Origin of the sequence: Clostridium guangxiense (assembly GCF_021043395.1) — a bacterium.
In the GTDB taxonomy this organism is placed as follows: Bacteria; Bacillota; Clostridia; order Clostridiales; family Clostridiaceae; genus Clostridium_S; species Clostridium_S guangxiense.
The window spans coordinates 115,343-213,188 of the sequence record NZ_JAJNKE010000004.1 but is presented as its reverse complement, the minus strand read 5'-3'; the positions used below and the strand labels follow the sequence as shown (position 1 = coordinate 213,188).

73 protein-coding genes and 1 other annotated feature (1 of these 74 only partly in view) are annotated in these 97,846 nt (G+C 30.9%); of the genes, 70 read left to right on the top strand and 3 right to left on the bottom strand.

Going from position 1 to position 97,846, the window contains the following annotated elements; translation table 11 throughout:
* The first annotated feature begins 315 nt into the window (after nucleotides 1-315).
* The 49 genes from LQK79_RS05230 (at nucleotide 316) to spoIVA (ending at nucleotide 74,288) form a co-directional block, all read left to right on the top strand.
* The gene (locus tag LQK79_RS05230) at nucleotides 316-810 is read left to right on the top strand and encodes a prolyl-tRNA synthetase associated domain-containing protein (RefSeq protein WP_269144055.1); all 495 of its coding nucleotides are present in this window, start codon (nucleotides 316-318) and stop codon (nucleotides 808-810) included.
* A gap of 275 nt (nucleotides 811-1,085) precedes the next feature.
* Nucleotides 1,086-2,363, top strand: coding sequence for a replication-associated recombination protein A (locus LQK79_RS05225; RefSeq protein WP_231015777.1), 1,278 nt, complete (start codon nucleotides 1,086-1,088; stop codon nucleotides 2,361-2,363).
* Nucleotides 2,356-4,725: an ATP-dependent DNA helicase gene (locus LQK79_RS05220; protein ID WP_231015776.1), complete on the top strand. Its 2,370-nt coding sequence runs from the start codon at nucleotides 2,356-2,358 to the stop codon at nucleotides 4,723-4,725. Before LQK79_RS05225 ends, LQK79_RS05220 begins: the two co-directional genes overlap by 8 nt.
* A gap of 156 nt (nucleotides 4,726-4,881) precedes the next feature.
* Complete coding sequence (gene gltB, locus LQK79_RS05215; protein WP_231015775.1) at nucleotides 4,882-9,405, top strand: glutamate synthase large subunit; 4,524 nt, start codon at nucleotides 4,882-4,884, stop codon at nucleotides 9,403-9,405.
* 14 nt (nucleotides 9,406-9,419) lie between these two features.
* On the top strand, nucleotides 9,420-10,856 hold the full coding sequence (locus LQK79_RS05210) for a glutamate synthase subunit beta (protein WP_231015774.1): 1,437 nt from the start codon (nucleotides 9,420-9,422) through the stop codon (nucleotides 10,854-10,856).
* 327 nt (nucleotides 10,857-11,183) lie between these two features.
* Complete coding sequence (locus LQK79_RS05205) at nucleotides 11,184-11,615, top strand: RrF2 family transcriptional regulator (RefSeq protein WP_053241222.1); 432 nt, start codon at nucleotides 11,184-11,186, stop codon at nucleotides 11,613-11,615.
* A gap of 334 nt (nucleotides 11,616-11,949) precedes the next feature.
* Entirely contained in the window at nucleotides 11,950-12,462 is a 513-nt protein-coding gene (locus LQK79_RS05200) for a PRC-barrel domain-containing protein (RefSeq protein ID WP_231015773.1), read from the top strand.
* A complete protein-coding gene (locus LQK79_RS05195; RefSeq protein WP_231015772.1) occupies nucleotides 12,446-13,459 on the top strand; it encodes an AI-2E family transporter in 1,014 nt (337 codons plus the stop codon). Before LQK79_RS05200 ends, LQK79_RS05195 begins: the two co-directional genes overlap by 17 nt.
* Before the next feature lie 67 nt (nucleotides 13,460-13,526).
* Nucleotides 13,527-13,696, top strand: a binding site (T-box leader).
* 63 nt (nucleotides 13,697-13,759) lie between these two features.
* The gene (alaS, locus tag LQK79_RS05190) at nucleotides 13,760-16,399 is read left to right on the top strand and encodes an alanine--tRNA ligase (protein WP_231015771.1); all 2,640 of its coding nucleotides are present in this window, start codon (nucleotides 13,760-13,762) and stop codon (nucleotides 16,397-16,399) included.
* 79 nt (nucleotides 16,400-16,478) lie between these two features.
* A complete protein-coding gene (locus LQK79_RS05185; protein WP_053241221.1) occupies nucleotides 16,479-16,736 on the top strand; it encodes an IreB family regulatory phosphoprotein in 258 nt (85 codons plus the stop codon).
* A 111-nt stretch (nucleotides 16,737-16,847) separates the two neighbouring features.
* Nucleotides 16,848-17,270, top strand: a complete 423-nt coding sequence (ruvX, locus tag LQK79_RS05180) for a Holliday junction resolvase RuvX (RefSeq protein ID WP_053241220.1) — start codon at nucleotides 16,848-16,850, stop codon at nucleotides 17,268-17,270.
* Nucleotides 17,271-17,323: 53 nt separating this feature from the next.
* The gene (locus LQK79_RS05175) at nucleotides 17,324-17,587 is read left to right on the top strand and encodes a DUF1292 domain-containing protein (protein WP_053241219.1); all 264 of its coding nucleotides are present in this window, start codon (nucleotides 17,324-17,326) and stop codon (nucleotides 17,585-17,587) included.
* Between the two features lie 37 nt (nucleotides 17,588-17,624).
* Complete coding sequence (locus LQK79_RS05170; RefSeq protein ID WP_053241218.1) at nucleotides 17,625-18,080, top strand: Fur family transcriptional regulator; 456 nt, start codon at nucleotides 17,625-17,627, stop codon at nucleotides 18,078-18,080.
* Between the two features lie 30 nt (nucleotides 18,081-18,110).
* Entirely contained in the window at nucleotides 18,111-19,802 is a 1,692-nt protein-coding gene (locus tag LQK79_RS05165; protein WP_053241217.1) for a ribonuclease J, read from the top strand.
* Between the two features lie 135 nt (nucleotides 19,803-19,937).
* Nucleotides 19,938-21,758, top strand: a complete 1,821-nt coding sequence (gene typA, locus LQK79_RS05160) for a translational GTPase TypA (RefSeq protein WP_053241216.1) — start codon at nucleotides 19,938-19,940, stop codon at nucleotides 21,756-21,758.
* A gap of 27 nt (nucleotides 21,759-21,785) precedes the next feature.
* Nucleotides 21,786-22,805, top strand: a complete 1,020-nt coding sequence (mltG, locus tag LQK79_RS05155; RefSeq protein ID WP_053241215.1) for an endolytic transglycosylase MltG — start codon at nucleotides 21,786-21,788, stop codon at nucleotides 22,803-22,805.
* Between the two features lie 16 nt (nucleotides 22,806-22,821).
* Nucleotides 22,822-23,472 carry an O-methyltransferase gene (locus tag LQK79_RS05150; protein WP_231015770.1) on the top strand — a complete coding sequence of 217 codons (651 nt, stop codon included), beginning with the start codon at nucleotides 22,822-22,824 and terminating at the stop codon, nucleotides 23,470-23,472.
* A complete protein-coding gene (locus LQK79_RS05145; RefSeq protein ID WP_053241214.1) occupies nucleotides 23,465-24,682 on the top strand; it encodes a peptidase U32 family protein in 1,218 nt (405 codons plus the stop codon). The genes LQK79_RS05150 and LQK79_RS05145 overlap by 8 nt, the downstream gene beginning before the upstream one ends.
* Before the next feature lie 64 nt (nucleotides 24,683-24,746).
* Nucleotides 24,747-26,360: a penicillin-binding transpeptidase domain-containing protein gene (locus tag LQK79_RS05140; RefSeq protein WP_231015769.1), complete on the top strand. Its 1,614-nt coding sequence runs from the start codon at nucleotides 24,747-24,749 to the stop codon at nucleotides 26,358-26,360.
* Nucleotides 26,361-26,448: 88 nt separating this feature from the next.
* Nucleotides 26,449-27,162 carry an RNA polymerase sporulation sigma factor SigK gene (sigK, locus tag LQK79_RS05135; RefSeq protein ID WP_157055657.1) on the top strand — a complete coding sequence of 238 codons (714 nt, stop codon included), beginning with the start codon at nucleotides 26,449-26,451 and terminating at the stop codon, nucleotides 27,160-27,162.
* Between the two features lie 163 nt (nucleotides 27,163-27,325).
* Nucleotides 27,326-28,384: a type IV pilus twitching motility protein PilT gene (locus LQK79_RS05130; RefSeq protein WP_053241212.1), complete on the top strand. Its 1,059-nt coding sequence runs from the start codon at nucleotides 27,326-27,328 to the stop codon at nucleotides 28,382-28,384.
* A 183-nt stretch (nucleotides 28,385-28,567) separates the two neighbouring features.
* Entirely contained in the window at nucleotides 28,568-29,845 is a 1,278-nt protein-coding gene (locus LQK79_RS05125) for a glycosyltransferase family 2 protein (RefSeq protein ID WP_231015768.1), read from the top strand.
* Between the two features lie 287 nt (nucleotides 29,846-30,132).
* Complete coding sequence (ftsA, locus tag LQK79_RS05120; protein WP_053241211.1) at nucleotides 30,133-31,392, top strand: cell division protein FtsA; 1,260 nt, start codon at nucleotides 30,133-30,135, stop codon at nucleotides 31,390-31,392.
* Nucleotides 31,393-31,408: 16 nt separating this feature from the next.
* Nucleotides 31,409-32,527 carry a cell division protein FtsZ gene (gene ftsZ, locus LQK79_RS05115; RefSeq protein WP_231015767.1) on the top strand — a complete coding sequence of 373 codons (1,119 nt, stop codon included), beginning with the start codon at nucleotides 31,409-31,411 and terminating at the stop codon, nucleotides 32,525-32,527.
* Nucleotides 32,528-32,789: 262 nt separating this feature from the next.
* Nucleotides 32,790-33,590 (top strand): sigma-E processing peptidase SpoIIGA, encoded by an 801-nt coding sequence (spoIIGA, locus tag LQK79_RS05110; RefSeq protein WP_231015766.1) that lies wholly within the window; start codon nucleotides 32,790-32,792, stop codon nucleotides 33,588-33,590.
* Nucleotides 33,591-33,603: 13 nt separating this feature from the next.
* Nucleotides 33,604-34,311: an RNA polymerase sporulation sigma factor SigE gene (sigE, locus tag LQK79_RS05105; RefSeq protein ID WP_231015765.1), complete on the top strand. Its 708-nt coding sequence runs from the start codon at nucleotides 33,604-33,606 to the stop codon at nucleotides 34,309-34,311.
* Between the two features lie 71 nt (nucleotides 34,312-34,382).
* Nucleotides 34,383-35,156 carry an RNA polymerase sporulation sigma factor SigG gene (sigG, locus tag LQK79_RS05100; protein ID WP_231015764.1) on the top strand — a complete coding sequence of 258 codons (774 nt, stop codon included), beginning with the start codon at nucleotides 34,383-34,385 and terminating at the stop codon, nucleotides 35,154-35,156.
* A 140-nt stretch (nucleotides 35,157-35,296) separates the two neighbouring features.
* Entirely contained in the window at nucleotides 35,297-35,548 is a 252-nt protein-coding gene (locus LQK79_RS05095) for a YlmC/YmxH family sporulation protein (RefSeq protein ID WP_231015763.1), read from the top strand.
* A gap of 61 nt (nucleotides 35,549-35,609) precedes the next feature.
* Nucleotides 35,610-36,074 (top strand): transcriptional regulator NrdR, encoded by a 465-nt coding sequence (nrdR, locus tag LQK79_RS05090; RefSeq protein ID WP_053241210.1) that lies wholly within the window; start codon nucleotides 35,610-35,612, stop codon nucleotides 36,072-36,074.
* Nucleotides 36,075-36,227: 153 nt separating this feature from the next.
* On the top strand, nucleotides 36,228-36,932 hold the full coding sequence (pgeF, locus tag LQK79_RS05085; RefSeq protein WP_231015762.1) for a peptidoglycan editing factor PgeF: 705 nt from the start codon (nucleotides 36,228-36,230) through the stop codon (nucleotides 36,930-36,932).
* A gap of 17 nt (nucleotides 36,933-36,949) precedes the next feature.
* A complete protein-coding gene (locus tag LQK79_RS05080) occupies nucleotides 36,950-37,648 on the top strand; it encodes a response regulator transcription factor (protein WP_053241209.1) in 699 nt (232 codons plus the stop codon).
* Between the two features lies 1 nt (nucleotide 37,649).
* On the top strand, nucleotides 37,650-39,350 hold the full coding sequence (gene pnpS, locus LQK79_RS05075; protein ID WP_231015761.1) for a two-component system histidine kinase PnpS: 1,701 nt from the start codon (nucleotides 37,650-37,652) through the stop codon (nucleotides 39,348-39,350).
* A gap of 175 nt (nucleotides 39,351-39,525) precedes the next feature.
* Nucleotides 39,526-41,601, top strand: a complete 2,076-nt coding sequence (locus LQK79_RS05070; protein ID WP_231015760.1) for a methyl-accepting chemotaxis protein — start codon at nucleotides 39,526-39,528, stop codon at nucleotides 41,599-41,601.
* Nucleotides 41,602-41,715: 114 nt separating this feature from the next.
* The gene (locus LQK79_RS05065) at nucleotides 41,716-42,630 is read left to right on the top strand and encodes a phosphate ABC transporter substrate-binding protein (protein WP_053240788.1); all 915 of its coding nucleotides are present in this window, start codon (nucleotides 41,716-41,718) and stop codon (nucleotides 42,628-42,630) included.
* 115 nt (nucleotides 42,631-42,745) lie between these two features.
* The gene (gene pstC / locus LQK79_RS05060; RefSeq protein ID WP_053240789.1) at nucleotides 42,746-43,639 is read left to right on the top strand and encodes a phosphate ABC transporter permease subunit PstC; all 894 of its coding nucleotides are present in this window, start codon (nucleotides 42,746-42,748) and stop codon (nucleotides 43,637-43,639) included.
* A complete protein-coding gene (gene pstA / locus LQK79_RS05055) occupies nucleotides 43,636-44,520 on the top strand; it encodes a phosphate ABC transporter permease PstA (RefSeq protein ID WP_053240790.1) in 885 nt (294 codons plus the stop codon). The genes pstC and pstA overlap by 4 nt, the downstream gene beginning before the upstream one ends.
* A gap of 11 nt (nucleotides 44,521-44,531) precedes the next feature.
* A complete protein-coding gene (gene pstB / locus LQK79_RS05050) occupies nucleotides 44,532-45,281 on the top strand; it encodes a phosphate ABC transporter ATP-binding protein PstB (protein WP_053240791.1) in 750 nt (249 codons plus the stop codon).
* 30 nt (nucleotides 45,282-45,311) lie between these two features.
* Nucleotides 45,312-45,968: a phosphate signaling complex protein PhoU gene (phoU, locus tag LQK79_RS05045; RefSeq protein WP_053240792.1), complete on the top strand. Its 657-nt coding sequence runs from the start codon at nucleotides 45,312-45,314 to the stop codon at nucleotides 45,966-45,968.
* Nucleotides 45,969-46,244: 276 nt separating this feature from the next.
* A complete protein-coding gene (locus LQK79_RS05040) occupies nucleotides 46,245-47,558 on the top strand; it encodes a DUF512 domain-containing protein (RefSeq protein ID WP_231015759.1) in 1,314 nt (437 codons plus the stop codon).
* 3 nt (nucleotides 47,559-47,561) lie between these two features.
* Complete coding sequence (gene der / locus LQK79_RS05035; protein WP_231015758.1) at nucleotides 47,562-48,878, top strand: ribosome biogenesis GTPase Der; 1,317 nt, start codon at nucleotides 47,562-47,564, stop codon at nucleotides 48,876-48,878.
* A gap of 1 nt (nucleotide 48,879) precedes the next feature.
* On the top strand, nucleotides 48,880-49,872 hold the full coding sequence (locus LQK79_RS05030) for an NAD(P)H-dependent glycerol-3-phosphate dehydrogenase (RefSeq protein WP_231015757.1): 993 nt from the start codon (nucleotides 48,880-48,882) through the stop codon (nucleotides 49,870-49,872).
* 500 nt (nucleotides 49,873-50,372) lie between these two features.
* Nucleotides 50,373-66,431 carry a non-ribosomal peptide synthetase gene (locus tag LQK79_RS05025; protein ID WP_231015756.1) on the top strand — a complete coding sequence of 5,353 codons (16,059 nt, stop codon included), beginning with the start codon at nucleotides 50,373-50,375 and terminating at the stop codon, nucleotides 66,429-66,431.
* Nucleotides 66,421-66,822, top strand: coding sequence for an aspartate 1-decarboxylase (panD, locus tag LQK79_RS05020; RefSeq protein ID WP_231015755.1), 402 nt, complete (start codon nucleotides 66,421-66,423; stop codon nucleotides 66,820-66,822). The genes LQK79_RS05025 and panD overlap by 11 nt, the downstream gene beginning before the upstream one ends.
* Nucleotides 66,819-67,802 (top strand): bis(5'-nucleosyl)-tetraphosphatase (symmetrical) YqeK, encoded by a 984-nt coding sequence (gene yqeK, locus LQK79_RS05015; protein ID WP_231015754.1) that lies wholly within the window; start codon nucleotides 66,819-66,821, stop codon nucleotides 67,800-67,802. The genes panD and yqeK overlap by 4 nt, the downstream gene beginning before the upstream one ends.
* Nucleotides 67,803-67,919: 117 nt before the next feature.
* Nucleotides 67,920-70,343 (top strand): non-ribosomal peptide synthetase, encoded by a 2,424-nt coding sequence (locus LQK79_RS05010; protein WP_231015753.1) that lies wholly within the window; start codon nucleotides 67,920-67,922, stop codon nucleotides 70,341-70,343.
* Nucleotides 70,340-70,993, top strand: coding sequence for a 4'-phosphopantetheinyl transferase family protein (locus LQK79_RS05005; RefSeq protein WP_231015752.1), 654 nt, complete (start codon nucleotides 70,340-70,342; stop codon nucleotides 70,991-70,993). Before LQK79_RS05010 ends, LQK79_RS05005 begins: the two co-directional genes overlap by 4 nt.
* Nucleotides 70,994-71,076: 83 nt before the next feature.
* Entirely contained in the window at nucleotides 71,077-72,372 is a 1,296-nt protein-coding gene (locus LQK79_RS05000) for a helix-turn-helix transcriptional regulator (RefSeq protein ID WP_231015751.1), read from the top strand.
* 16 nt (nucleotides 72,373-72,388) lie between these two features.
* On the top strand, nucleotides 72,389-72,556 hold the full coding sequence (locus tag LQK79_RS04995; RefSeq protein ID WP_231015750.1) for a hypothetical protein: 168 nt from the start codon (nucleotides 72,389-72,391) through the stop codon (nucleotides 72,554-72,556).
* Between the two features lie 253 nt (nucleotides 72,557-72,809).
* Entirely contained in the window at nucleotides 72,810-74,288 is a 1,479-nt protein-coding gene (spoIVA, locus tag LQK79_RS04990; RefSeq protein ID WP_053240802.1) for a stage IV sporulation protein A, read from the top strand.
* Nucleotides 74,289-74,585: 297 nt separating this feature from the next.
* Here spoIVA and LQK79_RS04985 read toward each other — a convergent pair whose 3' ends face one another.
* Together LQK79_RS04985 and pfkB are read right to left on the bottom strand one after the other, a co-directional pair.
* Nucleotides 74,586-76,475: a PTS fructose transporter subunit IIABC gene (locus tag LQK79_RS04985; protein WP_231015749.1), complete on the bottom strand. Its 1,890-nt coding sequence runs from the start codon at nucleotides 76,473-76,475 to the stop codon at nucleotides 74,586-74,588.
* Complete coding sequence (pfkB, locus tag LQK79_RS04980) at nucleotides 76,472-77,398, bottom strand: 1-phosphofructokinase (protein WP_053240804.1); 927 nt, start codon at nucleotides 77,396-77,398, stop codon at nucleotides 76,472-76,474. Before pfkB ends, LQK79_RS04985 begins: the two co-directional genes overlap by 4 nt.
* 351 nt (nucleotides 77,399-77,749) lie before the next feature.
* On the opposite strand from pfkB, the gene LQK79_RS04975 reads away from it, so the two are divergent.
* From LQK79_RS04975 to LQK79_RS04890, 18 genes are all read left to right on the top strand, one after another.
* Nucleotides 77,750-78,898 (top strand): aminotransferase class I/II-fold pyridoxal phosphate-dependent enzyme, encoded by a 1,149-nt coding sequence (locus LQK79_RS04975; RefSeq protein ID WP_231015748.1) that lies wholly within the window; start codon nucleotides 77,750-77,752, stop codon nucleotides 78,896-78,898.
* Between the two features lie 134 nt (nucleotides 78,899-79,032).
* Entirely contained in the window at nucleotides 79,033-79,914 is an 882-nt protein-coding gene (locus LQK79_RS04970; RefSeq protein WP_231015747.1) for a YicC/YloC family endoribonuclease, read from the top strand.
* 16 nt (nucleotides 79,915-79,930) lie between these two features.
* Nucleotides 79,931-80,206 carry an extracellular matrix/biofilm regulator RemA gene (gene remA / locus LQK79_RS04965; RefSeq protein ID WP_053240805.1) on the top strand — a complete coding sequence of 92 codons (276 nt, stop codon included), beginning with the start codon at nucleotides 79,931-79,933 and terminating at the stop codon, nucleotides 80,204-80,206.
* The gene (gene gmk, locus LQK79_RS04960; RefSeq protein WP_053240806.1) at nucleotides 80,207-80,833 is read left to right on the top strand and encodes a guanylate kinase; all 627 of its coding nucleotides are present in this window, start codon (nucleotides 80,207-80,209) and stop codon (nucleotides 80,831-80,833) included.
* Nucleotides 80,814-81,032, top strand: a complete 219-nt coding sequence (gene rpoZ / locus LQK79_RS04955; protein ID WP_053240807.1) for a DNA-directed RNA polymerase subunit omega — start codon at nucleotides 80,814-80,816, stop codon at nucleotides 81,030-81,032. Before gmk ends, rpoZ begins: the two co-directional genes overlap by 20 nt.
* A 1-nt stretch (nucleotide 81,033) precedes the next feature.
* Nucleotides 81,034-82,227 (top strand): bifunctional phosphopantothenoylcysteine decarboxylase/phosphopantothenate--cysteine ligase CoaBC, encoded by a 1,194-nt coding sequence (gene coaBC, locus LQK79_RS04950; protein WP_053240808.1) that lies wholly within the window; start codon nucleotides 81,034-81,036, stop codon nucleotides 82,225-82,227.
* Between the two features lie 104 nt (nucleotides 82,228-82,331).
* The gene (priA, locus tag LQK79_RS04945) at nucleotides 82,332-84,533 is read left to right on the top strand and encodes a primosomal protein N' (RefSeq protein WP_231015788.1); all 2,202 of its coding nucleotides are present in this window, start codon (nucleotides 82,332-82,334) and stop codon (nucleotides 84,531-84,533) included.
* A gap of 19 nt (nucleotides 84,534-84,552) precedes the next feature.
* Nucleotides 84,553-85,005 (top strand): peptide deformylase, encoded by a 453-nt coding sequence (gene def / locus LQK79_RS04940; protein WP_053240809.1) that lies wholly within the window; start codon nucleotides 84,553-84,555, stop codon nucleotides 85,003-85,005.
* Complete coding sequence (fmt, locus tag LQK79_RS04935) at nucleotides 85,006-85,935, top strand: methionyl-tRNA formyltransferase (protein WP_269144053.1); 930 nt, start codon at nucleotides 85,006-85,008, stop codon at nucleotides 85,933-85,935.
* A 36-nt stretch (nucleotides 85,936-85,971) separates the two neighbouring features.
* Nucleotides 85,972-86,649 (top strand): zinc metallopeptidase, encoded by a 678-nt coding sequence (locus LQK79_RS04930; protein ID WP_231015746.1) that lies wholly within the window; start codon nucleotides 85,972-85,974, stop codon nucleotides 86,647-86,649.
* 17 nt (nucleotides 86,650-86,666) lie between these two features.
* Nucleotides 86,667-87,995 (top strand): 16S rRNA (cytosine(967)-C(5))-methyltransferase RsmB, encoded by a 1,329-nt coding sequence (gene rsmB, locus LQK79_RS04925; RefSeq protein ID WP_053240810.1) that lies wholly within the window; start codon nucleotides 86,667-86,669, stop codon nucleotides 87,993-87,995.
* Between the two features lie 11 nt (nucleotides 87,996-88,006).
* On the top strand, nucleotides 88,007-89,074 hold the full coding sequence (rlmN, locus tag LQK79_RS04920; RefSeq protein ID WP_231015745.1) for a 23S rRNA (adenine(2503)-C(2))-methyltransferase RlmN: 1,068 nt from the start codon (nucleotides 88,007-88,009) through the stop codon (nucleotides 89,072-89,074).
* The gene (locus LQK79_RS04915; protein ID WP_231015744.1) at nucleotides 89,055-89,801 is read left to right on the top strand and encodes a Stp1/IreP family PP2C-type Ser/Thr phosphatase; all 747 of its coding nucleotides are present in this window, start codon (nucleotides 89,055-89,057) and stop codon (nucleotides 89,799-89,801) included. The genes rlmN and LQK79_RS04915 overlap by 20 nt, the downstream gene beginning before the upstream one ends.
* Entirely contained in the window at nucleotides 89,779-91,728 is a 1,950-nt protein-coding gene (pknB, locus tag LQK79_RS04910) for a Stk1 family PASTA domain-containing Ser/Thr kinase (RefSeq protein ID WP_231015743.1), read from the top strand. Before LQK79_RS04915 ends, pknB begins: the two co-directional genes overlap by 23 nt.
* A gap of 20 nt (nucleotides 91,729-91,748) precedes the next feature.
* Nucleotides 91,749-92,615 carry a ribosome small subunit-dependent GTPase A gene (gene rsgA, locus LQK79_RS04905; RefSeq protein WP_231015742.1) on the top strand — a complete coding sequence of 289 codons (867 nt, stop codon included), beginning with the start codon at nucleotides 91,749-91,751 and terminating at the stop codon, nucleotides 92,613-92,615.
* The gene (rpe, locus tag LQK79_RS04900; protein ID WP_053240811.1) at nucleotides 92,612-93,265 is read left to right on the top strand and encodes a ribulose-phosphate 3-epimerase; all 654 of its coding nucleotides are present in this window, start codon (nucleotides 92,612-92,614) and stop codon (nucleotides 93,263-93,265) included. Before rsgA ends, rpe begins: the two co-directional genes overlap by 4 nt.
* Nucleotides 93,265-93,900 carry a thiamine diphosphokinase gene (locus LQK79_RS04895; RefSeq protein ID WP_053240812.1) on the top strand — a complete coding sequence of 212 codons (636 nt, stop codon included), beginning with the start codon at nucleotides 93,265-93,267 and terminating at the stop codon, nucleotides 93,898-93,900. Before rpe ends, LQK79_RS04895 begins: the two co-directional genes overlap by 1 nt.
* 63 nt (nucleotides 93,901-93,963) lie before the next feature.
* Nucleotides 93,964-94,137 (top strand): hypothetical protein, encoded by a 174-nt coding sequence (locus LQK79_RS04890; RefSeq protein ID WP_198149892.1) that lies wholly within the window; start codon nucleotides 93,964-93,966, stop codon nucleotides 94,135-94,137.
* A gap of 207 nt (nucleotides 94,138-94,344) precedes the next feature.
* Here LQK79_RS04890 and rpmB read toward each other — a convergent pair whose 3' ends face one another.
* On the bottom strand, nucleotides 94,345-94,536 hold the full coding sequence (rpmB, locus tag LQK79_RS04885; protein ID WP_053240813.1) for a 50S ribosomal protein L28: 192 nt from the start codon (nucleotides 94,534-94,536) through the stop codon (nucleotides 94,345-94,347).
* A 201-nt stretch (nucleotides 94,537-94,737) separates the two neighbouring features.
* On the opposite strand from rpmB, the gene LQK79_RS04880 reads away from it, so the two are divergent.
* From LQK79_RS04880 to recG, 3 genes are all read left to right on the top strand, one after another.
* Nucleotides 94,738-95,085: an Asp23/Gls24 family envelope stress response protein gene (locus tag LQK79_RS04880; protein WP_157055634.1), complete on the top strand. Its 348-nt coding sequence runs from the start codon at nucleotides 94,738-94,740 to the stop codon at nucleotides 95,083-95,085.
* Nucleotides 95,086-95,098: 13 nt separating this feature from the next.
* Entirely contained in the window at nucleotides 95,099-96,742 is a 1,644-nt protein-coding gene (locus LQK79_RS04875) for a DAK2 domain-containing protein (protein WP_231015741.1), read from the top strand.
* 111 nt (nucleotides 96,743-96,853) lie between these two features.
* Nucleotides 96,854-97,846 carry the 5' end (the start) of an ATP-dependent DNA helicase RecG gene (gene recG, locus LQK79_RS04870; protein WP_053240814.1) on the top strand. Its footprint extends 1,044 nt past the window's final position, so only the first 993 of its 2,037 coding nucleotides appear in the window; its start codon is at nucleotides 96,854-96,856; its stop codon lies beyond the right edge, outside the window.

Genomic DNA, 97,846 nt, shown 5'->3' with positions numbered 1-97,846 from the left:
AACCAAAATACATGAATGTGTTAAGCAAAATAAAAATACAATTACTTTTAATAATCTAGAGTTTGCGCGGGAGCGCATATGACTTCAAAAAACCAAAATACATGAATGTGTTAAGCAAAATAAAAATACAATTACTTTTAATAATCTAGAGTTTGCGCGGGAGCGCATATGACTTCAAAAAACCAAAATACATGAATGTGTTAAGCAAAATAAAAATACAATTACTTTTAATAATCTAGAGTTTGCGCGGGAGCGCATATGACTTCAAAAAACCAAAATACATGAATGTGTTAAGCAAAATTAGGAAGTGAAAAAATGATTAGTACAGAGGAACAAAAGGTATATGATATTTTAAATGAACTAAAAATTAAATACATAAGGTATGAACATAAAGCAGTATATACTGTTGAAGAAGCTGATAAATTGGAAATAGATATTAAAGGAAAATGTTGTAAAAACTTATTCTTGAGAAATAGAAAAGGTAATATTCACTATCTTGTGATTTTAGAAGAAACAAAACGTGCAGATTTAAAATTTTTATCAAAACAAATAAACAGTACACAGTTATCATTTGCGTCAGAAGAAAGATTATTTAAACACTTAGGCGTCAAACCTGGATCTGTAACTCCTTTTGGTATAATAAATGATAAAGAAAGTTCTGTTATAATTTTGATAGATAAAGATTTAGTAGGTAAGCATTTTATAAACTTTCATCCCAATGTTAATACAGCAACAATAGGGGTTTTGTATGAGGATTTTGAGAGGTTTATTAAATGGCACAAAAACAAATTTGTTTATGTAGAAAGTTAAACCAGAGTACAAAGTACAATGAAGGTTGATTTTTCTCCGTGAGCGTAGAAAAATCTTAAATTTAATGATTACATAATCGCGCAAAGCATTGCGCTCAGCGAAGCTGATAATATTTAAATTTTAAGATTTGCCTGACGTGAGGAAGGCAAATCCTCCTTCATTGTACTTTGTACTTTGTCAATTGTACTTTGCTTTAAATTTCAATTTATCAGGATGAACTTGGTATTAGCAATTTAAATTTTTCAACTTGTTTATCCAAAGAAGGGGGTTCCATTTTGAAGCCATTACCAGATAGGATTAGACCAGAGAAGTTTGAAGACGTATTTGGTCAAGAACATATACTTGGAGAAGGAAAGATACTCCATAGAATTTTAAAAAGTAAAATGATACCCAACATGATTTTTTATGGTCCACCGGGGACTGGAAAAACTACTGTTGCAAATATAATTGCAAGTAAGACAAATAAAAAATTATATAAGCTTAATGCCACTACAGCATCTTTAAGTGATGTAAAAGAAGTAATAGAAAGTTTAAATACTTTAATGGCAAGAGAAGGGGTACTATTATACCTTGATGAAATCCAAAACTTCAATAAAAAGCAGCAGCAGTTGCTTCTTCAATTTATGGAAAATGGCAGTATTACTTTAATTGCAAGTACAACTGAAAATCCGTATTTTTATGTGTACAATGCCATTTTAAGCCGATCCATAATATTTGAATTTAAACCACTTAAAAATGAGGATATTGTTAAGGCAATGAAAAGAGCTTTAAAAATAGTTCAAAGTGAATTTGAAAGTACGGCTATAAATATAGAGGAAGAAGCTTTAGAATACTGTGCAAATGTAAGCGGAGGAGATATAAGAAAAGCTTTAAATTCTCTTGAAATAGCCATTTTCTCAACTCCAAAGGATGAAGATGGGAATATAAATGTAAATTTAAATATAATGAAAGAGTGTACTCAAAAAAATATATTTAAATATGATAAAAATGGTGACAATCACTATGATATTTTAAGTGCTTTTCAAAAATCAATACGAGGAAGTGATCCTGATGCAGCTTCTTTATATCTTGCTATGCTTATTAAAGGCGGTGACTTAAAGTCAATATGCAGGAGGCTTTTAGTTATTGCAGCGGAGGATATAGGTCTTGCGTATCCACAGGCTATTTCAATAGTAAAGGCATGTACAGATGCAGCACTTGAAATTGGTTTTCCAGAAGCAAGAATTCCACTTTCAGAGGCAACAATACTCCTTGCAACAGCTCCAAAATCAAATTCTGCAATAAAGGCAATAGATTTAGCACTTTCAGAACTTGATAACACCAATATTGGAGAACTTCCAGTGTATCTGCGGGATGGTCATTACGAAGGGGCAAAGGCACTAGGTAGAATGCAAAATTACAAATATCCATATGATTATAAAAATAACTATGTAAAACAGCAGTATTTACCTGATAAGGTTAAGGATAAAAAGTATTATATTTATGGTGAAAACAAGATAGAGCAGGCCTCTAAAAATTATTGGGATAGGATAAAAGGAACAAATAATGAGTGAAGATAATAAGATAAAAATATCAATAAGAAATCTTGTTGAATTTGTAATGAGAAGTGGAAGCATTGATAATAGATTTCAAGGAATGGGAAGAGCTCTAGAAGGAACTAAAATTCATGGAAAATTTCAAAGAGAAAACAAAAAGCTCTATGAGGGCATAGAAAACTGTAAATATTCAAAGGAAGTTTATTTGAAATATGAAACTGAGTATAAAGGAGTAGAGTTCTTAATTGATGGACGTGCAGATGAAATAATAGAGGAAGAAAATAGAGTTGTCATAAATGAAATTAAAAGTACGGGAAGATCACTTGAAGCTATTGAGGAGAATTATAATGAGCTTCATTGGGCTCAGGCAAAGTGCTATGGATATATGTATTCTGAAGAAAATAAAGTGGATAATGTAAATATAAGACTTACATATATAAATGCAGACAGCTACGAAAATAAACAATTTGAAGAAATTATGTCCCATTCTAAACTCCAGGAATATTTTTTTAATATTTTAGATAAATACATAGTATGGGCTCATTTTATACAAGACTGGACATCAAAAAGAAATGCATCTATGAAGGAATTTAAATTTCCCTTTGATGAGTATAGAAATGGTCAAAGAGAACTGGCAGTGCGGGTATATAAAGCTATACAAAAGGATAAAAAAGCATTTATAAAAGCTCCTACGGGTATTGGAAAAACTATGTCAGTTATATTTCCAGCAGTTAAAGCTATGGGAGAAGAAATAAATGAAAGAATTTTTTATTTGACGGCTAAAGGCACAAATGGAAAAGCACCTGAGGATGCACTAGAATTTATGAGGAGTAAGGGACTTAAGGTTAAATCTATTACAGTAACTTCAAAAGAAAAAATATGCTTTAATGATAAGGTTTCCTGTAATCCAGAAGGCTGTGAATTTGCCAGAGGACATTATGACAGGGTAAATGAAGCTATTTTAGACATTATAAATAATGAAGATAATTTTACAAGAGTTGTAATAGAAGAGTATGCAAAAAAGTATAAATTGTGTCCTTTTGAATTTTCTTTGGATTTAACACTTTGGTCGGACATTATAATATGTGATTATAACTATGTATTTGATCCTGCTGTTTATTTAAAGAGATTTTTTTCAGAAAATGGAAGAAATTACACATTTTTAATTGATGAGGCACATAACCTTGTAGATAGGGCAAGAGATATGTATTCAAAGGAGCTTTTAAAAAGTACGGTTATGAGCTTAAAAAAGAATCTCAAGAGTAAAAAAAGCAAAATTTATAAAGTGCTTGATAACATAAATAAAATGTTTATAAGTATAAGGAAATTAGCCGAAGAAAAAAATACTGTAGTTAATAAGGAAATTCCTGATGATCTATTAAGGTACGTATTTAAATTTACAGTAATATGTGAAGAGTGGCTTATTCAAAATTCTAGTGATGAAATATATGAGGATATGCTTCAATTTTATTTTGACTGCATTTCATTTATTAGAATAGCAGAATTTTATGATGATAAATTTGTTTTTTATGGTGAAAAGTCTAAAAATGAATTTAAAATAAAACTTTTTTGCTTAGATCCTTCAAAACTTATTTCAGAGGCTTTAAAGAGAGGGAAAAGTGCTGTATTTTTTTCAGCAACTCTAGAACCCTTGCCATATTATAAAGAAATGTTTGGAGCAGAGGAGGAAGATTATATTATATCCTTAAGGTCTCCCTTTCCGAGTGAAAATAAATGTGTCTTAATTGGAAATAGAATTTCAACTAAATATGTAAATAGGGAAAAAAGTTGTAAAACTATTGCACAATATATAGATGCAATGGTAAGCAGTAAAATTGGAAACTATATGGTTTTTTTTCCTTCCTATAAATATATGAATGAAGTGTATTCCATATTTGCAGAAGAATATAGCCATAATGCTATAGTTCAAGATAGTACTATGGATGAAGAAGCAAGAATAGACTTTATTAATAAATTTAACAACAAGCAAGATGAAGAAGTTATAGGTTTTTGCGTTATGGGAGGAGTTTTTTCTGAAGGCATTGATCTTGCCCATGATAAACTTATTGGGGCTGTAATAGTTGGAGTCGGTCTTCCACAAATATGTATGGAGAGAGATTTAATTAAAGAATATTTCAATAAAAAGAATAATTTCGGATACAAATATGCATATATGTATCCAGGGATAAATAAAGTGCTTCAATCAGCAGGAAGGGTAATACGAACTGAAAATGATAATGGGATTATTATGTTTTTAGATGAAAGGTTTGGTACCAACGAGTATATCAGTTTGCTGAAAAAAGACTACTTTTTTTATCATTATGTTAAAAATAAAGTGGAAATAGAAAAAAATACGAAAAAATTCTGGGAAGACATTTAAAAATGCAAGATTAGTATTGAAAAATTTCATTTTAAGATTATAATAAAAACTATAGCATTTTTCTTAATAAATATACAGGTTATGTTATAAAATATTATAATTTTTTCCGTAATAGAATATAAAATTATATAGATATGTAAGTTAGGGGGCTTGAAAATGATAAAAAGTACGGGGTTACCTGAAAAACAAGGACTCTATGATCCAGCCTTTGAAAGAGATAATTGTGGTATTGGATTCATAGCAAGTATTAAAGGTGAAAAAACTCACAGTATTGTAAAAAAAGGAATTGAGATTTTAGTAAATCTTACACATAGAGGTGCTGTAGGGGCTGATACAAAAACAGGTGATGGTGCTGGAATAATGCTTCAAATTCCAGATGAATTTTTTAGAATTACCTGTGATAATTTAGGTATAGAACTTCCGGAAGAAGGAAAATATGCAGTTGGAATGGTATTTTTACCTAAAGAAATAGCACTCTCAAATCAATGTGAAGGAATTTTAGAAAGAGCAGCTGAAGAAGAAGGACAAAAAGTTTTAGGCTGGAGAGAGGTTCCAAGAGACAATAGATCAATAGGACAAACAGCTAAGGGAAGTGAACCTATTATAAAACAGGTTTTTATAGGCAGCAACTGTGAAAGCCAAGTAGAATTTGAAAGAAAACTCTATATAATAAGAAAAAAATCTGAAAGCGAAGTAAAGAGACTTGTTGAAAGAAGTACTGAATACTTCTATATTTGCAGTCTTTCAAGCCGTACAATAGTGTACAAGGGACTTTTACTTGCAGACCAAATAAAAAGTTTTTATATGGACTTAAATGATATAAACTTTAAAAGTGCTATAGCTTTAGTTCATCAAAGATATAGTACAAATACTTTCCCAACCTGGGATCTTGCACAGCCATTTAGATTTTTAGCTCATAATGGTGAAATTAACACTATAAGAGGAAATAGAAACTGGATGAATGCAAGAGAAGGAGTTTTGAAATCAACTACCTTAGGTAAAGATATTTCAAAACTGTTTCCAATAATAAATCCAAAGGGCAGTGATTCTACTTCTCTTGATAATGTATTTGAACTTCTTGTGGCCGATGGAAGAACACCAGCCGAAGCACTTATGATGCTTATTCCTGAAGCATGGGAAAACAATAAGAAAATGGAAGATTGGAAAAAAGCCTTTTATGAATATCAAGGTACCTTAATAGAGCCATGGGATGGACCAGCAGCAGTTTCCTTTACTGATGGAGTTCAAGTTGGAGCAGTTCTTGACAGAAATGGACTTAGACCTGCTAGATACGTTATAACTAAAGGTGGGGTAGTTGTACTTGCTTCAGAAACAGGAGTTCTTAAGTATGCACCTGAGGAAATAGCTTGCAAGGGAAAACTTCAACCAGGAAAGATGTTTCTCATTGATACTAAAGAGGGAAGAATAATAGATGATTCTGAAATAAAGAAAAAAATCTGCTGCAGCAAAGAATATAAAGAAGTAATAGAAAAAAATAAATTTACACTTAAAGATTTTGCTGCTGCTGAAGTAAATAAAACTAATAATGAAGATGTTTTAAAAGAAAAGCAACAGGCATTTGGATATACTATGGAGGATTTAAAAATTCTTATAGGACCTATGGCGAGGACTGGAAAAGAGCCAGTAGGTTCAATGGGTAATGATGCTCCTCTTGCAGTTTTATCAAATAGACCACAAGTTCTTTTTGCATACTTTAAACAGCTTTTTGCTCAGGTTACAAATCCACCTATTGATCCTATAAGAGAAGAGCTTGTAACTTCACTTAAAAATTATATTGGATCACAAGGAAATATACTCAATAAGGAAGCTTCTGAAAATCCATTTATAGAGATAGAAGAACCAATACTTTCCGATGCGGAAATAAGCAAAATAAAAAATCTTAGAAACAAGGATTTTAGAACTACAACTATACCTATTACTTTTAAATATGATACAGGTGTTGAAGGTTTTAAAGAAGCACTTAAGGGAATATGTGAAAGAGCTTCTCTTAGAATTAAAGAAGGCTTCAATATAATTGTTTTAAGTGATAAAAATATGGATTCCTATGAAGCAGCAATACCTAGTCTTCTTGCAGTTTCAGCAGTACAGCATCATCTTATAAGAGAAAAAACACGTACAAAGGTATCTATTATAGTTGAAACAGGAGAAGCAAGAGAAACAATGCACTTTGCACTTTTAATAGGCTATGGTGCTACAGCAGTTAATCCTTACATTGCTTTTGAAACTATAAGTGAGCTAGTTAAGGAAGATGAAATAGAAGGCGTTGATGAGAAAAAAGCAGTAGCTAACTACTTAAATGCAATAAATCATGGACTTCTTAAGATTTTGTCAAAAATGGGAATATCAACACTTAGAAGTTATCATGGAGCAGAAATTTTTGAAGCAATTGGATTAAACAGCGAATTTACAAATAAATATTTTGAAGGAACTCCTTCTAGAATTGAAGGTATAGGCATAGAAGAAGTTGCTAAAGAAGTGCTTATAAGACACGAAAATGCCTTTAATAAAATAAGAAAGCCTGTTTCTGTACTTGATGTTGGAGGACAGTATAAATGGAGAAAAAGTGGTGAATTCCATCTTTTCAATCCTGAAACAATATATAAACTTCAGGTTTCAGCTAGAAATAAAGACTACAAATTGTTTAAAGAATATACAGGTGCCGTAAATAATCAAGACAAGGAATTATGTACTATAAGAGGATTATTTAAATTTAAGAACTTAAATCCTATTCCAATTGATGAAGTTGAACCTGTAAATGAAATATTAAAGAGATTTTGTTCTGGAGCTATGTCTTTTGGTTCTATAAGCAAAGAGGCACATGAAACAATAGCTATTGCAATGAATAGAATTGGCGGAAAAAGCAACTGTGGAGAAGGCGGAGAAGACAACGAAAGATATAAGAAAGATCCTAATGGAGACTGGAGAAGAAGTGCTATTAAGCAGATAGCTTCTGGTAGATTTGGAGTTACTACAGAGTATCTTGTAAATGCAGATGAACTTCAAATAAAAATGGCTCAGGGTGCAAAACCAGGAGAAGGCGGTCAGCTTCCAGGGAAAAAAGTAGATAAAAATATTGGTAGAGTTAGACACTCAACACCTGGCATAGATCTTATTTCACCACCACCTCACCATGATATATATTCAATTGAAGATTTGGCACAGCTTATATTTGATCTTAAATGTGTAAATCCTTCTTCAAGAGTAAGCGTAAAGCTTGTTTCAGAGGTAGGAGTTGGAACAGTTGCAGCTGGAGTTGCAAAGGCACATGCAGATTCAATACTTATAAGCGGTCATGATGGAGGAACAGGTGCAGCACCATTATCTTCAGTAAAACATGCTGGTATTCCTTGGGAACTTGGATTATCTGAAACTCAACAGGTACTTCTTTTAAACAGCCTTAGAAGTAGAGTTGTACTTCAAACAGATGGACAATTAAAAACAGGAAGAGATGTTGTAGTAGCAGCACTTCTTGGAGCTGAAGAATATGTATTTGCAACAACACTTCTTGTAGTAATGGGATGTACAATGCTTAGAAAATGTCATTCAAATACTTGTGACATGGGAATAGCAACTCAAGATCCTGAGCTTAGAAAGAGATTTAAAGGAAAACCAGAATATATTATTAACTTCCTTACATTTATAGCAGAGGAAGTAAGAGAGTATATGGCTCGACTTGGTTTTAGAAGCATAAATGAGATGATAGGCAGAGTAGATAAATTAGATACTAAGGATGCTGTAACTCATTGGAAAGCAAAGAAATTAGACTTCTCAAATATACTATATAAACCTGATATGCCTAAGAGAATTAAACCTTACTGCACTGTAGCTCAAGATCATGGTCTTGATAAATGCATGGATTACAAGCTTATAGAAGTTGCAAAAGAAGCTCTTAATAACAAGAAGAGTGTAGTTGGAAATTTTGAAATAAAAAATGTAGATAGATCAGTTGGAGCAATGCTCAGTGGCAAGATAGCAAAATTGTATGGTGAAGAAGGACTAGAAGAGGATACTATTAAATATCACTTCACAGGTTCAGCAGGTCAAAGCTTTGGTGCATTTGGCATGAAGGGACTTACACTTGAACTTGAGGGAGATGCAAATGATTATGTAGGAAAAGGTCTTTCTGGTGGAAAGATAATAATAAAAACTCCTAAAGCTGCTACTTATAAGCAGGATGAAAATGTAATAGCTGGAAACACTATTATGTATGGTGCAACAAGCGGAAAAGTATTTATAAATGGACTCGTAGGAGAGCGTTTTGCAGTTAGAAACAGTGGAGCATACGCTGTTGTTGAAGGTGTAGGAGATCACGGCTGCGAATACATGACTGGCGGCGCAGTTGTTGTTATAGGTAAAACTGGCAGAAACTTTGCAGCTGGTATGAGCGGTGGACTTGCTTTTATACTTGATGAAGATGGTGACTTTGCTTCAAAATGTACTAATGAAATTATTGAAATTACACCTGTAGATGACGCTGAAGATGAGAAAATGTTATATGACTTTATAAAAGAACATTACGATTATACTGAAAGTGTTAAAGCTAAAGATATTCTTGATAATTGGGATGAATATAAGTCAAAGTTCAAGAGAGTCATACCTACAGCTTATAAGCTTATTTTAGAAGCGGACAGACAAAAATCTGTGGCAGCAGACATGTAGTGGGAGGTGCAGAGATGGGAAAATTAACTGGATTTAAAGAATATAAAAGAGAAGTTTCTATTAAACGTCCTGTAAATGTAAGAATAAAGGATTATAAAGAAGTATATGAAAGACTAAATGAGGATGGCATTAAAACTCAAGCAGCAAGATGTATGGATTGCGGTATACCTTTTTGCTCATGGGGATGTCCACTTGGAAATTTAGTACCTGATTTTAATGATATGATATATAAAAATGAATGGAAAAAGGCTTATGAGAGAATTTCTCTCACAAGCAACTTCCCAGAATTTACAGGAAGAGTTTGCCCTGCACTATGTGAAGGTTCTTGTACTCTTGGCTCAAATTCTGACTCTGTTTCCGTTGAAGAAATAGAGTATGCAATAATTGAAAGAGCATATAAAGAAGGTTGGGTTAAGGTGCAGCAGCCAAAGGTTAGAACTGGAAAGAAGGTAGCTGTTATAGGTTCAGGCCCAGCAGGACTTGCAGCAGCAGCAGAACTTAATTCTGTTGGTCATTCTGTAACTGTATTTGAAAGAGCTGACCAAATTGGAGGACTTTTAAGATATGGTATTCCAGATTTTAAGCTTGAAAAGCATGTTATAGATAGAAGAATAGATATAATGGAGAAGTCTGGTATAGAGTTTAAAACATCTGTGAATGTTGGACTTGATGTGGACATAAAAGATATATTTGATAAATTTGATAGTGTGCTTTTAACTGGAGGTTCTACTATACCAAGAAATTTAAAAGTTGAAGGAAGAGAACTTGATGGAATTCACTTTGCTGTAGATTACTTAAAGCAGCAGAATATGCGAAACGCAGGAATTAAAATAGATGGTGAAGAAATTAATGCAAAGGACAAGGTTGTTGTAGTTGTAGGTGGTGGAGATACAGGTTCTGACTGTATAGGAACAGCTATAAGGCAGGGAGCTAAAAAGGTATTACAGTATGAAATAATGCCTAAGGCACCAATTAAAAGAGACAAAACTATGCCATGGCCGCTTTTCCCTAGAACCTTTAAAACAACATCTTCTCATGAAGAAGGCTGTGTAAGGGAATTTTGTGTTTCAACTAAAAAGGTTGAGGGCAAGGATGGACATATCGATACTCTGCATGGCATTAGGGTAGAATGGAAGAAAGATGATACTGGAAGAATGACTATGACAGAAGTACCTGGCAGTGAATTTTCAGAGCATGTTGATTTAATACTCATAGCAATGGGCTTTGTACATCCTCAACATGAAGGAATTATAAATGACCTTAGCTTAAAGCTTGATGGAAGAGGAAATGTTCTTACAGATGAAAATCATATGACTAGTGTAAAAAAAGTATTTTCTGCTGGTGATATGAGAACTGGACAATCACTTGTAGTTCGTGCAATGCACGATGGTAGACAGGCAGCAAAAGCTATAGATGAATATTTAATGGGTGAGACTTCACTTATGGGATAGGAAATTTAGGAGAGCGGTAAGTTAGGCTCTCCTAAGTTTTTTAATGTGGAGGAAAAGATTATTTTAGAGTACAGAGTACAGATGACAGAGTACAGTGAAGGATGATTTTTCTCCGCTATGCTACGAAAAACCTGAAACTTAATGCTGCGCATGGCATAAATATAATGTCAGCGAAGCGGACATTATTAAGTTCTAAGATTTACCTAAGAGAAACGAAAGGTAAATCCACCTTCATTGTACTCTGTTTTTATAGTTGACAAAAACACTCGGATTTGATATTATAAATTATATTATAGAAAATTTTCCCGTTTTAAAGGAAGTGAGTTAATGAAACTGTCTACTAAAGGACGATATGGTGTTAAAGCGATGGTAGATTTGGCACTTCACTGTAACAGCGAACCAGTTTCAATAAAAAGTATTTCAGAAAGACAAGCTATATCAGAGGCTTACTTAGAGCAACTTTTTGCCCCTTTAAGAAAGGCAAAGTTGATTAAAAGTATAAGAGGTGCTCAAGGAGGCTATGTGCTTGGAAAAGATCCTAAAGATATATTTATTTCTGATATTTTAGATGTCTTAGAGGGACCTATAGAAGTATCAGAATGCGTTGAGGAAGAAGGAATATGTGGTAACAGCAATTCATGTCCTACAAGGTTGTTATGGGTCAAAATTAAAGAAAGCATAGATCATGTTACTAATACTATTAGTTTACAAGATATGATAGATGATTATAATGGTATAAAAACGAATGAGGAAAAATAAAAAGCAGAGACTTAGAAGGGTCTCTGCTTTTTTGAATGCAATTAAAACAGAGAACAGAGTACAAAGTACAGAGTACAGTGAAGGATGACTTTTCTCCGCTATGCTGCAAAAAATCTAAAATTTAATGCTTGCGCATGGGGTAAAATATAGTGTTCAGCGCAGATGAAACTATTAAGTTCTAAGATTTACCTGAGAGAAACGAAAGGTAAATCCACATTCATTGTACTCTGTGCTCTGTACTTTGTACTCTATTTGTAATATTTTTAAGCGGAAAAATTAAATTACAAGTATATCCTTAAAAAAAAGGGGTTAACCTACAATTAGGGTGATTTTTATGATGAGAAGTAGAGATTTTATGTTTGCAAATGCATACTCTGTAGACGGTAAAAGGATAGGGAGAATAGAAGACTTATTGCTAAATTTTAATGACGGTACTATTGAGGGATTTAGAATAAATAAGGGTAGTATATTTAACAAAAGTATTTGTATTAGTAAAGATAATGTTATATGCATTAGCTCAAAACTTATAGTTAGGGAAGAAGAATTTAGAGGAGAATTTGTTGAGTTTAAAAATATAAAGGGTATGGAGACTATAAATGTTGATGGGCTTATACTTGGGGTTGTAGAGGAAATAATATTTGATGAAATGAATCTTAAAATCAAAGGTCTTATTATATCAAAAGGCATTTTTGACAATATAATATCTGGTAAGAAAATTATTTTGCAAGGAAACTATATAATAGGGAAAAATAATTTACTTTGTCTTGCTAAACAAGAAAAATTTAATTTTGTAAGGATATTTCATAATATTGCAATGGAAGTTGATAAAAATGAAAAAAATATATAAATACATAATAGCGATAGTATTAATTATAATTATTTTAATTGTACTTAGTAAAATTAAAATATTTAAAACAGTATTTTATTTAGTTCTTCTAAGTTTTATTATGGCATATTTATTAAAACCAATACACTTAATTTTAATAAATAGAGGGGTAAATAAAAAAGTTTCTGCACTGTTTCTTGTAAGTGTTATGATAATTACCATTTTAGGCTTTATAGTTTTTCTTATTCCATCAATATTGAAAGAGACGCTAACTGTTGATGTTACGAGATCAGAGATAAAAAATTACATTGAAAAAATACAGAATTTTGTGAAGCCATTGTCTAAAAGTTCACCTGGAGACAATTTAGTCATAAGTATATATGACAAATTTAATTATGAACTTAAAATTATAATAAATAAAATAGTAAATTTAGTTCTTATAATTTGTCAAAATGCATTGGATGCTACAATATTCCCAATAATATCATATTACTTTTTAGCTGATTGGGATGAAATAAGAAAAGGAGTAATAAAAATTGTCCCTTATAAATATAGAAATGTAGTAAAAAAAATAGCCTATGATGTTGATATTATTTTAAGCAAATATACTATATGTCAACTTGCATTGTGCACATTTATAGGTATACTTACATTTATTATACTGAGTATTCTGAAGGTAAATTATCCTATTTTACTATCTATAATAAATGGACTATTCAATATAATACCGTATTTTGGACCTATATTTGGTGCAATACCCTCCATAATAGTAGCGCTTTTGATTTCACCTAGAAAGGCAATTTATACAGCAATAGCACTTTATTTAATTCAAATTATAGAGGGAAATATTATTTCTCCTAAAATGACAGGAGACTCAGTTGATATGCATCCACTTGTTGTAATAATACTACTAATAATTGGAGAAAAACTTGGAGGTTTTGTTGGAATGGTTTTAGTTATTCCAGCAGCAGTTATAGTAAGGGTGATTTATGAGGACTTAAATTATTATTTATTTTAGCTGTTAAAACTATTTTGCTTGACAATGCATTAAATATTAACTATAATTTATTTGTCTTTTTAAATATAGTGAAGCGATGATAAGAATTAGTAAATATGTCTTAATATTTAGAGAAAAAGTGGTTGGTGAAAACTTTTTATTTGGCATTTTGAAGCTGTCTTTGAGCTATTTGTTAATATAAGTGGCACATATGTGTAATTAGGGTGGTACCGCGGAAATTTGGCTTTCGTCCCTTCGTTTGAAGGATGAGGGCTTTTTGTTTTACATAGAATTTTAAAAAATATTTGGAGGAGATACATAATGAAATATATGGGGTTAAATGATATTAGAGAAGCATATTTAAGTTTTTTTGAAAGTAAAGGACATCTAAGGCTTCCAAGTTTTTCACTTGTTCCTAATAACGATAAAAGTTTATTACTAATTAATGCAGGAATGACACCTTTAAAGCCATATTTTACAGGACTTCAAGTTCCACCTAGAAAAAGAGTAACCACTTGCCAAAAGTGCGTAAGAACAGGGGATATAGAAAATGTAGGAAAGACTGCAAGACATGCTACTTTCTTTGAGATGTTAGGTAATTTTTCTTTTGGAGACTATTTTAAAAATGAAGTTATTCCATGGGCTTGGGAGTTTATAACTGAAGTCTTGGAATTGCCAAAGGATAGATTATATATAACTATTTATCTTGATGATGATGAAGCTTTTAAAATATGGACTGAAAAAGCAGGAGTAGATCCTAAGAGAATATTTAGACTTGGAAAAGAAGATAACTTTTGGGAACATGGTTCCGGCCCATGCGGACCTTGCTCTGAAATACATTTTGATAGAAAAGGCGGAAAAACTGTAGAAACTATTGAAGAATTTGTAAAGGCACAAGACGAAGATAGAATAATAGAATTTTGGAATCTTGTTTTTACACAATTTGATAAGGATGAAGAAGGAAACTATAATAAACTTTTAAACCCTAATATAGATACAGGTATGGGACTTGAAAGAATGGCAACTATAATGCAGGGAACAAACACTATATTTGAAGTTGATACTATGAAAAATATATTAAATGAAGTTGCAAAAGTATCAAATGCAAAATATGGTGAAGATGACAAGAAAGATCTTTCAATCAGGATTATAACTGATCATGTTAGAAGTGTTACATTCATGATAAGCGATGGAATATTGCCATCAAATGAAGGAAGAGGATATGTTCTTAGAAGACTTTTAAGAAGAGCTTCAAGACATGGTAAAGCACTTGGAATTAATAAAGCATTTTTATGTGATATTTGTAAAGTTGTAATAGAGGATTCAAAAGGTGCTTATCCTGAACTTGCAGAAAAGAAGGATTATATAAAGAAAGTAATACAACTTGAAGAAGAAAGATTCTCTCAAACTATAGACAGTGGTATTCAAATACTTAAGGAATATGTAGATGAGATTGGAAAAGAAGATAAAGTTTTAGATGGAGCTAAGGCATTTAAGCTTTATGATACTTACGGTTTCCCAGTTGAACTTACAGAAGAAATACTTGAAGAAAAAGGAATCAAAGTCGATAGAGATGGTTTTGATAGAGAAATGCAGCTTCAAAGAAAAAGAGCAAGAGAAGCAAGAGAAGAATCAAACTATATGGGTAAGGACATAAAAACTATAGATAAGATAGATTCTACTGTAGAGACTGTTTTTACAGGATATGATTCTTTGGAGAGCACTTCAAAGGCTGATATCTTAATAAAAGATGAAGAAATGGTTGAAATATTGAATGCAGGAGAAACAGGAGCAGTAGTTGTTTCCAAAACGCCTTTTTATGCTGAAATGGGTGGTCAAATAGGTGACACAGGAGCAATTATAGGAAAGCATGGTGAAGCAAAAGTTGTTGACTGTAGGAAAAATATATCTGGTAAAACAATTCAATTTGTTGAAATTTTAAGTGGATATATCGAAAAAGGTGAAGAGGTTCAATTAAAAGTTAATAAAAATAGAAGAGAAAATATAGCAAAGAACCATACAGCAACTCATATGCTTCAGGAAGCTTTAAAGTCAGTGCTTGGAGATCATGTACATCAATCAGGTTCTTATGTTGATGATGAAAAATTAAGATTTGATTTTACTCATTTTACAGGGGTTACCGATAAAGAACTTGTAGAAGTAGAGAGAATAGTAAATAAAGAAATAATGAAAATTTACGATGTTAATACTGATGTAATGACTCTTGAAGAAGCTAAGAAAACTGGTGCAACTGCTTTATTTGATGATAAATATGGTGAAAGTGTAAGGGTTGTTTCAGTTGGCGATTTCAGCAAGGAATTTTGTGGTGGTACTCATGTAAAAAATAGTGGGGAAATAGGATTATTTAAAATAGTATCTGAAAGTGGAGTTGCAGCAGGCATAAGAAGAATAGAGGCTGTGACTGGAATTACTGCTGTTGAATACGTAGAAGAAAAAGAAAATTTAATAAGAAGCATAGAAAATGAATTTAAATGTTCAGATAAGGATATAATAAATAAAATAGAGCAGCAAGTATCAGAAATTAAGGCAAAAGAAAAAGAAATAGCTGCACTTAAATCAAAACTTGCTGGTGGAGCTGAAGATGAAATACTTAAAGCCTTAGATAATGTCAAAGATGTTAAATATGCTGCTTATTATGTAAAAGATATTGATTCAAATTCATTAAGAGAACTATGTGATAAGGTTAGAAGCAAGATCGGAGAAGGTGTAGTTCTTCTCGGAACTTCAAGCGAGAATAAGGTTCAATTAGTAGCTATGGCTAGTAAAGGAGCAGTATCGAGAGGAGTTCACTGTGGTAAACTCATAAAAGAAGTTGCAAATATTTGTGGTGGAAATGGAGGAGGAAGACCTGATATGGCTCAAGCAGGTGGAAAATCTCCTGAAAAATTAGAATTTGCACTTAGTGAAGCAAAAAAAGTACTGGAAAAATTAGTAAAGTAGTATACAATTACTATAATATGATTTATAATAATATTAAAGCACAAGTTTATTACTAATTAAAAAGGGGTGAATATGTAAAATGGGGAATATAAATAACGACGATACTATAGAATTTGATGTACTAAAAAATAAAAAGGATCTCACAAAAGCAATTTTAAGTGAAGTATATAAAGCATTAAAAGAAAAAGGATACAATCCGGTAGACCAATTGGTTGGATATTTGATATCCGGTGACCCTACTTACATAACTAACTACAATGGTGCACGTGCTTTAGTTAGAAAATTAGAGAGAGATGAAATACTAGAAGAAGTTTTGAAATCTTATCTTGATGTTTAAATAAAAGTGCCCTTTTAGGGCATTTTTGTTTTATGATTAAGTTGATTTGTCTAAAAATGCATCAAAGTAGAGTTAGTTTTGTTACGTTATTATAATTTAAGGAGTTATTAAATGAGGATACTTGGAATAGATGTTGGAGATAGAACAATAGGTATGGCAATAAGTGATCCACTTGGTTTTACCGCTCAAGGTATAGGAACAATAAGAAGGAAAAATGAACAATACGATATTGATGAACTAAAAAAAGTTTGTGATAATTATAATGTTGATACCATAGTATGTGGACTCCCTAAAAACATGAATGGTACTGTAGGACCACAAAGCGAAAAGGTATTAGCATTTTGTGAAATAATAAAGGAAGTTATTAAGCTTCCAATAAAAATGTGGGATGAAAGACTTACAACTGTTGCAGCCAATAGAGCTATGCTTGAAGCAGATTTATCAAGGGCTAAAAGAAAAAAAATAGTTGATAAGGTCGCAGCTACATATATTTTACAAGGATATTTAGATAGCATATATAAAAGTCAAATTTGACAAAATCTTATTTGAAATCTAAAATATAATATTATACTGGAGGATTTAATCATATGGAAAATGATGTAGATAAAATAACTCTTTTGGATGAAGATGGAAAAGAAAACACCTTTGAAGTTGTAACTAAAATGGATATTGAAGATAATGAATATGTAATTGTTATCCCTGAAAATGCTCCTGAAGATTCAGAAGCTATAATACTAAAAATAGATAAAGATGAAAATGGCGATGATATTTTATTTACAGTTGAAGATGATGATGAATTTAAAATAGTATCAGAAGCATATGAAGCTTTATTTTCTGGAGATTCAGAATAGTGTATGTTTATTTAACTTTTTGAAATGGGTGATAAAAATGAATGTAATGTCTCCAACAGAGATTGAAAAGCTTAAGAACAATCTTAAAGATAAAGGCTATAAACTAACTCCTCAAAGGAGAGCGGTTTTAGATATAATAATAAAGAATGAAGGTAAACACCTTACAGTTGAGGAATTATATGATCTAGTTAAAGTTGAGTGTCCTGAAATTGGTCTTGCAACTGTTTATAGAACCATACAACTTCTGGAAGATATAGGAGTTGTTTCTAAACTTGAGCTAAATGACGGATGCAGTAGATATGAACTGGTTCATGGAAGTGAAATTCATCAACACCACCATTTAATTTGTACTAATTGTGGCAAGGTAATGGAAGTGCAAGGAGATTTATTAGAAAGCTTAGAAGAAAAAATAGAAAAGCAATATGATTTCCTTGTTAAAAACCACAGTGTTAAATTTTATGGTTTATGTAGTGATTGCAGAAAGAAGCTGTAAATTTCAAACAATTTATAGTTGATATAAAATATAAAAAAGAAGGAGGGGAGAACCACGCGAAGAGAAAAAGATAAAATAAAAATAATTCCCCTTGGTGGTGTAAATGAAATAGGTAAGAACTTAACGGTTATTGAATATAGAAATGAAATAGTCGTTATAGACTGCGGCCTTAAGTTTCCAGATGAAGAGATGTTTGGTATAGATATTGTAATACCAGATATCAGTTATTTGATTAAAAATGCAGAAAAAGTAAAGGGGATATTTTTAACACATGGGCATGAAGATCATATTGGTGCGCTTCCATATGTGTTAAGAGATTTAAATGTTCCGGTATATGGTACAAAGCTTACTATAGGAATAGTTGAAACAAAACTTAAGGAACATAACTTGCTCGGCAGTGTAGATTTAAAGGTTATTAAGGCTAGAGATATAGTTAAGCTTGATAATATGTCCGTTGAATTTATAAGGCAAAGCCATAGTATTGCTGATTCTGTAGCCATAGCTATTCACACACCAATGGGGGTCGTTCTTCACACTGGGGATTTTAAAATCGATTATACTCCTATAGATGGATGTGTTGCTGATTTTGCACGTTTTGCAGAACTTGGCAAAAAAGGAGTATTAGCAATGATGTGCGACAGTACAAATGTTGAAAGGCCAGGATATACGAGAACTGAACGTACGGTGGGGGAGACATTCAATAATATATTTGCAAAAACTAAGGGCAGAATTATTATTGCTACGTTTGCTTCAAATATTCATAGAATACAGCAAATAGTTGAAGCTGCTGAAAAGTTTGACAGAAAAGTTGCTGTTTCAGGAAGAAGTATGGAAAATATTGTAGCAGTTGCTATAGAACTTGGATACCTCAAAGTTAATGAAGGTGTTGTTATAGGAGTTGAGGCAATAAATAGATATCCAGATGATAAAATTGTGATTATAACAACAGGAAGTCAAGGAGAGCCAATGTCAGCACTTTCAAGAATGGCAGCTTCAGAACATAAGAAGGTAACTATTCAAGACGGGGATACTGTAATAATATCTGCTAACCCTATTCCTGGAAATGAAAAGTTAGTTTCAAGGGTTATAAATCAGCTGTTTAAAAAAGGTGCAGATGTTATTTATGAAGGACTTGCAGATGTACATGTTTCTGGTCATGCATGTCAAGAAGAATTGAAAATGATGCATACGCTTATAAAACCAAGATTTTTTATTCCTGTTCATGGTGAGTATAGACACCTTAAGCAGCATGCAGAACTTGCAGTAAGTTTAGGTATGCCAAGACAAAATATTGTACTTTCAGATAATGGTGATGTTATAGAGGTAACAAGAGACAGTATAAAGAAAAGTGGTACAGTAGTTTCAGGTCAAGTTTTTGTAGATGGGCTCGGCGTTGGAGATGTTGGTAATATTGTTTTGAGAGATAGAAAGCATTTATCTCAGGATGGCATATTGACTGTTGTGGTTACCATAGAAAAGGAAAGTGGAAGTGTTATTGCTGGACCAGATATCATTTCAAGAGGATTTGTTTATGTAAGAGAATCTGAAGATTTAATGGATCAGGCAAGAGAACTTGTAAAAAATGCTCTTAAAGAGTGTGAAGATAACCACATTAAAGAATGGGCTACAATTAAGTCAAATGTTAAAGAAGTTTTAAGAGGTTTCTTGTATGAAAAAACTAAGAGGAAACCAATGATATTACCTATTATAATGGAAATATAACCCTTTGAGTTAAATAATATTATGAATTTGACATTTTAGCATAGTAATATTAAAATAAATTGGGTACTATTAAGTAGCCAATTTATTTTTATGATATTTAAAGTTAATATTTTATCAATATATGGAGGAAAAGAAATGGAAAAGTTTACCAGAGAAGATATAAGAAATGTTGCAATAATCGCGCACGTTGACCACGGTAAAACAACTCTTGTAGATGCATTATTGAGACAAAGTCATATATTTAGAAGTAATGAAAAAGTTCAGGAAAGAGTTATGGATTCTAATGATCTTGAAAAGGAAAGAGGAATAACAATACTTTCTAAGAATACATCTGTAATGCATAAAGGAGTTAAAATAAATATAGTTGATACTCCAGGTCATGCTGATTTTGGTGGAGAAGTTGAACGTGTTCTTAAGATGGTGGACAGCGTACTTTTATTAGTAGATGCTTTTGAAGGTCCTATGCCACAGACAAAATTTGTATTAAAGAAAGCATTAGAACTTGGATTAAAGCCAATTGTTGTAGTTAATAAAATTGATAAGCCAAATGCAAGACCAGCTCAAGTTTTAGATGAGATATTTGATTTATTTGTAGAACTTGGAGCAAATGATGAACAGCTTGAATTCCCTATTGTTTATGCATCAGCAAAGGCTGGAATTGCAAAGTATGAGCTTGAGGATGATAATAATACAATGGAGCCAATATTTGAAACAATAATAAAACATGTAGCTCCACCTGAAGGATATTTGGATGAACCTATGCAGATGCTTGTTTCAACAATCGATTCAAATGAATATGTTGGAAGAATAGCTATAGGAAAAGTTGAAAGAGGTACTATTAAAAAGAATCAACAGGCTGTCTTAATAAGAAGAGATGGGGCACAAGAAAATGTAAAAATTTCTAGCTTATTTGTTTATGAAGGTTTAAAAAGAGTGGAAGCATCAGAAGTAAAACTTGGAGATATAGCTGTTGTTTCGGGAATACCAGATGTTAATATAGGAGAAACAATTGCGGATACTTCAAGACCTGAAGCACTACCTTTTATAGATATTGATGAACCTACACTTAGTATGTATTTTATGGTAAATGATTCTCCTTTTGCAGGCAAGGAAGGTGAATTTATAACTTCTAGACATATAAGAGATAGACTAACAAAAGAGCTTGAAACAAATGTAAGCTTAAGAGTTGAAGAAACTGATTCGCCTGATAAATTTAAAGTCAGTGGAAGAGGAGAACTTCATCTTTCAATATTAATAGAAACTATGAGAAGAGAAGGATTTGAGTTTCAAGTTTCAAAACCAATGGTAATATACAAAGAAGAAAATGGAAAGAAGCTTGAGCCAATAGAATATCTTACAATAGATGTGCCAGAAGAATTTATGGGTGTTGTAATGGAAAAGCTTGGACCTAGAAAAGCAGAACTTGTTAATATGACATCTGCAATAAATGGTTATACAAGACTTGAATTTAAAATACCATCAAGAGGTTTAATTGGTTTTAAAAATGAGTTTATGACAGACACTAAAGGAAATGGTATAATGAACTCGGTTTTAGATGATTATGAGCCATATAAAGGAGATATTCCTGGAAGATCAAGAGGATCAATTGTTTCCTTCGATACAGGAACATCAGTAGCTTATGGATTGTTTAGTGCTCAGGACAGAGGAAAGCTATTTATAGGAGCAGGCGTTGAAACGTATGAAGGAATGATAGTTGGAGAATGTTCAAGGGCAGAAGATTTGGAAGTTAATGTATGTAAGAAGAAACATCTTTCAAACTGTAGATCATCAGGTGCAGATGAATCCTTAAAGCTTGTACCACCACCAGATATGACTTTGGAGAAATGCCTTGAATTCATTGCAGCAGATGAATTTGTAGAAGTTACACCTAAAAGTATTAGAATGAGAAAGAAGATATTGGATACTAATCTTAGAAGAAAAAACAGAGGAAAATAGAGAACCATAATTAAGGGGAATGGGTTTATGGAAAATAAGAAATTATTTATTAAAAGAAAAATTTCTATTTTAATTTGTTGTCTGATTGTTATTTTAGTTTTATTATCATATTTAAATTCTGTAATACGAAATCCGTTTAAGATAAATAATAAGTATAGATTTGAAGTTAAAAAAGATGATAACTTATATAAAATAATAGATTCGTTGGATAAGAATAATTTAATTAAAAACAAGTTCTTTCTTAAGGCATATGTTAAATACAAAAAATTTCCCGGTGAAATTAAACCGGGATTTTATTCAATAAAAGCTGGAGAAAATATAGATTCGCTTGTAAATGACATGAAAAATGGAATTTTTGATGACACATATATAAGGGTGACAATGCCGGAAGGATTTCAAATAACGCAGATGGCAAGTTTGCTAGAGAAAAAGGGAGTAATATCAAGTGATAAGTTTTTAAAAGCATGTCAAGAATATACTATTCCTAGTTACATAAAAAATGATAATAAAAGAAAGTATAAACTTGAAGGCTATCTTTTCCCGGATACTTATGAATTCAAAAAAAACATGACAGGAAAAGAAATAATAGACATTATGCTTGAAAGATTTAAATCAGTGATTACTGGTATTAAAAAGGAGTCTGGAACTAAAATAAATGATATTGATAGGATAATAACAATGGCTTCAATTGTAGAACGTGAAGCAGAGGTTCAGAAAGAAAGAGCAGTAATTTCATCGGTTTTCTATAATAGAATGAGGCTCAATATGAAGCTTCAATCCTGTGCTACTGTAGAATATGCTCTTGGCTATCATAAAGATAAACTTACATATAATGATCTTAAAATAAATTCTACTTATAATACATATCTTGTAGATGGTATGCCAGAAGGGCCTATATGTTCTCCAGGTAAGGCTTCAATAATTGCAGCAATTAATCCTAAAAATACAGATTATATTTATTTTGTATCCCAAAATGATGGAACACATTTTTTCACAAAAGATTACAAAGAATTTTTAAAGATTAAAGAAAAAACTCAGGGATTTTAATTTTGGAGGAATTCTAATGAGCAAAATAATGTACGATTACATTGAAAATTATATAAGAGAATTAATTCCTGAAAGACAGGGTTTACTTAAAGAGTTAGAAGAATACGCTGAAAGTAATAACGTGCCAATAGTTCAAAAGGAGACTGCTAAATTTCTTGAATTAATGGTAAAAATAAAAAGGCCGCTTAAAATACTTGAACTTGGAACCGCCATAGGGTATTCTGCAATTTTAATGGCTATTAATTCAGAGGCTCATATAACATCTGTAGATAGAAGTGAAGATATGGTAAATATAGCACTCGAAAATATACATAAATATGGATTGGACAAAAGAATAGATGTTATATTGGGTGATTGTATGGAGTGTTTAAAAAAGCTTAATGATGAATATGACATTATATTTATAGATGCTGGAAAAGGGCATTATGAGGATTTTTTTAATGAATGTCTTAGAATGTTAAAAAAGGATGGAATTGTAATAGCCGACAATGTACTATTTAGAGGTATGGTAGCGAATAGAGAATTATTACAAAGAAGAAAAATCACCATAGTTAAAAGAATGAAAAATTATCTTGATATGGTTTCTAATAATAAAAGTTTAATTACTTCTGTAATTCCAATGGGAGATGGAATTGCAGTTACAACAAGGAGGCAGGATTGTGAATAAACCGGAGATATTAGCACCAGCTGGAAACTTAGAAAAATTAAAGACTGCCATTGAGTATGGAGCAGATGCAGTTTATCTTGGGGGAAGTAAGCTTAATTTAAGAGCATTTGCAGATAACTTTGGTTCGGATGAATTAAAACAAGGAATTGATTTTGCACATTCATTAGGAAAAAAAGTATATGTAACTTTAAATGTTTTTCCTCATAATGAAGATTTAATTGGACTAGAAGATTATTTGAAAGAACTGTATAATTTAAAAGTTGATGCAATTTTAGTTTCAGATCCTGGAATAATAATGACTGCAAAAGAAGTTGTTCCAGAACTTGAATTACATTTAAGCACTCAGGCAAATAATGTAAATTGGAAATCAGCATTATTTTGGCACAAACAAGGAGTTAAAAGAATAGTTCTTGCAAGAGAAATGTCTCTTGAGGAAATAAAAGAAATTAGAAGAAATCTTCCAGAAACTTGTGAAATTGAAGCTTTTGTTCATGGCTCTATGTGTATTTCTTATTCAGGAAGATGTCTTTTATCTAATTATATGACGGGAAGAGATTCAAATAGAGGACAATGCGCTCAACCATGCAGATATAAATACGCTCTTGTTGAGGAAAAAAGGCCTGGACAGTATTTTCCTATAATGGAAGATGATAAAGGGACATATATAATGAATTCAAAGGATCTTTGCATGATTGAACATATTCCCGATTTAGTTGAGTCAGGTATAAATTCTTTAAAAATTGAAGGAAGAATGAAAAGTGCATATTATGTTGCCTCTGTTGTGAAAGCATACAGGGAAGCTTTAGACAAGTATTTTGAAAATCCTTCTGAGTATAAATTTGATCCTAAATGGATGGATTATTTAATGAAACCAAGTCACAGAGGATATTGTACAGGATTTTATTATGGAGAAGACAATAGACAGTATTATGGATCTTCATCATATATAAGAGATTTTGATATAGCTGGAATAGTAAAAGACTATGATAAAGAAACAAATACTGCAACTATAGAGCAGAAGAATAAGGTGTATTCTGGAGATATTGTAGAAGTTTTAAGACCTAAAGGCGAAAATTTCGAAATTATGCTAACAGATATTAGAAATGAAAAAGGTGAAGAAATAGAAAGTACACCTGTTGCACAAATGATTTATACAATAAAATGTGATATGGTTTTAGAAAAGGGTAATATGCTAATTAAGCAGAAATAATAATTTAAGATTGAATAAAATGCCTCATTTTAGTCAAAGATTTAGACTATGGTGAGGTGTTTTTATGTATAAATCAAAAATCAGATGCATGTCTATACTTGTTATACTAGTTATTGCTTTTTCTTTTTTAATATATAGATTGTACATTATTATGAATTACAATGAGGAGTTAGAGGTTAATTATGCAGCGCAAATGTCATCTTTTGAAAAAACTTCTGATTTAAATTATGAAGTTATAGATTGTAATGGAAAAGATCTTTTGCCATTTAATAAGGATTACTATGTTGTAATAAATCCATATATTTTTAGTAGAAATAATAGTGACACCAATATAAGAAAATTAACTGCATTGAATTATATTTTGAAAAATTATAATAAGAATTATGATTTAAGTCAGGTATCCATAGAAAGTTCAACTAATAAGCTATATTGGAAGATAGATGAAACTATTTATAATAATCTTCAAAAGTTCAAGGATGTAAATGGTATATACACTTACTATGTTAATAAAGTAGACAGAAGTGAAGCAGCAGATATATTCAATATTATAACTAATCCTAAGGATAAAAATAATAAAAAATTCAAAGCAAATAATTCGCTTGAAAAAACAATATATGACAGGTTTAAAAATGATGAATATCCTGAAAAAGTATTTAAGAATGACAGCAATGGTAATATTATTTCTTCAAATGAAATAAATAATAAAAATCTTTCAAAAGTTAAGCTTACTATAGATAAAACAATAAATGATAAGGTTCAAAACATATTAGATGACAGTGATCTTAAGCAGGCTTCTGCAATTGTCATGGAAAGTGAAAACGGAGCTATAAGAGCAGCTGCTCAAAAGGATTTATACGATGCTAATATAAATTTTGGACTAAAGGGAATTTATTATCCAGGTTCTATATTTAAAACTATAGTTGAAGAAGCAGCTATTGAAAGTAAAAGCGTAGATCTAAATACACCTATAAAAGATACAGGAAAGTTTAGTCAGGAAAAAGTTTATGATTATTGTACACCAAAGCAGGCATTTGTTGTTTCGTCTAATGATGTTTTCATAAATATAGGTCAAAAGACAGGTTTTTATAATATATATAACACAGCTAAAAACCAGGGATTGTTTGATAAAGTGCTAAATATTGACGGGGAAAGCAATGGTTCTATGGATAGTATGGATTCTAATGATACAGGAAATCTAAGTTTACTATCATATGGGCAAAGTCTTAGAATAACTCCAGTGGAAGCCTTAGCTATTCCTAATACTGTAGTTAATAAAGGTATCTATGTTAAGCCTCATATTGTTGATTCATATATTAATGGAATTACTGGTAATGTAGAAAAAGAGAAAATATATAGCAATAGAGTTATAAGTGAGAATACAGCCAATACGATGCTTGAGCTTTTTAAAGAAGTTCTTACTGATAAACATGGAACTGGACTTCTTGCCTATACTCCTAATCCATGCATTGGAGGCAAAACAGGAACTGCGCAAAGAGGAGAAAATAAAGATAAGACGATTGAAAATGTAGATGCATGGTTTGCTGGATTTTTTAACGCTAATGGTATTAATTATTCTGCAGTTATATTTGCACCAAATATAGATAAGAATATGAGTGCCGCTATCACAACAGCACCTATATTTAAAAAAATAGTTGAGTCTTTAAATAATAAAAATTAAAAACTATTTAAAAAAATATTTGTTTTTTAGGAACATTATACAAGCTATTTAAATAATATATTAATAAGCACTATTAGGAGGAAAACCTTTGTTATCAATATATTATTTATTAAATATAATGGGTGGAATGTCTTTTTTTACGGCGTACATTGGCAATGGAACATCGTTTCCTAAACCTTTAACTGAAAGTGAAGAAAAAGAGTATATTAAAAAATTAGAAGAAGGTAATCCTCAAGCAAAAAGTGTACTTATTGAAAGGAATTTAAGATTAGTTGCTCATATTGTAAAAAAATATTCCTATTACGGAAAAGAAGTTGATGATTTAATATCAATAGGTACTATAGGACTTATAAAGGCAATAGATTCCTATAATAGCTTAAAAGGCACAAGGCTTGCTACTTATGCTGCAAGATGTATCGAAAATGAGATATTGATGCTTATAAGAAATAACAAGAAGATAAAAAATGAAGTGTATCTGCAGGACCCAATAGGAGTTGACAAGGAGGGCAATGAAATATCTCTTATGGATATATTAAGCAGTGATGAGGATTCGGTTATTGAAATTGTTGAAAATAGGATACAAATAAGTAAACTGTATATAGAAATTGAAAATTCACTTAAAGGAAGAGAAAAGATTATAATAAAGATGCGATATGGACTTGGTGATGGAAAGCCTAAAAATCAAAGAGAAATTGCTAAAATTTTGGGTATATCAAGATCGTATGTATCAAGAATAGAGAAAAGAGCACTAAAAAAGTTGTGTAAACAACTTGACAATAATGTTGCAAAATATAACAAATAACTAACATATAAGGTGGATTTTAAAATACAAAGGAATAAATCTTTCTATTTTAATTAAAATTAAAATGTAGTATAATTACAGTTAAAACTAGCATAAAAAAGTACCTCATGTAAAAATGACCATATTATATATTATATAAATGATATACGAGGGAGGAATAGCATTGAAGACACTTAATGAATTATTGAAATTAACCGTAGAAAAAAAAGCTTCCGATTTACATATTACAGTTGGGTTGCCACCAATTTTAAGAATAAATGGTAAATTAAACATTTTAAATAAAGAAGAAATAATTTTGCCTGAGGACAGTAGTAAATATGCTAAAAAGATACTGGATGATGATTACGAAAAATATTTAAAAATAGGGGAATATGATAAATCTTATTCAATTTCTGGAGTTGGACGTTTTAGAGTAAATGTGTATAGACAAAGGGGTAGCGATGCAATAGCAATAAGGGTTGTTGAATTAAAAATTCCATCACTTAAAGAACTTAATCTTCCTATGGTTATAAAAGATTTATTAGAAAATAAAAGGGGACTTATACTTGTAACAGGACCAACAGGTTCTGGTAAAAGTACAACTCTTGCGTCTATGATTAATGAGATAAATGAAACTAGATCTGAACATATTATTACTTTAGAGGATCCAATAGAGTATGTACATAAACACAATAAAAGTATAATAAATCAAAGGGAAATAGGAAAAGATTGTTCTTCTTATAAGGATGCTTTAAAATCTATTTTAAGAGAGGACCCAGATGTTATATTAATTGGAGAAATGAGAGATCTTGAAACTATATCTACAGCTATTACAGCAGCCGAAACAGGGCATTTGGTGCTTTCAACGCTTCATACTATAGGAGCTGCAAAAACAATAGATAGAATTGTAGATGTTTTTCCAGATCATCAACAGCAGCAAATAAAGATTCAACTTTCAGGAGTACTGCAGGGAATTATATCTCAACAACTTCTTTCAAAAAAAGATGGAAAGGGTAGAGTTGCTGCACTTGAAATAATGACTGCTACTCCAGGAATACAGAACCTTATAAGGGAAGGAAAAACTCATCAAATTCAGTCATTAGTACAAACAGGATCTAAATATGGAATGAAAACAATGGACATGTCTATTGAGGATTTATATAAGCAAGGAATTATTTCATATGATGTTGCTATAGCTTCATGCGTTGATAGAGAATTTATGACAAAAATGTTGGTTTTATAGTTTTTTAAAATTATGTATATATTTTATTAAAATGGAAAATCATAATATTGAATTAAAAACAAAAGCTCTGAATTTTCAGAGCTTTTAAAACTCGTATTTCCAATAAAATGTTATAAAATCATCAAAAGTATAGTATTTAACGCATATTTGTGCTAAAATATTTTTGACTAGGGGGGATACATAGTGAACATAGTAAATACCATAATACATGGAATTTCACGTGTATTTATGGATACAGTTTTAATTATCGCTATATATTATTTGTTTATATCCTTTTTTGGACTCTATAGAAAAAAAGATAACAAAAAGTTTAAACCAGAAAAGAGATTTGCAATCATAGTTGCTGCACACAATGAAGAAGCTGTAATTGGTGAAATGGTTGATAGTCTTAATAAATTAGATTATCCTAAGGAATTATATGATATATATGTTATTTCTGACAACTCTAATGACAATACAACAATGAGAGCTAGTGAAAAGGGAGCTATTGTGTACGAAAGAAAAGATAAGGAAAAACGTGGTAAGGGTTATGCATTAGAGTGGATGTTTGGTAAAATATTTAAAATGGATAAGAAGTATGATGCAGTTATAATATTCGATGCGGACAATTTGGCCTCTAGAAATTTTTTGAATGAGATGAATAAAAAGTTATGTGAAGGGTATAAGGTTGTTCAAGGATATCTTGATAGTAAAAATCCAGTTGATTCATGGATTACTGGAAGTTATTCAATAGCTTTTTGGTCAACTGACAGAATGGTTCAATTAGCAAAAACTAATCTAGGACTTTCAGCTCAATTAGGAGGAACAGGTCTTTGTATTGATGTTGAGATTTTAAGGAACCTTGGATGGGGAGCAACTTGTCTAACAGAGGATTTAGAGTTTACGTGTAAACTTATATTGAATGGCTATAAGGTTGGTTGGGCACATGACGCCATTGTATATGATGAGAAACCATTAAAATTAAAGCAGTCTTGGAATCAAAGAAAGAGATGGATGCAGGGATTTGCAGATGTTTATAGTAGATACTTCTTTAAACTTATGAAAAGAGCTATTTTAAAGAGGAGTTTTACAGCTTTTGATTGCGCAATATATACAATTCAACCTATTATTACGGTACTTTTAGGAGTGGCTACAATATTGAATTTTTCACAGTTATTATCACAAGTTTCTGACTTTGTGTATATGATTAGCTCTGTAGGATTATATATAGATTTTAATCTGTTTAAAATTTGTGCCATTATCATTGCTGTAGCTCAGTATTTGTATACACCTTTAATAATACTTATAGATAAAAAATTAAATTTTAAAATACTAATATACTATGTAATATTTTATCCTATTTATTTATTGACATGGGCACCAATTGCTTTAATTGGAATTGTTAATAAAAATGACAAAAAATGGAATCATACAGTACATACAAGAAGTGTAGATATATCTGAACTGGAAAAGGTTAATTAAGAATATTTTATATAATCATGATAAAAATTAGAAGAGATATCTTGTATATCTCTTATTTTTTGTATATACTATAATTATATATGCTGTTTAAGCAGACTTATATTTTTATTAAAATTATTAAAGGAAAATTTGTATTTATGTTGAATATAATTTAATATAGGGAATTTAAATTATTAATTAAATATTAAGTTGAAATAAATTAATATTTAAGGGGATTTTCATACAAAATATGTTAAATCTTAAGCATATTCTCCTACATGTGAGTTCTCATAGAGGGAGGGAAGTAAATGGATAGTTACATTGTAGGTTTAGACATAGGATCATCAAAAATTTGTGCAGCAGCAGGAAAAATTACAAAAAGAGGGACAATTGAAATACTTGGAATAACTTCTTCCGATTGTAAGGGATTGAAGAAATCAATTATTGTTAATATAGATAAAACTGCTGAATCAATAAGAGAGTGTATTGAAAAATTACAAATGATAATTGATATTACGATAGACAATATCTATATATCGCTTCCAGGAAGTATATGTGGATTGGTACATAACAAGGCTGTAATTGCCGTTTCGTCAGATGACAGAGAAATAAAAAATAAGGATGTTGAAAGGCTTTTGGAATCTGCTAAGCTTATATCTGTGCCAGCAAACAATGAAATTATAGGAGTTGAACCTCAGCAGTTTATTGTTGATGGATATGATAACATTAAGGATCCTATTGGAATGAGTGGAATGAGATTAGAGGCTGATGTTCATGTTATTACGGCGCAATCTGCAATTGTAAATAATTTTATAAAGAGTGTAGCTAAAGCTGGATATAATGTGAAAGGGATTTGTTTTGCACCTAAAGTTGTTTCAAATGTTGTATTATCATCAGAAGATAGAGAACTTGGATGTGCCTTAATAGACGTTGGAGCAGAAACAATAGACATAACTATTATAAAAAATGATAATATTTGTTATGAAGATTTTATTCCTTTAGGCGGTAACAATATAACTAATGACATTTCAATTGGACTAAAAATACCGTTTAACGAGGCGGAAAAATTAAAGTTCAAGTTTGCAGATATAAGGAATGGTAATTCCGGATATGCTGAAAAGGTCAGTGTAAAATTATCCAATAATGAAGTTACTAGTGTTGATTGTAAATTTTTAAAACTAATAATAAAGTCAAGAGTAGAAGAATTATATGAGTTTATAAAAAAGAAAATAGTTGATAGTGGATACTACAATGAAATATCAAATGTGGTAATAGTTGGTGGTGGTATAGCGTTAATAAGAGGAGCAGATGAGCTTGGTAATAATATTTTAGGCAAAAGTGTAGAAATAGGTTCACCTAATTATGTAGGAGCGTCTAATCCAATGTATGCAGGTGCGGTAGGCATTACATATGATATATGCAATAGTGTGAATATTGAAAATGATGATTTTTCAAGTTTTAGCAATGAAGATGAAATAAAAAGTATATGGAATAAAAGCAGTAAAAAAAGCCAGGAAAATATAAATGTTTTTTCAAGGGTTAAGGATTTTTTTACAGATCTTTTCTAATGAGGGAGGTATTATTGTGCTTGATTTTGATGTTGATGTTCAGCAATTTGCTCAGATAAAGGTAATAGGTTGCGGCGGTGGTGGAAATAATGCCGTAAACAGAATGATTGTAGAAGGACTTAAAAATGTAGAATTTATTGCAATAAATACGGACAAGCAGGCTTTAGCTCTTTCTAAAGCTTCACAAAAAATACAAATAGGTGATAAACTTACTAAAGGTTTAGGTGCAGGGGCGAATCCGGAAATTGGTAAAAAGGCAGCAGAAGAAAGTAAAGATGAAATTGCCCAAGCTATAAAGGGCGCGGATATGGTATTTATAACAGCTGGTATGGGAGGCGGTACAGGAACAGGTGCAGCTCCAGTTGTTGCGGAAGTTGCAAAATCTATGGGGATTTTAACTGTAGGTGTAGTTACAAAGCCTTTCCCATTTGAAGGCAGAAAAAGAATGCTTCATGCTGAAGCAGGAATCAAAAACTTAAAAGAGGGAGTGGATACACTTGTAACTATTCCTAATGAAAGATTGCTTGCTATTGTAGATAAAAAAACTACACTTGTTGAAGCATTTAAACTTGCAGATGATGTTTTAAGACAAGGTGTTCAAGGTATTTCTGATTTGATCACTATTCCAGGACTTGTAAATTTAGATTTTGCAGATGTAAGAACTGTTATGATTGATAAAGGTCTTGCGCATATGGGTGTTGGAAGAGGGGCAGGAGATACAAGAGCAGCTGATGCAGCGAAACAAGCAATATCAAGTCCTCTTTTGGAAACTTCAATTGTTGGGGCTACTGGTGTTCTTCTAAATGTTACTGGTGGGGCAGATCTTGGTCTTCTTGAAATAAACGAAGCAGCCCAGGTAGTGCAAGAAGCAGCAGATCCAGATGCTAATATAATATTTGGTGCTGTAATAGATGAAAATTTAAAAGACGAAATAAGAATAACAGTAATAGCAACAGGATTTGAAAATGATAAAGAGGAACAAAAAGATGAAGATGAAAATATAGTTTCATCAGCTAACAAGCCAGAAGATGAAGCTGCTAGTGCTTTAGACAATACGGGTTCATTTACTGTAAAAAAGGATGATCTTGATATACCTGCTTTTTTAAGAAGACAACATAATAAAAATAGATTTTAAAAAGTGCTTTTATAGGCACTTTTTTTTATAATTATTTAACTAAAATGCCATTCTTATTTTCTACTCTCACTAATCATATAATACCCAATATTTTTAGTTCATTTTTATATTCAGGGCAGATTATCCATAAAAAAGATATTATATAGCATTATAAAAAACTTATTATCAAAAATTAAGAATTAAAAAAATTATTCAATTAATATAAAATGACAAAATTTTGAAGATGTTAGTAATATAATTATCATAAAAGAGGTGAGTAGCATTGGTAATATACCTTGATGTACTGATAATTGAAAATGCCATTGTAAATACATTTTTGCTTTACATAACATCTCAAACACTAATGAAAAAAGTTAAATTTAGATATTTATTTATAGCAGGAACAATAGGCGGCCTATATATTTGTACATTGATTTTTCCTAAAATTAGATTTTTATCTGGTTTTGCATTTAAAATAATTGCTGCTGAGATTATGATTTATATTACGTTTAGAAGTAAAAACATATTGTTTAATATAAAAGCTTTAGCTATACTTATAATTTACTCAATGACTTTAGCAGGTATATGTATGTTTCTAGATTTTTCACAGTCACAATTTACATTTTTTGATTTTAATTTTAAAAATATATCTTATAGATATCTGATAATTGGGATAATGATTTTGTATATGCTCATATTTAGAATAATTACTTTTGTAAAGGATAGGAAGGATATATACAATTTAATATATTCTGTTGAGATTGGCGTAGATAATACCAAAAAATTTGTAAAAGCATTTTTAGATACTGGAAATGAATTAAGAGAACCAGTAACTAATCTTCCAGTAATGATTATTGAAAGAAATTCATTAGATAATATTGTAGTAGATGATAGGTACAAATATTACATAAAATATAAAGTTGTAAATGGTAAGATTGGAAACTTGGAGGCTTTTAAGCCATCCTATGTAAAAATATATGTGGGAAACAAAATAAAAAATAAGGATATGATAATAGCTTTAAGTGATAATAAATTAAGTGAATATAATGACTATACAGCACTTTTGCCTAGAGGATGTATATGAATGGAGGGGTTTTATGAGGCGATTATTAGTATTGATAAATAGGTTATTAAGCAAAATTAAATTATTTTCGGGAAAACTTTATTATATAGGTGGAAATGATGCTCTTCCTCCTCCATTGTCAAAAGATGAAGAAGATGATTTAGTAAATAGACTAATTGAAGGTGATGAAAGTGTAAGGTCAATTTTAATAGAGAGAAATTTAAGGCTTGTTGTGTATATTGCTAGGAAGTTTGAAAACACCGGTGTTGGAGTTGAAGATTTAATATCAGTAGGAACTATAGGATTAATTAAAGCCGTAAACACTTTTGATCCAAGGAAAAAAATCAAATTAGCTACATATGCATCAAGATGTATAGAAAATGAAATACTTATGTATCTTAGAAGAAACAGCAAGGTGAAATCTGAAATATCTTTTTATGAACCATTAAATGTAGATTGGGATGGAAATGAATTATTGTTATCGGATATATTAGGTACAGATAACGATTGTGTGTATAATTTCATTGAAGATGAAGTGGATAAGCAACTTCTTGTAGTAGCTCTTCAAAAATTAAATAGCAGAGAGAAGGAGATAGTTGAATTAAGATATGGTCTTACGGGTTATGGTGAAAAAACTCAGAAGGAGGTTGCAGACATGTTAGGCATTTCTCAGTCATATATTTCAAGGCTTGAGAAAAGAATAATTAAACGTTTAAAGCGAGAGATAAATAAAATGCTATAGGCTGTCTATCGTATAAAATCAGTTTTTAAGGGGAATAATTTTAATGCTATTATTCCGAAGGGGCTGATAAAGTGATTATAAATAAGGTGGAAATATGTGGAGTTAATACATCAAAACTTCCTGTTTTAAAGGAGAAGGAAATGCGGGAACTTTTGATAAGTATGAGAAATGGCAATGAGAGTTCAAGAGAAAAGTTCATCAAGGGAAATTTGAGATTAGTGTTAAGTGTAATACAAAGATTTAATAATAGGGGTGAAAATGCTGATGATTTATTTCAAGTTGGCTGTATAGGGCTTATAAAGTCAATAGACAATTTTGATTTGAGTCAAAATGTAAAGTTTTCGACATATGCAGTTCCTATGATCATAGGTGAAATAAGAAGGTATTTAAGAGATAATAATTCAATAAGGGTAAGCAGATCACTTAGGGATATTGCATATAGAGCTCTTCAAGTAAGAGATAAATTTGTAGCAAAAAATAATAAAGAACCAACTGTATCTCAAATTGCAAAGGAGCTCAAGGTGCCAAGGGAAGAAGTAATATTTGCACTAGATGCTATACAAGAACCAATGTCACTATATGAACCAATATATCACGATGATGGAGATGCAATATATGTTATGGATCAGATAAGTGACAATAAAAGTCATGATCAAACTTGGGTTCAGGACATATCTATTAAGGAAGCTATGAAAAAATTGAGCAGTAGAGAAAAAATGATACTCAATATGCGTTTTTTCGATGGAAGAACTCAAATGGAGGTTGCGGATGAAATAGGGATTTCTCAGGCTCAGGTCTCCAGACTTGAAAAAACTGCGCTAAAGCATATGAGGAAATATGTTTAATTTAATCATAATAAAAAGTAATAGTTGATAATTCAAAACTATTACTTTTTATTATTTCCGTTAGAAGGTGCATGCTCATAAGTCTAATTTACGTTTGAGATTCATATAATGTATAAATTAATTTTTTTGGAGGGAGCTATATGCATTCTTTGAATGGTTTAAAATCAATGGAGCTTATAGATATAAATACTGGAACAAAGCTTGGCTTTATAAAGGATTTAAAAGTTGATACTGAAAATTATAAAGTTCTATCTTTAACAATTCCAAATTCTAAAAGTTCACATTGGTTTTCCAAAAGTGATGATATAGAAATAGGATGGGATAAAATAAAAGTTATAGGGGTAGATGTAATACTCTTAGATGGAGATAACTTATTTGAAAATAGGGATTGAATAATGTGTTACATAAAGTGTATAATTATGTTAAAGTTTTATAACAAAGGACGTGAAAGTATTGAAATGTCCATTTTGCGGATATGATGAAAGTAAAGTAGTAGACTCAAGATCAACAGAAGATAATATGGCAATAAGAAGAAGAAGAGAATGTCTTGGATGTTCTAAAAGATATACTACATATGAAAAAGTTGAAGATATACCAATATTAGTTGTAAAAAAGGATTCCAGTAGAGAATTTTTTGATAAATCTAAAATAGTTAATGGACTCATAAAATCTTGTGAGAAAAGACCAGTTTCGAGAAAGCAAATTGAAGATATAGCGTCTGAGATCGAAAAGACTATAAGTAATCAAATGCTGACGGAAATAAAATCAAATACCATTGGAGAAATGGCTATGGATAAACTTAAGGATATTGACGAAATATCTTATGTTAGATTTGCTTCCGTGTATAGACAATTTAAGGACATAAACACTTTTATGAAGGAATTGTCAAATTTAATAAACAAGAAGTGTGAGGAATAATTTTATTTGATTTGTCTCTTAAAAATTTAAAATTGATAGGGTTAAACCTATCAATTTTTTTATATTAAGATATTGTTAATTATGTTAAAATATTGTTTGTATTAACACAAAAAAATAAAGTATGCTAATATATTATTGGGAGGATAATTATCTATGAAAATAAAAAGCATAGGAGATTATGATTTTATAGAAATAAAAGATGGTAACGCTCATTTATATTTCTCAACTGCTAAAAATAATTTAGACTTTAATTTAAAATCTGATATTGGATTAAATAACATTAATAATATTAAAAAATGGTTCGGTGTAGATGAAGTTGGATATCTAAATCAGATTCATAGTGATGATATTTATATATATGATGAAAAAACTTACAATGGCGATGCCTTAATTTCAGATAAAAAAAATATAGCAATAGGAGTTTTTACTGCTGATTGTGTTCCTATCCTAATTTATGATAAAAAAAATCAAGTCTTTGCGGCTGTTCACAGTGGCTGGAAGGGTACATTAGCTTGCATAGTAGAAAAAACAGTTATCAAGATGAAAGAGGAATTTGGATGTAAAGTTGAAGATATAAATGCAGTTATAGGTCCACATAATATGGAGTGCTGTTATGAATTTGGATATGATACTGCAGAAAAATTTAAAGAGGTATCAATATATAAGAGGGAAAAAATATACTTAAATGGAAGGCTAAATTTGCAAAAATGCATAGAGAAGCAGCTTGAGAATAGTGGAGTAAAAAGTTTTAAAAGCTTAAATCAGTGTACTAATTGCAGCACCAAATATGAATTTTATTCTTATAGAAGAGATGGAAATAAGGCCGGAAGAATGTTTTCCTTTATTTTTCTAAAATAGAACTGGAGGTATAAAATATGGCTGGAGAAAAAATTTTAGTAGTAGATGACGAACCTCATATTGTGCAACTTATTACTTTCAATCTCGAAAAGAACGGGTATAAAGTAATAAGTGCAAATAATGGAGTTGATGGATTAAAAATGGCAAAACAAGAATTACCACAATTAGTACTTCTTGATCTCATGCTTCCTGAATTAGACGGGTATGATGTGTGCAGAGAAATAAGACGTGATAATAATATATCAAATATGCCTGTTATTATGCTTACGGCAAAAAGTGAGGAACTTGATAAGATTTTAGGGCTTGAACTTGGTGCTGATGATTACATTACAAAGCCTTTTTCAGTAAGAGAACTTATAGCAAGAGTTAAAGCTGTTTTAAGAAGAACTAAAGTTGAGTATAACGATAAAATCTATAAATTTAGTGATATATCAATTGATTTTCAAAAGCATGAAGTTATTAAAAATAATGAAAAGATAGAGCTCACATTAAAAGAATTTGAATTGCTTGAAGTTTTAGTAAAAAATAAAGGAAGAGTTATGACAAGAGATTTTCTTCTTGATAAAATTTGGGGTTACGAGTATGTTGGAGAAACACGTACAGTTGATGTACATATAAGACATTTAAGACAAAAAATTGAACAGGATGATAAAAATCCAAAGTATATAGAAACTATAAGAGGAATAGGTTATAGATTTAATTTTGAAGGTGAGTAAGATGAGGAAAAAGTTATTTTTATATAATATAATTATCCTTGTTTTTACTCTTTTTATTGTAACATTTTTATTTATGAAGATTGTAAACAAGGAGTATGAAGAAAATTTAAAACAGAATTTGAAGAGAAACAGCATTCTAGTTTCAAATTTGCTGAATTTTAATCATGAAGATAAGACAATTGATATATTAAAAGAAGAGTTCAAAAACTGTGATTTTAGAATTACATATATAAATAAAAATGGAGTAGTGTTATATGATAATGATGTAGATCCTAAAAAACTTGATAATCATAATAAAAGAACTGAGGTAATTGAAGCGAGGAAAAATGGAGAGGGCTATAGTATAAGGTACAGTGATTCCTTAAAAAAGAATATAATATATTATGCATATAGAAGAAACGACGGTACTATAATTAGAAGTGCTATGCAAATTTCATATGTTAATAGTTTTAAACGTATTTACTTGAAATATTACATGGGAGTTGTCGCAGTAAGCGGTCTTGTAGCTATGCTTTTATCATTTAAACTTTCGAATCGAATTACAAGTCCTATAAAAGATTTGGAATTTATAACTTCTGCAATAGCAAAAGGGGAGCTTGAAGGAAGGGTTAAAGTGTCATCTAATGATGAAATAAGTGATCTGGGCAGGACTTTCAATAATATGGCAGATAAACTTCAGAGTACAATCATGGATTCTATGGAAAAACAGAATAAGCTTGAGGCTATACTTGAAAGTATGGATAGTGGAGTTATAGCTGTGGATAGAAAAAATAATGTAATAATGATAAATCCTTATGCTGAAAAGATATTTGGAATTGAAAAAAATATAATAGGTTTAAAGCTTATTGATAACATAAGAAATTATGATCTTGAAAATATATTTAGAGAGAAGTCAAAAAAATACAAAGAACTTAAAATTGTGTGGCCAACGGAAAGAATTCTTAGAGTTAAGACTGCTGATATAATAAATGGATATGAATGTATAGGAATCGTTGCTGTATTTCAGGATATTACGGATATGAAAAAACTTGAAAATATGAGAACTCAATTTGTTGCAAATGTTTCTCATGAACTTAAAACTCCACTTACTTCAATAAAAGGATTTGCTGAAACCATAAGGTATGTTGATGATGATAAAGAGAGAAATGAATTTTTAGATATAATAGATAATGAAGTAGATAGATTAACAAGGCTTATAGGAGATATACTTGTACTTTCAGATATAGAAATCAATACAGATATACAAAAGGAAAAAATAGACGTAAAAGTTTGCATTACAGAAGTATACAATTTGCTTAAGGATACTGCTGGTAAAAAAAATATTGAGATTAAAATTGAGTGTGCAGAAGGCCCAATGATAACAGGCGATATTGATAAATTTAAACAAATTATTATTAATCTTACCGATAATGCTATAAAATATAGTGAAAGTGGCGATAAGGTTTTTATTGGAAGTAAGTATGAAAATAATAAATGCATTATATGGGTGGAAGATACCGGTGTCGGTATACCAGAAAAGGATATACCTAGGCTTTTTGAAACTTTCTATAGAGTGGATAAGGCACGTTCTAGAGCTAAGGGGGGAACAGGGCTTGGTCTTGCTATAGTAAAGCATATAGTTATGAATTTTAAGGGGACAATAGAAATTGAAAGTGCACTTAATCGTGGAAGTAAATTTACAGTTACTTTACCGATATCATAGAAATACAAATTTAATCATTGGAACTATTTTGAAAATGAAGAAGGTTTAACACCTTCTTCATTTTTTAACTTAAAAATAACAATTTCTTATACAGATTTAACATTAATTTAATAACATTATAATTAGACAATTAAAAATATAAATTTTTAATTCTATGAAGAAAAGGAGACTGTATATGAAAGCTTCAACTCTAAAAGATGTTTTTAAGCAATCAAAAATTAAAAGAAATTCAATTGCATTTAGAATAATGTTTGCTGTTTCAATTTTGATTATAGTTTTAATGCTTGCAACAAATATTATAATTTACTATTTAACTTATTACAAAATTTATGATATGAGCACTAGTAATATGGGAGCTGTAACTTCTGAAATGAGAAATAATTTTGAAAGCATGATGAAGGTTCAAATAAGTGATGTCGAAAAAATGTCAAAAGATCTAGAACTTCAGAAAATTGCAGTAGAAGAAAGTAAAAGTTCAAGACAAGAAGTTTTAAGCAAGGAAAGTGATGAAATAGATTTAATCAAAAATAAATTTAACTTAAATGTTATGAATAAAGAAAATACGGAAAATGTATTTTTTACAGGCAATGACGGCATAACAACTATATGTACTAATAGTGATTATGAGGGGTATGATAATTCACATTATGAATATGTAAAAGAAGCCCTTAAGGGAAATTCAGCAGTAAGTTCAGTATATATTTCAGTTATAACCAGTAAACCAGTTATAACCTTTGTAAGCCCAGTAAAAAATGGAGATGGAAATACAATAGGAATTATTGGCAAAACAATGTTCATAGATTATTTCTCTAAAAGATTTGATAATTTTAAATACATGAAACAAGGATATGTTTATATTATTGATTCAAAAAATAACATAGTATATCACCCAGAAAAGTATTACATAAATAAAAAAAATGAAATAAGTGAGATAAAAAAAATAATTTTATCTAAGCAATTTTTTTTAAAACAAAATTCTTATTTTGCTCAATATAACTTTAACAATGAAACCTATATAGCAAATATAAAAAGTATACCGGAACTTAAATTGGGAATAATACTTACTGATAATAAGGATGAAATAAAGAATATTCCCCAAAAACTTGAAATTATAATTTTAATTATTACTTTTATAGGAATTTTACTTGTAATACCAATAATTAATTTTATTATAGCTAGACTCTTTAGACCTATGAATGCACTTATACAAAATACTAATAAAATTGCTGATGGAAATTTTAATGTAACAAATGACATAGTAAAATTTGATGAAATTGGAAGGCTTACAGGTTCCTTTAATAAAATGACCTCTAATATAAAGCAGCTTGTTGGAAATATAAAATATGTTTCTGATCAAATAGTAGATATTAATAGTGATGTAAAGAGCTCACAGCAATTAGTAGTAAGTGAGATGCAAACAATAGATAAGGATATTAAGAATGTTTCAGAAAACACAAACAGTATATCAGAAAATTTGGATAAAGGGTTTGAAGCATTTAATAATATAAAACTTAAAATTGAAGGTATAAAACTTTTATCAGATGGAATGATTAATACTACTCAAAATATATATGAAGTTAATAGTGATGGAATTAAAAAGGTTAAAGAACTTACAGAGATGAGCGCCATTTCAAAAAAGAGTATGGGAGACGTCCAAAGTTCTTTTGAAGAATTAATAAAAAGCATAGATGATATAAAATACATTATTAATGTTGTAAATCAAATTTCAGAAAAAACTCATATTCTTGGTATAAATGCGTCTATTGAATCAGCTAGATTAGGGAACTCTGGAAATAGCTTTAATATAATTGCTAGCGAAATAAGAGAATTATCAAGTGGAATAGACGTTCAAATGGAAAGTGTAGAAATAATAATAAACAAAATTAAAAATAAGGTTAAAAAAGTAGGAGAACAAATAAAATCTGTTAATGATTTATGTGACAAAGAAATAAATATAACTCAAAATACTGCTGATAACTATAAAAGTATATTTAGTCTTAATGGCAAAGTTACAAACAGCATAAAGTCTGTAAATGCAAATCTTGAGATGGTAAACAATGAAAATCAAATTATTGGAGATAAATTTGATAAAATAAATCATTCATATGGGCAATTTATGCTTCTCGTAGATGAAATTAAAAGTGTAATAAATAATCAATATTCTTTAATTAGCAAAGTTGACAGCTCACTTAGTAGTATGAATGATGTTATAGTTAAGCTAAATGTGGGAATGAATAAATTTAAATTTTAAGCAATGTTAAATTTAATTAACATTGGTATAATACTCGATTAACATTGACAAGGTATCATATTACTTGTAGTTAGGAGATAAAAATTTATCTAAGATTTGAAGGGAGATTTAAATATGAAAAATAAGAAGATAAAAGTAGTAGTTGCTGCTCTTGCAATTACAGTTATGGCAGGTATATTTGCAGGATGTGGAAGCACAACATCTGAAAAGAAAAATGTTACTTCAAATAATAAAACTAAAACAGAAGAAAAAGTTTCTGGTTCAATAACCGCATCTGGTTCAACAGCACTTCAGCCACTTGCTGAACAGTCTACAGAAGGATTTAAAGAGAAATACTCTGATGCCAATGTAAGTGTTCAAGGTGGAGGAAGTGGAACTGGTTTAAATCAAGTTTTGCAAGGTTCAGTTGAAATAGGAAATTCAGATATATTTGCAGAAGATAAATTAAGTGCAGATGATGCTAAAAAATTAACTGATCACAAAGTATGTGTTATAGGTTTTTCTGTTGTTACAAGCAAAGATGTAGCTGTAAAAAATTTAACAAAAGCTCAAATACAAGATATATTTCAAGGAAACATAACAAACTGGAGTAAACTTGGAGGACCTAATCTTCCAATAAATATAATTAATAGACCAAAATCTTCTGGAACAAGAGCAACTTTCTTTAAAACGGTAATGGAAGGCAAAAATGAAAAGGAAGGCTTAGGAACTACACAGGATGCAAGCGGATCAGTTAGAACTGCTATGCAGAGTACTAAGGGAGCAATAAGTTATCTTGCATTATCATATTTAACAGAAGATGTGAAAAAAGATATTAATATGGTTCAAATTGATGGAGTAGATGCTACTAATGATAACATAGTTTCAGGAAAATATAAATTTGCATCATATGAGCATATGTATACAAAAGGCGAAGCGAAAGGCGTAGCTAAAGCATTTATAGATTATGTAATGGGTAGTGATAATAAAGAATTAGTTAAAAAACTTGGATATATACCTACATCTGAAATGAAAGTTGAACTCAAATAGTTTAAAAGCAGGCTGGCTTAGAGTTTACAAGCCAGCCTGCTAAAATCTATGTAGGTTGCATTGCATAGATTTTATTTTGTTTACATAAATAAATTAATTGATTGAGGTAAAAAATATGGAAAGAAAAAGTTTTTTGAAAAAACTTAAAAATGAGTATATTGGAAGAGGATTTGTTACTTTCTGTGGTTTTTTGATAGTAATACTAACCCTCTCAATTATATTTTTTGTAGCGTCTAAAGGTATACAAACTTTTACTAAAGATCATTACTCATTATTTAAATTTTTATTTTCTAGTGTATGGCAGCCAGACAGTGCACCAGGAAAGTTTGGTGCATTGATTTTTATGAAAGGCTCTGCATTTGTGTCAATTGGAGCAGTAATTTTAAGTACTCCTATGGCTGTAGCATTAGCTGTGTTTATGAATATGATATCTCCAAGGCTTGGGCAAAAATTACTTCAACCATCGCTTGAGTTATTTGTTGGAATTCCATCGGTTGTATATGGTTTTATTGGAGTAATTGTCCTTGTGCCATTTATAAGAAATAAATTTGGGGGAGTAGGGTTTAGCCTTTTGGCAGGAATACTTGTATTAAGTATAATGATACTTCCCACTATTGCAAGCTTATCTTCTGATGCTATTAAAAATGTTTCAAAGGACTATATAGAAGCTTCTTATGGACTTGGTGCGACAAGATGGCAAACAATATATAAAGTGATAATTCCAGCAAGTAAAAATGGTATACTTACAGGAATAGTTCTTGGACTTGCAAGAGCTTTTGGTGAAGCACTAGCAGTTCAAATGGTTATTGGAAATACAATTAAAGCTCCAAAGGGATTAACAGATTCAACTACAACTCTTACAAGCATTATAACTATGGATATGGCAAATACAGCTAATGGAACTGCATGGAATGACGCGTTGTGGTCACTTGCATTTTTACTTTTAATAATTTCATTTGCATTTATAATTTTAATAAGATTTATTGGAAGGAAAGGTGAAGCACGATGAAATCTAAAGTTGTCGATAAAATAGCTACAGCTGTGCTGTATATTATGTCATTATCTATTGTAGTGATTTTAGTGCTATTTATAGGGTACATTTTGTATAGAGGAAGAGAATCACTTAATTTGAATTTTTTATTTGGAAATCCTAAAGTTGCTTCAGCCGGTGGGGGAATAGGACCACAGCTTTTTAATTCATTTTATATGCTTGTGATTTCACTTCTTATAACAATACCACTTGGAGTTGGCGCTGGAATATACTTATCTGAATATGCAAAAGAAGGTGTTTTTCTTAATTTTATAAGGCTTTGTATCGAGACAATGGCTTCACTTCCTTCTATAGTAGTAGGATTATTTGGTCTTTTGGTATTTGTTACAATGACAAAATGGGGATTTACTATTTTATCAGGAGCACTTTCAATTACAATACTTAATTTACCTTCTATGACAAGAGTCAGTGAAAATGCTATTAGAGCTTCTTCAATAAAAGTCAAGGAGGCTAGTCTTGGACTCGGGGCAACTAAATGGCAAGCTATAAAAACTGTGATTTTGCCTTCATCAATACCTCAGATACTTACAGGAGTGATCTTGGCAGCTGGAAGAATATTTGGAGAGGCTGCAGCACTTTTATATACATCAGGTATGAGTGCCCCAATACTTAAATACAGTAATGTTAGTTTAGTCGGCAAAGAATCACCATTTAGCTTGTTTAGACCTGCAGAAACTCTTGCAGTTCACATATGGAAACTTAATTCAGAAGGAATGGTTCCGGACGCAGCTAAAATAGCCAGTGGAGCGTCAGCAGTTCTTGTAATAATGGTTTTATTATTTAATTTTTTGGCTCGTATAATCGGAAGGAAGATATATGAATCATACAGTGGAAAATAGGAGGAGATTTAATGGGCGTAATAGAAACTAAAAATTTAAATTTATATTATGGAAGTGTTCAGGCTTTAAAGCAAATAAGCTTAGGTTTTGAAAAAAATACAGTTACCGCACTCATAGGACCTTCCGGATGTGGAAAATCAACATTTTTAAGAACTATTAATAGAATGAACGATCTTATAGACAGCGTAAAAATTGATGGAGAGGTATTATTTGAGGGTAAAAATATATATAAGGATTATGATGAAATAGAACTTAGAAAGAGAGTTGGAATGGTATTCCAAAGGCCTAACCCGTTTCCAATGTCTATATATGACAATATAGCTTATGGACCTAGAATACATGGTGTTAAGAATAAAAGTAAACTTGATGAAGTTGTAGAAAAGAGTCTTATTGGAGCAGCGCTTTGGGATGAGGTTAAAGATAGACTTAAGAAAAACGCCCTTGGACTTTCGGGAGGTCAGCAGCAGAGACTTTGTGTGGCAAGAACTCTTGCTGTTGAACCAGAAGTGCTGTTAATGGATGAACCTACATCAGCGCTTGATCCTATTTCAACACTTAAAATTGAAGAACTTATGGATGAGCTTAAGAAAAAGTACACGGTTATAATTGTAACACATAATATGCAGCAGGCTGGAAGAATATCAGATAATACAGCATTTTTCTTAAGTGGAGAGGTAGTTGAAAGTGGTAAAACAGAAAACATTTTTTATAAGCCTCAAGATAAGAGAACAGAAGATTATATAACTGGTAGATTTGGTTAAAATAATATATAAAAGTGTAGGTGAATGTATATGACAAGAAAGGTATTTGATTTACATCTTGAGGAACTGCATACAGATCTTTTAAGAATGGGAAGTTTTGTTGAAAAACAAATATATGAATGTATTGAAGCTCTTGTTAACCAAGATATAAAAACTGCAGAAGAGATTATAAAAAATGATGATATAGTTGACGGCATGCAAAAAAGCATAGAAGATAAGGCTATAAGGCTTACAGCAATGCAGCAGCCTATTGCAGCAGATCTTAGAAATATATTTACTACTGTTAAAATAATTACGGACCTTGAAAGAATTGCTGACCATGCTGTTGATATAGCAAAGGCAATAAAAAGGCTTAAAGATGAAAAGTATGTAAAACCTCTAATAGATATACCTAAGATGGGCAATATAGTAAAAAATATGATAAAGGGTGCTCTTGATGCATATGTTGATGAAAATCTTGATAAGGCATATGAGGTATGCAAAATGGATGATGAGCTGGATGCCATATATAAGCATGTTTTTAGTGATCTTTTACTTATGATGGGAAGTGACTCTAAAACAATAAATCAAGCCACTCAATTTTTATTTATATGTAAGTATTTTGAGAGAGTTGGTGATAGAACAACTAATATTTGTGAATCTACCATATATCTCATAACTGGTGAACAAGTCGATTTAAATGATTAGAAATTTTTGGGAAAGGATCTATAATATCCTTTCCTCTTTCATTATATAGTGATTAAATGGTATACTAATTATATCAGCTTGAATTTTTACCTAATGTAATTACTTTCTTGACTTAACATCCCAAGTAATGTATATTACTAGAGTGAAACTACTGTAAAACTTAAACTATTTTTATTCCCCAATCACGGATTTTAATGGGTTATGGTACATATATAGTTTTTGGTTCTGCTTGTTTCACTATAAAAGATAGATTAAAGATATTTTAGGAGTGTAACCATGGAAAATGTAATCTCTAAAGTTTATAAAGGAAGCATAGCTGAAGAGCTTGGTATTGAACCTAAAGATAAACTTATAAGCATAAATGGGAAAAAGGTTAAAGATATTATAGACTATAGATTTATGATGTGCGATGAGTATGTAGTAGTTGAAATAGAAAAACCATATGGAGAAGTATGGGAGCTTGAAATAGAAAAGGAATATGATGATAAGCTTGGAATAGAATTTGAAAATGGGATTCTTGATAATGCAAAATCATGCACAAACAACTGTATATTCTGTTTTATAGACCAACTTCCAAAAGGAATGAGGCAAACTCTTTATTTTAAGGATGATGATTCAAGGCTTTCATTTTTACAAGGCAATTTTGTAACTCTTACTAATATGAGTGATGATGATATTAATAGGATAATAGATTATAAAATAAGCCCTATTAATATATCTGTGCAAACAACAAATCCTGAACTTAGAATTAAAATGCTTCACAATAGGTTTGCCGGAAATCTATTACCAAGAATGAAAAAGTTGGCGGATGCAGGCATAGAAATGAATTGTCAGATTGTTTTATGTCCTGGTATAAATAATGGAGATGAACTTATTAAAACTGTCAATGATCTATATGCATTTTATCCTGCAGTTAAAAATGTAGCAGGTGTTCCAGTTGGTGTTACTAACTACAGAGAAGGATTATTTAATGTTGATACTTTTGACTCTGAAAAAGCAAAGTTGGAGATAGAAAATGTAAAAAAACTTCAAGAAAAGTTTATGAATGAGATAGGCTCTCCATTTATAAGGCTTTCAGATGAATTTTATGTTTTGAGTGGTGAAAGGATACCTAGCGCGGATTTTTATGGAGATTTTGATCAATTTGAAGATGGTATAGGTATGATAAGAACCTTTAGGGATAATATAAAAGAAAACATTGAATTTCTTTCAAAAGATATTAAATGTTCTTACACGATGATTACCGGTGTTTTGGCTTATGATGAAATAAAAGCTGCTGCTGATGTGATCATGAAAAAAAATAAAAACATAAAAATAAATGTGATTAAGGTTATAAATGAGTTTTTTGGAGAAAAAATAACTGTAGCAGGTCTTTTAACGGGTACTGATATTATTAAGTATGCAAAAAGAAGTGAACTTGGAAAGTACGTAATATTACCAGAGAACATGCTTAAAAGTGATGAAAAAGTATTTTTAGATGATGTGAGTGTAAGTGATTTAGAAAAAGAGCTTAACAAGAAAGCTATAATATGCAGAAGTAGTGGAGACGATTTAATACAACTTATTAATGAAAATAGCAAGGAGGAATAAAAAATGGCAAGACCTATAGTAGCTATAGTTGGAAGGCCAAATGTTGGTAAATCAACTTTATTTAATAAATTAGCGGGTAAAAGAATTTCAATAGTGGAGGATACTCCAGGGGTTACAAGAGATAGAGTTTATGCTGAATCAGAATGGGTAGCAAAAAAATTTACAATAATTGATACTGGTGGTATAGAACCAGAAAACGATGATATTATACTATCTCAAATGAGACGTCAAGCACAAATTGCAATAGAGATGTCACATGTAATAATATTTATAGTTGATGGAAAGCAAGGACTTACAGATGCAGACAATGAAGTAGCTCAAATGCTTAGAAAAAGTAAGAAACCTGTTATACTTGTTGTAAATAAGATAGATAAAAATAAAGATGAAAATAATATTTATGAATTTTATAATCTTGGCTTAGGTGATCCGATTTCTATATCGGCTGCTCAGGGACTTGGTCTTGGAGATATGCTTGATGAAGTTGTTAAGTATTTTGATTCTATTGAAGCTAATGAACCGGAAGAAGAATATATTAAAGTTGCTGTGGTTGGAAAACCAAATGTAGGAAAATCATCCTTGATAAATAGAATTCTTGGAGAAGAGAGAGTTATAGTTAGTAATATTCCTGGAACAACAAGAGATGCTATTGATAGCTATCTTGAAACTGACCTTGGAAAATTTATTCTCATTGATACAGCAGGTCTTAGGAAGAAAAGCAAGATAAAAGAGGAAGTTGAAAAGTATAGCGCTGTAAGAACTATGGCAGCTATAGAAAGATGTGATGTATGTGTGCTTGTTCTTGATGCAAATGAAAGTGTAAGTGAGCAGGATGAGAGAATAATAGGTTATGCACATGAAAGTAATAAGGCTATTTTTGTTATAATTAATAAGTGGGATTTGGTTGAAAAAGATGATAAAACCATGAAAGCATTTAAGGACAATATGGCAGTTAATTTTTCATTTATGGCATATGCTCCGTATCTTTTTATATCTGCTAAGACAGGTCAAAGAGTACATAAGGTGCTTGAGGTTATTAAAAAATGCTATGATAATTATAATAGAAGAATTGCAACAGGTGTTTTAAATGATGTTATAAGTAATGCTGTGCTTATGAAAGAACCACCTGTAGTTGGGGTTACACGTCTTAAAATATACTATGTAACTCAGATAGGCACTAAGCCTCCTACATTTGTGTTTTTTGTAAATAATCCTAATGCACTTCATTTTTCCTATCAAAGATACCTAGAAAATAAAATAAGGCAAAGTTTTGATTTTGAGGGAACAGGTATTAAAACAATATTTAGGGAAAGGAAGGAGTAAAATGAACGGTATAACTTTTTTGGGAGGGGGTAGTTTTGGAACTGCCCTTGGAATTATGCTTGCGGGCAAAGGTTATGACGTTTTAATATGGGATAGAAAAGAAGAAATTATAAACGATATAAACGTAAATAAAAGAAATTCAAGATATCTTCCCAAAGCTGTAATACCATTTAATGTTAAGGCAACACCTGATATAGAATATGCGGTTACGCAAAATAAATATATAGTTCTTGCAGTTCCATCGCATGTTGTAAGAGAAATGTGTGAAAAAATTAAGCCTTTTATAAAGGAAAGCCAGATAATAATAAATATTGCAAAGGGTATAGAAGAGCAAAGCCAAAAAAGGTTGTCTCAGGTTATAGAAGAAGAGCTGCCTAAAAATGCAGTTGTTATATTGTCTGGACCAAGTCATGCAGAAGAAGTAGCAATGGAGATTCCAACTACTGCAGTTGTTTCTTCAAGCAAAATGGAGTATGCTAGGGAAATCCAAGACGTATTTATGGCAAACAAATTTAGAGTGTACACTAACAATGATATTATTGGAGTAGAGATAGGTGGCGCTGTAAAGAATATAATTGCATTGGCTGCGGGAATATGTGATGGAATGGGATATGGTGATAACACAAAAGCTGCCCTTATGACAAGAGGTATGAGCGAAATAGTTAAAATAGGAATAAAACTTGGTGGAAGAATTGAAACTTTTTACGGTCTTACAGGAATGGGCGATCTTATAGTTACTTGTACTAGTATGTACAGCAGAAATAGAAGAGCTGGTATACTCATTGGAAATGGCATGCCTTGTGAAGAAGCCTGCAAACAAATTGGAATGGTTGTTGAGGGAGTAAAAGCTTGTGAAGCATTTTATGAGCTTAGCAAGTTACTTGAGGTGGATATGCCTATAACCAATGCTCTTTACAATGTGCTATTTAAAAATAAAGATCCAGAAAATCAAGTTCACGAACTTATGGTAAGAGAAAAGAAAAGTGAAATATGATAAAAGGGCTTCGAGCATAAGTTAAGTCCAATGTCATCAACCTAATATTCAATAATTTAGATAAATAGCTATACTATTGTAGATAAAGCAATGGTATAGCTATTTATTAAAATAAGGTTTTTTTACTTAGATTGAGGCGCTCAATATGTCTCATATGATTATGAAAATTTCAATAGGAGTAAGTGTTTATCTTTACTTACAAATTATTGTAGAAGTTAAATATTTAAACAAATAGGGATTTTAAGAAAATCGTAGATTTTACATATCTAATTTTCTCAGAACACTCCAGTACATAGAATTTATAATTGAGACTTTAAATAAAAGGTGTTATAATACACATATATTAATAATTTCCATTTGAGGTAATTTTATATGAAAATGACTTTCTTAAAGAGGTAACTTAACATATTTGATAAAGAGTGTAAAAAAATAATACACTTTGCTTGCGTACTTCAATCCCGGAAATTAAAATTGAATAAGTTCGACTGTAATCGATATCATTGATAATTACTAAGAAGAGAAGACACGAAATTGATGCACTAATAGATGATATAACTATTCAAGGTGCTGAAGTTGGTATGATGGAACTTTTAAATTGTATCGGAGTCCAGTTTTCTAGCAATCTAATGAAAGAGGGGGTTACATATATGGTGAAAACTATAATTTCTGCTTTTGAACAGCAGGCAGAAAAAACTCCAAACAAAGTAGCTGTAATATTTGGTAATAATGAAATTACTTATGATGATCTTAATAAGAGAGCTAACTCTTTAGCAAATTATATGGTAAATGAATATGGCATTTCTTCAGGTGATATCATTCCACTGGTTTTGGAAAGAAACGAAAAAATTATTGTTGCAATATTAGCAATCTTAAAAGCTGGGGCTTGCTATACAGCTTTATCTAAAAAATATCCAAAGTCTCGAATAGATTATATTAAGCAGCAAACCAAAGCTAAACTAGTTATTGATGATAAGTTCCTTTCTCAAAATTTCAAGCCGCATGATAGTAATTTGAATGTATCGATGGATATCAACGATTTAGCCTATATTGTTTATACATCAGGAACAACAGGAAATCCAAAAGGGGTTTTACATACTCATAAAAGTGTTGTAAGTCATATTCAGTCCTATTGTAAATATCTTCAACTTGATACAAGTGATAGTTATAATATGCTGCTTTTGGTTAATTATATTTTTTCAGTTGCAACAACTCAAATATTTGGAGCACTATTAAATGGACATACATTAGTGATTTCAGCACCAGATTGTCTTGAAAATATTGAAAAATTCTCAGACTATATTAATGAAAAGGAGATTAATTATTTTCAGTGCACGCCGTCCCTTGCTGATAGTTTAGATTATAAAAAGTTAAAGCATGTTCGTACTGTAGCAGTAGCTGGAGAAAAAATTCCTAAAAGTCTTTTTTATAATACACATGAAAATGAGATTAAATTAGTCAATGTGTATGGACAATCAGAATTTCACGCTGGAACTGCGAAGGTTATAGAAAAGGTAGAAGATATTAAAAAAATCGGAGCGGCACTAGATAATATGACCGCTTACGTTTTGGATGAGAATTTAAATGAAGTGGCAATTGGTCAAGTTGGTGAAATATGCGTTACTGGTAATCAACTTTCAAAAGGGTATTTTAAATTAGAAAATGAAACAAAACTCCACTTTATTCCTAATCCATTTGGCGAAGGAATGCTTTGTAGAACAGGTGATTTAGTAAAAAGACTTGATAACCATGAATTTGAGTTTGTTGGTCGTAATGATTTTCAATTAAATATTAACGGTATACGTACTGAACCTGGTGAAATAGAGGCTCAAATTGAGAAGGTTCCTGAAATTGAAAAATCTGTAGTTGTTGGATATGATGATAAATTTATTGCAGCTTATTATGTAAGCCATAAAAAGCTGGAAGAAGAATACATTAGATCAATTGCAAATAACTACTTAGCAGAGTATATGCAGCCTCAAATATATGTTTGGTTAGAACAACTGCCCCTTAATGTAAATGGAAAACTTGATAGAACTAATCTACCCAAAATAGAAATTGATATGGCACAATATAAGGCTCCTACTACAAAAACGGAGAAGTTTATTGTTGCAGCAGTAGAACAAATTTTAAAATTAAATCATGTAGGGTTGCTGGATAACTTTTTTCATTTGGGCGGCAATTCGCTCATTGCCATGCAATTGTCCAATTATGTATACGAAAAGGCTCATAAAAAATTAAGCGCGCGAGATATTTTTGATAATCAGCAAGTCAAAGAATTAGCTAAATTATTAGATTCGTTAGAAATTGAAGATGAAACTACAATTAAACCTGTAGATGAAAAAGAATTTTATCCAATGAGTCCTGCACAAAAAAGAATGTTCATTTTTCATGAGATGAATAAAAATGAAACAACTTATAATGAACAAACAGTAATAGATTTTTCTTTTAAAGTGGACGAATCAAAGCTAAAGCATGCTCTAAAAGAAATGATCATGAGACATGAATCTTTGCGTACAAAATTTTTAAATATAAATGGTGAGTATGTTCAAAAAGTAATGGCTGAAAATAAACTAGATTTTGAAGTAGTACCTTACACTGAGGACTACTCACAATTTGTGAAACCATTAAATCTTCGTACAGGACAAACAATGAGAATTCGATTATTACAAGGTTTAGAATATAGTTCGCTTTTTATTGACAAACACCACATAATTACTGATGGTACAAGTGAAGAAATATTTTATCAAGAACTAGGAAAACTATATGAGGGTAATAAATTAGATGCACATATTTTACATTATAAAGACTATAGCGTTTGGTTCAATGGGCTTGATTGTGAGGCTGAAAGGAAATGGTGGAAGGATTACCTTTCTGATTACCAGCAGCTTGAATTAGCAACCGATTATAAACAAGATAAAAATCATAGCCCTGAAGGCAAAACATATAAAATTTCCATAGATAAATCTCTGATAGAAAAGATTCACTCATTTGCTCTACAGAATGGAATTAGTGAATATATGCTTTTTTTTAGTTCAATTAGTATTCTTTTATCAAAGATGTATCATAGTGAAGACTTCATTTTAGGAACAGTTACTAATGGTAGAATTCACGAAGCTACTGAAAATATGCTAGGTATGTTTGTTAATACATTGCCTATACGTGTAAAACCTTATTCAAAATTAACAGTGAGAGAATTTATAAACAACGTAAAGGATAATATATTAACTGCAATTTCAAATCAAAATTATCAATTTGAAGAAATAGTAAAAGATCTTCATGCGACAAGTGGAATTGGGAATCCGCTCTTTGATTGTATGTTTGTTTATCAAAATATTAAAGCAAGTACATACTATTTTGATGGTAAAGCAAAGAAAAATTCATACAAAACAACTGAAGCAAAATTTCCTCTAACCTTTGAAGTTGAGGATACAAATTCCAATATGCAGTTGTTACTTAATTATGATTCTTCATTATTTATGGCTAATACAATTGAAAGCCTTGCTGCTCATTTAATTGATACTTTGAAAATTTTTATTAGCAGCCTAGGGAAGAAGCTTTCAGATATATCTTTTGTTAATGAACAAGAACGTTCAAAGCTCCTAGATTTTAAGAAAGTAGGAGATCACAAAAATGTTATTGAGTTATTTGAAAATCAAGTAAAATTAAGGCCTAACGATATTGCTTTAAGAGACAACGATAAGTCTTTTAGTTATAAAGAATTAAATACAGAAGTCAATAAGTTAGCTAATTATTTAATAGAAGAACTAGAAGTTCAAACTGAACAAAAGATACCATTAATGCTCAAACGTACTCACAAAATGGTTGTTGCGATCCTTGCCGTATTAAAAGCTGGCGCAGCATATGTACCAATTAGTTTGAAATATCCTAAGGAACGTATCCAATATATCGTAGATACTTGTGAAGCTGATTTTGTTATAGATGATAAATTTATGGATCAGGAATTTCCTAATCATATAAATAATCCTGAAAAAGAAATAAAATTTAATAGGCTAGCCTATATGATTTTTACTTCAGGTACTAGTGGAAAACCAAAAGGTGTTATGGTCCAACATAAAAACTTGAGTAATTATGTTACTGAAGTTGCGAAAATGGACAAGTCTGCGATGCATGCAGGAGTTGTAAATGGGGCTTTTTTTGAATATTTATTTGATTCATCTATTCATGATTTGATTAGACCATTTACTATGGGTGAAAGTGTAGTCATTTTAGATACAGATTTAATTTATGATATTGACTTGTTTATTCATACTTTGAATAAATTTCAAGTAAATGCAATTGGTATGACACCATCATTGGCAGCTAGAATCGATCTGAAGAAAGTACCAACTATGCAAGTTATTCACTGTGGCGGAGAGGCAATTACACAGGAAGCAATTAATAAGTATAAAGACTCCTCAATTCAATTGAATAATTGTTATGGTCCAACAGAAACAACTGTGTTAAGTTTTGTGAATAATGATGTTACTGATTTGTCCATTGGCAGACCAATAGGTGGGGTTGAACCTTATGTGTTAGACGATAATAAACAGCTTCTACCTATGGGAGCAGTTGGCAATTTATATATTGGTGGAAATCAAGTAACCCGCGGCTATATAAATCAGCCTAAAGAAACGGCAGAAAGATATATTAAAAATCCATTTGGACAAGGTATAATCTATGACACAGGTGATTTGGTTCGAGTTTTGAATGATGGCTCATATCAATATTTTGGGAGAAAGGATTTCCAAGTAAAGATTCGTGGCTATCGTGTTGAGTTAGGTGAAATCGAAAATAAACTTAACGATATAGAAGGAATTGATCAAGTTGCTGTTATTGCCAAGAATGATAACTTGCTTGCTTATTATGTTTCTAATCGGGACTTTAAAAGTGGTGAACTATATGATGAGTTAGCAAAATATTTACCTGATTACATGATTCCAATGGCATATATACGTATGATAGAGTTGCCACTTACTATTAATGGAAAGTTAGATGTTAGAGCTCTACCTGAACCAGTATATAAAGATGAATATATTGCTCCAAAAACAGCACGTGAGAAAGAAATTGAGAAAGCTTTCTGTAAGGTTTTGGGCTTAGACAAGGCTTCAATAAACGCAGATTTCTTTCATTTAGGAGGAAACTCGATTGCTGCAATTTCTCTTGCTAGTTTAATAAATGTTCCAGTAAAATCAATATTTGAGCAAAAAAATATTTTAAATCTTGCTAAAGTAAGTGAAAGAACTCAAAGTGTTGAAAAACAAGTGTTTAATAGTGAGAAAGATCAAAATCTATCCTATGCACAGGAACGTCTTTTCTTTATTGATAAGCTGGAGCAGGGAACTAATGCATATAATATTCCTATTCTTTTAGCACTTAATAAAGAAGTAAATCATGAAAAACTTGAACAAGCGATTAAAGAAGTAGTTAACCGTCATGAAATTTTAAGAACAATAATTGTGGACTCTTACCAAAAGGTGTTAGATAAAACCATTGAAATCACACATGAACCAATAGATATAGATGATTTTTTTGCGTATTCCTTTGATCTTGAAAAAGAAATACCCATTAAAGTAAATATTTATAAAGATACAATGGCCGTAAATATTCACCATATTGCTTTTGATGGTTGGTCTACTAATATCTTCTTGAAAGAAATAGTTCATTTGTATGATGGTGAGAATCTTGATCCTATGGAAGTGCAATATAAAGATTATGCAAGATGGCAGGTTACATCACAAAGTAAAGACTTGTTAAAAGAAGAGAAAGAGTATTGGCTAGAGAAACTTTCTGGTTATGAAACACTTGATTTTCCAACTGATTTTCCTAGACCAAAACACTTTGATTATGCTGGAAAAGAGTTTGACTATGAATTAGATGAATTGCTAATTCAAAAGTTGAATGAAATTGCTAAAGAGCATAACACTAGTCTTTTTTGTGTAACGCTTAGTGCATTTATGTTACTTTTATCAGCATATACAAATCAAAAAGATATTGTTTTGGGAACACCGATTGCAAATCGTCATATTCAGGGTACCGAGAATATGATTGGATTCTTTGTGAACGCACTAGTTATTCGTTCTGTTATTAACTCAGACGATACTTTTAGTGAATTAATAAATCAAAATAATGAGCAGATGTTAGAAGCTCAAAAGCAGCAGGATTTACCTTTTGAACAAATAGTTGATGCACTTGAAGATGAAAAAGATTTATCACGAAATCCAATTTTTCAAATTGCGTTTGGATTTCAGGATATTGCTGAAGATGTTGAACGTAATGACTTGTTTACTTCAGTTAATGAACACCTGCATCTTCACAGCACAAAGTTTGATATTTCGGTTATGCATAGAAAAAATATAGTCAATTTTACTTTTGCAACGAAGCTTTTTAAAGAAAAAACTATTGAAGAACTGGCAAAAACTTATGAATTAGTTTTAAAACAAGTAGTTAAAAATCCTCAAATTGTGATTTCAGATATTATTTACAATTGTGAATTAGATCAGAAGGAGAAAGAAGAATATCCTGATCTTCCTGTTCATACACTATTTGAAAAACAAGCAAAACTTTATTCAGACAACAAAGCCCTCGTGTTTGGCGAAAATAGTCTTACATATAAAGAATTAAACCAAATTTCAAATCAATTTGCCCACACGCTGATTGATAATTATGGTGTAGTTCCTGGTATGCATATTCCTATTTTGATGAAACGAAGTGAAAAATTTGTAATAGCAATATTAGGTATATTAAAAGCTGGTGCAAGTTATGTACCAATGAGCCCTGAGTATCCTCAATCAAGGATACACTATATTACAGAAAAAGTTAATGCACCGTTTGTTGTTACTGATGATTTTCAAATTACTTCAATGGATGTAACAAACCCTGATGTTCCAGTATTTGGAGACTCATTAGCTTATATTATTTTCACATCAGGAACAACAGGAGCTCCTAAAGGAGTTATGATTGAACATCATGGAGTTGTAAATATGATATGTAATCTGATTAAGTTGCTTGACATCACTCCAGAGACAAAAGCATTACATTTTGCTGATTTTGTATTTGATACCTCTGTTTGTGAATTGTTCTATACATTACTAGCAGGTGCAGCTACTTATTTATTAGATGATCAAACTCGTATGGATTATCAATTGCTAAAGGAAATAGTTAAAAAAAATAATATTTCATTAGCAGTATTACCTCCAGCAATTCTAAATTCTGAAGACTTGTTATCATTAAATACTTTGATTGTTGAAGGTGAATCAACACCGAATAATATTTACCAGGCCTATGAAAATAGTGGTACAACCATAATTAATGGATACGGCCCAACTGAAACAACAGTATGTGCGACTGTTAAATTCTATGAACACGGAATGAATTCGAATAACATAGGTAAACCTTTAAAAAATGTTTCTGTGCATGTATTAAATGATTCACTGCACGAAGTTCCAACAAATGGTATAGGTGAATTATTTATTGGTGGTGCAGGTATTGCAAGAGGTTATATAAGGGACGAGGAAAAAACAAATAGTTCTTTTATTTATCATCCTAAGTTTGGGAGAATATATAAAACTGGTGATTTGGTTAAGCTGTTACCATCTGGAGATTTAGTCTATATTGGTAGAAATGATTTTCAGGTTAAGGTTAGGGGATTCAGAATAGAGTTAGGTGAAATTGAAGCCAAATTAATGGAACAAGATTCTATTGTTCAATGTTTGGCCTTGGTCAAAGGTAACAATATAGTTGCTTACTATAAGGGTGAGTTACAAAATACCTTGGAGGGGTTATTACCAACATATATGCTTCCAAATAGTTACGTGCAGCTGGATGAATTCCCATTGACACTGAATGGAAAAATTGATCTTCGAAAACTACCAGAACCTGTGATTGAACACAAAGAATTTATTGAACCTCAAAATGAAAGGGAAAAAGAAATCGCAAAGGCATTTAGAGAAGTATTAGAAATTGATAAAGTTTCGGTACTGGATGATTTTTATAAACTCGGAGGGAACTCTATTCTTGCTTTAAAACTATCAAATAAAATAAATTTACAGGTAAAACAGATATTTGAAGCAAAAAATATTCGTAATTTGGCTAAATTAAAACCAAGATTAATAAAGGTAGCAAAAGAGAATTTCGCATCTGAAGACAAGCAAGTTCTTTCATTTGCTCAAGAACGTTTATGGTTTATTGAACAGTTTGAGGGAGGCACGAGTGCTTATAATGTTCCAATAATACTGCGCCTATCAAAGGATGTTTTAATAGAAAATCTTGAAAAAGTTCTCTATAAGATTGTAAATAGACATGAAATACTAAGAACAATAATTAAGGATAATTATCAGGTTGTGACTAATAATACCTTTAAGATAAGCCATGATTCAATTAATATTCAGAGCTATGTTGATGAAGTTTTTGATCTAGAAAATGAAATTCCAATTCGAGCAAATATTTATGATAATAAGCTGGCATTAGTTATTCATCACATTGCCTTTGATGGTTGGTCAATTGAACTTTTACTGCAAGAACTAATCAAACTTTATCATGGTGAAAGGCTAGAGCCATTGAGCGTTCAATATAAGGATTATGCTAGTTGGCAAAGGAAATATCTTACGGATGGAATAATTGGAGAACAGATCGATTTTTGGAAATCAACTCTTGAGTCTTATGAAAACTTAAATCTTCCAATTGATTACGAAAGACCGAAAAATTTCACATATAAGGGATCAAATATTCAATTAGCATTTCATAAAAAGTTACAGGAAGATTTAAATGCACTGGCAAGAAAGCACCAAACTAGTCTTTATACAATAATGTTAAGTGCATTAGATGTAATGTTAGCACAGTTTAGTTATCAGCAGGATATTGTTGTTGGAACACCATTTGCAAATCGTCACATTAGTGGTACAGAAAACTTAATAGGATTTTTCATTAATACATTGCCAGTAAGAACTTTGATTACTGAAGATATGACTTTTGAAAAACTTATTAAAGAAAATCATCATGAGGTTATTCAAATTCAAAATCATCAGGATATTCCTTTTGAACAAATTGTAAAAGCACTTGATGTGGTACAAGATTCATCAAGAAATGCTATTTTCCAAATGTTATTTAGCGTTCAAGATTTCTCAAAAAATACATTAGTTCAAAATGATTTATTTGAGGATATAAATAGTGGAATAGATTATAAGACTGCGAAATACGATTTATCCGTTATAGTTGAAAATGGATACATTAGCTTTAATTACTGCAGCGATCTTTTCAAAGAATCAACTATTCAATCCATGTTAGAAACTTATGTTTCAGTATTGAATAGAATAATTGAAAATGACAAAGCAGCAATATGGGAATTCACAGTATCCAACGATTATGCAAAAGGTGATAGTATTGATTATCCAAATAAAACGGTTGTGGATTTGTTTAAAGAACAAGCAGCACGTACACCAGACAATATTGCAGTTGAATATCAGAATATAAAATTGACATATAAAGAATTTGATAAGATAACTAATCGTTTAGCAAATTATTTGCTGGTAAATGGTATTAAGCTTGGAGATCGAATTCCTTTGCTACTTGAACGCAGCGAAAAAATGTCAATTGCTATTTGGGGAGTTTTAAAGGCAGGCTGTGCTTATGTTCCTATTTCTCCAGAATTCCCAGAAGAAAGAAAACAATATATTCTTGAACAGATTGGTGCAAAACTAATTATTGATGAATCGTTTGATGTGTATAAGAAAACCAGTGAATGTGATCCTGGAATAAAACCTTCTATGAATGATCTTGCTTATATAATTTTTACTTCTGGAACAACTGGAAGACCAAAAGGTGTAATGATTGAGCATGCTGGGCTTAGCAATCGTGTTCAATGGATGAATAAAACTTATACAATAACAGAAAATGATAGAATTTATCAAAAAACTAACTATGTATTTGATGTTTCTGTTTGGGAACAAGTGTGGGCGTTATTAGCAGGTGCGCGTATCGTATTTGCTTTAGAAGGTGGGCATAAAGATCCACTTTATTTAGCAAGAGAGATTAAGGATAGACAAATTACAGTAATGCATTTTGTTCCAAGCATGTTAGATGCATTCGTTGATACTTTAGAAATGTATAAAAAAGACTTTAATACAGAGAGCTTTGATATTAGTTCCTTAAAATACGTCTTTTGTTCAGGCGAAGCATTAAACATTAATAGTGTTAGGAAGTTTAGAAGTCTTGTTCCAAAAGCTAAAATGTATAATTTGTATGGTCCAACTGAGGCAAGTATTGATGTGACATATTTTGATTGCAATGATCCTTCACTAAAAAAAGTACTTATTGGTAAACCAATTGCAAATACTAACTGCTATGTATTAAGCCGTTCAAATCATTTATTACCCAAAGGGGCGATTGGTGAACTAGCTTTAGGGGGTATTCAGTTAGCTAGAGGATATATCAATGAGCCAAAACTAACAGCGGATAAATTTATAAAACATCCTAATCTTGGACGAATTTATAAAACTGGGGATCTTGTTAGATTACTTAATACGGGAGAATTTGAATATCTAGGACGTAACGACTTCCAAGTTAAAATTCATGGATTACGTATTGAACTTGGAGAAATTGAAGCTAGACTTACTAAAATTACGGAAATTAAGCAGGCGGTTGTGTTAGCAATCAATGAGCATCTAGTTGCTTACTATCAAGCTGATAAAGAGTTATCAGATGAATTTCTTAAACATGAATTAGAAGAAAGCTTAACTGATTATATGATTCCTAGTGCATTTGTTTTTATGGAAAACTTTCCACTTACTATTAACGGTAAATTGGATAGAAGAGCGTTGCCTATACCTACATTTAGATCAGAAGAATTTACACCACCAGAAACCGAAATTGAAATAAAACTGCAAGAAATAACTGCAGAGGTTTTAGGTTTAGATAATAAAGAGGTAAGCGTAACAGCAAGTTTCTTCCATCTTGGAGGAGATTCAATTAAGGCAATTCAGTTAAGCAATCGAATCAAGCAAAAATTGAATCAAACTATAACCATAAAACAAATTTTCGCTGCAAAAACTATTAAGAATCTTTCACAATATATTGGAAAAGTTAAAGAGATAGAAGTATTAAGTGAACAAGGTGAATTAACAGGAGAAGCTAAATTACTTCCAATTCAGGAATGGTTCTTCGAAGATTTTAATTCCAATTACTTCAATCAGTCGTTTGCTATTTCATTACCAAAAGACATTGATTTAGAGCGTCTTAAAAAAGCTTTGATTGATTTAGTAAATTATCATGATGCGCTGCGTTTATCTTTTGATGGAAAAAAGCAGTATTATACTGAGAAAATATATGATATTGACATATTGACTGCCGATTCCCCAGAAGAATTCAATAGTATTCAAGAAAGTTTTAAGCTTAGTGGAAAGCTTTATCGTTTCGTGTTTAAACAAAGTGAGAATGTTTTGGCTGTAATATGTCATCACTTGATAATTGATACTGTTTCTTGGCAGATTATTGCCTCAGATTTAAAAGAACTTTATGAGGGAAATACGCTTCCACCAAAAGGAACTAGCTATCGTCAGTGGTGTGAAGAAGTTAGAAAATTCAACACGACTGGGTGGTCTTTAGAAGGGAATATAAGCGAGAAAGAAGTATTTAAAACATCTGATAAATACAAGAGAATCACTATTAAATTTGATCATGAGTTGACGAACAAATTATTAAATAAGGTCAATCAAATTTATAATACTAAAATTAATGAAGTATTGTTTACAGCTTTTGCACGAGCATTAAAATCCATCCATGGTGAAGAAATTAGTCATATTAAATTGGAATCTCATGGACGAGCTGAAATTGCTGAAAATATTAATATTCAACGAACAGTAGGGTGGTTTACAGCTATATATCCTCAAAAAATTTCAACTAACCTTATAGAAACGAAGCATTATAACAGACTTGTCACAGACTATGGAGTTGGTTATGGTGCAAAATATGGAATACACTCAAACAATCTACCCAATATATTGTTTAACTATTTAGGTGAAATAGTTAATGAAGCGTCAGATGATTGGTCAATTATTACTAGTGATCTTGGAGACACAACTAATGTTAAATTAAAAGACTATTTGGCTGTAAATGGTGGAATCTTTCAAAAAAAATTGACTTTTGAACTTAGTGGTAATTTAGAAGGTATTGAAAGCTTGGCAAGAGAATATCAAGTTAAGTTAAAGGAATTAGTAGATGAACTGTTAGGGTTGGATAGAACTTACCTTACAAGTGAAGATTTAGATTTAGCCATATCTCAAGAAAAATTAGATGAGCTTCAAAAGTATCAAGAATTGGAAGATGTTTTATCCGCTAATGCCCTGCAAGAAGGATTTATATACCATGCATTAAATAATGTCACAAATGATGATGCATATATTTGTTCTTACATTTTTGATTATGAACAAGTAATAGATGTTGATAAATATCGTAAAGCATGGTCTATAACTCAAAAGAAATATCCAAGCTTGCGTTTATGTTTGAATTCTAATTATGAAGAGATACTTCAGATAATTCCTAAGAAGGGTAATTTAGATTTTGAACTGCTGGAGAATGACCATGTAGGCAAGGTTGTGCAATCTCAAAGAATGACTCCTTTTGATTTGAAAGCTGGAAGCCTGTTTAGAATTAGACTTATAAGGCATGACGATAGTCATTATACTTGTGTCTTAACAAACCATCATGCCATATTAGATGGATGGTCTAATCCTATTATGCTGGATTTTGTACATGCTACCTATGATAAGTTGTGCAAGAATCAAAAGGTGAATATTAATGAAGATATTGCGTATATTAAAACTCAGAAATATCTTGATAGAACTAAAAATGATTCGGCTGATTTTTGGAAAAAATATCTTAGAGAGGTATCTCATCCTGATTTAGCTGGTCTATTTAAAGAAGAAAAACACACAGTAAAGCTTGAAGAAATAAAGAGGATTGAAAAGCCAAAAGACAGTATATTTGAAATTACTGGACGTAATTATAGCAAACTTAAAGAATTTGCAAATAATAAGGGTCTCACAATTAATATTATTGTTCAATATGCATGGCACAAATTGTTAAGTGTTTATGGCGGTGTTAAAGAAACAACTATCGGTGTTGTTAATGCAGGGCGAAATATTCCTGTAGAGGGCATTGAAGAAAGTGTTGGTTTGTATATTCGCACTTTGCCCGTACAATTTACTCATACTAATGACAGTATTGTTTCTCAGCTTCAGCGATTACAAGATATTAATAATGATTGTATGATGCATAGTAATGTTAGTCTTGCAAGTCTTCAATCAAACGGTACACGGCTGTTTGAAACGTTGTTTGTCTATGAAAATTATCCATTACCAAAGAATAATGGAGATAGTGATAAATTGCGAATAACTCATTTTTACGGACAGGAAAAATTAGATTATCCAATAACTGTTGTTCTTTATGAGAATGAGGATGGGCTAAATTTCCGATTTAAATATGCAGGTGAGATTTTTGCGGAAGATATAATCGATCAGTTGTTTAACTTTATGCAAAGCATAATTGAACAAATACTTCAAGAGGTTGATGAATTCACTTATGTAAAAGAGATACCTGATTTTGGTACAGCATACTATCCAGAAACTAATATTATTGAACAATTTGAGAAACAAGTAAAACTTCATCCCAATAATACTGCCTTGAAATTTGGAAATTTAAGCTATAGTTTTGAGGAATTGAACTCAAAAGTAAACCAAGTAGCACATACACTTGTTGAAAGTACTGGAATAAAATCAGGTGACCGTGTACCTCTTTTACTAGAAAAGTCAGAGAACATGATTCTTGCAATTCTTGCAATATTAAAAGCAGGTGCCGTTTATGTTCCAATGTCACCCACTTATCCTTTAGAAAGAATTGAATATATTAAAGGACAAGTAAAAGCAAAAATTGTGATTGATGAAGAGTTTATGAAGCAAGAGTTTTCAAGTAAAAAAGAAAATCTTCCAATAAAGATTCTACCAAATGATTTAGCATATATTATTTTTACCTCTGGAACAACAGGTAGACCAAAGGGGGTAATGGTAGAACACCGTAATTTTATAATCTATTTGGAAGATATACTTACGGCTATAAGACGTACTGGAACAGAAGATATAGAATTTGGTTGTATTGCAGAATACGTTTTTGATATCTTTGGAACTGAAGTATTTGGACAATTATTGAGAGGTAGGACAGTAAACTTATTTGCGGGGACTCCAGAAGAATTTCCAGAGTTCATGAAGAAGCATTATGTAACTACTTTACAATCGACTCCTGGGAAAATTACATATTTATTCCAGGATAATAGTGAGGAAATTCTTTCTACATCTCTTACAACGATTATGGTTGGTGGAGAGAAGATGAATGATGCTTTTGCAAGTCGTTTCAAAGATAGTAACTTAATTAATATTTATGGCCCTACTGAAGGAACTGTTTGGACATCAATGAAGAAGGTTTCAGATAACTATTCAAATATTGGGTTGCCATTTCCAAATTATTCTCATTTTATATTGGATGAAAATAGAAAACTTCTTCCAAAAGGAGCGGTAGGAGAACTTTATATAAGTGGTCCTCAACTTTCACGAGGATATTATGGTCAACCAGAGTTAACAGAGAAAGTTTTTGCTGAAAATCCTTATAACATAAAAGGGATTGAAGAATACAGTCGTATTTATAAAACTGGAGATATTGTTCGTGTATTGCCAAATAATGAATTTGAATTAATAGGTAGAAACGATTTTCAAGTAAAAATAAGGGGCTTTAGAATTGAATTAGGCGAAATTGAAAGTGCCATGTTGAAAGTCAAAGGTGTAAAGCAAGTGCTTGCTCTAGCGTTAGGTAAGGAAGGTAGTAAATATTTAGGAGTATATTACCAGAGTGATGAAGAAATTCCACGTGCTGAGATCGAAAAAGTATTATCTCTTTATTTAACAGATTATATGATGCCTGCCGGCTATCAACATGTAAAAGAATTTCCATTGACTATTAATGGGAAAATTGATAGAAGAGCTCTACCGGAAATTACCTATAAAAACGATGTGGATTTTGTCGCTCCTCATAATGATGTAGAACAATGTGTTTTAGAGGCAATATGTAATTTACTTGATGTTGATCCTGACACTACATCCATATTAGAAAGTTTCTTTATGATTGGTGGAGATTCAATAAAAGTAATTAAGTTAGTAAGCATATTGAAGAAAATTTTTAATAAGAAAATTACTATAAAAGAGATCTTTGATGCTAAAACAGTTCAGGGAATTGCACAAGTGCTTCAAGCTTCTCATTATAGTAACGAAATGAATAGACTTATTGTGACAAAACAAGATTTTAAAAATAAAGAAGATCAAAAACTTTCTTTTGCACAGCAAAGATACAAAAAGTTACCTATAGATTCTTATAGAAATATCAAGATGGCTTTCAAAATTAATGAAGGAATAGATCCTGAAAAATTAGCAAAAGCAGTAATTAAAGTTGTTGATAGGCAAGAAATATTACGTACTAGAATTTATGATACCTATCAAGTTGTAGATGAACGACCATTAGTAATAACTCATAATAATATCGATCGTTCTGAGTATTTTGCTCATCAGTTTGACTTGGAAAATGAAATTCCTATACAAGTTAATATATTTAATGGGGAATTTGTATGTGTAATAGACCATGCAGCATTTGATGGTTGGTCAACATCTTTGTTCTTAGATGAAATTGAAAAAGCTTATTACGAAGATGAATTACCTGAGTTACCTTATCAATTTAGAGATTTTGCTAAATGTCAGAATGATTTTTTAAACAGTGTTAAGAAGAATCAACAAGTGGATTTCTGGCGTAAAGAATTCAAGAATTATGAAGGATTAAGGCTTCCAGAAGATCGTGTTTTAGGTGACACTGCTAAAAGCAAGGGTGGAGATGTATATATCCATTTAGAGGATGATTTTTATGATCGATTGACTAAAGTGGTTAAAGAAAGAAATATGACACTACACAATGTATTGCTGGGCACGTACTATTTGATGCTTTCAAGTGTAAGTGGACAAGAGAACATTCCGATTGCTATACCGACTGTAAATCGAAATATACAGGGACTGGAGAACCTAATTGGATTATTTATCAATCAGTTCCTATTAACAATGGATATCGATAAAACCCAAAGTTTTTCAACGTTTGTTAATAAAATTAATAACAAGATTATTGATGCCCAAAATAATCAAGATATTCCCCTTGAACAGTTAATTTATGAACTAGATATAAAACTAACCGGTAATAATGTTTATTTTGGTATTCAAGGATTTAAAGGTGAAGCTTTAGAACATTCGAAATTGTTTACTTCCATTTCAGAAATGACTGGACATTCAGATAAAGATGCATTTTGTGATCTTACGATTTTTGTATGGGGACAAAATATAGATTTTAATTATGATCGAACCTTGTTCAAAGCTAACACAATTGAGAGATTTTCACGCATTTACAGAGCTATTTTAGAAGAAATAGTAAATAATATAGATATTAAAATTAAAAATTTGATTGGAGAAAAGTTAAATGTTAATTGAAATGTTAAAAGGAAAAATTCATCGTGCAACTGTCACACAGGCAGAATTAAATTACGTAGGTAGTATCACAATTGATGAAGAATTAATGGAAGCAAGTGGTATTATCGAATATGAAAAAGTTCAAATTGCTGATGTTAATAATGGGGAACGCTTTGAAACCTATGTCATTGCAGGTCCACGTCATTCAGGAATGATTTGCCTGAATGGTGCAGCAGCTCGTTGTGCTTCTGTGGGGGACAAGGTTATTATTATGAGCTATGCTCAAATGGAGCCCAAAGAAGCAAAAGCGTCAAAGCCTTACGTTGTTTTAGTCGATGAAAAAAATATGATTGAAAAAAAAGTAAGATATGAACAATATGGACTATTAACTGAAGAGTTGAAAAGTTTATGAGAAATCGTGGATTTTTAACCCCAGTAACTGAAAATTTCCTGCATGCCTATGGTGTTGGAAAAGTTGCTTTTGAATTAGCTTTAAAATCCAATGTAGATCCAGAAACTGCCTTTATTGCAGGCAGTCTCCATGATCTAGGTGGAGCAATTCCTGATAGTGATCGAGTTGAAGTGGCAGAATCTTTAGGTATTGAGTTATTTGAAGAAGAACGTAAGGTACCGATGCTTGTTCACGCAAAGCAGGGAGATTATTTTGCGCAAGCTTTGTTTGGAATTGAAAATACTGATGTACTAGATTCAATTCTTTATCACACTACCTGTATTGATAATGCAAGTACTTTAGTTAAGATAATTTTTCTTGCTGATAAAATTCAATGGGATCGGAATGGTGAGCCTCCATATTTAAAGGACTTATTAAAGGCTTTAGATAATTCTTTAGATGAAGGATGCCGGTATTTTCTTGAATGGCTTTGGAACTCTCAGCTTTATGTGATTCATCCTTTTCTTGTTAGAAGTTATGGTTATTACTCGAAAGGGCAAGAGTTCCCATCATCGACCAGAAAAACTAGAAATGTTTATTTAAGCGAAGATATCAAAAGAAAGTACTTTTTAAATGAGATTGTTTACGAATTTAAAAAAGCTTTTGAAATGGGAAAAAAAGCTTCGGAACCTTTTATAAAGGGAAGTGAGAGCTTTAACAAAGCCTTTATTGCGGGTGCGTTAGCAAATAGTGTAAATACGATTTTTCAAAATCAGCGACTATATGTAGCAAACAAGGTTGGGATAGAAACTAAACATGAAACAAATGAATCACTACTTCCAAAATTGAGTCATTACTTTGCAAAAAATGAATTTGGAATAGATGATTCTGAATTACTTCAAGCTATTTTGTATCATCAACAGGAATCAGATTGTGAAAGTAAGATTTGCCACTCTGTAAAAGCTGCATATCAAACGCTCTACAAAGAAGAAGCAAAATAATTACTAGATAATAATCTCAAACTTAACTTGCTTTTCTACATATGATAATTGGGCGAGGCAAGTAAAGCTTTATGCATTTAATTACAAATTTTATATGAAAGGTGAAATAGATAAGTTATGGATGATAAAGATGTACTTTTAAAAATTTTTGATTATGCAAAAACAAATCCTCATAAAGTTGCTTTAGTAGATGAATTTTTACAATTAACTTATAAGGAGTTGGTAGATACAATTGAAGAGGTTTCTAAAATCATACGTGATCAAAATTTGAAGGGGAAAATCGCTGCTTTGCAAATTCCTCGAAGCGTTTATTTTCCTATTTTAGTTTTTGCATTAACAAAAGAGAAGATTACGTTTATTCCTCAAGATATTACTCAACCAAAAGCAAGATTAGAGGAAATGATTCAGTTAGCAGGAGTACAAGTTGTAATTTCACTTGAGGAAGGAAAATATATATTTAATGAAGTTAATCCTACTAGTAAGAGCTCATCAGATGCATGGTCAATATATTTTACTTCAGGATCAACAGGAACACCTAAAGCTGTTGAAATTCCTAAAGAAAATGTTGAGAACACAGTTATATGGCAAAAAGAAGAATATGAACTAACAGATAAAGATAAGGCTGCGGCATTCATACCTTATTCGTTTGTTGTTAGCTATATGGATTTTTTTTCTGTACTTTATGTAGGGGGAACATTATATATATTAAGTGAATATTTGAGGCATGACTTAGCTTCATTAGAAGAGTATTTGAATAGGAATGAAATCACATTCATGAATGCAACAACTGTCATTGGAGATATTATTATCCGTTCAATGAATATTCCAAGCTTACGTTTATTAACGCTAGCAGGTCAGCGATTTCCTGATATAGATTTGAGTCATTTATCATACAAAGTCATTAATGTTTATGGAAATACAGAATGTGGTGCTGCTTCTATCTGTAAAATAGATTCAAAAACTAAAAAAGTAACCATTGGAAAACCTGTGAAAAACATGGATGTGTTAATTTTAGGAAATGATTTTCAGGCATTGCCTAAAGGAGAAATTGGCGAGTTGTTTGTTTATGGTATACAGGTTTCTAGAGGATATTTTATGAATACTAAAGCTACAAAAGAAGCTTTCGTAAATATCAATTATTTAGGAAAAAATCTAAGGGGATATAGAACAGGAGATTTTGCTCGCATTTTACCTGATGGAGATATTGAATATCTAGGTAGACGTGATCGACAGTATAAGATTAATGGTGTTCGTATAGATTTATCAGAAATTGAACGTGCTTTTTATAAATTAGTACCAACAACAAAACAATTATATGTAGTTGTTTACAATGAACAACTTTGCTGCTGGTTTATTAACGATGAAAAGTTAGAGGAAGAGAAGCTTCTTCAAGGTATAGCAAATTTATTGCCGTCAATTATGATTCCGTCACGCATTAAGCAAGTAACTGAATTTCCTATAAATGAAAATGGTAAAATTGATGAAAAGAAGTTATTTAGGGCCTTAAAAGAAGAAAACGAAGGCAATAAAGAAGTAAAATTGTCAGCAACAATTCAAAGTGAAAGTATTCAATATTTAAAAAAGGCCTGGAGTAAAATTTTAAATATTGATGTAAAACAGATTAATACAAATAGTGATTTTAAAAAATTGGGGGCAACGTCGCTTCAAATTATGGAATTAGGTGTAAAGTTACTGCAGGATTTAGGAAAAAAATTAAACTTTGTTGATTTGCATTACCACACAAAACTATATGACATGGCAGAATTTATTGATGGAAATAATAATTTTAGGCCAATTTATACATTTGTTAAACGTACTGCTAAGATGAAAAGTATACCAGCTCTTTTTGTGATTCATTCAGGAAATACGGGAAGCGATGTTTATAGGCCGCTGTTCAATAATATAAAAGATCCCAAATTTCCGATTTATGTTATCGAGCCTCATAATTTATTAACAACTGGTGATCGAATTCATGGTATCGAGAACATTGCAGCTTACTACATAGAACTTATTGAGAATTTTACGACTGAAATAGATATGCCAAGTTTTAATTTAATGGGTTGGAGCTACGGTGGTGTAATTGCTAACGAAATCTGTCATCAACTTGAAAGTAATGTAGGAAAAAAACGGGTTGATAAGTTAATAATATTAGATTCCCATTTTTATCTAGATCAATCTGATTTAGATCGAGTTCGTGAACGCGAAGCAAATGGATACTATAGAAAATATTTTGAGGAAACACATATCTTTGAGGGAATGGATAAAAAAAATATAACCACTGAACACTTGATTGAGAATAACCATCAGGTATTTCTAGATATATTTAATTATAAAGTTAATAAAACCTATACGCCTACAACTTATATAAGAAGTATGATTGAAGAGAAACCACTAAGTGATGATAAAATTCACTCTGTTTTTGATAATGTTATCATTAAAAATGTTTATGCTGGACACGATTATCTCTTTGTAGATGATAATGCACGACAATTCATCCAGAAAGAGCTTGATTTACTTCCAATGGAGCCAGTTCTAGAATGAAAAAAGTTATTTATAATTTTGAAGATGAGAGGCTTTATGAACCGGTATTATTCTTTGTTCGTAGAGCTGCACCTTTCCGCTATGCTTATGCAATGAAGTATAAACAAAAAAAAGATCGATATAATGCTTTAATGGCTTATGTATTACTTTGTATGGCTTCTGATCGTCCTATTGGTGAATTATCGCTTGGAGCAAATGGTAAGCCATACTTTGATAAATATTTTGGGCAAAAATATCTTTCTATTTCACATACTGATAATATGGTGGCTGCAGCTATTTCGGATCAAAATATAGGTATTGATATTGAGCAATATAATAAAGTTAATTATGAAATTATATCAATGGTATGCTCGAAGAAAGAAAAATATCAGATGAAAGAAAACTCTAAACTTTCCACGTTTTTTTGGACGGCAAAAGAGTCATTAAGTAAATTATTGAATGAGGATTGGTATTCTTCTTCTATGACTGATTTATTATATGAAGGTCATGGTATTGTTGATTGTAATAATCTAGCTGTTCATTTTGAACATTTTATTTTTTCAAAGAATGTTTTATGTATTGCTAGTAAAAGTTCAGAGGTTAGTTTAATAGAACAGGCTAACTCAACAAGAGTTTTAAAGTTTATAACCAAATGCAATGCAGTTTTATAATAAACTTATTTACATTATTCTCCTTTTATGCTATCATTAAAAAAAAGTACAAAACTTTTTGGTAAAAAAAGGGGTTTTTTGTAATGAGCTATTGTACTATATTATCTAAAGGCGATAAAATAAAATTGCTAAGAAAAAAATATAAATTACGGCAAGAAGATATTGCAGGTAATGACATAACTAGAAATCTAATTAGCGAAATAGAGACTAATAAAGCAAACTTGACTAGGAGTACTGCAGAAGCGATACTAAAGAACTTACAAAAGCTAGGAACTAAAAATCATTTTGAAATTGAAGAAACTGTAGATTATTTGCTAGAAGATGAAACTATACAAGCTTCAAGGGTGCTTGATGATTACGTAGGCAAGTTGAAAACATTTATGGTATATAGAGATGGTGATTTTACTGCTACTCTTAAAGAGGTTGAGGAATTTTTAGTAAAGTGGAGTATAACTGATAAAAAGATAATTATATATGAGTTAGCTGGAGATTATTTTGGTACTCAAAATGAAATGGATAAAAGTATAATATACTACGAAAAGGCTCTGACTTTAGTCGGAAAGCTTTCGCTAAGTCCAATGCTACTTAGTATTTTAAAAAAATTATCAAAAGTATATGGTTGTTCAGGTAAGTATAATGAAAGTATAGAATGTTGTGATTTTGCGTTAAATCATTTTGAAAACTTATCTCAGCATGATACTATATATTTTGTATACAACCGTGCCTACGTATTTTTTATGCTAAAAAATTATGAGAGAGCGCTAGCAGACATTGAGATGATAGAAAGTTTGCTAGATGCAAATGATATGCGAACATATTTTACAGTTTTGGATACTAAGGCAGTATGCTTGCATGAATTAAAGAAACATAATGAAGCTATAAAATTATATAATAGGCTTTTAGAAATGCTTGATGATAAGCAGATAGACAAAAGGATAGTTATTCGTATAAATATAGCAGAAGTATATATAGAATTATCAAATGTGGATAGAGCTAATTATTTATTGGATGAGGTAAAAAAAGAATTGCCTTTTATAAATAATGGTAGTGGATATGAAGCTAATATTTATTATGAAATTGGTAAGATATACAGAGGATTTAATGATAAGACAAAATCATCTGAATATTATTCGAAAGCATTAAAAATAGCGAAGAAACAAAATGATTATGTTTTAGTTAACAATATACTTTATGAGCTAATGGATGGTGAGGACAGCATTGAAAAAGTGGATAATATAAAAAATGAGGCATTTATAATTTCTGCAAAACAAGAGAAGTTAGCTGATAAACTTGTTCATAAACTTATAGGCTTTTATGCTAATAATAATAGTATTTCTAAACTTAAAGAAATAAATGATTTTGCTTTGCAATTTGTTTAAAAGGAGTGTATATTAAATGGAACTTAAAAAATCTTATAAAATGTTATTAGTTTTTTCTATGCTATTGCTATTTGCAGTTGTTGCTGCTGACACAAGTTTAGTTAAATCTATTGCGGGAATAGGTGGAGGTTTTCTTGATAAAAGCGTGCAGATAATCACTGGAATAGGTGGAGGTTTTCTTTAAAATCTAGTTATATGATGGCTCTATGCTATAGTTAATAGAACTCTTCGGAGAGTGGATTGTAAATTTAAAGCAGTCTGCTCTTTTTTTATTTTTGCTATAATTTAAAAAAGTTATTTTATCAGCAAGAGAATAAAGCTTTATTTGATAATATCCATCTGATAATGCAAATAAATTAATATGATATTTTGTGAATAAAGTACTCTTAGCCTTAATATATATATATTGTTAATATTAAGGTACAGGAGGAAAGATTTTGGAAGACTTTAATATATATAAGGATATTGCGGAAAGAACTCAGGGTGATATATATGTAGGTGTAGTAGGACCTGTAAGAACTGGTAAATCAACCTTTATAAAGAGGTTTATGGACCTTATGGTTCTTCCCAATATAGACAATCCTCATAAGAGAGAAAGAGCGAAGGATGAGCTTCCTCAAAGTGCTTCTGGTAAAACAATTCATACGACAGAACCTAAATTTGTACCTAATGAGGCTGTAGATATAAGTTTAGATGAGGGGATAAAATTTAAGGTAAGAATGGTCGATTGCGTTGGGTACATTGTCAAAAATGCACTTGGGTATTCTGAAGGAGAAAAGCCTAAAATGGTTAATACTCCATGGTTTGATCACGAAATACCTTTTGAAGAAGCAGCAGAAATAGGAACTAAAAAGGTAATTGATGAACATTCTACGATAGGACTTGTGGTAACCACGGATGGTTCTATTACTGACATACCAAGGGAAGATTATGTAGAAGCAGAAGAAAGGGTAATAGAAGAACTTAAGTCTATAAATAAGCCATTTATTTTGTTACTTAATTCTGCACATACGGATGCCCCAGAAACACTCGAGTTAAAGACTGAACTTGAAGAGAAATATGACGTTCCAGTTGAAGTTATAAATGTACTTAATATGGAAACAAATGATATAACTAAGGTATTTACAAAAGTTTTGAAGGAGTTTCCTATAAAGGAAATAAACATAGATATGCCAGAATGGATTGAAAAGCTTGATTCAAAGCATTGGCTTAAGGAAAACTTTATGAACTTTGTAAAAGACTTGAGTAAAAAGCTTAATAAGGTTAGGGATATTTCAAAAACTATTGATTCATATTCTAATGTTGACTATCTTGAAAAAGCGGAAATGGTTGAGATGAACATGGGTGAAGGTATGGGAAGAATAAATTTGGAACCTAAAAAAGACATGTTCTACAAAGTTTTAAGCGAAGAATGTGAATGTGATATTGATGGGGAAAATAAATTGTTATCTGCAATGAAGGAAATGCATACAGCTAAGATACAGTACGATAGGATAGCTGAGGCATTAAAAGATGTTAAAGAAAAAGGATATGGGCTTGTATCACCTCAACTTTCTGAAATGAAGCTTGAAGAACCACAGATAGTTAGAAATGGGAGCAGGTACGAAGTTAAGCTTAAAGCTAGTGCACCAAGTTTTCATTTTATACGAGCAGATATCGAAACAGAAGTATCACCTATAATGGGAAGCGAAAGAGAAAGTGAGGAAATGGTGAGATCACTTTTAGAGCAATTTGAGAATGATCCTTCTCAAATATGGGAAAGTAACATGTTTGGAAAATCAATAGAAGTACTTGTAAAAGAGGGACTTCAAAAGAAACTGTATAAAATGCCTGATGATGTTCAAGCAAAAATACAAAAGACACTTGAAAAAATAATAAATGAAGGAAATGGCGGATTAATCTGCATAATACTCTAAAAATATTGCGAAGCAACAATTCTTCGTCACACTAAAAAAATTCTATAAATCTAAGGCAAAAAAATCGTAAACTACTAAGAAATTTCAACAACTCGCTGAAAGCTCGAACAGATTGAAATATCTAAGTATTTTACGATTTTTTCACCAAGACTTATTAAAATTTTTTTAAATCGTTCCTTCAGCATTATTACTTCGCTCCAACGGTAGTACAAGAAAAAAATTACTCAAACTATAGTGTAATGCGAAATAAGTGTATTGCAGAATGATTTAAATAAAATTGTAAAATCCTATTAAGCTTTATTCTTGAATTTTAATAGGTTTTTTTAGGATTCCAATAAGCAGTGCTGTTATTATAGCACCAATTATAATTGATAATAAGTATAAAATAGGATTTCCTTTAACTATTGGAATTACAAATATTCCACCGTGAGGAGCTGGAAGAGCTATATTAAAAAACATAGTTAAAGCTCCAGTAACGGCTGAACCTATAACAGATGCGGGTATTATTCTAGTTGGATCACCAGCGGCAAATGGAATTGCACCTTCTGTTATAAAACAAGCACCCATTATATAACAAGTCAAACCAGATTTTCTTTCATCAGCGGTAAACCTATTTTTAAAGAATGTAGTTGCAAGTGCAATTCCAAGAGGAGGAACCATACCACCAGCCATAATAGCTGCATGTGGATAATAATTTCCGGAGCTTATCATTGCTATTCCAAAGGCAAAAGCAGCTTTGTTTATTGGACCGCCCATATCAATAGACATCATTCCGCCTAATATTAAACCTAAAACAAGTTTATTTGCAGTGCCCATTCCGGAAAGCCAATGCTGAAGCCCTAAATTTATTGATTTTACAGGTCCTACTATAGTTATAAACATTATTGCTCCAGTAATAAATATTCCAAGTAGTGGGTATATGAGCACAGGCTTTAATCCATCTATAGATTGTGGAAGCTTTGCAAATATTTTTTTTAGAAGAATTACAACATAACCACCAAGAAAACCAGCAATAAGCCCTCCTATAAAACCAGCATCGTTATTTGCAGCAATATATCCACCAACCATAGCTGGTGCAAATCCAGGTCTATCAGCAATACTCATACCGATGAAGCCTGCAAGTACTGGAATCATTAGTTTAAAAGCATTGTCTCCACCAATATCATGTAGTAATTTCGCAATATAATTATAACTTGGATCTTTTGGATCGTAAGCTTTAATTCCAAACATAAAGGATATAGCAATTAATATACCACCACCTACAATAAAAGGAAGCATATTTGAGATACCATTCATAAGGTGCTTATAAATACCTAAGCCGCCTCCAGAGGTTGATTTGGAAGAGTCATCATTAGTTCCTTCGTGCGTGTATACTGGAGCATCTCCAGATAAAACTTTATTTATAAGTTCTTCAGGTCTTTTTATACCGTCAACAACAGGTACTTGAAGTACTTTTTTACCATTAAATCTTGCCATTTCTACTTGTTTGTCGGCAGCAACAATTATTCCGGCTGCTTTTTCTATTTCATCAGCAGTTAATTTATTTTTTACACCAGTAGAACCGTTAGTTTCAACTTTTATATTAATACCCATTTCTTTAGCTTTATTTTTTAAAGAATCAGCTGACATATAAGTGTGTGCAATTCCAGTAGGACAAGCAGTAACTGCTAGTACAAAACCTTTTGAAGTTTCCTCTTCACATGATTTCTCTTCTGAAGCTTCTTCTAATTTTTCTTGCTCTTCATTATTAATTAGATTAAGTACATCATCTTCATTTTTTGCGCTAAGAAGGCTATTTTTAAAATCTGCATTCATAAGCATAGTTGATAATCTAGAGAGAGTTTCTAGGTGCTCATTATTGGCGCCTTCACTTGCGGCTATCATAAAGAATATGTTAGCGGGGCTTCCATCAAGGGAATCATAGTCTATACCTTCAGTTGAAAGACCAAATGCTAGTGCAGGAGTTTTTACGGCAGCAGTCTTGGCATGTGGAATTGCAATGCCATCACCTATTCCAGTAGAGAACTCAGATTCTCTTTTTAATATAGCTTTTTTATATTCTTCTTTGTCATTTAATTTCCCAGCATTATATAGCTTGTCTGTTAATTCATTTATTACTTCAGACTTTGTCTTTGACTTTAATTTTAAAATAATAGTATCTTTACTTAGAAGTTCCGTTATTTTCATTGTTCTCCTCCTATAAATTCTGTTACTGTTACTTGTGGTAAATAGTGTTCAACATCTTCTTTTGTGCATAAATCTTTTGAGAAAGCAGTAGCACTTCCAGAAGCAGCACCATATCTAAAAGCTTCTATAATATTTTTATTCTGAGAGTAGCTTGCAAGAAAGCCAGCTATTACAGAATCACCAGCACCAACCGAATTCTTAACAGTTCCTTTTGCAGGAGAAGCTTTATAAACAGCAGTTTCGTTGATTAGAAGAGCGCCTTTTTCAGCCATAGATATGATAACATTTCTCGCTCCCATATCAATTAGTTTTTTTGCATAAAATATAATTTCTTCTTCATTTTCTAGCTGTTTGTTAAATATTTCTCCTAGCTCATGATTATTTGGTTTTATCAAAAATGGTCTATTAGAAAGGGTAGAAACTAATGCATTACCAGTTGTGTCCACAATTACTTTTACGTTATTTGAAGTACACTTTTTCTGAAGAATAGAATATATATCTGCTGGAACTGATTTTTGAACATTTCCAGCTAAAACTAAATAGTCATCTGAAGTTAAATTTTCTATAATGACAAATAGTTTATTTAAATTTTCAGAAGTAATATTGGGACCAGAACCATTGATCTCAGTTTCCGTAGAGGATTTTAATTTAACATTTATTCTAGTGTCCTCCTTTACTTTTATAAAATTAGTTTTTATACCTTGCGTTTCTAATGAGTCTTCAATAAATTTTCCAGTGAAGCCTCCAATGAATCCTAAGGCTATACTTTTTACATTTAAATTGTTTAAAACTCTAGATACATTTATACCTTTTCCACCAGCAAATTTTTCATCATTTTTTACTCTGTTTACTGTACCAGCTTTGAAATCATCTACTTCTATAACATAGTCTATTGCTGGATTAAAAGTAACTGTGTATATCATTGAATCACAACCTTTACAAATATAATTTTTATATATGGTAAAAATAGTTTAACTATAAATTATATATAATATATCTTTAGCAACAGAAATATGATAATACAAAATCAATCAAAAAACAACGTATATGAGCATAAATGCACAAAAGTTTTAATTAAATTTACAAAATAAATAAATATAAAATGCTAATTCACAAATATTTATTTAGAGAATATATTGAATAGAGATAAAGATAAATCACGCTGAAACTTCAAATTTATTTGTACAAAAATGTCATCTTCTGGGCATTATGCTACAAATGAATTTCAATAGTTGAAGCGGTTTATCTATATAGATAAAAAGTAGGAGTAAGATATGAAAATAAATAATAGATTAGCGGGAATAGAAGAATATCATTTTAAGAAAATTGAAAACTTAAAAAATAAGCTTATTAAAGAAGGAAAAGATATACTAGATTTAAGTATAGGGGATCCTGATATTTGTACAAATAAAAAAATAGTGGATGAATTTTTAAAATCCATTAATATAAATGGATTTAATAAATATCCACCATATGAAGGTATAAAAGAACTTAAAGAAAAAATCATTAAATATTATGATGAACGTTTTAATGTCAGTTTAAAAGAAGATGAGGTGCTAATTTTAATAGGTTCAAAAGAAGGAATAAATAATATAATACCTGCGGTTTGTAATATAGGAGATTCTATAATAGTGCCAAATCCTTGCTATCAGGTTTATGTTACTAGTCCTATATTGTGGGGGGTTAATACTTATAAACTTCCAATTAGAGATGTAAATAATTATTTACCAGAATTAAATAAAATACCTGAAAGTATAGCTAAAAAAAGCAAAATGTTTATAATAAATTATCCTAATAATCCAACTGGAGCTGAAGCAAATGATGTCTTCTTTAAAGAAATCGTTAAGTTTTGCTCAGATAGAGGCATGATACTAGTAAATGACTCTGCTTATATTGAAATAGTAAGAGAAGGTAAAAGACCTATTAGTCTGCTTCAATTCGATAAAGAAAAAAAATCTGTAGAGATTGGTACATTTTCAAAAACTTTTAATATGACTGGTTTTAGAATAGGATATGCCGTTGGAAATCCAAAAGTGTTAAGAGAACTTTTAAAAGTAAAAAGTAATGTGGATTCTGGTCAATTTTTGCCTATACAATATGCGGCTACCAAGGCATTAGACATTATACAATCAGAAACTAAAAAAAATAGAAAAGTTTACGATGAGAGAAGAGAAAAAGCAAAAAATATACTTAAAATAAAAAATATTGAATACTATAATAGTGAGGCTACATTTTATATTTGGTGTAAGGTTCCTAAGGAATATACTACAACTGAATTTTATGAAAGACTTATCTTAAAATATGGAATTATAACTACGCCGGGATATAGTTTTGGAAATCTTGGAAATGGATATTTTAGACTGTCTTTAACAAAGGATTTGAAAGATATAGATAAATATTTAAATCAAATTGAGGAATTTTAAGATTAAAAATAAAAAAGTACTATTAACATGTAAAAAATGTGGTATAATTGAGTTTGTTATATATAAACTCTGAAATTTCCTTATTGTTTTAAAATATGACCTTACAATACGCTCTTACGAAAGGATGATTTACAATGTTAAAAAGTATGACTGGATTTGGAAGAGCTATTTATGATAATGGTAAGAGAAATTTTACCATAGAATTAAAAAGTGTTAATCATAGGTATCTTGATATTAATGTGAAATTACCAAGAAGTCTTATATCTTTAGAGGATAAAATAAGAAGAGAAGCACAGCAGAAGCTTAAAAGAGGAAAAGTGGATATTTTTGTAACTCAAAATATTTATAATGACGATGATTATGATGTTAAATTAAATAAGAATTTAGCAGATAGCTATTATAATTGTTTGAGAAAAATAAAAGAAAGTTATGATGTAAAGGATGATATTTCTGTATCGCTTATTTCGAAATTTCCTGATGTTATATCTATAGAACAAAAAGAAGAAAATTTTGATGAAATCTGGAACGAAATTTTAATACCTCTTAAAGATGCACTTAATAAGCTTATAGACATGAGAGAAAAAGAAGGTGCAAAGCTTAAAGAGGATATAGAAAATAAATGTGATATAATAAGTGAAAATGTATGCTCTATAGAAGAAAAAGCCTCTTGTGTTGTGGAAGAATATAGAATGAAATTAGATGAAAGAATTAAAGAATTATTAGGTGGAAACAAGGAAATTGACGAATCCCGTATTTCAATGGAAGTTGCAATTTTTGCAGATAAAGCATGCATTGATGAGGAAATAGTAAGGCTTAAAAGTCATATAATTCAACTCAAGGATACCCTTCAAAAGGATGAACCAATAGGAAGAAAACTTGATTTTATAGTTCAAGAAATGAATAGGGAAGCAAATACAATAGCTTCAAAATCAAATAATATCAATATAGTACATTCTGTACTTGATATAAAAAATGATATAGAAAAAATAAGAGAACAAATACAGAATATTGAATAATATTAGGAGGATTAAGATGGGAATAAAATTAATAAATATAGGTTTTGGAAATATAGTGTCTGCAAATAGATTAATTGCAATAGTAAGTCCAGAATCTGCGCCTATAAAAAGAATAATACAGGAAGCTAGAGATAGGGGAATGCTTATAGATGCTACATATGGAAGAAGAACTAGAGCTGTTATAATAACAGACAGCGATCACGTTATATTGTCTGCTGTTCAGCCTGAAACAGTTGCTCATAGATTATCATCTAAGGATGAGGATATAGCCATAGACGAGGTTGATGAATAAATGAAAAAAGGTTTATTAATTGTAATATCTGGTCCTTCTGGTGCAGGTAAAGGTACCATATGCAAGGCTCTTTTAGAAAAGCAAGATTTGTGGATTTCAGTTTCTGCAACTACAAGGAAACCGAGAAAAGGTGAAGTAGAAGGAAAAAGTTATTTTTTTCTCGGCATAGAGGAGTTTAAAAATAGAATAGAGCATGATGGCTTTCTTGAATATGCAGAAGTTTATGGAAATTACTATGGTACACCTAAGGCAAGTGTGAATGAAAAGATAAATAATGGGGAAGATGTTATACTAGAAATAGATATACAAGGTGCGCTTAAGGTTAAGGAGAATTATTCAGAAGGTGTATTCATTTTTATACTTCCGCCTTCAATGGATGAGCTTAAAAAGAGAATAATAGGCAGAGGTAGTGAAACACCAGAGTCACTTATGAGAAGATTTAAATCAGCTTACAAGGAAATAAATTATGTATCAAAATATAATTATGCGGTTATAAATGATAAAGTAGATGTAGCTGTTAGTAAAATCCAAGGCATTATAGCTGCTGAAAAATGCAGAGTTGATAGAATAAAAGAAAACATAATAGATTCTAAGGAGGGTATTGTTCATGAACAATTCTATGATTAATCCATCAATTGTTGATTTGAAAGAAAGAGTAGGAGATAAATACTCACTGGTTGTTATAACTTCTAAAAGGGCTAGGCAGTTGATACAAGGAGAAAAACCACTTGTAAATGTAGACAGTAATAAGCCTCTTACAATAGCTATTAGTGAACTTAATCAAGGAAAAGTAAATTTTAAAGTGGTTCATGAGGGTATAAAATAAGATGGATTCTAAGAATATTGTTGTAGGTGTAACTGGAGGGGTAGCTGCATATAAAGCTTTAGATGTTATAAGTAGACTTAAAAAGAATGGCTTCAATGTTGATGTAATTATGACAAAATCTGCGGCAGAATTTGTAACCCCACTTAGTTTTCAAAGTTTAAGTGGTAATCCAGTAATAACAGATATGTTTGATGAGCCTAAGGCGTGGGAGATCCAGCATATATCTCTAGCTAAAAAAGCAGATTTACTAGTTGTGGTACCAGCAACGGCAAATATTATAGGAAAAGTTTCAAATGGAATAGCAGATGATATGCTTTCAACTACAATAATGGCAGCAGCTTTAAGATGTCCTGTTGTTTTTGCACCTGCTATGAACACGTATATGTATGAAAATCCTATAGTACAGGATAATATAAAAAAGCTAAAAGATTATGGATATAGTTTTATAGAACCTGAAAGTGGGAGACTTGCGTGTGGAGATACTGGCAAAGGTAAGCTTTGTGATACAGAAACAATTTCAGAAACAATAAGAAGTATCTTGTATGATATAAAAGATTTAAAAGGGAAAAAGGTAATGGTTACTGCAGGACCAACAATAGCACCGATAGATCCTGTAAGATACATAACAAATAGGTCAACTGGGAAAATGGGCTATGCTATAGCTGAAGAAGCAAGAGATAGAGGTGCAAAAGTCACTCTTATAAGTGGTGAAACAGGTATAAAAGCTCCTTTTGGCGTTAATGTTGTAAAAGTTTCTACTAATGAGGAAATGCTTAAGGCAGTTTTAGATAACTTCTCATGTAATGATATAGTTGTTAAAGCAGCAGCAGTATCAGATTATAAAGCTAAGAATTACAGCAGCAAAAAGATAAAGAAGTCTGAAGATAATTTGCTTATAGAGTTTGTGAAAGACAATGACATATTGAAAAAACTTGGTGAAATAAAAACAACTCAGATTTTAGTTGGATTCGCAGCAGAAAGTAATGATCTTATAGAAAATGCTATGTTAAAGCTTAAAAGAAAAAATTTGGATTACATAGTAGCTAATGACATTACAGCTTTTGATACAGGTTTTGGAAGCGATAATAATAAGGTTTTTATAATTTCCAAAGGAAAAAATATTTTGGAATTTGATAAAATGAGTAAAAAAAATGTTGCAAGAGAATTATTTAATTTGATTAATAAAAAGCGCTAAATGCGCTTTTTATTTGCTTAACTAATGTGACTTTGTTAGAAGTGTATCCAAGTTTAAGAGGATTCAATGTTCTCTTAAATCTTATTGATTTAAAGGGTGATACGGTGAATAATTATATTGGAGTAATAGTAGACAGCGAAGCAGTTTCACTTGATAGAATATTTACATATAAAATTCCAGAGATTTTAAAGGAAAATATTAAATTAGGTCAAATTGTTAAAGTGCCTTTTGGTATGGGAAATAAAAAGGTAAATGGCTTTGTTTTAGAATTTATCAGCGATGTGGATGAAAATATTAAGATAAAAGAAATAAGCAGTATTGTTACTAACTATTCCGTTATTACAAAAAAAAACATAGAACTAATATTTAAAATGAAAAAAAGATATTTTTGCAGCTATATAGATTGTATTAAACTTATGATACCAACGGGAATAACAAAAGGAATAAAGCATAAAACTAATTATGTAATATGTATTAAAAATGAACTTATAGAAAAGCTAAAGAAGAGACCTTACATAGATATTTATGATGCTGTAAGAAAATATAATGGAGTGTATACTAAAAGTGAATTGAATCATAAATTTAATTTTTCGTTGTCATCTATAAACACAATGATAAAGCATGAAGTGCTAGAAGTTCTGGAAAAAGTGGTTTCAAGATGTGATAATAGGGTTTTTGATAAATACGAAGAAAAAGTATTGAATGAAAGGCAGCATGAGATTGTAAATTCAATCATAGATTCTAAATTAAAAAAATTTTTGATTCACGGTGTTACTGGAAGTGGTAAAACAGAAATATATATGTCGCTTGTAAAAAAGATGATAGAGGAAGGAAAAGAGTCTATTATACTTGTTCCAGAGATATCACTTACTCCTCAAATGGTAGAGAGATTTAAAGGTAGATTCGGAAGTGATGTTTCAGTTTTCCACAGTAAGCTTTCAGATGGAGAGAGATATGATGAATGGTTAAGAGTTAAAAGTGGTGAAGTTAAAGTGGCCGTTGGAGCAAGATCGGCTATATTTTTGCCATTTAGAAATTTAGGTATCATAGTAATTGATGAGGAACATGAAGGAAGTTATAAATCTGAAAGTGATCCTAAATACAGTGCAATAGAAATAGGTGAAATGAAAAGTGAAATTGAAAATTGCAAGCTTGTACTTGGCTCAGCAACTCCATCTATAGATACGTATTATAAATGTGAAAATAATCAATATACTTTACTTAATATAAGTGAAAGAGCTGACGGTGCTTCGATGCCAGAAATATCTGTAGTAGATATGCGAGATGAACTTAAGGAGAATAACAAGTCTATATTTAGTAGAGAACTTTATGCAGCTATTAAAGAAACCTTAGAAAAAAAAGAACAAATAATATTATTTTTGAATAGAAGAGGCTTCTCAACCTTTGTATCATGTAGAAAGTGCGGTTTTGTATTTAAATGTAAAAACTGCGATGTGCCTATGACTTATCACAGCGATAAAAAATATCTTATATGCCATTATTGTGGCAGTACAGAGGAAATACCTAAAATATGTCCTAAATGCGGCAGTAAATATGTTAAGTATTTTGGTGTTGGTACTGAAAGAGTAGAAAGAGAAGTTAAAAAAATATTTAGTGCAGCAAGAGTTTTGAGAATGGATAAAGACACTACAGGTAAAAAAAATTCTTATGAACTTATATATAATTCTTTTAAAAATGGAGGAGCAGATATATTAATTGGCACTCAAATGATAGCAAAAGGATTTGATTTCAAAGAAGTCACACTTGTAGGAATTGTTGCTGCCGATCTTACTCTTAATATTCCAGATTATAGGGCGGCAGAAAGAACTTTTCAACTTATATCTCAGGTTAGTGGAAGAGCTGGAAGAGGTAGTAAAAAAGGTAAAGTTATAATTCAGACATATACCCCAGAAAGTTATGCAATACAATATTCTTCTAAAAATGATTATAAAAACTTTTATAAAACTGAGATAATGCTAAGAGAGGGTATGAATTATCCACCATTTTCTAAAATATGTATTGCTAATATGAGCTCAAAAAATGAAACTTTATTAATAAAATATACACAAATAATTGGCAGTTTTTTTAAAAATAAGTTTTCAGGCTGTGATAATATTGATATATTAGGACCATGTCCTTCACCTATTGGAAAAATCAATGAATTTTATAGATGGCAAATTTTGCTTAAGGGTGAAGTTACATACAATACAGCTGATTTTGTTAAAAAATCTATTTATGAAATATTAAAAAAAGATTATAATGTTATAAGGATATCAATCGATATAAATCCTTTAAGCTTATTATAAATTATTTGGAGGTAATAGTATGGCGATAAGAAATATAAGACAATATGGTGATGAACTACTCAGAAAGAAAAGTAGAAAAGTAGATAAAATAGATAAAAGAATCTTAACATTAATTGAGGATATGAAGGAAACCATGTATAGTGCCAATGGAGTTGGACTTGCTGCACCTCAAGTTGGAATACTTAAAAGAGTTGTAGTTATAGATGTAGGTGAGGGTCCTATTGCTTTTATAAATCCAGAAATATTAGAGACAAAAGGAAGATATGTTGATAGCGAAGGATGTTTAAGCATACCAGGTAAAGATGGAATGGTAGAAAGGCCAGAATATGTTAAAGCTAAAACTCTAAATGAAAAAGGAGAAGAAATAATAGTGGAAGGTACACAGCTTATGGCAAGAGCAATGTGTCATGAGTTTGATCATTTAGATGGTGTTTTATTTATAGATAAATTAATTGAAAGCGGTGAAGAATAATTGAATATAGTTTTTATGGGTACACCTGAATTTGCTGTGCCATCATTAAAAAAACTTATAGAAAATTATGATGTGAAAGCTGTTTTTACTCAACCAGATAGACCAAAGGGTAGAGGAAAAAAATTAGCAATGTCTCCTGTAAAAGAAATTGCTTTAGAATGTAATATTCCTGTGTTTCAGCCTGTAAGTTTAAAAAAGGAGCCTGAATATGTTGAAAAGCTTAAAGAAATAAAACCAGATTTTATAGTAGTAGTGGCTTTTGGGCAGATTTTATCAGAGGAAGTTTTGAATATACCTAAATATGCATGTATAAATGTTCATGCATCACTTCTTCCTAAATATAGAGGATCTGCACCTATAATTTGGTCTATAGTAAATGGAGAAAAAAAATCTGGTGTCACTACTATGCTTATGGCTAAAGGAATTGATACGGGAGATATGCTTTTAAAGTGTGAAACTGATATTGATTTTGATATGACAGCAGGACAGCTTCATGATATTCTTTCAGAAAAAGGTGCACAGCTTCTTTTAAATACAATAGAAGACTTTAAAGATGGTAAAATTGCACCTCAAAAACAAAATGATGAGGAAGCTTCTTATATTTCAGTAATTTCAAAAGATTTAGGTGAAATTAATTGGAATAACGATGCTGTTAAAATTCATAATCTTATAAGAGGATTGAATCCATGGCCTTCAGCATATACTCATTATAAAGATAAAGTTATGAAAATACACAAGACAAAGGTAATTGATAGTGATTTTGAAGGCACACCGGGACTAATAACTGATGTAAGTAAAGATGGAATAAAGATAGAGACGACTAAAGGAAAACTTCTTGTAACGTCAATTCAATTTCCAGGTAAAAAAATAATGAGTGTTAAAGATTATATTGCAGGTAATACTATAGAAAAAGGTACTATTTTAAAATAAAGCCTAAAATAAAAATTAGATAAAGAGGTGTTTAGAATGTATTTCGATGCTACATATATTTTATTGATTCCAGCTATTTTGCTTTCTTTTTGGGCTCAAGCAAAAATTAGTTCTGCGTTTAATCATTATTCACAGGTTAGAAGTATAAATGGTTATACAGGAGCAGATGCAGCACGGAAACTTTTAGATGCCAACGGTTTATATGATGTGCCTGTAGAAGTTGTACCAGGAAAACTTACTGATCATTATGATCCAGCAAATAGAGTAATGAGACTTTCAGAGGAAGTTTATTATGGAACTTCTGTGGCTTCAATTGGAGTGGCAGCGCATGAAACAGGTCATGCTTTTCAGCATAAGCAGCATTATGCTCCACTTGAAATAAGGAATGCCATAGTACCAGCTGTTAATTTGAGTTCTAGCGCATCATGGATATTGTTCTTTGTAGGAATCATATTTAGTATTCCATTCCTTGCAAGAATTGGTGTTGTTCTTTTTGCAGCAGTTGTTGTATTTCATCTCATAACTTTACCAGTTGAATTTGATGCATCAAGTAGGGCTCTAAAACTTCTTGAAAGTAGAGGAATACTTTATGGTGATGAGGTAAAAGGGGCTAAAAAAGTACTTAGTGCAGCGGCGATGACGTATGTAGCAGCAGCATTAATGGCAGTTTCACAATTACTTAGACTTATAATTATAAGTAGAGACAGAGATTAAAGAAAAGGAATAAAAATATGGTAAATGCGAGAAAAGTTGTTATAGATGTTTTAAATGAAGTGTTTTTCAATAATTCATATTCAAATATAAGTCTTAATAAAACTTTAAAAAGTTCGGGCTTAAGCCAAAGCGACAAGGGACTTGTAACAGAAATAGTGTATGGAACTATAAAATATAAATATACAATTGATGTCATCCTTAAAAGGTTTATAACGGTTAAGTTTAGTAAGCTGGATAAAATTATATTAAATATACTTAGAAGTTCTGTATATCAGATAAAGTATCTTGACAGAATACCTGATTTTGCAGTTGTAAATGAAGGCGTTGAACTTGCAAAAAAATATTCATCTCTTAAGTCTTCTAAGTTTGTAAATGGTGTTCTTAGAAACTATCTAAGAAGGTTAGATGAGGATTTTTGCAATTCCAAAGATAAAATTAAGGTTCTTGCATTTAAATACTCCTTTGAACCGTGGATGGTTAACTTTTTCATAAAGCAATATGGTGCTGAAAATATTGACAGTATACTAGGTGGATTAAATTCTACGCCTAATGTTACAGTTAGAGTAAATTCACTCAAAGTAACTTACGATGAAATGTTTCATAAGTTGCAGGAGTTAGGTTACGATATTGAAGAGGGATATATATGTCCTGAGGCTATAAAAATAAAAAGAGGCAGCAGTATAGAGAATAATCCACTATTTTTGGAAGGAGATTTTACTGTTCAAGATGAGAGTGCAATGCTTACAGTTCCATGTATGGAAATTGATAAGGACATGTATGTTATGGATTTATGCAGTGCACCGGGTGGTAAAACAACTCATATAAGTGAAATTTCAAACAATACTGGAGTTGTATATGCTTTTGATGTACATAAAAATAAATTAAGATTTATAGAACAGAATGCTAAAAGACTTGGCATTACAAATATAAACTGTGATGTAATGAACGCTGAGGTGTATAACGAAAAATTTAGGGGAAAAGCTGATAGAATATTAGTTGATGTTCCATGTTCTGGTCTCGGTATCATAAAGAAAAAGCCCGAAATAAAGTGGAATAAAAGTATTAATGATTTAAAAGAATTGTGTGGAATTCAAGAAAAAATACTTCAGAATGCTTCTAAATATTTGAAAAAATGTGGGGTCATACTTTATTCAACTTGTACTCTTAATAAGGATGAAAATGAAAATAATATAAAAAGATTTATAGCTAGTCATAATAATTTTAAAATAGAGGAGATATTTTTTGGAGATGCTCCAAATATAAGGTATGGTGAATACGGTGTTACAATACTTCCAAATGAACACATGGATGGTTTTTTTATGTGCAAATTAAGGAAATTGTGGTAGGTGAATGTTAAATGGAAAATATTTTAGACCTGAGTTTAGATGAACTTAAAAATTGGATGGAAACTCATGGCGAAAAATCTTTTAGAGCTAAACAAGTAAATGATTGGATTTATAAAGGAAACTTTAGTTTTTCCGATATGAAAAATATCCCTAAAAGTACTACTCAAAAATTAAGTGATAGCTTTTATTTAGGAATACCTAAAGTGATTAAAAGATTGGATTCAAAGTATGGTGACACTAGTAAATTTTTATTTGAATACAACGATGGAAATGTAATTGAATGTGTTATAATGAAATATGATTATGGAAATTCGATATGCGTATCAACCCAGATTGGATGTAGAATGGGGTGCAGTTTTTGTGCATCTACTATTGGCGGACGTATAAGAAATTTAACAGCAGGAGAAATTCTTGCTGAAGTACTTGAGGCACAAAACGAAATTGGTGAAAGAATATCTAATATAGTGCTTATGGGAAGTGGTGAACCCCTAGATAATTATGATAATGTAATCAAATTTATAAGACTCGTCAATGATAATCAGGGCTTGAATATAGGTCAAAGACATATTACACTTTCCACCTGCGGAATAGTACCTAAAATATATGATTTAATAAAAGAAGATCTTCAAATTACACTTGCAATTTCTCTTCATGCACCAAATGATAATTTAAGAAAAAAAATCATGCCAATTGCTAATAAATATAGTATTAGCGAAATAATTGATGCATGCAGTAATTATTCTAAAATCACCAAAAGAAGAGTTACCTTTGAATATTCTTTGGTAAAGGATGTTAATGACAGCATCGAAAATGCAAGAGAACTATCAATCCTACTTAAAGGAATGTTATGTCATGTAAATATAATTCCAGTAAATTCAGTCAAGGAAACCTCATATGAAAAACCTTCTAAAAATACTATTGAAGAATTTTCAAGGGTTTTATCTAAAGCTGGCATAGAAAATACAGTTAGAAAAGAAATGGGCTTAGATATTAATGCGGCATGCGGTCAACTGAGAAGAAATTACTTAAATCAAAGTGATGATGATAAGAGGTGTGAAGATGGTAGGAATAGTATCTGATATTGGTAATGTTAGAAAGCTAAATGAAGATTATGCTGATTATTACGAAGATGGAGATTTAAAACTTTATATTATTGCAGACGGAATGGGAGGGCACAATGCCGGTGAAGTTGCAAGCAAAATTGCAGTTGAAGCTACTATAGAATACATAAAGTGGAAAAGCGATATTAAAGAAGAACAAATGGGAATACTTCTTGAAAATGCAGTTCACTATGCTAACGAAAAGATATATGAAAAATCAAAGGTTTCAGAACGCTTATCTGGAATGGGCACTACTATAACTGCATGCTTGGTAAAGAATAACAGTATGGCTGTAGCTAATGTTGGGGATAGCAGTTGCTTTACAATTACAAAAAATGAAATAAAAAAAATAACTAAAGATCATTCTCTTGTACAACAGCTTGTTGATACTGGTACCATAACTGAGGAAGAGGCAATGACTCATCCTAATAAGAACATAATAACAAGGGCACTTGGAACTAGTGAATTTGTGGATGTTGATATTTTTAATATAGATTTAACTGAAGTTAATAAATGTGTATTATCTACTGATGGGTTGACCAATGGGGTAACTACTCAGGACATTTACAATATTGTAATTAAAAATGATAACAATGAAGCCTGTAGTAAACTCGTTGAATTAAGCAAAATAAAGGGAAGTAGAGATAATATATCAGTTATTGTATTTGGAGGAGAGTGTAGAGATGATAGGAACTGTTCTAAGTAATAGATATAAATTGGAGGAAAAAATAGGTGTAGGTGGCACAGCGATTGTATACAAAGCAAAGGATACAGTTTTAAATAGAAATGTAGCTGTGAAGGTTCTTAAAAATGAACTTTCCGATGATGATGATTTTGTGGCTAAATTTAAGAGGGAAGCAACATCTGTTGCAAGTATTTCAGATATCAATATTGTCAATATATATGATGTTGGTGCAGATGGAAGAGTAAATTATATAGTTATGGAATACATTGACGGAAAAACTCTTAAGGAAATAATAAAGCAAGAAAAGCGAATAGATACAAAGAGGCTTATAACAATAGCTATTCAAATCAGTAAAGCTCTTGATTGTGCTCATAAAAATAATATTATTCATAGGGATATAAAACCTCATAATATAATGGTTACAAAAGATGGAATTGTTAAGGTTACAGACTTTGGAATAGCAAAAGCTTCAAATTCAGTTACAATTACAAGTACAGACAAAGTAGTTGGGTCTGCACATTATTTATCACCTGAACAGGCGCAGGGAAAAAAGGTTGATTGCAGAACAGATATATACTCTTTTGGAATAGTTCTTTATGAAATGGTAACGGGTAAAGTTCCTCATGATGCAGATACTCCTGTTTCTGTAGCTTTAAAGCATATACAAGAACCAGTTGTTCCTCCGAAGAATTTAAATGAAAATATACCAGAATCACTTAATAGTTTGATTTTAAAGTGCCTTCAAAAAAATCCTGATGACAGATATCAAAATGCAAGACAAATATTAAATGATCTTATTAGAATGAAAAGTAATTATAAAATAGATGATTTTGACGAGACTATAAGTGTAGATGACGATGAAGATTACACTAGAGTAATGGAACCAGTAAAGGCAAAAGGCTTAGAAAAAGATCTTACTAAGAACAAAGATGGTTTTGAGGATAATGAAGGTTTAGAAGATGCAGAAGATCCAGAAGAAGATGAACCTAAAAATAATAAAGTAAGCAAAAAGAAAAAGATAATAGCTGCATCTATTATAGGAGTCATAATATTGGCTGGCTGTGTGTTATTTTTTGCACTTGGAGCAGGACTTCTTGGAGGAAGTTCGGTTAGTAGGGTTAAGGTTCCGAAGATTATTGGACTTAAAGAGGGAGATGCTAAAAAAGCTGTTGCTAATGTAAAATTAAAATTCGAAGTTGTTCAAAGAACAAAAAGCGATAAGCCAGTTGGAACAGTAATAGCATGCTCTCCAAGTGAAAATACGGAAGTTGATGAAGGCACTACAGTAAGAGTAGATATAAGTTCAGGTCAAGAAACAAGTACAGTTCCTACACTTTTTATGTTATCAGAAAGTGAAGCGAAAGATCAAATAACTAAAAGTGGGTATAAGGTTGGAAATATTAGAAGAATAAGTAGTAATGAAGTTCAAAAGGGATATGTAATTGATCAAGATCCATCAGGAGGAAGTAGTCTTGAAAAAGGTAAAACTATAGATTTAGTTATAAGTACTGGTTCTAGTGAAAGCGATACTGTAATTGTACCAGATGTATCAGGCAGAACACAAAGTGATGCAAGTGCAGCACTTAAGGCTTCTGGATTTAATGTAAATATTCAAATGAAATATACCACTGATTCAAGTAAGGATGGCATAGTTGAATCTGAAACCCCAGGGCCTGGTACAAAAGTTGCTAAAAATTCAACTGTTACTATTATAGTTTTAAAGTATAATTCAACAGCACAATCAAATAATAATAACAATACTAACACAAATACGCAGGCGACCAGTACTAATACTAAGAGTGGTGGGCCACAGGGCAACGGTGGTAGCAATACAACACCTCCTACACAGCCAAGCAATAATCAGCAGGGTAGTGGAAATACTACGACATCTACAGGTAACGGTCAGGAAGGCTCAAACACTCAAAATGGTAGTGGTGATAAAAAGTAAATTTTGTAATTGGAGGATTTATGCAAGGGATAATAGTTAAAGGTATAGCAGGATTTTATTATGTTAAAGTTGGGGAAAAAGTATATGAATGTAAGGCAAGAGGGAAATTTAGATTTAATGAAATGACTCCTATTGTTGGTGATAGAGTTTTAATATCTGTCGATGGTGACAAAGGGGTAATAGATAAAATTCAAACTAGATTTAATGAACTTAAAAGACCACTCGTAGCCAATATTACTCAGGCATTTGTAGTATTTGCTATGAGAAATCCTAACTTTAATAATGATTTGTTTAATAAGTTTCTTGTTTTATGTGAAGCAAAGGAAATAAAGCCGGTTATATGTTTTAACAAAATAGATATGGCTTCTGATGATGAGATTTCAAACATGAAAAGTATTATAGAAACAATTGGTTATGAATACGTAATGTTAAATGCAAAAAGTGGAATTGGCATGGATGCTTTAAAGGATAAATTAAGTGGAAATGTAACTGTAGTATGCGGCGTTTCAGGAGTTGGAAAATCTACTATATTTAATGGATTAGTAGGCAAAGAAGCTATGCAAACTGGAGATGTAAGTGAAAAAATAAAGAGAGGTAAACATACAACAAGACACAGTGAACTTATAGAACTCAATGGGGGATTCTTAGTTGATACCCCAGGGTTTTCCTCTCTTGACATAAAATTTTTGGAAACTGAGGAACTTAAAGAATTGTTTCCGGAATTCTTAAAATATAGTGATATGTGCAAATTTTCAGGATGCCTTCATTACAAGGAACCTGAATGTGAAGTTAAAGAGGCAGTAAATCAAGGGAAAATACATAAAAGCAGATATGACTTTTATGTTAGTGCCTTAGAAGAACTAAAGGCTAGGAGGAAGTATAAATGATTAAATTAGCACCATCAATTTTATCAGCAGATTTTTCAAGATTAGGAGAGCAAATAAAAGTTTTAGATAAATCTAATGCTGATTTTATACATATCGATGTAATGGATGGTAATTTTGTACCTAATATTAGTTTTGGCTTTCCTATAATAAAGTCTATAAGAAATTACACTAAAAAAACATTTGATGTTCATCTTATGATAGAGGATCCATCAAGATATATAGAAGAATTCGTAAAATGTGGCGCTGATATTATTACAATTCATTATGAAGCTGATAGACACATTGATAGAACTATTAATTATATAAAAAGTTTTGGAATAAAGGCTTGTATTGCGTTAAATCCAGGGACACCGGTTATGTGTATTAAAGATATATTAGGTTCAGTAGATATGGTACTTATAATGACAGTTAACCCTGGTTATGGGGGACAAAAATTTATTGACTATTCTTTGAATAAAATAAAAGAAGTAAAGGAACTTTCTAAGGATATTAATGAGGATATTTTAATTGAAGTAGATGGCGGAATTGGAGCTAATAATATAAAAAATGTAGTAAAAGCTGGAGCTAATGTTATAGTTGCAGGTTCAGCTGTATTTAAAGATAATGCAATAGAAGAAAATATTAATTTATTAAAAGGAAGCATAATTTAATGAAAGTAGTTATAATTTCTGGAGGCAAGGAGCCATCTGAGAAGCTTTTAATGGACGAGCTAAAAAACTGTGATTTTTTAATATGTGCCGATAGTGGTGCAAATTGCTTGTACAAGTACCGAATAAAACCTAATATTTTGCTTGGAGATTTTGATTCTATAAGTAAAGAAGCTTTTGAATATTTTAAAAATAATTGCATTAATGTATTTAAATATCCAAAAGAAAAAGATTTTACTGATACTGAATTAGCACTTTCTGAGGCTTTAAAATTGGATGTAAATGAAGTCGTTTTTTTGGGATGTACAGGTACAAGACTTGATCATCTTTTTGGAAACATGGGGCTGCTTTTAAGATGCAATAAAAGAGGAATAAAAGCATGCATAAAAGATGATAATAACACAATATTTATAATAGATAAGACATCTGTACTGGAAGGCAAAAAAGGTGAGATGTTTTCAATACAAGCATATATGAATGAAGTTAAAAATTTATCCATAGAGGGAGCCAAATATCCTCTTCTTGATTATAATCTGAAGTTTGGAGATCCAAGGACCATATCAAATGAATTTTTGGATGTAAGTGTTAAAATAACTTTTGAAAAAGGATATGTAATTGTATTTAAATCTAGAGATTAATGAGTAAACTTTTTTAGTGATTCAGCATATAATGTTAGTGAGTTACTAAAGGAGGTGCTTGTTATGTCAAAAAGTTTTAAGAAGAAAATTGAAAAAAATACGCTTGGTTTAATAGTAACCTCTGTAGGTGCTGGTATAATAATCGCTGTTGTAATACCAGTTTGTGGATGGATAATTGCAGTTGGAGCAGGGCTCATATATTTAGGTTGGTATTTAATAGAACATTGCCATAATTGAGTATTTAAATGCATATAAATTATATATAGATAATAGTGTATTTGTGATTATATTTTAGGAGGGGATATAGTATGAAAATTATCGCCGTAAAGCTTCCAAAATTTTTATCGACCATAATCAAAGTTTTTGTGAGAAAAAAAAATTAAACATAAAACTAAATTTAATGTAAATAAAAAATGCAATTGATAAACAACTGCATTTTTTATTTTATATAGCACGCTGTACTTTTCCTGAACGTAAGCATCTAGTACATACATGAATAGTTTTTGGAGTTCCATTAACTACAGCTTTAACTGTTCTTATATTAGGAAGCCATGTTCTTTTTGATTGATTATGTGCATGGCTATATTGTACGCCAGCAACAACACCTTTTCCGCATATATCGCATTTTCTTGACATTATGTATACACCTCCCTTATATATGTAAAAAATACATTCCAAACAAAACACATATCATATTTTATCATATATTGAGCAAAATATGCAAGAGAAAATTAATTTCTTTTCATAAATTATAGCAATTAAATTTTTAAACTTATTGAATAATTGTTTGTTTTAATATAAAATTGTATTATGCTTATAGTTAAGGAGGAATTTAAAATGATGCAGATTTCCAATGAAAATGGTAATATAAATTTTTCTGTGGAAACACTTGCTAATATTATAGGGGTTTCAACTATGGAATGTTATGGTGTAGTTGGTATGGCTTCTAAAAATGCTAAGGATGGACTCTGGGAGCTCATAAAAGGCGGAAATTTAAGCAAAGGTGTTAAAATAAATTGTAAGGAAAATAAATTAAGTGTTGAGTTATATATTATAGTTGAATATGGCACAAAAATTTCAGTTATAGCAAACAATATAATTCAGAAAGTAAGATATAATGTAGAGAATTACACAGGACTAAAGGTTTCAAGTATAACAGTAAATGTGCAAGGTGTAAGAGTCTAAGGAGGTACTAAAATTGAAACACTTAACAATAGATGGGCATAGTTTTTATAATATGATCGTAAATGCCTGCAATAGACTAGAGGAACAAAAAGAATTTGTAAATTCATTAAATGTTTTTCCTGTACCAGATGGTGATACAGGAACTAATATGTCCATGACTTTCAGAAATGCAGTTTTAGAAGTTAATAGTGCTAAAACTTCCCCAATTGGCGAAATGTCTAAAAAGTTAGCCAAAGGTGCACTTATGGGAGCAAGAGGAAATTCCGGAGTAATATTATCACAAATTTTAAGAGGAATTTCAAGTGGAATTGGTGATGCTGAAATAATAGATAGTGAAAAGTTTTCGCATTGTTTAATGGAAGGAGCAAATTTTGCATATAAAGCTGTAATGAGACCAACAGAAGGCACTATTTTAACTATAGTAAGAAGTGCTGGTGAAAGTGCATTAAAAAGCAATAAAACTGATATTACAGAATTGTTAGAAGAGGTATGTGAGTTTAGTGAAGAGGCATTAAATAGAACTCCTGAAATGCTTCCAGTTTTAAAAAAGGCAAAGGTTGTAGATTCTGGTGGAACAGGACTTCTTATAATATTAAAAGGAATGTATGAGGCATTAAGAGATGATTTAAATGTAGAACTAAGTGGCGAGATAAAATCATCTAAAACTGTTAAGACAGCTGGAGTGAATGTTGATGAAGAAATAAAATTTGGATACTGTACAGAGTTTATAATACATTCAAATGAATCTGACGTTACAGAATTTAGAAATGAAATATCTAAAATAGGTGACAGCATGATAGTTGTAAATGTGGATGATATAACAAAAGTTCACATACATACTAATGATCCAGGTGTTGTTTTATCGAAAGCCGTAAAGCTTGGGGAACTTTCTAAAATAAAAATAGATAACATGAGAGAAGAGCATAGGGAGGTTCTTGGGCTTAAGTCAGAAGCTGATAATAAAGAAAGTTATGATGAAGTTTCTACAGAATCGCAGCATAAAAAATATGGTTTTATATCAGTTGCATTAGGTCAAGGAATAACAAAAATATTTAAAGATTTGGGTGTGGATAAGGTAATAGAAGGTGGGCAGACCATGAATCCAAGTACTCAAGATATACTTTCAAGTATCAATGAAATTGATGCTGAAAATATAATAGTATTTCCAAACAATAAAAATATAATCATGGCGGCAAATCAGGCAAAAGATTTATCAGAAAAAAATGTATATGTAATTCCTACAACTACAATGCCACAGGCTATCACTTGCCTTGCTGAATTTGATTATGATGGAGAAGCGCAAGCTAATATCGAGAATTTAGCAGAGGCTATTAAAAATGTAAAGACAGGCTCTGTAACTTATGCAGTTAGAGATACTGAAATAGATGGAAACAATATAAAGGAAAACGATATATTGGGTCTTATTGAAGGAAAAATAAAAAAGATCGGAAATAATGTTTACGAAGTTTGTGAAGATATCATAGACAGCATGATTGACGACAATAGTGAACTTATTTCTGTTTATTATGGAAAAGATTGCGATAATGGTGAAGTAGAAAAGCTGGTTAAAAAGCTTGAGAAAAAATATTCAACTAAAGATGTACAGTGCAGCTTTGGTGAGCAGCCATTATATTATTTTATAGTATCTGTTGAGTAGATATTGTTATTGAGTTGTATAAAAAAGAAAGTAGCAGTGCTACTTTCTTTTTTATAGAGGGCTATATTTTAGAACAAAGTCCCTATAGAAATATTTTGGAGTGAAAAAGTTATGAATATCAATGCGGATATATCAAGTTTAAAAGGAATAGGACCTAAAATGGCAGAAAAATTAAATAAATGTGGTATATTTTCTATAATGGATTTGCTTTTATATTTTCCAAAATCCTATGATAATATATCTTCATGCCCTTCCATATTAGAGACACAAGATGGTGATAAAATAGTTTTAAATTGTATGCCAATAAAGTTAGAAAGAGAATTTAGAGCTAAGAGTGGAAGAATTGTAACTAAAATGATGTTTTCAGATGGAAAAAATAATTTTTATGCTGTATGGTTCAATCAACCTTATATAAAAAGCAAATTTATTTATAATAATTGGTATAAAATAATTGGGAAAATAAAAAAAACGAGCAAAGAAATTACGGTAAATAACCCTGTGATTTTAAATGGAGATATAAATAATAATAATAAAATAGTTCCCAAGTATGCTCTTTCTGGAACTTTAAAAAATAGCTTTTTTATAAGAATAATACTAGAGTTATTAAAACAAATTAAGATTAGTGAAAATATGCCTAAATGGCTGGTTGAAAAGTATAGCTTTTATGACCTTGATAGAGCGCTTAGAGGAATTCACAGTCCTAAGGATAGTGTTGAACTTATGGAAAGCAAAAGAAGGTTAAAGTTTCAAGAACTATTTACATACTCATTAAAAATATTGATGCTTAAAGAATATGTTAAAGCTAATAATAAGGGATTTGCATTTAAAATATCGTCAGAGCTTAAAGTGTTAAAGGAAAAATTGCCGTTTAAGCTTACAGATGCACAAAATAGAGTTATAAGGGAAGTACTTGTTGATGAAAAAAGACCAAATTCAATGAATAGGCTTGTTCAAGGAGATGTTGGTTCAGGTAAGACTGTAGTTGCTTTAATTGCACTATTTAATGTTATAAAGAATGGATATCAGGGGGCATTAATGGCTCCTACAGAAATTTTAGCAAAGCAGCATTTTAAAGAAGCTAATAATTTATTCAGCAGCTTTGAT

What these genes read in the sequence shown, in the direction of transcription:
- ftsA (WP_053241211.1), top strand. Translation starts at nt 30,133, where the DNA reads ATGGATAGTTACATTGTAGGTTTAGACATAGGATCATCAAAAATTTGT.
- LQK79_RS05030 (WP_231015757.1), top strand. Translation starts at nt 48,880, where the DNA reads ATGAACGGTATAACTTTTTTGGGAGGGGGTAGTTTTGGAACTGCCCTT.
- gltB (WP_231015775.1), top strand. Translation starts at nt 4,882, where the DNA reads ATGATAAAAAGTACGGGGTTACCTGAAAAACAAGGACTCTATGATCCA.
- LQK79_RS04915 (WP_231015744.1), top strand. Translation starts at nt 89,055, where the DNA reads ATGGTAGGAATAGTATCTGATATTGGTAATGTTAGAAAGCTAAATGAA.
- rpmB (WP_053240813.1), bottom strand. Translation starts at nt 94,536, where the DNA reads ATGTCAAGAAAATGCGATATATGCGGAAAAGGTGTTGTTGCTGGCGTA.
- der (WP_231015758.1), top strand. Translation starts at nt 47,562, where the DNA reads ATGGCAAGACCTATAGTAGCTATAGTTGGAAGGCCAAATGTTGGTAAA.
- rpe (WP_053240811.1), top strand. Translation starts at nt 92,612, where the DNA reads ATGATTAAATTAGCACCATCAATTTTATCAGCAGATTTTTCAAGATTA.
- LQK79_RS05220 (WP_231015776.1), top strand. Translation starts at nt 2,356, where the DNA reads ATGAGTGAAGATAATAAGATAAAAATATCAATAAGAAATCTTGTTGAA.
- pgeF (WP_231015762.1), top strand. Translation starts at nt 36,228, where the DNA reads ATGAAAATAAAAAGCATAGGAGATTATGATTTTATAGAAATAAAAGAT.
- LQK79_RS05010 (WP_231015753.1), top strand. Translation starts at nt 67,920, where the DNA reads ATGGATGATAAAGATGTACTTTTAAAAATTTTTGATTATGCAAAAACA.
- LQK79_RS05210 (WP_231015774.1), top strand. Translation starts at nt 9,420, where the DNA reads ATGGGAAAATTAACTGGATTTAAAGAATATAAAAGAGAAGTTTCTATT.
- ruvX (WP_053241220.1), top strand. Translation starts at nt 16,848, where the DNA reads ATGAGGATACTTGGAATAGATGTTGGAGATAGAACAATAGGTATGGCA.
- coaBC (WP_053240808.1), top strand. Translation starts at nt 81,034, where the DNA reads ATGGATTCTAAGAATATTGTTGTAGGTGTAACTGGAGGGGTAGCTGCA.
- LQK79_RS04975 (WP_231015748.1), top strand. Translation starts at nt 77,750, where the DNA reads ATGAAAATAAATAATAGATTAGCGGGAATAGAAGAATATCATTTTAAG.
- LQK79_RS05200 (WP_231015773.1), top strand. Translation starts at nt 11,950, where the DNA reads ATGATGAGAAGTAGAGATTTTATGTTTGCAAATGCATACTCTGTAGAC.
- mltG (WP_053241215.1), top strand. Translation starts at nt 21,786, where the DNA reads ATGGAAAATAAGAAATTATTTATTAAAAGAAAAATTTCTATTTTAATT.
- pknB (WP_231015743.1), top strand. Translation starts at nt 89,779, where the DNA reads ATGATAGGAACTGTTCTAAGTAATAGATATAAATTGGAGGAAAAAATA.
- LQK79_RS05005 (WP_231015752.1), top strand. Translation starts at nt 70,340, where the DNA reads ATGAAAAAAGTTATTTATAATTTTGAAGATGAGAGGCTTTATGAACCG.
- rlmN (WP_231015745.1), top strand. Translation starts at nt 88,007, where the DNA reads ATGGAAAATATTTTAGACCTGAGTTTAGATGAACTTAAAAATTGGATG.
- pstC (WP_053240789.1), top strand. Translation starts at nt 42,746, where the DNA reads ATGGAAAGAAAAAGTTTTTTGAAAAAACTTAAAAATGAGTATATTGGA.
- sigE (WP_231015765.1), top strand. Translation starts at nt 33,604, where the DNA reads ATGAGGCGATTATTAGTATTGATAAATAGGTTATTAAGCAAAATTAAA.
- alaS (WP_231015771.1), top strand. Translation starts at nt 13,760, where the DNA reads ATGAAATATATGGGGTTAAATGATATTAGAGAAGCATATTTAAGTTTT.
- LQK79_RS05040 (WP_231015759.1), top strand. Translation starts at nt 46,245, where the DNA reads ATGGAAAATGTAATCTCTAAAGTTTATAAAGGAAGCATAGCTGAAGAG.
- def (WP_053240809.1), top strand. Translation starts at nt 84,553, where the DNA reads ATGGCGATAAGAAATATAAGACAATATGGTGATGAACTACTCAGAAAG.
- LQK79_RS04970 (WP_231015747.1), top strand. Translation starts at nt 79,033, where the DNA reads ATGTTAAAAAGTATGACTGGATTTGGAAGAGCTATTTATGATAATGGT.
- LQK79_RS05230 (WP_269144055.1), top strand. Translation starts at nt 316, where the DNA reads ATGATTAGTACAGAGGAACAAAAGGTATATGATATTTTAAATGAACTA.
- LQK79_RS05065 (WP_053240788.1), top strand. Translation starts at nt 41,716, where the DNA reads ATGAAAAATAAGAAGATAAAAGTAGTAGTTGCTGCTCTTGCAATTACA.
- pnpS (WP_231015761.1), top strand. Translation starts at nt 37,650, where the DNA reads ATGAGGAAAAAGTTATTTTTATATAATATAATTATCCTTGTTTTTACT.
- LQK79_RS04890 (WP_198149892.1), top strand. Translation starts at nt 93,964, where the DNA reads ATGTCAAAAAGTTTTAAGAAGAAAATTGAAAAAAATACGCTTGGTTTA.
- typA (WP_053241216.1), top strand. Translation starts at nt 19,938, where the DNA reads ATGGAAAAGTTTACCAGAGAAGATATAAGAAATGTTGCAATAATCGCG.
- LQK79_RS04985 (WP_231015749.1), bottom strand. Translation starts at nt 76,475, where the DNA reads ATGAAAATAACGGAACTTCTAAGTAAAGATACTATTATTTTAAAATTA.
- LQK79_RS04930 (WP_231015746.1), top strand. Translation starts at nt 85,972, where the DNA reads ATGTATTTCGATGCTACATATATTTTATTGATTCCAGCTATTTTGCTT.
- LQK79_RS05195 (WP_231015772.1), top strand. Translation starts at nt 12,446, where the DNA reads ATGAAAAAAATATATAAATACATAATAGCGATAGTATTAATTATAATT.
- phoU (WP_053240792.1), top strand. Translation starts at nt 45,312, where the DNA reads ATGACAAGAAAGGTATTTGATTTACATCTTGAGGAACTGCATACAGAT.
- LQK79_RS05170 (WP_053241218.1), top strand. Translation starts at nt 17,625, where the DNA reads ATGAATGTAATGTCTCCAACAGAGATTGAAAAGCTTAAGAACAATCTT.
- rpoZ (WP_053240807.1), top strand. Translation starts at nt 80,814, where the DNA reads ATGAACAATTCTATGATTAATCCATCAATTGTTGATTTGAAAGAAAGA.
- rsgA (WP_231015742.1), top strand. Translation starts at nt 91,749, where the DNA reads ATGCAAGGGATAATAGTTAAAGGTATAGCAGGATTTTATTATGTTAAA.
- LQK79_RS04880 (WP_157055634.1), top strand. Translation starts at nt 94,738, where the DNA reads ATGATGCAGATTTCCAATGAAAATGGTAATATAAATTTTTCTGTGGAA.
- pfkB (WP_053240804.1), bottom strand. Translation starts at nt 77,398, where the DNA reads ATGATATACACAGTTACTTTTAATCCAGCAATAGACTATGTTATAGAA.
- rsmB (WP_053240810.1), top strand. Translation starts at nt 86,667, where the DNA reads ATGGTAAATGCGAGAAAAGTTGTTATAGATGTTTTAAATGAAGTGTTT.
- LQK79_RS05000 (WP_231015751.1), top strand. Translation starts at nt 71,077, where the DNA reads ATGAGCTATTGTACTATATTATCTAAAGGCGATAAAATAAAATTGCTA.
- gmk (WP_053240806.1), top strand. Translation starts at nt 80,207, where the DNA reads ATGAAAAAAGGTTTATTAATTGTAATATCTGGTCCTTCTGGTGCAGGT.
- LQK79_RS05140 (WP_231015769.1), top strand. Translation starts at nt 24,747, where the DNA reads ATGTATAAATCAAAAATCAGATGCATGTCTATACTTGTTATACTAGTT.
- LQK79_RS04995 (WP_231015750.1), top strand. Translation starts at nt 72,389, where the DNA reads ATGGAACTTAAAAAATCTTATAAAATGTTATTAGTTTTTTCTATGCTA.
- remA (WP_053240805.1), top strand. Translation starts at nt 79,931, where the DNA reads ATGGGAATAAAATTAATAAATATAGGTTTTGGAAATATAGTGTCTGCA.
- yqeK (WP_231015754.1), top strand. Translation starts at nt 66,819, where the DNA reads ATGAGAAATCGTGGATTTTTAACCCCAGTAACTGAAAATTTCCTGCAT.
- LQK79_RS05095 (WP_231015763.1), top strand. Translation starts at nt 35,297, where the DNA reads ATGCATTCTTTGAATGGTTTAAAATCAATGGAGCTTATAGATATAAAT.
- LQK79_RS05205 (WP_053241222.1), top strand. Translation starts at nt 11,184, where the DNA reads ATGAAACTGTCTACTAAAGGACGATATGGTGTTAAAGCGATGGTAGAT.
- LQK79_RS05185 (WP_053241221.1), top strand. Translation starts at nt 16,479, where the DNA reads ATGGGGAATATAAATAACGACGATACTATAGAATTTGATGTACTAAAA.
- pstA (WP_053240790.1), top strand. Translation starts at nt 43,636, where the DNA reads ATGAAATCTAAAGTTGTCGATAAAATAGCTACAGCTGTGCTGTATATT.
- LQK79_RS05080 (WP_053241209.1), top strand. Translation starts at nt 36,950, where the DNA reads ATGGCTGGAGAAAAAATTTTAGTAGTAGATGACGAACCTCATATTGTG.
- LQK79_RS04895 (WP_053240812.1), top strand. Translation starts at nt 93,265, where the DNA reads ATGAAAGTAGTTATAATTTCTGGAGGCAAGGAGCCATCTGAGAAGCTT.
- pstB (WP_053240791.1), top strand. Translation starts at nt 44,532, where the DNA reads ATGGGCGTAATAGAAACTAAAAATTTAAATTTATATTATGGAAGTGTT.
- LQK79_RS05175 (WP_053241219.1), top strand. Translation starts at nt 17,324, where the DNA reads ATGGAAAATGATGTAGATAAAATAACTCTTTTGGATGAAGATGGAAAA.
- panD (WP_231015755.1), top strand. Translation starts at nt 66,421, where the DNA reads ATGTTAATTGAAATGTTAAAAGGAAAAATTCATCGTGCAACTGTCACA.
- LQK79_RS05150 (WP_231015770.1), top strand. Translation starts at nt 22,822, where the DNA reads ATGAGCAAAATAATGTACGATTACATTGAAAATTATATAAGAGAATTA.
- LQK79_RS05070 (WP_231015760.1), top strand. Translation starts at nt 39,526, where the DNA reads ATGAAAGCTTCAACTCTAAAAGATGTTTTTAAGCAATCAAAAATTAAA.